A 115,343-nucleotide genomic window follows, 5' to 3' on the forward strand; every position below is an offset into this window, starting at 1 on the left:
TGAAAGTGCTTACATTACAAGTTTCGGGTTTTACTGATAATGTAAGGTGAGCGAAAAGAAGACATGAATGTTAGCGATACATATTACATCGTGAGGAAGTGGACAAATGACCAAGACACGGAATTATTTCAGCAAAAACCTGTTATTTTCTATGCTGAACCTGCTGCTAATCGGAGTCGTACTTATATCTGTCAGCGCTTATTTCCAGAACAATATTTTGTCCGACACGATCCGGGAGCAGACACATGGAATGACGTCCGTATGGGCGAAGGACGTTTCAATTAAGGATGTGGAGGCGGCCTTAAGCGATAAGCGCTGGGATGCGCCAGGGCAGCAGCAGCTGTCCAAGAAGTTCGATAACTTCTCAGCTTACAATGCCAACGTTGCACAAGCTTACATATTCGGTGTGGAGCTGCAGGATGGCAACAAGACGTCCGCGATCGCGTTTCCGAATCATGTCGTGACAGCGCTGAAGGAAGCGGGGCTGAACGTCGGCGACATGTATGAGCAGCCGGAGGGCGTTGTTACAGCGATCAAGAGCATGCTCGAGACGAAATCAGAGACGTTCACCTCCTTCTATAAGGACGATTTCGGCACTTGGCTAAGCGTGCTGTATCCGATTATGAATAATGAGGGCAAGGTCGTGGCTTACTTCGCCGTTGACATCAATGCACAGGCGATTCCAGAGGCCAAGGAGGACTTCATTAAGAGCTCCATGATCTTGCTGCTAGCCGCGCTTATTGTTTGTGGTGGCGCCCAGTATTTCGTAGCGAGGAGAACGCTGCTGCCGCTGAACGAGCTTGTTCGGGGCATTGAGCAGGTGTCCGTCGGTAAGTTCAACTTCGTCTTGTCCGAGAAGGGCAGCTTCGGTGAGCTGAATGGCAAGTTCAATGCGATGGTGTCCAATATCCGCGACATCTTGTCCAGTATCAAGCAGACAGCGAGCAGTGTATCGGAGGCCTCGAACCAGTTGTATGCCATTACGGAGGAGAATCGCCGTAGCGTTGAGTTCATTACGACCGAGGTTAAAGAAATGAATTCGCATGTCGATCAGCAGAAGACGTCGACCGAGGAATGTGGACGCTCGATGGAGGACATCTCCAACTCGCTGCACGTGATCGCCCAGACTGCGGGTCAAGTGGCGAATGCCTCTCGTGAGATGAGAAGCTTATCCCAGGAAGGTGACACAGCGGTTCAGACGATCTCCGATCAGATGGCTCGGATTAATGCCAACTCCTTGTCTACGACGGAAACGATGAAGCTGCTGGAAACGAAGTCGATGGAAATTGGTTCGATCGTCAAGCTGATCAAGGACATCTCGACGCAGACGAACCTGCTCGCACTCAATGCAAGCATTGAGGCGGCGCGTGCAGGCGAGCATGGCAAAGGCTTCGCCGTTGTCGCAGCGGAGGTCCGCAAGCTGGCGGAGCAGTCGAACAACTCGACCTTCCAGATCGAGTCGCTGATCGCAGAGATTCAATCTGAGACGAATCAGGCGGTCGCCTACGTTGCACAAGGGACGAGCGAGACGGAGAAGGGTCTGAGCTTCGCGCAGGAAACGGGAGCCGCGTTCAAGGAGATTCTGGACGCAACCCAGCAGGTGGCCAGCCAAGTATTCGATATCTCGTCTTCAACCGAGCAGATGTCGGCAGGCACCGAGGAAGTATCGGCGATGATTACGGAGCTGGCAGGCGTCTCACGCAAGACGGCGGCGAGCACGCACAAGATCATGGAGACGGTTATTGCACAGGAATCGTCCTTGCAGAACATCTCGAGCTTCGCCAGCAAGCTGTCCAGCGTAGCTGAAGAATTGAACGGCATGATCGGCAAGTTCGATACCGAAGTCAAAAAATAATAGAACATTCAGGTGGAGAATATGGGAATAGCGCTAATGCTAACCGTATTCTCCACTCTGCTTCCTACATACAGAATATTCAAGGAGAGAGCATATGCCGAATACGATGAAGAAGCATCCGTCTATATATAGTCGAATTAACAGCACCGAAGAACGCTATCCATCCGACGAAACGATTTCCTCGTTATTCCGCAAAGTCGTTGCTGCTCATGCGTCTGCAACGGCCATTGTATATGGGGAGCGTACGATCTCGTACGACGAGCTGCTGCTGCGAAGCTCACAGGTCGCCGAGCTGCTGGCTCGCGAGGGATGCGGCAAGGGCGACTATATCGGCATATACATGGAGCGCAGTCCTGAGACCGTTATCGCGATTCTCGGCGTGCTGCGGCTTGGCGCTGTCTATGTGCCGATCGACCCGGAGCATCCTATTGAACGCAATCGTTACATTGTGGGAGATGCGCATTGTAAGCAGCTTCTGACGAAGGACGTGTATATGGCGCAGGCCAAGAGCCTGTCTGCAACAATCGGGGTTGAGGAGCCGCTGACGATGGAGCGCTGCTTCGAGGGCAACGGTCAGTTCGCGGACCCGGAGCTCACACCCGATGATCTGGCCTATGTGATCTACACATCCGGTTCGACAGGCAAGCCGAAGGGGACGCTGATCCGTCATAGAGGCGTCGTCAATTTGTGGAACACGTTCACGCAGGACCTCGGCGTGACGCATCAGGATGTCGTCACCCAGTTCTCGACGTTCAGCTTCGACGCTTCCATTATTGATACGTTCATCGGCCTCTTGAACGGCGCGAAGCTGGTCATTCTGACGAAGGAGGAGCAGTTGACGCCGGAGCTGTTTCTGGCCTTGCTGGAGCGGCAGCAGGTTACGCACATCGGCTGTCTGCCGACGTCCGTATTCAACCGTCTCTCCGAGGTTACAACGGCTGATTCCAAGAGCAAGTGGAGAACGGTGAAGCACATTCTGGTCGGCGGAGAGGCGCTGCTGTCGGATCACGTTCGGAAGTTCCAGGGGAAGTTCGGCACGGCGACGACGATTATTAATGCCTACGGCCCAACCGAATGTACCGTTATTACGACCTGCTACAAGGTGAAGCAGTACTGGAGCAGTCAGGCGGTAACGGTGCCGATCGGCAAGCCTATTGGTAATTACAAGATCTATGTTGTGAAGCCGGACGGGACGCTGGCCAATGTCGGGGAGGAAGGCGAGCTGTATATCGAGACGTTTGCTCTCGCGAAGGGCTATCTCAACCTGCCTGACAAAACGAACGAGGTGTTCATCGCGAATCCGTTCAGTGACGACCCTCAATCGATGGTGTACACCTCCGGCGACATCGTGAAGCTGCTGCCCGACGGTAATGTAGAGTTCCAGTACCGCAAGGACGGACAGCTGAAGCTGCGGGGATTCCGCATAGAGATCGGTGAGATCGAGAATGCACTGTCGAAGCACCCATCTGTCCTTGATGCGGCCGTCATTGCAGTTAAGGATGGCAACGTCGTGAAGCATCTGTCCTGTTTTTATTCCGAGAAGGAGCGTGTGACCAGCTCAGAGCTAAGGGAGCATCTGAAGGCATACGTGCCGCATTATATGATTCCGAGCTACTTCTACCGACTGACCGAAATACCGCTGTCCCCGACCGGGAAGGTCGATCGTAACAAGCTGCTGACGATGGATAATATTGAGCAGGCAGAGCAGGATGCGCCTTATGAGGAGCCGGCTGGAGAGCTGGAGCAGACGATCGCGGCCGTATGGGCGGATGTGCTAGGTCTTGCCAGGGTCAGCCGCAATGTTAGCTTCTTCGACATCGGAGGCTATTCACACGCGGTCATGCGCGTATTAGCTCGACTTAAGCTGGATTATTCGAGCCTGCGGCTCAATGACCTGTACGCGTACAAGACGATCGGGGAGCTTGCTGCTCATATGAGCACGATGACCGACCATACTCAGGTGGAGGAGCTGTCGATCGTCGAATATAAGGATCTGCTTGAGCGGCCGGCGCTGCCGCGCGTCCAGGTGAACCATAGAGACGGACTCGGCTCCGATATATTGCTGACAGGAGCTACCGGCTATCTGGGCTCACATATTCTCCACGATCTCTTGACGACAACCGATGCGAATATTCACGTTCTCGTACGGCCGAACCTCGGTCAGAATGCAATCTCTCGTATCTGGAAAACAATGGACGTCTACTTCGGTCAGCAGCTATTCGCGAAATATACGAGCCGAATATTCGTGTACGAGGGCGATCTGGTTAGTGCTAGTCTCGGGCTGTCTGGTGAACAGTTAGCGCAGCTGAAGAGTAAGATTACGTCCATCATTCATGCTGGAGCCGATGTGCGTCATTTCGGCCGTGCCGATGAATTCCAAGCAACGAACGTCGTAGGGACGGACAACCTGCTTAACCTGGTGAAGCAGCGTCCGGAGATTGCGTTCCACTTCATCTCGACGCTAGGTATTCCGGAAGATATGGCTGCATCCGGTATATGGGAGTCGGTCTCGGAGAGCGCGGATGCGTTCTACCAGGTGAAGCTGGACAATGTGTACACGAACAGCAAGCTGCTCGCTGAGAAGCTCGTAGCCGAGGCGATTACAGCCGGCTTGCCGTGCTCGATTTATCGGGCGGGCAACCTGTCGTGTCATAGCGTTACCGGACATTTCCAGAACAACATTAACGAGAACTACTTCTACCGCATGGTGAAGTCGTTCCTGCTGCTGGGCAAGGCGCCGATGGTAGACACGTACGTCGACATTACGCCGATCGATTGCGCCAGCAGTCTGATGGTGTCGTTGATGAAGCAGCCTGTACTTGGCGGCACGTATCACATCTGCAACCCGAGTCCAAGCATGTACGGGGCGTTCATACAGGCATTGACCGCACGAGGGTATGAGATTGAGCTGATGCCGCAGCAAGAGTTCGAGCGCTGGGTGTTGAAGGAGGGTGGTGCTGTCAGTCAGGAGGGCGTGGAGCTGGCCATGGCACTGCTCGATGGAGATGGCGTGCGCACCTCTCCTTACCGTTACTCGAGCGCGCAATCGTATCTGCAGGCGCAAGAGGATGTGAAGCGGATGCCTGAGCTCCATGAGCTGGTGGGCAAGCTCGTCCAGCATGCGGTCGATCGCGGGTACTTCCCGCCAGCGACTCGTCACAGTGCTTAGCAAATATGCACAGCCTCTGTAGGCTAATTGCCTTGTGTCATCGTGTAGTATAAGTTGAAGAAGGTCAGCACGGATGTGCTGGCCTATTTGCTGTTTATTCGTATTGCACTATAGGGCGAGGAAAATAGTTACAGTATATCAGTAGCGTTGCATAAATCATGACATCTAAAATGGTGGAATATTCAGAAATTAGTTTTCAAATTCCAAGGGCCAAAAACTTACGGGGTACCCCTGAAACAGGCAGTTGCTGTCCATTTGTAATATTCATCCTTTTCAAGTTGATGATTGGTTTTTTTTCGACTTAGGCGACTTACTGGTCTTTCTGTTTCTTCTGTCGCCCTCTCGAAGTTCGACTTGGTTTTCGCTCTACTGCTGCGACCATCCTCAGCCACGGTTGCCACATGAGTTCTTTCAAAGCCTCAATGAGTTCCGTTAACGTTCGACTCGTTCCCAGTTCTAGCTTCATAAGCAGCAGCAAGCAGTATGCAATTAAACAGATCCAAATCTGATTCATCACTGCGTTCTCGCTGTCACCGTAAAAACAGGTTAGCTTCAGGTTCTGCTTGACCCACCGGAAGAACATCTCGATCTGCCAGCGGCTACGATACAGGTCACCAAGCTCTTCTGCCGTCAGGTCGAACCGATTCGTAATGATACGGACCTCATTACCGCGACCGTCTGTGGTGACGATCATACGAAGGGGGTGCTGCATGCGCTTGTGAGCTTTGCCTAGCACGACTTTGACATCGCGGATGATGTCTGAATCTGTGTTCACCGAAAGTTCTTCCACTTCTTCGACAACAGCATTGTCCTTTAATCGTGATACGAATCGAATGCCACGCTCGCAGTAACTGTCGTATTTGCCGTAGTCCAGATACCCGCGGTCCATCAGATACGTGACGTCCGACTCATCGATCAGGACGTCCATTTGGCTGCGGTCTGCGGGCCTTGCAGGCGTAACCACTGCCTTATCCGGATAAACATGGTCGGGGTCAGCAAATGCCACTCGCAGGTGCAGTTTCACGCCTGCTTTCGTTTTTCGGAAAGTCGCCCATTTATACCGCTGTAGGCAAACGCTGATCGTAGAAGAGTCTATAATCTTGACCGTTCCGATGCGCCCTGATATCGGCCTAGCATCTCGATGCAACTGTGTAATGAGATTACAAAGGATGGCTTGAAGTACTTCTGGGTCCAGTTGATTATTTTTACGGGACAACTGGGATGCACTGATCGAAGCAATGCCGAGTTGCTTTTGAAATTCCTCGTCGTGCTCCAGCTTTCGCATGATGGAACGAAGACCCTTTCGCTTCTCTAACTGTGCTTCGATGAAGATGTACAGAAAGACTAAGGTGTCGAGCTTTTTCACATAACGGTCGAGCGTAGTCGTGCTTTGCCAATTCGGGATGATGTTTGGATTTATTGGTGCAACCCATTTACCAAATGCAGAAAATAGTGTATCCTTGTCCATGCGTATCTCCTAAGTTAGGGATTTGGACAGGGCTACCTGTTACCCTAATTTTAGGAGTTTTTTGTTACAGAGTACGACCTATTTATTACAATAATAGCACAATTTGTCCAATCTGTTCGCGTGTTAGTTTTTATGCAACGCTACTGACAGTATATGTCGAAGAGTTTTAAGAAAGTTTGATCAAACTAGGGCTTATTTCATCCAATATCACGCTGTATAATGGGCTTATAGTTCAGTAGTACCACAATCTAGCGTATTTGACCAGCAACTTTATTCAGGAGTGAGAAAGGGGATTGACCGTTAGTGTATGAACATCGACAACTGATCCGACATCTTGCAGCTCGACCCTTGCAAGTATTGCTGCTTGCCGTGGTGGTGCTACTTGGCTTGTATGGAGTGGGGATGGAGCAGGCACACGCCTCGACACCAGCGCTGACTGATTATATGTTCGGCGAACCCTCCAACAGCAAGGGGAACAACAAGGACACGAACACGAATAACAACTTTCGACATTTTACAGCGACGACATATTCGGGCGTCAACTTAACGGATGCGCAGAGGGGCAACACTGCGGTCGTCCGGCCCAATGGCACACAGGATAACTGGAACATTACATATACGCTCGATCTAGACCGTCTAACGTCGGTCATTGATAAGGGCGACCTGCAATTCAAGGTCATCTTCGACGGTCATAGTATCGACGAGACGTGGGATAACGATCTTCTGGAGTATAAGCTGGAGCGAGTGACCTCGAACTGGCAATATATCAAGGTGACTGGCTATGGAGATGAACAGGGTAACGATGAATTCAATGACGTTGAGGGATGGGTTCGGGACATAGACAAGGGCTGGTTCAATCTCGATCCGCTAACGCGAAAAATATTAGTAGGCTTCTACTCCACCGATGGGGAGAAGAGTAATAACCGTACGCAGGTTGAGAACGTTCGCGTGTACTTCAGGGATACGGTGCGACCGTTGCTGAAGAAGGTAACGCCGTTAACTGCGAACGGATCGTACAAGAAGGATAGTAAAATTTCGTTCCAGCTCGAATTCGATGAGCCGGTCAAGGTGAACACGAGCTCCACGATTCCGATGAATACAGGCGGTGCGGCCGTCTACGAGAGTGGCAATTATTCCAATACACTTACCTATTCGTATATTGTCAGAGAAAATGACGATCAATCGAAGCTCGATACGACGATTAATATGCTTAATATCGCGAGCCTTACGCTGAGGGTGCAGGATCTTGGGGGCAATGAGCTGATCGATACCGCACCTGGCTACTCCAACGGCTTGACTGCGAGTGCAATTAAGGCGGACGGCAAGGCGCCGAGCGTGAACAGCAGCGGCATTACGGTGAGCAAGCGGGATACGATGCTGCGATACGGGGACATCATCGAAATTACCGTGCCCTTCACCGAGAACGTGAATGTGAGCGGGCAGCCATCGGCGATTACGCTATGGTTCAATAACGGCTCGTTCGCTACTGCGAAGAGCATTGGCAATAACTTGAGTAGTCTTACGTTCGAATATATCGGAGGAGAGACGGGACAGGATGTGGCCTTGCTCGACTTTGCTTCATCTGGCAGCTTCCTTGGCGGGATGATTACTGACGTGGCGGGTAACCCGCTCGCGAATCAGAGCGTGTCAGGCTTCTCGGCCTTCAACATTGGGGTTGATACGAAGGCGCCGACCATCACCTACACACGCTCTGGCGCCGATACGTATAAACAGACCGAGTCGGTTCGCGTTGATCTGAATGACGGAAGCGGAACAGGCGTAACCGACCTGTTCACCTATCATTGGTCCGCGCAGACCTATGTATCGGACTGGAATGCTGTGACGACGACAGCGGCGCCGGGGACGACCTTGACGTCCCCGACTGGCATGACAGGCACGCAATATTTGCACGTGCGCGCAGCGGACAAGAACGGCAACGTCCGAACCGAGTTCACGCCTGTCAAGCTCGACAACACACCACCTGTAATCCAAGTGAACCCGAACGGGGGGACGGCTTACCAGCAGAGCTACACGGTGTCCCTTCAAGCAAGTGATGGTCATGCGGGTATGGATACTGGCAGTCTGAAGTATCAGTGGATTGCTGATGGCGGCACCGTTAATGAAGGAAGCTGGCGCAGTGCAACACTCGGGGAATCGATTCGCTCGGACTTGACAGGTGCATCGACTGCCGGACAGTGGCGGCTTGCTGTACGGGCGAGCGATCTTGCAGGGAATACGGGCAATATTCAATCCGAGCCGTATACGATTGATCGCACAGGACCGCAGGTGACAGTCACACCGAATGGCAGTGAGACGTACAGTCGAAGCTACAACATTCAAGTGTCCGCCTCTGACCCGGCTGGTATCGGCACGCTTCAGTATCAATGGACCGATAGTGCCGATACGCCGGGATCGGGCTGGCGTTCGACGTCAAGCGGCAGCACGATTACGGGTGAGTCCCACTTCGAGGGCATGTGGTACTTACATCTGATGGCGACTGACTCAGCGGGCAACGTCACGACGACGTACAAGCCGTTCCGATATGACCAGCAGGCCCCAACTGTCAGCTTCTCGCCTGATGGCTCGAGCGCTCCGGCGAAGACGGCGAATCCAACCGTCAATGCGGTAGATGCGTACTCGTCGGTCCAGCTGTACGCCATGTGGAAGCGTCAAGGCGAGTCGGTGCAGGCATCCGATGCAGGCTGGGTGCAGGTGAGCACAGCGAACGTGCCGCTGAACAGCGGCGACGGCTCCTGGGTGCTTCATGTGAAGGCGACGGACAGCGCGGGCAATATGCAGCTGTACGTGAGCTCGCCGTACTTGCTCGATAACACGGCGCCGACGGGCTCGGTTGTTCCGATGAAGGCTTCGACGACATTACCGCAGGCCGAGCTCAAGCTGACAGGCACCGATACAGTCAGCGAGACGGGTGAACTGGAATATACGATTTCGTTGGACGGGGGCAGTCAGTGGAGCAGCTGGCAGCTGTTCACGGCAGAGGTTCCAGTACAGCTTCCCGACCAAGAGGGTACGTACCCAATACAGGTGAAGCTTCGCGATCAGGCGCTCAACGAGAGCAACGTATATACGACTGAAGTTGCGGTAGATCGGACCGCACCAACGGCAGAGGTTCAATATTCAACGACGAAGCCGACGAAGCAGAGCGTCATCGCGACATTGATCAACGTGCAGGACGGGGTTACATCGAGTGCTGATGTGAGGGTCGTCAATAACAACGGCGACATGTCCAGAACGTTGACCGAGAACGGTACCTTCGAGTTCATTATTGAGGATGAGGCGGGCAACCAGCGTACGATCGAGGCGAAGGTAAGCTGGATCTTCGAGGAGGCCGTCAGCATCGGTGTGACGCCAGATGGAAGAGCCACAGCTGCACAGGGGGCCAAGGCTGTCGTGACCGTTACGAACACGGCACCATTCGAGGTAGATCCGAAGCTGGAGTATCAGTGGAGCACAAGCGACCAGCCGTCTAGCTCTGCTTGGAGCGTGGCAGCGGACGGCACGTATAACATCACCGATAAGGTGCGTGTCGACGTACAGCTGGCTAACGGCTCGTACACGTTCGAGCTGAACGGCGGTGATGGGGACTGGTATTTGCACGTACGAGCGTTCGACAGTGATGGTGTGCCTGTTGTGAAGTCGACAGGACGGTTCCTTCTGGACAATACGGCACCGACAGGAAGCGTGGAGCTGGCGCAGCCGATTACGCGCAGCCCGGAGGCGAAGCTGAAGCTGACTGGAGCGGACGATCGGACGATTAACGGTAATCTCGAGTATGCAATATCGACGGACAACGGCACGAGCTGGTCCAGCTGGACGCTGCTGGCTGCTGAGCGTACGGTTGATTTGCCCAATCAGGAGGGCACGTACAGCATCTACGTCAAGCTGCGGGACGAAGCTTCGAATGAGAGTGTCAGCTATCCGGTGCAAGCGATTATCGATCAGACGGCGCCAACAGCTTCGATTCAATATTCGACAACGGAAGCGACGAAGCGCCCGGTGACGGCTACACTTGTAGGCTTGGCGGATAATGTGTCTGCCGCTGAGCGCATTACCGTATTGAACAACAACGGTGAGAAGACGAAGGAGCTTACAGCGAACGGGACGTTCACCTTCGTTCTGGCTGATGAGGCTGGCAACGAGCGTACGATTGAGGCGAAGGTCGATTGGATCTACGAGGAGAACGTCGAGGTGACGATTATGCCTGCCGGTCAGGGGACCGCTGCACAGTCGGTGAAGGCGAGCGTCGTCGTGACGAACAGCTTCCCGGTGCCTGTAGACCCGAAGCTGGAGGTTCAATGGACGAAGGAGAATGCAGCACCGGCTAGTCAAGGCTGGAAGAAGGCCGAGGCGGGCACTTATTCGTTAGATGGCGAAGGTGCCGAGGCGAAGGTAACCATTACAACCGATGAGCACGGTCATCACCTAGAGCTGAGCGGGGTGGATGGAAGCTGGTACTTACACGTCCGCGCCTTCAACAGCGACAATGAACCGACGCTGAAGTCGAGCAGCCGCTACTTGCTGGACAATACGGGGCCGACGGGCTCGGTAGAAGCGGCTGTAGCTGTAACGAAGAGCAATGAAGTGACGATGAAGCTTCAAGCGCAGGACAACCTGAGCACGTCGTCCGAGCTCATGTATACATGGTCGACAGACGGTGGGCTGACGTGGAGCGCATGGGCTGCCTACGACACGGAGAAGACGGTCAAGCTGCCAGATCAGGAGGGCGAGCACACCGTTCTTGTGAAGTTCCGTGATGCGGTCTTGGTTGAGAGTGCGACCTACAGCACGCGTGTGACGATTGACCGCACAGGTCCATCAGCCGTCGTCCAGTACTCGCTTAGCACCTACACCAAGGGCGTGGTAACCGCGACGCTTGCGGACTGGAGCGATAACGTATCGACACCGGATCGAATGAAGGTGACGAATAACGGTGGAGCTGAGGTGAAGACGTTCAGCTCTAACGGAGCCTTCAGCTTCATCCTTGAGGATGAAGCTGGCAATACAACGTCAATCGAAGCGAAGGTAGACTGGATCTTCGAGGAGCTGGTTACGATCAGCCTCGAGCCGAACGGCAGCACAGTGGCTGCCCGCGAGGCGAACGCGGAAGTAACGGTACATAATACAGCACCGATTACGGTGGATGCGAAGTTGCATTACCAGTGGAGTCAACAGGCGACACCTTCTGATCCGAATTGGATCGAGGCTGTGCACGGAAGCAGCAAGACGCTCGCGGAAGGTGTCACATCTCGTGTAGTCGTCAGCGGAGGCAAGCATCAGATTAAGCTTGCTGGAGCGGAAGGAAGCTGGTACTTGCACGTGAAGGCGCTGAACAGCGAAGGGGCACCGACGGTGAAGTCGAGCGAGCCGTATGTGCTTGATAATACGGCGCCGAAGGGCAAGGTGCGTTACAGTCCGGCTACCGCGACGGGCAGCTTAGTAACGGCGTATCTGGAGCTAGAAGAGGCAGCGACGGTCATCAGCCCTGAGAACGGGGCGTTGTTCCGCGTTTTTGATCAGAATGGGGAATACGAGTTCCGCTTCAAGGATGCAGCAGGCAATATCGGGACCGTGAAGGCGGAGGTGACGTGGATTGATCCGTCGCTCAGCACGGCCCATATCAGCTTCTCCACCCGAGAGCTGACGAATAAGCCAGTGCAGGTGACGATCAGCGTCACGGGTGAGCCTGAGCGCAGCATTGCGAGTGTGGACATTCCGGCTGATATGCAGCCGGTGCTGATCGACAGCAAGGCTGCAGCGAATGGCACGGTCACCTCGGTCGTCTACGAGGTAGGGGCGAACGGTATCTTCCACGTTAATATTAGCTATAGTGGCATAGACCGTATAGACCGTATTCCAGTAACGGTCGATAACATCGATCGGGTCGTACCGACTGGCTATGTCACACTCGATAAGCAATCGTGGACGAATGGTCAAGTGATCGCGACGTTGCATGCACAGGATAACGCCGGTGCTGTAACGGTGCTGAACAACGGAGGCCAGTGGACGCGTACATTTACGGATAACGGGCAATTCGAGTTCGAATTCCGCGATGCAGCAGGCAACACGGCCAAGGTGATCGCTACGGTGAGCAACATTGACCGTACAGCACCAGTAGGCACCGTGTCCTACAGCACGATGACGTGGACGAAGGAGCAGGTGACCGCGACCTTGTCCGCAACGGATAATAGCGGCGCAGCCGTCGTCATCGTCAACAACAACGGTCAGGCTGACCGACTGTTCACGGATAACGGCGAATATACGTACATGCTTCGCGACGCGGCGGGCAACACCGCAGAGGTGAAGGCGGTAGTGTCTCAGATCGACCGCGTCGCACCGACGGGAACGCTGAGCTACAGCGTCGACCCTAGCCAGACGACGAATCAAGCGGTCACGGTGACGATTACGCTCAGCGATGCTTCGAATACGGCTCGCGTTACGAATAACGACGGAGCCTTGACGTACACGTTCGAGGACAACGGGGAGTTCGTGTTCCACATCGCCGATGAAGCGGGCAATACCGCGGAGGTGAAGGCGGTTGTGGCCAATATGGACACCATCGCACCTCAAGCGGACGTTCAATATTCGGTCACATCTTGGACGATCGGTAACGTGACGGCATTGTTGAAGCCAAGCGAGCCGGTTCGCGTGCTGAACAATAACGGTTCATTGGAGTACGTGTTTACAGACAATGGAACGTTTGACTATGAGATTGAGGATGAAGCTGGCAACAAGGCGACGATTACGGCCAAGGTTGACTATATCGATCGGACGCCCCCTGCCGGTACGCTCGAGTACAGCACAACGGCTTGGACGAGCAGCAACGTGACGGTCACCCTGCAGCCGCAGGACAACAGCGGCGCATCAGTTACCGTTACGGGTGGGAAGCTGACGCATACATTCACCGATAACGGCGAGTATACGTTCACGCTGAAGGATGCCGCTGGCAATATCGGCACCGTGAAGGCTACGGTGAGCAACATTGACAAGACGGCGCCGACCGGTACCGTATCGTTAAGCACGACCAACAAGACGAATCAGGATGTACTAGCGACGTTAACGGCGCAAGACAGTCAGAGCAAGGCGACGGTCGCGAACAATAATGGCAGCATGACGTATCTGTTCACGCAGAACGGTCAGTTTACGTTCGAGCTCGTCGATGAAGCGGGGAATAAGACGCTCGTACCAGTGACCGTCAGCAACATCGACAAGACCGCGCCTACCGCACAGCTGGTCTATTCGGAGAAGGGATGGACGAAGGGCAACGTACAAGTAACGGTGAAGCCGAGCGAGCCTGTGACCATCGTCAATAATAATGGCTCCGATACGTATACCTTCACGGACAATGGCAGCTTCCAGTTCGAGCTAATCGATCAGGCAGGCAACAAGGCGGTCATTACTGCCGAAGTGTCGAACATCGACCGTACGGCGCCCACGGCTGAAGTGCTGCACAGCGTCCAAGGCTGGACGAACGGCGATGTGACCGCAACCGTCGTACCATCGGACAACAGCGGAGCGCCTGTCATCATCGTCAGCAACAATGGCAAGAGCGATTATGTGTTCCGCCAGAACGGCGAATTTGATTTCGTGCTGCGGGATGCAGCGGGCAATACGGCGACGGTGAAGGTAACGGCTGCCAATATCGATAAGACGCCGCCAACTGGCAAGCTGGTGTACAGCGCCGACGTGCGGAAGAAGACGAATCAGGATGTGACCGCAACGGTAACAGCCAGCGATACACAGTCGAAGGTGCATATCGCGAACAACGACGGCAAGCCGACCTATACGTTCACGGCGAACGGAGAGTTCAAGTTCGAGCTGGTCGATGAAGCCGGCAACGTCGGCTATGCCACAGCGGTTGTAGCCAATATCGATAAGGAAAAGCCGACGGCTACGGTCGAATATTCCAAGCTCGGCCCGGCTCCGACGAACAAGGACGTCATTGTGACGCTGAAGAATGCATCTGAGCGCATCTACGTGACGAACAACGAGCAGAAGACGAGCTATACGTTCACGACGAACGGACAGTTCGCCTTCCAGATCGTCGATGATGCGGGCAATACCGCGGTCATCGAAGCGAAGGTCGATTATATCGACAAGGTCGCACCAGTCGGAACGGTCACCTATAGCACGACCGAGCCTACGCGCGAAGCGGTGAAGGCGACCGTTCAAGCGTCGGAGCCGTTCCAGGTGAGCAACAACCTCGGACGGACCGAGCGTGAGTTCTATCAGAATGGCAGCTACGAATTTATATTAGTTGATGCAGCGGGCAATGTCGGATCGGCTACCGCAGTCGTCGGCAACATCGACCATACGCCTCCGCAGGTGACGGTGACGTACAGTGAGCAGCAGCTTACGAACGGGCCGGTCACGGCAACGGTCGTCTCGAACGAGCCGATCCGGGTGCTGAACAACAGTGGCAGCAGCCAGCTCGTCTTCCGCGAGAACGGTACGTTCACGTTCCTCGTCGCGGATGCTCTAGGCAATGAGACGCGTGTCGATGCAGTCGTCAGCAATATCGACAAGCAGGCACCGCAGCTCGTCCTCGAGCGCACGGGTGAGCTGAGCTTCATCGAGAGCGGCAGCTATCGATTGGATGACTATTGGGCAACGGATGGAACGGATGGCGACCTGACCGCAAGCGTCGTCGTCAGCTACAACGGCTTCGATATCGCCAAGCCGGGCACGTACAGTGTGCAGTACTCGGTAACCGACCGTGCAGGCAATACGACGACGGTCTCGCGCAAGGTAACGGTGATCGGCAAGAATGAGAAGCGTCTGTTCGTGAACGGTACGGCAGTGGGTACAGAGGCTCTGATCATGAAGGGAGCCAAGCATACGTTCCAGCTCGTCAATGGCGAGGGTGCAGTGTCGATCAAGTGGAAGAAGGGCAAGGTCGATCACGGCGGCATGAAGGCGGGTGCGACTGAGCTGGCAGGCACGGAGTTCACAGCAGCATCGTCCGGCTGGTATACGTTCTACGTGCAGGACCAGGAGCGGAAGTCCTATCTCGTGCACCTGTACATCAGCTCATTGTGATGATGAGGCAATCGGAATGGCTTAACCTATGGGAGGCAGTATGAATAAATGGATGAGAAGGACGATCGCAGCGGCTGGCAGCTTCGCGCTCCTGCTGGCAGCGCCGCTCCAGCAGTGGGCGTACGCGGCAGCGGAGACGAACGGCCCGTCGATCGTCAAGGTGAACAACGACTACGTGCAAGTAGACATTAAGCGGGACAACGGTCGCTTCAGCATCAAGAACTTGCTGGGCGACTCCACCCGCCCATCGGACAACGATGCTCCGCTGCTGTATAAGGATAAGGAGCCGGAGACGTCGTTCGCGACGTTCCGGGTCGGAGGCAAGGACTACATCTACGGGAACCCTTACGGGTTCCTGAATATGAGCGGCACGTTCAGCGAGCTGCCTCAGACGACTGGCGGCGTGAACACGTCGGTGTGGAACGTCGGGGCGATTAGCATCAGGCAGACGCTGGAGGTCGTGAGTGATGTGAACCATCCGAACGTTGGTAATGTGCGTGTTCGCTATGAGGCGAAGAACAACGGCTCGCAGCCCGAGGCGATCGGAGCGCGCATCTTGCTGGACACGATGCTCGGCACGAACGACGGTGCAGGCTTCATGGCTGGCGGTAGCGGTCAAGATATGACGAAGGAGCAGCGTCTGACCGGCAGTCAAATTCCTGCCTATTGGCGCAGCGTCGATAACAAGTTCAATCCGGCGGTGTTCGGCTACGGACTTGTGAGCGGCTGGGGCAATGAGAAGCCGCATGAGCTTGTGTTCGGTCATTGGAACAAGCTGTCGGAGACGAAGTGGGACTTCACACCGGATTCGACGCTCGATTTTACGAAGACGGGCAATCCGTATGGAACGGCAGACAGTGCGGTGGCGCTGTACTGGAATCCGAACAGTCTTGCTCCAGGCGAAAGCCGCGTCTATGAGACGTACTACGGCGTCGGCAACTTCATGGCATCGGCGGGCTCGCCGTATCGTCTGCAGACGTTCGCTCCGACGCAGCTGACGGTGAATGAAGCGAAGGATGGCTATACGGAACAGGAGTTCGAGATTAAGGTCGAGATGGACAACACGCAGTCAGGCGCGAGAGCGCTGACGAACGTGACGGCAGGACTTATTCTGGAGGACGGGCTATTGCCTGTTACGGGGCAGCCGCTGCAGCAGACGACATCGGCCGTCGCTGTGAACGGAAGCCATACGTTCACCTTCAAGGTGAAGGCCGCTCCGCAAAGCACCTATACGGTCAAGGAGTATCGCATCGATGTGAAGGCAGATGAGTATGCGGAGGCGGTATCGGGCGGCGGGTTCATTATGCTGCCAGGCATCGCGGGAACACCGCCTGCTGTTCAGTTCGAGAAGATTGGACCGGAGACCGTGTACAAGGAAGGCACGCGGTATATGACGGTGAAGGGTCAAGGCTTCGACGTGCTGAAGGACTTGTCACGGTGGGAGCTGTGGCTCGAGCAGAAGACGACGGGGGAGAAGACGCTCATTCCGGCCCGAGCCATTACCGTGTCGAGCGATACCGACCTGATGGTGAAGGTAGAGGGTGAATATGAGACAGGCGAATACCAGTTCGTGCTGAAGCATGAGTTATTCGGCACGCTGCGAGCCGGTCAGATGATTACGGTTAGCGATGATACGAAGTATATCGGGCAATATTACGGTCTGCTCGTCGTTCGCAAGACGGTCGCTGCGGGGGAGGACCCGGTATACAGCCTCGTCTCGCTGGACGGTGAGGAGGCGCTTGAGAAGCTGAAGGAGGACCTTCCAGCCTCAGACAGCATCGTGCTGGAGATTCGCGGCGATATTATGGAGCGGACGGAGGACGGTCAGACGCAGTATGTCGTCGGAACGGAGAAGAACGCGGCCGAGATCAATTCGGTCATCGAATACAAGGGCAAGCCGCTTACGCTCGTCAAGCAGCAGGCGGACAGCACTCATATTAGCGATTATATTGAGATGACGGGCGACGGCTCCCTGCGAATATCGGATGGCGGCATGGAATTCTGGAAGTACGAGTTCGCGCTGGAGCTGAAGGATGGCGAGGACTACTCGCTTGATCCGCAGGACGATCAGGAGCCGGTCACACTGGAGCTGACAGGTCTTGGCAAGGCGGTCAAGATGATCAGCGGCTTCGCGATCGAGATCAACGACGTTATTCTTCAGGAGAAGGCGCTGTCGTTCTCCGGCTTGATGGCGTTATCGTTCTTGCCGGGAGGCAAGTCCAAGTATACGGAGCTGAAGGAGCAGCATTGGGGCACCGAAGGCAACGGCAAGGGTGGTGATCTGGGCAAAATGGATGATAGCCTGTTCAGCTTCTCGGCCTCTGTAGACAGCGTGTTGTACGGGGAGAAGGACGATGGTAAGGTCGGTTTCGTTGGAATCGATACGACCGCATCGCTCCAGCTGCCGGAGGACTTCCTCGGCGGGTTCATCAAGAGCAAGAAGTCAGCCTCTCTTACGATCAACACAATAGACAACATCTACGGTGTCGATTTGGAAGCGGAGATCAAGGTCATTGAGTTCCATGGCATCTTGACGATTGCAATCGTCGAAGGCAGCCCGACGATCGACGACTTGTTCATCTCCGCAGGCGGGGAGCCGGGTATTATGATCTCTCCTGCTGTGTTTCTGACGAAGCTCGGCGGCGGTGTGGAGGATTTCAGCTCGGCATCGGACGGTCCAGGCAAGATCGTCGTACAGGCGGCACTGAAGTTCGCGAAGGTGCTGGAGGGTGATTTTATACTGAAAATATCGTGGTTCGGCTTCACGCTGACCGGTGAGCTGGCGATCGCGAAGCTGCCGTTCCTCAAGGAGGTGTCGGTCGATGCCCGATGGGCAGCACCGGCTAAGCTGGAGCTGAACGCGGCGCTGAACGTGCTCGATATTGTGATCGGTCAAGTCTACGTGTACATCTCGGGAGAACGATTCGAGGGCTACGCCAAGGCGGGGCTGATTATTCCGAAGTTCATCCCGATTGCAGGCGGCAAGACGCTGGCTGGCATTGAGCTTGGGGTCAGCTCGGAGAGCATCTGGGGCGCGATCGAGATCATCGGCATCCCGATCGGTATCCGCTACTATTGGGGACGCGGCGTTGAATTCATCGATGCGGAGGGCAATGTGAGCTTGCCGCCGGGCATGTACACACAGCTGACGAAGGCGGACAACGGTGAGCCGGTCTATATGGTATTCGGGGGCAACATTCGCCGTACAACGGCTGACCCGAATCGCAAGGAGACAGCGTACATGCTCGCATCCCGCAGCGATATTGCACTGGCCGAAGCGATGCAGCTGCTCGCAGCAGGCGTCCCGGCGAACGAGCATACGATTCCGGTGACCGACCAGCCGATGGCGCTGTTCAAGGTTAATTACACGGGCGAGAAGCCGCAGCTGCAGGTGTTCCGTCCAGACGGCACGGAGCTTCCGCTCATTGCCGAAGGTCAGCCGAACTCGAACTATCTCGAGCAGACGGTATCCGCAGCAGAGAGCACGAGCGGTCAAGAGGAGAAGTGGCTGTACGTATCGGTGCAAGCTCCGGAGAACGGCGGCTGGCGCATTCAATCGAGCAGCCCGGTGACGGTGGAGGGCTTCGAGGTCGACCCGGTGCCAGTGCTCGACACAGTCGGTGCGACGAAGCTGAACGAGCGCGAGCTTCAGGTCAATTGGATGGCGACGAATGCGGATCAGGCGAAGGTGACGATCTCGCTCGTGACGGACTATGAGCAGGCCGGGGTCGTGCTGGCGGACCAAGTCGATGCGACTGCAGGACAAGCAACGGTCACGGTACCTTCGGACACGATGAGCGGACCATATTACGTGCGTGTCTCGATGTCTGACGGTCAGTATGGGCACGACTTGAAGTTCACCGAGCTGCTTACGTTGACGGACCCCGATGCTCCGGCTTCGATCACGGGCCCACAAGTAAGCTTATTCGGAGACGGGAAGCTGGATGTGACGTGGACGCCGAGTCCGACTAGCGGCGTAACGAGCTACATTGTCGAAGTATTCGATGAAGCCGGCGCGCGCGTCGAGTCGCAGGGCGAACAGGTCGTCGACCCGTCGGAGCCGGGCGTCATTATCGGCGGTCAATACAAGTCGAAGACCGGCGAGACGCTAGGTCTGGCTCCAGGTCATAAGTATAGGGTGGGCATTACGGCAGAGCGCAAGACAGACGACGGCGCCTCCCACTATAGCGAGACGGTGCTCTCGGAGCTGATCGAGCTGCCGGTGCCGAACCCGGCGGAGCTGACGGTAACGATGGGCGAGCCATTCAAGGCGCTCGATGCGGGCAATGGCAGCATCGAGTATGTGGCGAACCAGAGCCTTGTGACGCTCGACTTCAAGGCTGATCAGAACGTGCGGACCCGAGTGAAGGTGAACGGGGCTGAAGTGGACTTCAAGGAGGGCGAAGAATGGTCCATCTCCTTGCCTGTCAGCGATGGACAATATCGGGTTGAGTTCTTGTCGGTGAACGACCAAGGCGACTCCTCCAGCAAGACGGTGCAATTCGCCGTCGATACGGCAGCGCCTCTGCTGCTCGTCGAGCCGGGTCACACAGCTGCAGAGCCTGGTGTGCTGCTGGTGTCAGGCAAGACGGATCGCGAAGCGACGCTGCGTCTTGAGGGCCAGGCAGAGCCGGTCGTCGTGAGTCAGGACGGCAGCTTCACGGCGAGAGTCGAGATGGGTGCACAGCAGTCCAAGGAGGTCAGGCTGACGGCCGTAGACCGAGTCGGCAACGAGGCATCGTTCAGCTCGGAGCTCGTCAATACGACGCTGAAGCCGCTGGCTGAGGTGAAGCTGAAGCCTTATCAGGAGCTGATGAAGCAAGGCGATGCCCAGACGTTGACGCTGGCGGGTAAGGCAGCGGACGGCAGCGACGTACAGCTTCATGCGGCGAGCATCAAGTGGAGCCTCTTGATGGGCTCATCGGTGGCAAGTGTGACGGAGGACGGATATGTGACCGCGACCGGCACAGGCAAGGCGCTCGTTAGAGCGGCTTACTACACGACGGACAGCTTCGCCTTCGAGGATGTCGCTGTGATCGACGTGAAGAGTGAGACCGTAACGGTCGATCCTCAGCTGCCGGCACCGCCGCCTGACAACGTGCCGCCTCCACCGAGTGGTGGTGGAGGGCCGATAGATGGGTCGTTGCAGGAGCAGCTGGAGAAGTCGCTCGAGGCACTGCTGGCCGAGCTGATCAACAAGGACAATCGCTTGAAGCTTGTCGGCAGCTACAAGCTGGAGCCGGGCAGCACGAAGATGTTGCCGCTCGGGGAGTACGGCACCTTGACCGTGCCGGACGGTGTGCTCCAGCAGGACGACGCGATCGCGGTGTCGCAGCTGCTCGATGATCAGGCGTACAAGGCGGCGGGGGCGCCGCACGTGTACCACGGGCCGCTGTTCAACCTTCGCTTCGCGCATGCAGAGCCGCGACTCGAGCAACCGCTGAAGCTGGAGCTGGCTTATGACGCGGCTCAAGTGACGGATGTGGAGCAGCTTGGCTTGTACCGCTACAACAGCAGGCTGGGCAAGTGGCAGTATGTTGACGGCGTCGTTCGCAGCAGCAGTAAGACGATCACCGCTGAGGTCGATCAGCTCGGCACGTTCGCCCTCATCGAGAACAAGGCGATGCAGCGGATGGAGGATATGGGCGGACGCTGGTCCGACAAGTACGTGAAGACGCTGCGCTCGCTCGATATCGTCGATGGCGTGGAGCGTGACGGCAGCGCGTACTTCGAGCCGCAGCGCGAGATTACGCGTCTCGAGTTCACGAAGCTGCTCGTCTCCGTCATGTCGAGCATGGGTGTGAAGCCGACGACGACGGACGGCTCAGCAGCGGATGCATCGTTCGCTGACTGGTCCAGCATCCCCGAGTGGGGACGCAGCTACGTGCAGGCCGCTTACGCCAATGGCTGGGTCAGCGGCACGGATAGTGACGCTGGAGTCATCTTCGATGCCGACGCGTCGATCTCACGCGCACAGGCTGTGACGATGCTCGGACGCACGATGAGCGGCGCTCCGAACACCGAGGTGAGCTTCGCGGATCGCGCAGACATCCCGTCATGGGCACAGCCGCACGTCGGAGCGCTGGTGAAGAGCAAGATCGTCTCGGGCTACCCGGACGGCTCGTTCCAGCCGAGCGGTCTCATGACGCGCGAGGAGGCGGCGAAGGTCATCGCCCAGTGGCTGGACAAGGCATCGTTTGAGTAGAGAATGGCGGTGGGTGAGCTTCGGCTTCGTCCGAATTGCTTGCATCGTATAGGAAGTAGATAGAGCCTGCCCCGTTAGCCGAGCATTCGGCGCGGGGCGGGCTTTGTTTGTGAGGTGAGCTCGTAAATATCCGTGGAGACTTGAGAAGTATACATATCCCATTTCAATATGGAATAATAAGAGACATGGAAGAATTCTAGTTTTCTACACAAAACTGTAAGACGGGAGTTGAAGCTTTGCAGCTTATTTTATTTCTAGTGGTGCTCTTTCTTGTTGTCGTTTTCTTAGCTGCAAGGTGCTTCAGTGGCAATTTCTCAAAAAACAAACTCGAAAATTATGGGCTATTGTTATCGCTTACGTTGAGCACTCGTATACTGGAACGCGCTTATTTCACAGCGATATGGTGTATCGTCGGTGGAATGGTCCTGGTATGGTTGTCGGTGTTGTTCTTCAGAACGAAGCACTAATAAAAAACTCACCTCCAAGCCCGCTAAACTGGTATGATAGAAGGTACATATACAGAACTTCAGACAGCTGCAGGAGGCCCCGCGACGAATGACTCTCAATATCTACATATCCGCCTTGCTCATCGTGACAGCCTGCTGCTCGCTATATATTGCTTATCTGGCCTGGAAAAGACGCGAGTACCCGGTGTCGATCGGCTTGTTCTTCGGCATGTGGGTCGGAGCGCTGTATGCGTTCGGCTACGCCTTCGAGATCGTCAGCTCGAATCTGGAGATGATCCGCTTCTGGCTGCGCGTTCAATATATCGGCATCTCGTTCGGCACGCTCGTCTGGTTCATCATGGTCATCCAGTATACGGGACGCAGCACATGGCTGCGCAAGTGGACGATCGCCCTGCTGTCCATCGTGCCGCTGGCCACCTTCATCAGCCACAATACGAACGAATGGCACCAGCTGTTCTATGCAGACATGACGCTCGATTACTCGGCAGGCTTCCCGCTCGCCGCCCTGACGCCCGGTCCGTTCTACAAGCTGCATGTCGCCTATTCGTACACGTTGTTCGCGATCGGTATGTGCTTGCTCTTCGTCATGCACCGGAGCGTGGCGGCTTCGATGCGGCGGCAGGTCGTCACCATGATGCTCGGCTCATGCGCGCCGTACGGCATTACGCTCATTTATTTAAGCGGCGTGCTGCACACGCCCATCGACATCTCCCCGTTCGGCTTCCTGCTGTCGGGTATCTTCTACATCTGGGGCATCTATCAATACAACATGCTGAAGCTCGCGCCGCTGGCTCTAGAGAAAGTATTCCAATCGATGAAGGACGCCGTTGTCGTTCTCGATATGGAGCATCGGGTGACGAGCTTCAATGTGGCAGCAAGAGACACCTTCGAGTCGCTGCGGCACAAGCGAGCGATCGGGCAGTCTGCTTCAACGGTGTTCGACACGTACACAGAACTGCGAGCGCTTCTACACGAGCCTCCGCCGCAGGAGCGGGTGCTGAAGCTAGTCACGCCCAAGGGTCTGATCTATAGCCAGGTGCAGGCGTCGTGGATCTACGACAGCCAGCAGCATCCGGCGGGCAAGCTCGTCATGCTCAGCGACGTGACGGAGGCGGTATCTGTGAAGGAGACGCTCGTCAACAATGCGCGGCAGCTTCAGGAGCTCAATGCGTTCAAGGATCAAATGTTCACTGTCGTCGCACACGACATCCGCGACCCTCTCGCTCTGCTCGTCAGCCTGATGGAGGTGCTGAAGGACGAGCTGGGGACGCATGAGGACAATGAGGTAGACATTGTGCAAGAGATGGATCGGCAAGTTCATAATACGTTCTCGCTCGTAGAGAGTCTCCTTGACTGGTATCGGAGCTTGAAGGGCGAGCTGATGTTCAACCCGTGCGATTGGAATTTGCAGCAGGCGGTGCAGCATAATATCACGATGCTTCAGGTTCACAGCGCCGCGAAGCGAATCGCCATTACGGCGGACGTCCCCCGTGACTTGTCTGTCTATGTGGACAAGGAGATGCTGAACCTCATCATCCGCAATCTGCTGTCCAATGCGGTCAAGTTCACGGGTGAGGACGGACATATTCAGCTGACGGCGAAGCTAGTGACTGCGGACAGCGTGTGTGTATCGATCCGGGACTCTGGACAGGGCATTGGTCCCGAGCAGGCGGAGAGGCTGCTTAAGGAGGCATACACGGTCTCCTCCAGCGGTACGGCTGGTGAGCGCGGGGTCGGTCTTGGGTTGACGCTGTGCCGAGAGTTCGTTCGTATCAATGGCGGTGCGATCTGGTTCGAGAGTGAGCCTGCTCATGGTACGACGTTTCATTTCACTATGCCGGTAGCTCATCGAGGGGCGCCGTCACATTCAACAAGGAGCGACGAACAATGAAGGCTATACTAATCGACGATGAGCGTGCGATGCATTTGGTGATGAGGCATATGCTGAAGAGTCTGGGAGGTGTTCAGGTAGTCGGGAGCTTCTGGGAGGCGGCTGAGGCTTATACGTTCCTCCTTCGGGAGCAGGTGGACGTCATCTTCTTGGATATTCATATGATGGGTGAGAGCGGTCTTCAGCTGGCCAAGAGGCTTCGAGAGAGTGGAGTGCAGGCGAAGCTCGTATTCGTTACCTCATACAAGGATTACGCCTTACCCGCCTTCGACGTCTACGCTTATGACTATATCGTCAAGCCGGTGACCCAGCAGAGACTGAGCTCGACGATCGAACGTCTGCGGATGGAGCTGACGAGTAGTAAGAACGGACCTGACCTCGAGCTGGAGCTTGGTGAGGTTGAGCCGCTGACGAAGCGAGAGAGAGAGGTGCTGCAGCTCATGAGTGAAGGGCTGTCTAATAAGGAGATTGCGGACAAGCTGGAGTTGTCGGAGGGTACAGTGAAGAATCACGCCGTCCACATCTTCAGCAAGCTGCAGGTGAAGAACCGGGTACAGGCGATCGCCATCGGCAGGAAGCTGATGCAGATCAAGTAGCAGACGAGCAAGCAAGGGCTGACCTATAGAGGTCGGCCTTATTTGTGCTGGGGTACGTGTGGTAGCGGCCGTGAGTGGAGTATGCCGTTAATCGTAGAACAGCAATCAGGCCCACGAATGTATTCGCAGCGGGCCTGTTCGACGCGTACTTAACGATTGGCATGCTGCAGAGGCTTCCTCTGCCACCGATCATACAAGAAGATCAGGATGTACGGAATGACAAACCTTACTACCGTAAGAGCATCGTTCCAGCTGTTATAGATGAGCCAGCCCATTCGGTGCGCCCAGAGTCCGAAGAGCACCGTACATGCAGCGAGCACGCTCAAGGTCACGGTTCTTCGCTGCATCGCAACGTTCGGCAGTATGCTGGCGATGACCAGTGAGATCAAGAAGCCAGAGCCAAGGTCAGCGATTCGGTCATCCGACCATATGTCAGGGACAAGACCCGGATTCCAGCGATGCAGGTGGAAGAGTACGTCCGGAATAGCTCCTGGCAGCACTAGAGCGGTGTACGAGAAGCATAGCAACCGGATGAAGTACGGGACAGAGTAGGGTCGGTTCACGAACTGGTCTGCAAGACGGGAGAACAGTAGGAAGCTCGACACATAGACTAGGGCAGACATCCAGATCGCCCAATGGCTGCTGTAGACGACGTAGCCGAGCTCCACATACAGCCATTCCAGCACGACCATGATCCCGCTGTACAGGAGAGCGGCGCGTAGCGGATGCTTGGCTGCATGGTAGCAGAAGGTGATCGCGGTCAGCGGCAGAATGACTGAATCTGCGAGCAGAATGCCGAGGAAGTTGTCCTTGACCGGATCGGATAGCAGCTGTGCCGGGAACTTATAGTAATTCATTAGCAGATTGATAATAATTTCAATCACATCGACGATAAGCAGCCCCAGCACATAGATATTGATGCAGGCGCTCCAGCCGATGCGCTTCTTATATAAGATATAGCCGACTAATGCGAGCATGATGGCAGTTTGGATCAGATATAGCATGCTGCTTCCCCTTATCTCTTCATTCAATATGGTATCCACGAACCGTTCCATTTAGATTAACCCAATACCTTAGCAATTATGACTTGAATAGGTACATACTCCCTTGAAGAAGCTATTAAACAATGTCATCAGCATTCATGACGACACCTTGTTTTCCTTTCATTGAAGAAGAAAGCGCTTTTGTATACGATGAAAGCAGATAAGCCCTGCCTAATATGAACGGGCTAGATCTTCACAATTGATAAGGAGGCAATCCTATGGATACATCCACAACAGCACAGCAGTCAGCCGGCGGTCTACGTGTCCGAGTACAGCGCTTCGGACGTTTCTTGAGCGGGATGGTTATGCCAAACATCGGAGCATTCATCGCTTGGGGATTAATCACTGCATTATTTATTCCGACGGGCTGGTTCCCGAATGAAGATTTGGCGAAGCTAGTCGGACCGATGATCACGTATCTCTTACCTGTTCTCATTGGATATACCGGTGGTCAGATGGTGCACGGCTCCCGTGGTGGTGTAGTCGGGGCCGTAACGACGATGGGGGTCGTAGTGGGGACGGACATTCCTATGTTCCTGGGAGCTATGATTGTCGGCCCGCTCTCAGCATGGGTACTGAAGCGCTTCGACCGTACAATTGAAGGCAAAGTGCGCTCAGGCTTCGAGATGCTCGTTAACAATTTCTCCGCCGGTATTATCGGTGCGTTGCTCGCGCTGGCAGCTTATACAGTTGTCGGGCCATTGGTGCAAATATTCAGCAAGGCACTCGCTGCGGGCGTGCAGATGATGGTCAACGCAGGCTTGCTGCCGCTGGCGAACCTGCTCATTGAGCCGGCGAAGGTATTGTTTTTGAACAATGCGATCAATCACGGTGTACTCAGTCCAATTGCAATGGATCAGGCCGCGAAGACGGGGAAGTCCATATTGTTCATGCTCGAGTCTAATCCTGGACCGGGTTTAGGTATTCTTCTAGCCTACATGCTCGTCGGCCGCGGCACAGCGAAGCAATCTGCATCGGGAGCGGCAATTATTCACTTCCTGGGCGGTATTCACGAAATATATTTCCCTTACATTCTAATGAATCCTCGTCTTATTGTTGCGGCAATAGCAGGCGGCATCACGGGAGTGTTCACGTTCCTGCTGTTCGATGCGGGCTTGGTAGCGCCTCCTTCACCGGGTAGTATATTCGCTTATATTGCCATGGCGCCGAAGGGCGGCTTGCTGCCTGTCCTAAGCGGCGTGCTGACGGCAACGGCTGTCTCCTTCGCCGTCGCAGCCCTGCTGCTCAAGACGACTCGCAAGACGGATGAGGAAGACAGCCTGGAGCAAGCGGCTGAGCATATGAAGCGTATGAAGCAGGCCGGTCAAGGGGAGAAGACAGCAGCTACAGCCGCTGCGGTGCAGAAGGCAGTCGTGAACAAGATTGTATTTGCCTGCGATGCAGGTATGGGCTCTAGTGCTATGGGTGCTTCTATACTGAGGAAGAAGATGAAGGAAGCGGGTATAGACGTAGCTGTTACGAATACCGCGATTAGTGAAATTCCACAGGATGCAGATATTGTCATTACTCATCAATCGCTGACAGATCGGGCTAAGGCTAAGCACGCACAGGCCGAGCATATTTCAATAGACAATTTCTTGAAGAGTCCGGAATACGAGACGTTGGTTAAGAGATTACGCTAACTTATTCGTTAACGCTGGCGCTCGCTGCCAGCGTTAACGGCATTCTGCTCATGAGGGAGATCAGGATGAACGTATCAAGCCGTCATCGGCACATGATCCAGCTCCTGCTGGATCGCCATGAGGAGATGACTGCAGCCGAGGTTGCGGCTGCGATTAATGTGAGCACACGAACGGTGCACCGGGAGCTGTCCGAGCTGAGCGACGTACTGAAGAGCTACGGAGCCGAGCTGCATCGGCGCTCGGGGAAGGGGCTGCGGCTGGAGGCGACACCGGAGCAGCTGGAGAAGCTGCGTACACTGCTGGAAGAGCCAGCAGAAGCAGAGCTTACGGTTGAGAGTCGCTATGTGCTGCTGCTGTGCCAGCTGCTGGAGGAGCGTGAGCCGGTGAAGCTGTTCTCTCTTGCTCATGAGTTGTCGGTGACGGTTGCGACCATCAGCTATGACTTGGATGAGCTCGAGAAGAGCCGCATTGAGAAGGGGGGGCTGCAGCTGATCCGAAGAAGAGGCTATGGTGTTCAGCTCGAGGGACCGGAGACAAGCAAACGCCAGCTTATTGTGCAGCTTGCCGAGGAGCAGCTGGACGTCTCGGACTTGTTCGGACCGATGGAGCAATCGGATAGCTGCGAGCTGAATCCAGTCAAGGTGAAGCTGCTGTCGATGATCGGTCGTGAGCATTTCCTGCACGTGGAGGAGGCGTTATGGAATTGTGAGGACAGTCGGCTTCAGCAGCTATCTGATCTGGATTATACGAAGCTGCTGATCCGTCTATCGACCGCCGTTGCTCGCGTGCAGCGAGGCTATCTCATAGAGGAAGCTGCGGCTGCACCACTACCGGCTGCCTTGGCAGTCGAACCGAGCGCACCGCTCCAAGCGATCATTCGGTGTCTGTCGGATAGGCTGTCTTGCTCGTTCCCACCAGCTGAGCTCACGTACATGTACCGGTTGCTGCAGCTGTCCGACAGTCAGAGCCAGTACGAACTACTCGGCTTCGACGAGACAAAGCTGCTGGACATCGTACATCGGCTCATTCAAAAGGTGGAGGAGAGGCTCGCGCTGTCGATCGAGCAGGATCGCTCGCTGCGTGAAGGGCTGCTTCACCATATGGGACCGGCCCTGAAGCGTATTCGTGAGGGAGTGCCGGTTCGCAACCCGCTACTCCGTGAGATCAAGCGTGACTATAAGCTGCTGTTCGAGATGATTCGGGAAGCTGTAGATGAGGAAGAGCTCAAGCTCGGCATGGCAGTGCCGGATGAGGAGATCGGGTATTTGGCGATGCACTTCGGCGCGGCGCTGGAGCGATTGAACAGCCAGGGAGGCGGCATGCGGATTGTCGTCGTATGTACGAGCGGTATCGGCTTCTCGAAGATGCTGGCCATGCGCCTTGCCAAGGAGTTCCCGCAAGTAAATATTACAGGACATGCCTCCGTGTTCGAGGCCGTTCGGCTGCCGAAGGCGGACTACGATCTCATCGTATCTACGGTAGACTTGCCGCTCGATCAGCAGCGCTACATGAAGCTAAGCCCGCTGCTGCCTGAGGCGGAGGTAGAACGGCTGCGCAGTCGGATTCGATCGATACCGATTCGCTCTCGAGTCGATACGGCTGAAGGGAGATCCGAACGCAGTGCGATCGAGGAGCTGCTGCGCTTACAGCGCTATGTGGACGAAATGGTACGTCTCTTGCAGCGCTTCACCGTCCGACATATTAACCGGGGCTTTACAGGCTTGGAGGACGCACTGCTAGAGCTGTGCAGCTACGTGCAGGCGGATGGTGGGCTGAACCAGAAGGAGCAGGTTGTACGACTGCTCATGGAACGGGAGCGTGTCAGCAGTCAGGCGATTCCGGATACGAGCATTGCTTTATTTCATACAAGAAGCGACGCTGTACCAGCGCCGTATGTGACATTGTTTCGATTAAGAGACAATTTACCGCTAGAGCACGAGCAGGACCCCGGGGTGCGGCAGGTGCTCCTGATGCTCGGACCGAGAGAGCTGTCGAAGGAAAGCCTAGAGATTCTGAGTGAAATCAGCGCCCAGCTGCTGCTACCGGAGCTGCTGCAGCTATTGGAAGAGGGAACGGAGAAGGAGATCGTGGAGTTTTTCGCCGATAAGCTGCTGCACTTGGTCGATCATATTATAGAAACGGAGAGAATGAGACGATGAGCATTCTATCTATTGATAAGGTGAAGCTGAACGCCGTGTTCAAGGATAAGCTGGAGGCTGTAAGAATGGCGGGACAGCTGCTGGTAGATGCTGGACATGCATCAAGCGAATATATAGACAAAATGATGGAAAGAGAGCAGACCTTGTCGACCTACATGGGCGGGGGACTCGCTATACCGCACGGCACTCAGGACTCGAAGGCGTTGATTCGACATACCGGTATGTCGATTATCCAAGTGCCGGACGGCGTGGACTTCGGGGACGGCGAGCTTGCGTATCTTGTGATCGGTATCGCCGCTGCCGGAGATAACCATCTCGACATATTGACCAACGTTGCGATGCTCTGCTCGGATGATGACCAGATGGAGCGAATCCGTAAGGCAACGGCGCCGGAGGAGATGCTCCGTATATTCGAGGAGGGGCTCGGCGGATGAAGAAGGCCGTACATTTCGGAGCGGGCAACATTGGCAGAGGCTTCATTGGTCTGTTGCTGAATCAATCGGGCTACGAGGTATGCTTCGTGGATGTGAATGATCAGCTGGTTGAGCAGCTGATCAAGCGTGGTGCGTATACAGTCACCCTAGCGAATGAGGATCAGCGTACCTTCTCGGTGAATAACGTGACAGCCGTGAACGGCAAGGAGCTGGATCGTGTCGCAGAGGCTGTCGCTGCGGCTGATCTGGTGACGACGGCCGTAGGCGTCTCGATTCTGAAGGCGATCGCGCCGGGGATCGCTCGGGGTCTGGAGCTGCGCGCGAAGCGGGGGCTGCGGCCGCTTCCTATTATCGCCTGTGAGAATGCAATTGGCGGGAGTACGCAGCTTAAGGAGCATGTGCACAGTCTGATGAGCGAGGAGCTGCAGCATGAGCTAAGCGGCAAGGTGGCGTTCCCAGATGCGGCGGTCGATCGGATCGTGCCGCTGCAGCAGCACGACGACCCGCTGCATGTGCGCGTCGAGCCTTTTTTCGAATGGGCGATTGATCGCTCGCAGATGCTGGAGCCTTATGAGCCGATAGAGGGTGTGCACTATGTGGATCGGCTCGAGCCGTACATTGAACGCAAGCTGTTCACCGTTAATACGGGGCATTGCTGTGCCGCTTACATGGGATACGTGAGAGGGTATGAGACGATCCAGCAAAGTATGGCAGACCCCCATATTGCAGCTGTGGTGAAGGGCGCCCTTCAAGAGACGGGCGCGTATCTGGTTCAGACGTACGGCTTCGACGCGGAGAAGCATGCTCAGTATATCGAGACGATCATGCAGCGCTTCACCAACCCTTACCTGATCGATGAAGTCATACGTGTAGGTCGCTCGCCGATTCGCAAGCTGTCGCCTAACGATCGGCTCGTTCGTCCGGCTACTCTTGTTCATGAGCTTGGTGTTGCCCCCGCCCATCTGTCTACTGCCATGGCAGCGGCGCTGCTGTTCGATGTGGCGGACGATCCTGAGGCTGTACAGCTGATGCACGCCTTGATGGAGCAGGGTGTGAGCAAGGCGTTCTCTACCTATACATCCATTCCTGAGCAGCATCCCGTACATGCCATGGTGATGCAGAGGTATGCGGAGCTGAAGGAGAGTGAGGAGTGATGCAGACGATGACCAGAGTGTTGAAGGGAATTGCCGCTTCGCCTGGTATTGCTATTGCGAAGGCATACCGCCTGAGGCGTGACAAGTATATTCCCGTTCGGCTAGACGCGTGTGAGCCGGTCGAGGAAGCGTCACGCTTGCAGCAAGCGGTAGAGCAGGCAAGGCATGAGCTGGAGGTAATCCGTGAGAAGACGGAGCAGAGGCTGGGCGCGCAGAAGGCAGAAATTTTCGAGGCGCATCTGATGCTGCTGGAAGACCCTGAGCTGATGGATGCCGTCATGGACAAAATAAACACGGAGCGTATCAATGCTGAATATGCGCTGCATGAGGCTGCCCAGCACTTCATCGACCTCCTGAGCTCGATGGACGATGAGCTGCTACGCGGACGAGCGGCGGACGTTCAGGACGTCGTGGATCGAATGCTGAGCGCACTTCGCGGAGAGACCTATGCACCCGTGTCCGCAATTGATGAGCAGGCTGTAATCGTAGCTGAGGACTTGACGCCTTCAGATACGGCACAGCTCGACCTTGCGTATGTGCAGGGCTTCGCCACAGAAGTCGGAAGCCGCACGTCCCATTCGGCCATCATGGCTCGTTCTCTGGAGATCGCTGCTGTCGTCGGTGCAGGCGTATCGCTTGCTGACATTCCGACGGGAACGATGATGATCGTAGATGCGACGGAGGGACGAATAATCGTCGACCCGAGCGCGGAGGAGCTGCGGTCGTATCAGGAGAAGAAGGAGAGCTACGAGCGGCGTCGTGAGGAGCTGCGCAGATTGATCGCAGAGCCTACTGTGTCATGCGACGGCCGACACGTGGAGCTAGCGGCCAATATCGGCAGCGTGGAGGATGTGCAGAAGGCGATCGACAACGGGGCGGAGGGCATTGGCTTGTTCCGCACAGAGTTTCTATATATGGGACGCAGCGCTCTCCCCACGGAGGAGGAGCAGTACCAAGTATACCGTTATGTGCTGGAGAAAATGAACCATAAGCCGGTCGTCATCCGAACGCTTGATATTGGAGGCGATAAAGAGCTGCCGTATCTCCAGCTTCCGAAGGAGATGAACCCGTTCCTCGGACAGCGGGCGCTGCGTCTATGCTTGAACGAGCAGGAGCTGTTCCGGACGCAGCTGCGCGCGCTCCTGCGAGCAAGCCGCTACGGTCAGCTTAAGATCATGTTCCCGATGATCGCGGTGCTCGAGGAGCTGCTCGAGGCGAAGCGTCTGCTGCAGGAGGAGAAGGAGCGGCTGCAGCAGGAGGGTGTTGAGCTCGCCGAACAGATTGAGGTCGGCATGATGATCGAAATTCCGTCGGCGGCGCTGGCGGCGGATTCATTCGCGGCGGAGGTTGATTTCTTCAGCATTGGGACGAACGATCTGATTCAATATACGATGGCGGCGGATCGGATGAACGAGACGGTGTCGTACTTGTACCAGCCGTGCCATCCCTCCATTGTCAGACTGATCGAGATGGTGATTCGTGCAGCAGAGCGCGAGGGCAAGTGGGTCGGCATGTGCGGAGAGATGGCCGGCGATGAGTCAGCAATTCCCATCCTGCTCGGCATGGGACTGCATGAGTTCAGCATGAGCGCCAGCTCCATCCTGCCTGCCAGAGCCCAGATTAAGGAGCTGTCCCAAGCAGAGTGGGCTGGATACACCCGCCAGCTGCTATCCATGCGGTCTGAGGCAGCGATTCAGCAATTCGTATATGAGAAGAGAAGGAGAGACAGCTAATGGTATCGAAAGCATACACGGTGTTGAACCCGTCCGGATTTCATGCGCGTCCGACCAAGATTCTAGTGCAGGCGGCTAACAACTTCCCATGCAAGGTAAGTCTGATCAAGGGGGAGCGCAAGGTGAACGGCAAGAGCTCGCTCGGCATACTTACTCTGGGGATTAAGCCTAACGATGTGGTGACGCTGGAGATCGAGGGCGAGCAGGAGGAGCAGGCGCTGCAGGAGCTCGGCGCCTTGCTGGTCAAGATCTACGAAGAATAGTCTCATGCCGTTAAGGCAATATGAAGAGCAGGGCTGGTGCATGAACCGTATGACGGTTGATGTGCCAGCCCTGTGCTGCTGTACGTGCGACTCGCACTTCTCTATCCGCCGTAATTACGCTGCAGCTCGCGGATCGCCTGTACAAGCTCGCGGCCGTAGAGCGTCTCGGCCTGCTCGTACAGCGGCTCCCATCGGCGCATCCATTCGGCACGCTCGCCAGCGGTCAGCACATGAATCCGCATGTCGCTCTCTTGGCGAAGCCGCTGCAGGTCCCGCTCATTCACCGCGGCGGCATTCAGATTGGACCAGGCGGTCGCCTCCTCCATCGCCTGCTCGATCGCGGCTTGCAGCTCCTTCGGAAGCTTCTCCCAATACGACTTGTTCATCAGCACGCCATAGCCGAGGTAGCCGTGATTGCTGACGGTCATGAAGCCTTGGACACGGTAAAACTTTTTGCTCCATATATTCGAAACCGTATTCTCACCGCCGTCCACCGCTCCCGATTCGAACGCACGGTACGCTTGGTTGAACGGGATCTTCTGGGTGGTGGCGCCGAAAGCCTCGAATTGCGCCTGAATCGCCCGGCTCGGCAAGATGCGGAACCGCTGTCCTGTGAAATCAGATGGGTAGATCAGGGGTCCGCGATTCGTGGTCATCTGCTTGAAGCTGTTGCCCCAGAACGCGAGCCCCTTCATGTTGCTCTCCTCCAGCTTCTTGAACAGGATGCCTGCCACAGGTCCACGGAATGCTTCCTGTACTGCCTCGTCCGACAGGAAGGCGAACGGCAGGTCGAGCACCGCCCATTCCGGGAACATCTGCGAGATGTTCGAGAACGAGGGCGCCAGCATCTGTACCTCGCCGCGCAGAAGCGCCTCCTTCTCCGTTGCCTCGGTGTGCAGAATGGCGTTCGGATACACCTCCACCTTCACCCGTCCAGCCGTCTTCTCCAGCACGAGCTCCGCGAAGCGCTGCGCTGCCAGCCCCTTGGGCGTACTCTCCGCCACCACGTGGCTGAACTTGATCACATATTGCTCCTGGAAGCCCTGCTGCTCGTCGTCTTGAGCGACGGGGCCGGACGAGAAGGAGGGGTAGAAGCCGACCAATGCGGCAGTGGTCAGTCCGAATATGATGAATAGCATCGTGCCTAGCCACGGTCGCATGCGAGTGCCCCCTTACGTGCATTGTAGTGAAGCGTCTATGATGATTAGTATATACCATCTGAGGCCGTGTCCGTCTATGGCTGCCTATGGTGCTGCCTGAAGCGTGTATGCTTGGTTGCGAAGCGGATCATGGTGTATGATGGATGCACAATATGAGCTGCGGGAAGGGCAGGCGGACAACATGCTGCAGCGGCTGAAAATGAACTGGAAAATTGCGATCCTCTCCTTCGGCATCGTGCTGTTCGCTCTGTTGATCGGCGGTACGATTCTGCTCGGCGGCATCCTCCATCTGAAGGAGGAGGAGCTCGGCCGGCGTCTGCTCATCACGGCGCGCACGGCCGCCCAGCAGCCGGAAATTATCGCCGGCATCGGGCGGCCTGAGCTGCGCGAGGAGCTGCAGGCCGCCGCCGAGCGCATGCGCATCATCAACGACGTGACGTACGTCGTTGTCATGGATATGAACCGGGTGCGGCTGTCGCACCCGGTTGAGAGCAAGATCGGCACCGTCTCCGAGGGTGCCGATGAGGGGCCTGCCTTCGCCGAGCACACGTACGTGTCGCAGGCGAGGGGAGAGCTCGGCACGGCGCTGCGCGCAATCGTGCCGGTCATGAGCGGGGACCGGACGCAGATCGGCGTCGTGGTCGTAGGTCGCATCCTGCCGACAGCGGGGCAGGTGCTGCGGGAGCTGTCCGGACAGGCGTCCATCATCGTGCTGCTGTCGCTCACGTTCGGGCTGTGGGGCTCGTGGCGGCTTGCGACACATATCAAGAAGCAGATGTTCCAGCTAGAGCCTGCTGAGATCGCCCGGCTGCTGGTCGAGCGCGAGGCGACGTTCCACGCGATGCATGAGGGCGTTATCGCCATCGACAAGGACGAGCGTATCGCCATCTTCAACGATAGGGCGAAGCAGATGCTGCACATCGAGGGAGATGTGCGCGGCCACAGCATTCGTGAGGTGCTGCCGGATACACGGCTGCCCGAGATTCTGGAGCTGGATGCTCCTGTCTACAATCAGGAGCATGTCATTGGCGGTCAGCACATCCTGAGCAATCGGGTGCCGATCAAGATCGGCAGCGAGACGGTCGGCGCTGTCGCCATTTTCCAGGATCGTACAGAGGTGACGCGCATGGCGGAGGAGCTGACGGGAGTGAAGGCGTTCGTCGATGCGCTGCGCGTCCATAACCATGAATATATGAACAAGCTGCATACGATCGGCGGGCTGATCCAGCTCGGCAATAAGGAGCAGGCGCTCGACTACTTATTCGAGATGGTCGAGGAGCGTGAGGAGCTGACGCGCTTCTTAACGAGGCGCATCCATCATGACAGCTTGACCGGGCTGCTGCTCGGCAAGATCAGCCGCGGTCGCGAGCTGGGCATCGAGGTGACGATCGATCGTCAGAGCCGGCTGCATCGGTTTCCCGCTGGTCTGGATCATCACGACTTCGTCATCGTGCTGGGCAACCTGATCGAGAACGCCTTCGATGCGCTCGAGGGCGTAGAAGGAGACAAGCAGGTGTTCGTCAGTCTGGAGCAGGATGATGAGCTCGTGTCTGTGCTGGTGGAGGATACGGGTAGGGGTATGGACGAGGCGACGAAGGAGCGTGTCTTCGAGCGAGGCTTCACGACGAAGGGCGGAGTCGGGCGAGGCATCGGGCTGCACCTGATCGCAAGCATCGTCCGGAAGGCGGGCGGCTCGGTCCGCATCGACTCGTCACCCGGAGCAGGCGCGACCTTCATGCTGACATTGCCTATGCGGCAGGAGAAACAGAGCGTGCGGAAGGGGCAACCACAGGAAGGAGGCGACAGCGACGATGGAGCGGATACGGGTACTGTTAATTGAGGATGATCCGATGGTGCAGGAGGTGAACCGGCAGTTCGTAGAGCGGGTCGAAGGCTTCGAGGTGATCGGCGTCGCATCGAGCGGCACCGAAGGCTTGGAGCTCGTTTCCCGTCTGGAGCCGGATCTTGCCATTCTCGACATATTCATGCCGGGTCTCGACGGTGTGGAGACGCTGCAGCGGATGCGCAGCCAGCTGCTGTCGGTGGACGTCATCGTCATTAGCGCGGCGAACGACATGGCGACGATCGAGCGGATGCTGCAGAACGGCGCGACGGACTATATTATGAAGCCGTTCAAGTTCGAACGGGTGAAGCAGGCGCTGGAGCATTACAGGCATAAGAAGGAGACGCTCGTCTCCGCTCGAGCCGTCACGCAGTCGGAGCTCGATCGTCTGCTGTTCGGCCAGCGACTAGGCGCCGCGGCTTCTGCAGTCGGAGCTGACCTGGTGAAGCCGGACACGAGCGGTCCAGCGGCATGGGAGCTGCCGAAGGGGCTGCAGGTGGTGACGATGCGGCAGATTATTCAGTTCCTCAAGGGACAGTCCGAGCCGCTCTCCGCGGAGGAGGTAGCCGAGGGCGTTGGCATTGCCCGAGTGACGGCAAGACGGTATCTGGAGTATCTGGAGAAGACGGGCGACCTGCGCAGAGATCTGCAATACGGCGTCGGACGGCCGCTGAATAAGTATGTGTGGACTGACAAGACGTCCAGCTGAGCTCGAAGGCAATGTACCATACGGCATCAGAAGCCGTTGGTGCGATACTTGCTGTTAGAGCAGAGGTAGCGGTTCTCAATGTATTGCTCGCTGTTCATTATTGGGCGCTGTCTCCTTGGAGAAGGTGTTTTTTTGGACTGGAGATGCTGCGTTATGCAGCTGTCTTTTGCATGGAGGGCGAACAATTTGGTAATATAAAGTGATGAAGTCAAGATACAGGAGCTGGGCACATGAGTAACGATGAGATTATAGTAACCCAAGAGGGACTTGAGAAGATTCAGCAGGAGCTAGAGGAGCTGAAGGGCGTGAAGCGCCGCGAGCTGGCCGAGCGTCTGAAGGTAGCGATCAGCTATGGCGATCTGCGGGAGAACAGCGAGTACCACTCCGCGAAGGATGAGCAGGCGTTCATGGAGACGCGCATCTTGACGCTGGAGCGCATGCTGAAGCATGTACGTGTCGTCGAGGCCAGCAGTATCAAGACGGACCAAGTGAGCATCGGCTCCATTGTGACGGTCAATGACATCGAGTTCTCGGAGAAGATCGAGTACCGAATCGTCGGCCCTACTGAGGCGGATGTGATGGATAACAAGATATCGTACGAGAGCCCGCTTGGCAAGGAGCTGCTCGGCAAGAAGGTCGGCGATAAGATCAACGTGACCGCGCCGATGGGTACGATTCAATATGAGCTGCTGGAGATCCGCATGGCCTAAGGCTGATTCGGACGGCAGTTGAACCAACGATAACGAATAATGAAGCAGCCTCTCCTTAGGCTCGTGTGATGCGAGTCTGAGGGATAGGGGCTGTTTTTGCTATGCAGCTGATATAAGGAGTTGACTCTCACGCTGCGTAAGGCTGTAGGCTAGAGGAGAAGGGAGGGAGCACGAGATGAAGCAGAAGCGACAGCGCCCACTGAAGGTCAAGGAGGTCGCAGAGCTGGCGGGTATTAGCGTTCGTACGCTGCATCACTATGACGAGCTCGGGCTGCTCGTGCCTGATCAGGTGACGGCAGCCGGCTATCGGCTGTATGCGGAGGAGAGCCTCGATACGCTGCAGCAAATTCTCGTCCTGCGTGAGCTTGACGTCCCGCTGAAGCAGATCAAGCAGATGCTCGGCGACCCGTCGTATGACCGTCAGGAGGCGCTTGTGCGGCATTATGGCTTGCTGCAGCAGAAGCGAGATCGGCTCAATCGCATCCTCGCTACCCTGGAGACGACAATTCAGCATCAGAGAGGAGAATGTGATATGACGAACGAGCAGAAGTTCGAGGGCTTCGACTTCACCCGCAATCCGTACGAGGCCGAGGCACGTGAGCGCTGGGGAGATGAGAGGGTGAATGAAGCAAGCGAGAAGCTTGCGCGTTACGCGAAGCCGGGGCAGGAGGCGCTGCAGAGCGAGATGAACGAGATCTATCGGCAGCTGGCACAGCTTCGCCACGGGTCACCGGACAGCGAGAGTGCACAGGAGGCGATCGGACGCTGGTACGATTGTCTGAACCGCATCGGAAGCTATTCGCCGGAGGCGTTCAAGGGGCTCGGTCAGCTCTATGTCGAGGATGAACGCTTCACGCGCAGCATCGACCAGTTCGGCGACGGACTCGCGCGGTTCATGTGTGAGGCGATGACGGTCTATGCGGACCGCGCTTCGAAGGACTGAAGGAAGTAGTAAGGTGGGCGAATGTCCGTAGCACATGAGCGCAAGTGGACAGTATGATGGAAGGGAGAGGAGTGAATTTCTTAATTATGGATAACAACCAAACGATATGGCAGCCGGGTCAGGCCTCCATCCATCATACGAACCATTCAGCGAAGCCTGTACAGCGGAGCAAGCGTAAACGTCCGAAGCACGGAGCAGCCCACGAAGTACGCAAGCATCGTAAGTCTAAGCCATCCAAGCCTGTCCGCCGCCGTAAAAAAGCACACCACCATCGGTCAAAGCATAACCATTGCCGTATTCCTTCTACCATCAACGTATGCGATAACCAGGTCAGACTGCGGCTTGCCGGGTTGACCGGCAACCTCAACTTCCAGCTGCTGCGCGCCAAGGGCTGCCGCGTCACGATTGAGTTCGAGGGAGCGCAGGGACAGACGGAGGTCAGCGGGGAGATCGCAAGCGTAGGTACGGACTACGTCGATATCGCGCAGGTGGATCGGACGGTCGTGACGATTATGCAGAGCCGCATCATTGCGGTGCGTTGGGATGACCCGTCCTGCAGACCTGGCGATGTGAAGAAGCTGATCGGGGCATAAGGGGCTCCAGCTATGCTGGCAGCTAGCTTGCCCTACAAGCCGCAGCCCAGCAAGTAGGGATACCGCGCGAGCGCCGGGTTCCTGCTTGCTGGGCTGCAATGCGAATGTACTGAGAATGCAAATGCTAATGCAAATACTAATGCAATACGCGAACTAGACATACTCGCTCGAGCTGAACACGTACGACTCGGCCTGGTGCTGTCCGTACGCCGAGCGCTTGCTCATCGCTCTCGGTCAAGGTGCCTCGTATGATAGCTCTTTCATCATCGCGGTCTGTGATCACCTCGACCTCTTCTTCGAGGTAGCTGACGAGCCGCAGACTGAGCGGAATGCCGAAGAAGATGTTGAGCAGCTCGGGACGGCACGAGACGGTGCAGCCGAATTCAAGCACGAGCTGCCGCTTCAGCTTCGGATCGAGGTCCATTACTGAATGATGGTGATGCCCGGCGATCGGTACATGCCGCTTGCTGCGAATAAGAGAGAGCATTCTTGTGTAGGGGATGAAGCTAATGCGGCCAGACCTGCACAGCTGGACGTAATCGGCTCCCGCATCCTGCAGCTGGCCCTTGGCGAGCTTTTCTTCTTCATTGCAAGCATAGAACACTTCCACGGCTATCCCCCGCATGGATCGGAGGCGCAGCCTTAGGGAGGACAGATTGTCGGGCTCCTGTGGATTGCCGAGCGTGCGCAGCAGCTCGTTGACCTCCTCGATGCAAGCTTGCAGACGCGCCTGAGCTTGGGGAGACTGAGGACTTGTCGGCGAGGTGATGCCTGGTCTTCTGCGGACCTTTCGCGGATGGTTATGCCGATTGCCCCGCCCGTGCACATGCTTCGTATGCTTCATGACAGCGTCACTCCTTTCCTTCACTAAGCGCTAGGCAAGACCAAGACATGGCTTAACGCCTCAAGCGTGGAAGCAGCAGGCTGCCTTGCGGCAGCACCCGCATAATGCCCCATACGCCGAGCTCGACGTCCCATTGCAGGTTCGCAGAGCGATACATATAGTCACCGGCTGTCCCATACAGTCCCCCTGCGCCGAACGTGAGGAAGAAGCTATCGTGGTCGCCGACCGTAATCTGCCCCTTCTCCGCGATGAAGGTGGAGTTAATATCTGCTGCGCTACGTAGCCACGTGTGGCCGTGCAAGGTGAAGCTGTGCGCTCTTGCCCGATCAGCGGGGAATATATGACGGATCACAACCCGATCGCCTTCATGAGCGAGGAAAACGGGGGTCGCTGGGTCGCCATGCACCGTAGAACTGAACACCTTGGCGACATCGGGATCGCGCTTCAGCCGATGGATGAACCGCTCAGCCCGATAGTTGAACGCACGGGAGCCTTGATCCTCGAAGTCCTCTGGCTCTTGCTCCTCTTCAAGCTCGAATATAGGGTTCGGATCGATGATGAGATTGCCCTCCTGATCGACGAGCCGGATCCCGTCGTGCATCACGAGCACGAACTCCCGGAATTCTCCGAGCAACGGGTTGGAGATAATGACCTGACTGCCTCCGACTACAGGACGCCGCGTGTACGGGTCCAGATAGACGGACCCCTTAGGCTCTGTGATGAGTACTCCGAAGGCGCCGTGATGGCGATGGTGGCGCAGGTCGGCCATGTCCCATAGATTACATGCGCCGACGTCCTGATCGATGTACCAGCGATACGTGATGCTCTCCCCAGGGGCAATCGTCTGATCCGGGTTGAAGCCGACTGTTGCGCCATCCGAGCTCCGCACATCATAGGCGATGAGCTGAGGGTGAAGGGAGATGCGCAGAGACGGAGTGAACGGTATCTCGACCGGCACCTCGGGATAGCCTTGCCGCTCATCGGCATGCACGGAATCCGTCAGTCGGTTATGGAGTGTGATCTCTACGACATCTCCGACGTTCGCACGTAGAATGAGCGGCTCCGGGTTCAGCAGGCCGACACGGATCGCCCACTCATCGCGTGCCTGCGCGAATACGATGCCGAACGGGTCGTGATCGCCGGCCTTGTTGTAGACGATCTTCGTCTGCAGCGCCACGACCTCGTACCGACGTATCGGCGCCTCTGGCGGACCCGGCATGGTGGCCCCAGCGGCAGGCGGCGGCAGCTTGCGCTTATGTCGGTCTGCCTGCTTCACTCGTTTGCGCGGCGGACGCTTGCGGTCGGGCAGCGGCTTCAGCTGTGGAGTCATGGCCTTGAAGCTGCGGATGATGCCCCAGTTGCCGAGCCATATATCATCGAGCGAGCCGTAGTGGTACAGCGTGTCGAAGTCTCCGTCGCCTTCCATAGCGAATTCCAGTGTGAAATGCTCGGATATGCCGATATGCTGCTGCTGGACGAGCTGGGAATCGAGGTCGCGCCGCTCCTGCCGCCAGCGCTGCCGGTGCAGATTGAACGAATGCGATTCCTCGTGCGCGCCTTGGAACAGCCGGACCCGGACTGGATCACCGTTATAGGTGTGGAACAACGGCGTGACCGGGTCGCCGTGCAGGAAGGAGCTGAATACGTATGCCGGATCATCCTTCGGTCCTCGCAGGCGGAACTGCAGCGGCTCGTTCCGGTAATTGACACCGATCACACCGGGATCCTCCATGGAGCCGGGGAACGGCGGCTGATTAAGCGGCATCCCCTTCGCATCGTACAGCATGGCGAAATCGTGCACGAATAGCGAGAATTCACGGAAATCCGGGATGAGCGGATTGACGATCGTCGCCTCGACTCCCGACCTCAGCGGTTGTCCAGTGCGGGAATCTAGGAATCGCGAGCCGCGCGGCTCAACATTCAGGCCGCCGAACAGGCCGTGATTCTGATGCGAGTTGGCGAACAAGTGATCGTGGAAGAACGTGCCGCGCAGCTCCACGTCGGCGAACCACACATACCGGATCGTCTCCCCTGGCAATATGCTGGAGTCATAGTTCCAGCCTACATTGGCACCATCGGAGGATAGCGGATCGAACTTGACGAAGTGGACGTGTATGGACGCTTCATAGGTTCGGATGACGAGCTGGAACGCATTCCCGCCCAGCGTCTCCGGAAGCTTGTTCGTGAAGGTGATATGAATGCAGTCGCCGGCATTCGCCCGCAGGACGAGCGGCTCGGGCTGCTTGCGACCGCTGCGAACGTCCTCCTCGTCCTCAGCCAGCACATACAGCCGCCCCTCTGGGTCGTACCAGCCGTGATCGTTGTAGCAGATCGGCATCTGGATCGCAACGAGATGGAACTCGCGCACAGGCGGATCTCCATTCACGCAAGGGTTGACGAATGCAGCTCCGGGTTCGGCATCTGGCGAGAATTGGTTCCGCTCCAGCGGCGTCGCCTCGCGTCCGCCGACGATGCCGAGCGGCGGGCGCGGCGCCTTCTTGCCGAATATGCCGGGGATGAAGTTCGGGAAGCCGGGCTTCTCCTTCGTCGGCTTCGGCGGTCTCGGTCGATCAGGCAGCGGCTGCAGCTTCTTGATCGGGACTCCGTTCGGATATCGCTGCTTTCCGTTCTGCAGCGTGTTGAAGATACGGTGCATGCCCCACATGCCGTCCATGAAGTGCGGGTACAAGTGACAGTGGACGATGACATCCCCGAACGCCTCCTGCAAGCTCCCAGCCCCGTACAGGGGCGAGACGGTGTAGAAGTTTTGCGGGCCGATCGCCTGTGAATCGATAATCTCTGAATCTTGATCCTCCGTCTCGAACAGCCACTGGTGGACGTGGTAGTGGAACACATGCGTCTCCTTCACGCCACCGTGAATGAGACGGATCTTCACCGGGTCACCGACATAGGAGCGCAGCACAGGGGTCGCGGGATCGCCGAACACCCACGAGTCATGGTGCACCTCCTCGCCGTCGGTGCCCATTCCGACGACCCCCTCCATAATGAGCCGCATCCGGTTGCCCATCGGCTCGCTGCGGTAGTTGACCTGTGTCGACATCGCAGGCTGCAGCGTCATCGGATCGATAGGCGTTTCGCCGAGAATGTTCTTCGTCTCCATCTCATCGTGGAAGAACCACGCGAACTCCCGGAAGGAGGGGAGGAGCGGATGGTGGACGTCGGCATACAGCCCGCTGCGCAGCGGCTCCCCGGTAACGGGATCGGTCCACGACGAGCCCTTCGGCTGCACGATAAGGGCGCCGAACAGCCCGTTCAGGTTGGAGCCGAGCTCGCCTGACAGCGGATTCCCGAGATCGGTGAAGATATGCATCCCTTCCCGAATGACGTACCAGCGGTATAGGCGCTGCTCGCCTGAAGGGAGCGGAGGCGCTGTCGAATCGGCATTGAAGCCGACGAACGCTCCGTCTGAAGTCTCGACCTCATACTCGGCTCGCTGAATATGTATCGATGTGGCGAAGGGCAGCTTATTCTCGAACGTCACCTCGATCTCATCGCCTACGTTCGCTCGAATGACGAGCGGCTGCACGAGGTCGACCGGCATGAACGGCTGCTCGGCGACTTCTCGGCATACCTCCTCCTCGTGCTCCTTCAGCACGAACATCATGCCGTCCGGGTTATGGTCGCCGAAGTTATTCAGCACAATCCGTATCGGTATGGCAACAATGTGAAATTGCCGTATCACCGTTATTCCCCCTTAGTCGCGCTCAGGCTTCTCTTGAATGTCGGGAATGAGCGGCTTGCCTTCTTCTTCAATATAGAACGTCTCGATGCTCTCGACATGAATACGAATCGTCTTGCCCTCCATCTCCGTAACATGTGTCGTCTCGATCTGAATCAGCACGAAGTCGCTGAGCGTACCCTTAATTTCGCCTATAACGAGGAAAGGGAACGGCCCGGTCATCACGAGAACCCGACTGCCGATGCTGCGATGGAATACTTGCACGAGGTCGTTCTGTCGGATCGCGTTGATGAAGGCGAGCTCGCGGTCCTTGCTCTTAGACATTGGAACATTCACCTCCACTGGTATACACTAAGGAATTGGGAACCTCGTATCGGCGTCGAACGGCAGGAAGCTGGTAATGCGCTCGATCGGGAAGTTCAGCGGCGTCGGGAACCGGAAGAAGGGCGCGTTGCTCATTTTGATCGTAACGGGGCTGAGCTGTACGTAGCTGTCTGTCACCTCACGAACCGTACCCGTGAAGATCGGACGGAACGTCTGTCCGAGGAGGTTCAGCTGGCTCGCGCTCATCGTGAGCATAATTTCTTTGCCGAGCAGATCGCGGAATAGCGGGTCTCGGGTCGTGATCTTGACCAGTCTGTGTCTGCGGGTGGACGGTTTTTTATTTTTTCTCTCCATAGCGGGGTCCTCCTTTCATCGCGGTTGCACCGTGCGGGAAGCCTTCCAGATTATGTTTATTGATGTGGAAATGGGATTATACGTTGTCCGTATGTTGAATGCGACAATGGGACAATAGAGAGAGCGCGAACAGGGGGAGCTTATGATTAAAAAAATAGGCATGATCGTTGTATACGTTGTTGCATCTTACTTCATCTTCAAGCACGGCGACGTGCTGCTTGGCTGGCTGCAGCAATCGGACCGTCTGCTCCTCGTAGCGCTGTTCGCGACGCTGCTGGCGCTGTTCCCGATTATTCCGTATCCGGTCGTCGGGAGCGTCATCGGGGCGGCCTTCGGCCCCATGCTGGGCGGGCTGCTGACGTGGGTCGGCTCAGCCGCGGCGTCTGTACTGATGTTCCTGTTCGTACGCTACGGCTATCAGGACTGGGGGCGCAGACTGCTGCAACGGTATCATCGTCTTGATCGCGTGACCGCTTGGTTCGAGCGTAATGCGTTCCTTGCGATCGTCTTCAGCCGACTGCTTCCGTTCATTCCTTCGATTATTATTAATGTATACGCCGCCTTGAGCCGAGTGTCCTGGCTGACCTACACCATAGCCTCCTCCTTGGGCAAAATACCCGCGATGCTGCTGTTCGCCTTCGTCGGCGACTCGGTCGTGACGGAGCCGCGGCAGCTGCTCGTTGTCATCGCCGTGTATGGTGTGTTCCTCGCTGTGCTGCTGCTTGGGTATAGGCTGTGGACCAGGAGCCGCACATAGCGGCCTGCTGCGGGGAGCGGGTGGCACTGCATTTGGCCGGTGCGGTATAATCGGGAGAAGAGCTTGAATTCCGAAGGAGACACCGCGTACGGGTGATATTAGATCTGTCAGATCGAAGGAGGGAGCCACGATGCAGCTGAATGAGGTCATGCAGGAGCTGGAGGCGCTCGGGAGCGAGCAGACGAAGCGTACGTATGTGCGTCACGGAGCGCCAGAGCCATTGTTCGGAGTCAAGGTCGGGGATATGAAGAAGCTGACGAAGCATGTGAAGAAGAACCAGCAGCTCGCGCTCGATCTATACAGGACGGGTAACTCGGATGCGAAATATTTGGCTGGACTGTCTGTTAACCCGAGGAGCATGACGAAGGAGCAGCTGATCGCATGGGCACAAGAGGCGAACTGGTATATGCTCAGTGAGTACACGGTCGCTCAAGTGACAGCGGAGAGTCCCTATGCACTGGAGCTTGCTCGGGAGTGGATCGACGCGGAAGATGAGCTGCTCGAGTCGTGCGGCTGGAGCACGTATGCGAATTACGTCTCGATCACGGCGGACGAGGAATTGCCGCTGGACGAGCTTAGAGGCTTGCTGAAGCGGGTCGAGGAGACGATCCATGCACAGAAGAACCGGGTTCGCTACACGATGAATGGCTTCGTCATCGCAGTCGGCTGCTACGTGCAGCCGCTGCATGAGGAGGCGGTGCATACAGCCGGGCAGCTTGGGAAGGTCAATGTGAACATGGGAGATACGGCGTGTAAGGTGCCCGAGGCTCCTGGGTACATTCAGAAGGTTGCCGAGCGGGGATCGATCGGTCAGAAGCGGAAGACCTGCATATGCTAGGCGACGAACAGACGAAGTGAGGAGAAGCGATCGATGGGTATCTACACGAATATCTCACAGCTGATCGGCAATACCCCGGCGGTACGGCTGCAGCGCATCGTGCCACAAGGGGCCGCGGACGTCTATGTGAAGCTGGAGCGGTTCAATCCTTCCGGCAGCGTGAAGGACCGGGCCGCGTATAGCCTCATTACGACAGCTGAGCAGCAAGGGCTGCTGCTGCCTGGCGGCACGATCATCGAGCCGACGAGCGGCAACACGGGCATCGGCCTTGCGATGATCGCCGCAGCGAAGGGTTATAAGGCGATACTGGTCATGCCAGACAACATGTCCAAGGAACGGATCAATCTGTTGAAGGCGTACGGCGCACAGGTCGTCCTGACACCGAGCAGCGAGCGCATGCCGGGCGCCATTCGTAAGGCGCTGGAGCTGCAGCAGCAGCACCCCTGCAGCTTCATCCCACAGCAGTTCGAGAACAAGGCGAATCCCGACATTCACCGGAGCACGACCGCGCTGGAAATTATGGAGCAGATGGACGGCCGACTCGATGCGTTCGTGGCGACGGCGGGCACTGGCGGCACCATAACGGGCACCGGTGAGACGCTGCGGGCACAGCTGCCCGAGCTGCACATCGCCGTCGTCGAGCCGAAGGGCTCACCAGTGCTGTCCGGCGGCAGCCCCGGTCCGCACAAGCTCGTCGGGACGAGCCCTGGCTTCATCCCAGCCATCTTGAACACGGGCGTATACGACGAGATTATTCAGATTGCCGATGAGGACGCGATCGAGACGATGCTGCAGCTCGCCCGCTTAGAGGGGCTGCTGCTCGGACCATCGTCAGGCGCATCCGTGTTCGCCGCGATGACCGTGGCGAAGCGGCTCGGCACGGGCAAACGCGTGCTGTGTATCGCGCCAGATACGGGGGAGCGGTATTTGAGTATGAATTTGTTTGGGGAGTGAGCGTGGGTTGGGGCAGCGTGAATAAGCAAGGGTTCCACTGGTGATGGCAGTGGAGCCCTTGCTTGTTTAGGTGTTTGGTGTGTGGGCATGTGGGGTTGGTTGAGTGAGTTTGACAGCGTAGCCAAGCTGCCCCCAGGCGTTTTGAGTAATTAGGATCATATAACTCCATTTGGTCTTGGTATAAGCGTACAGTTTGTATCATAGCAACTAATACTAGTTCCGACAAATGCACTGATAAATCTTGTCATCATATTAACATCATCTTTAAACACATTCATCCAAATTGAAAAGAAACCAGTAGATGTTGCAGTTTCCACAATCTGCTCTCTCATTTGAATTGTATCTGAATCCCTCAATCTTGTCTTTGCACGTTCTGCCTTATCATAAGCAGTTCTACGTTCTCTCCATCTACGGTCTGTAGCCTCTGGATTAATTAATGGGTCCAAACTTGGAACTCGATCAAGACCAGTCAACTTTATAGTATTTATGGCTACCTGCCTTTGATGAGCATTAAGTGTTTGGGACGGTGAAATAATCGCTCCTACTGAATATTCAAATGCCATTGCAGTATTATCATTATCAGGCCAGAAATAGTTGCTTAAAGTAATCTGCTTATTTGTTTTTATTGAATTACAATTGACACAAGCAAGAAGGAAATTGTCCCATGAAAGTGTTAAGCCTGGTACTAAAGATTTTGGCTGTATATGTTCGACAGCTGTATCCCCACCAAGAGCCCTTTCACAATAAGAACAATAAGCTCCTATTCTTTCAATCAAATGACCTCTTGCTTCTTGGTACTTTGTAAACTGTATGGGGAGACCATTTGCATCATTAGGAGTTGAACCTCTTTCTATTGGTCTCATTCACCATTTCTCCCCAATCCAGCTGCTAATCTTTCCATCTCTAAAAATGCGTAATATGCCACATCTGAACTGTATAGGGACTCCAGTTCATCCAATTTACGCTTTAACTCTTCAATTTCTTTACCTGTAGCGCCCTTTCCTTTTTCTAATAACGAATAATATACTTGGGCAACCTTATACATTTCGTTCAGTTTGTCACTACGTTGAACACCGTCTATTCCCATAGCGCTCTCTGAAATATCCTCGATACTTTTGTTAACAAATTTTTCACTTATAACTTCTTCATCATCATCTACTTCTTGAAGACGACGAAGTTCTCCCTCTTCAAGGGACTGAACTATAAATGGCGAATGGGATGTTACAATAAATTGTATTCTTGGAAAAGTTCTTTTTAAGTCATTAACAATAGTACGTTGCCATTTCGGATGAAGGTGGAGGTCAAGCTCATCAATAAGTACAACACCAGGAGTTTCACTTAGAGCATTAGCTTCAAGTCCCGGATTTAATTGAGCCATTCTATGTGCTATATCGGCGATCATCCCAATCATGTTACGAACACCGTCGCTTAACATACGAAAAGGTAATATTGTACCATCTTCCCTAATTGCTCGGATTTCTTCAGAATCAACGTCAAATTCTATAGTCTTCCAATTTTTCATACAAACACTTATTGCATTACGTACAGCCTCCAAAATTGGTAGTTCTTGTTTTCTTTGTTTTTTTTGCAGTTCGATATAGGTCATCTTCTCCATCCATCGAGTGAAATGTTTTTCACTCGATGCAGGGTCTAAGCAAAATGAATAGCCACCTAAACGATCGGTCCTTATTTTAAAATCATTGCGTTCCCTTTTTTGAACCCACAGCCTTCCAGTTCCATAGTATGATATAAGCGGTAATACAACAGGGTCACCTCGGCTGACCTTTTTTTGCAAAGAATTAGCGTAATCCATGATTGATTTTGCTTCTTTACTAGTAGTTGTACCATGTTTTCCGTTTAATGCTCTTGACCAAGTTTTCAACTCTCCCTCAACAGTCCCACAACAAGAGATTTTTACAGGATACTGTAATTGTATATCCGATAAACCACCCTGAATAAAAGTTTTTCTATGAACTTCATCTTTTCTAATATGTCTAGAATGCACTCCATCGAATCCACTAAGTAAAGACCCTAAAGCAATTGCTAATCCATCCAGAACAGCTGTCTTTCCAGTACCGTTATCACCAATCAGCACTGTAAATTGGTTAGAAAATGTTATTTCTCTTTTTTCAAAACCATGGAAATTCTCCATTTTCAATTCGTGAATAATCAATCTGATCATCCTCCGTGATAGCATGACTAAATAATAATTTATTCCCTGTTTCCCTCACTTTTAGCCCATGGATACACTCTTTATTTATTAATTTATCTAATTATATCACTAGCGTTGCATAAACGAATCTTCAATTTGCCTAGAAAAATATCGGAATTTTACCACAATGAAAAATGCACAAAAATGTTAAATTCAGTGCGTGTAGAGACATAAAAAAATCCTTAAGATAAGGGAACAGGTAGTCCTGTCCAAATCCCTATCAAAAGGAACGACCATGGACAAGGATAACATAAAATCCGCTTTCAGGGAATACCTCATTCCTCTGAACACTGACATTTTGCTCAAGCAAGTGGCAACGTTGAAATCGGATCGATCCGTTAAAAAGTTAGATACCGAGAAGACCTGCAAGCTCTTCATCTACGCTCAGCTGATGTAGTTAAAATCTCGCGAGGATATCGGTCTCCATCTGCAAAATAAGAAGGCTCTACAGCATACCGTACAGTTGGAATCTATAAGCTCGTCGCAGCTCTCGCGTAAGTTTCGGGAGCTTGATTCCTCAATTTTCGATGAGGTGTGACAGCGTAGCCAAGCTGCCCACTGGAACTCTATGCGTATCGCGTTGTCTCCGTTCGGATGTTTTGTCTGTTAAACTCTATTTTAACCGAGAACAGCCTCTAAATCTTTTGGTCATGGTAGTATGATATAACAAATAGGAAATACCCATTAGCGAGGTGTTATATATGCAATGGCAAGAGGTTCGAAGCATTTACCCCAGTCAGTACGTACTGCTTGAAATATTAAATTCTCATACAGAAGATAGTGTTCAATACGTTGACGAGGTCGCTTTAATCAGAGCGATCCAAGATCCTGATGAAGCAACCAAAGAACTGGTGAAGTGCAAAGATAACAACATCGTTTATCACACCGGTCAAGAAAAGATAGCCATTGAATTAAGAAAAAATCCGTTCTACAGAAGCCGGTAAGATGCTGATCGATTTAGTCGACAGTAACGGCCTAATCGGATTAGACCTTCTTATAACCAGTATGATGATCATCGACCTTCATTAAATGAAAATGTATCCAACAGACTCCAAACAGCATCAAAATAGAGACGCGAAAACCTTCGCGTCCCCATCGCACCCTCATCCCCCCCGCACCAGCCGCGGCTCCAGCTCATCCGCTTCCTTCCCGCTCACAACATAGCTCGTAATCGACTGCTCCGCATCGATCTCAAGGCACAGGTCTGTCGAGTGACAGCCGTTGCCCATGCTTTGCTCATTCGGACAGGCCGAGATCGCGATGAACAGGTCCATCTCCGCGCGCAGCACGACATAGTCGCCGGCCTTCGACTTCGGGCGCTTGAACTCTACGCTGCCGTCCTCGTGGAGCACCGTGTTCATGAAGATGTTGAACGGGTAATGCTGTCCAGGCTTCTCGATGCCGAATTTGGCCAGCGCCGCGGACAGATTCATATAGCAATTCTCATAAGGAATATCCTTCTCATACAGCAGCTTATACATCTCCGGTCGGCAGGCGGGGGAGAGAAGGTCGTGCTTCTCTACCGTGTCCTCAACGAGTGTCAGCATCGGTACATATTTATTCGAATAGATCACTTGTCCCTTGCGAATCTGAGTCGTCTCGAGTGCGTCTCGTGTCGCGATCGGGTCCAGTCTCTCCTCGGTATCTTGCACGTTATAAGCGACGAAGTCGCCGATCTGCTCACCCTCGACATCAATGAGGCGCAGCAGATTGCCCTTATACACACGGGCGCTGAAGCCATGCTTGGCAGGAATGGTGAATGTTTGCTTCATCAGGCAGCTCCCTTCTAGGTATAACCTTGAACAGAATGCGCAGCCTGATATAGGTTGCCCGCCGCCAACCTTACCCATACGCCGAATGGTCAAAAACGCGTGGATGAAAAAGCACCATCTGATTCATCCTAATACGCGGCACCACCAAACTATGAAGCGAAAAGAGGGAATTCAAAACGATGCATAACCAAATGCAAAACCAGATGCACCACCAGGCGCACAACCCGATGATGTCCAACCAATTTCCAGTCCAAGCCTTCCAAGGTCAAGGGAACGCCATGATGAACTCCAACCAGCTGCCAAGCCAAATGAACCACGGCGGTCATGAGGTGTTCGACCTGCACGAAGTTATCGCGGGTATGATCAACGTACTGGATCAGTACATGATGTTCCGCATGTTCGTTCGCGACCCGGAGCTGATGGACATTCTGGATCGCCAGTACAGCTTCATCCTTGATCAATACAACCTGACGTGCGAATGCTTCACGACAGGTCGTGAGCCGTCCCAGCACACGAAGCGTTATATGATGAAGCAGAACAACACGGTCGTATACGGCATGAAGCCGTCCCAGCCGAAGAAGCCGAACCAGTCCATCGAGGACATCAAGGATAAGGGCCTCTCCGGTCATATGCTCGGCTTGATCAAGTCGACAGCGTCCTTGCTGACGATGACGTCGGTAGAAGTGACGAATCCGGTCATTCGCCGCGTGCTGGCCGACAGCGTGCCGAACTACGTCGAGATGGCGTACGAGATCTTCTTGTACCAGAACAAGCACAGCTACTACCAAGTGCCGCAGCTGAGCGCGCATGACATGAACCTGATGACCAATAGCTATGTACCGATGAACGGTCAGCCGCAGATGCCGAATCCGGGCATGTTCCGCAACTAATTTCCAGCTATACGATCTAGCAGATAATAAGGCAGGTACTGCGCCCTTCGCAGTCCTGCCTTTATGTGTTATTTACGCGCGCCGAACGGGTTCAGCGCCTTCTTCATGCGAGTGAACGGACACTTGGAAGGACTGCTGTTATCGTCCCGGAGAAAATATTGCTTCCACTCCAGATTGCCCTCCTGACCGTACCACTTCAACGCAGGGTGAACATCGATTCGGTCGTAGCCCAGCAGACGCTTGCGAATTAACGCCTTCATGCGGCGGCCGAACGTCGTGGCGTCATTGATCTCAGCGAACACCCAGCGCGGCTGGAACGCCAGCATGAAGCTCGGGAATTGACGGCTTCGGCGCTGCTCGTGGGCAGGTGTGGCACAGAACGTGAAGTACGGCTCGCCATCATGGCAGAACTCCCACGACGCATCGGTCGGGTTATCCGAGATCGCACCCGGCCACTCCTGCGGGTCGTGCTGCGTCACCTCGCTAAGCAGTCTCCAGAACATGCTCTCGTATTCCTCGACCGTATAAGCGCCCTCTGGATCAGCCGATGTGTTGCAGAAAATCACGAGCGACGCATACTTGCCGGTCGAGCGGGAGCAGCGTCCATATTGCTGCAGCAGCTGGGCGACCTGCTTGCTCGTCTCCTCGCTCGTCGGATGACCGACGAAGCCGAACCGCAAGTGATCGGACAGGAAGCCGTGCCTGCCGGGAATGCACGGGTACGTGTCCTCCGGATCTGCAATCGTATTCGCGAAGCGTGTGAACGCCTCCGCCTGCCAGCTCTCCAGCTCCTCCAGCTGCTTCATCAGCTCGGAGCGTGAATACAGAATAGACATTCCTAATCACTCCTTCTTCAGTCTTGATAGACTATGTCGAAGGAGTGTGATGGGTGAATGTCCAGATTACGTAGCCTTAATTCTTACATTCCTTACATTCCTTGCGATATTCAGACGGCGGCTGACCGACGATTCGCTTGAACGTGTTGCTGAAGTAAGAGAAGTCCTGGTAGCCGAGCCGCTCGGCGATGTCGGAGATGCGCAGCGTCGTCGTCTCGAGCAGCCGCTTCGCCTCCTCCATCCGCTTCGATAATACATAGTCGACGAAGTTCACCTTCGTCTGCTGCTTGAACAGGTGGCTCAAGTAGCTCGGATTCAGGTGCACCCTCGCCGCCGCCTCCTGAAGCGTGACCTCGCCGGGCAGCGTCGCCTTCACATACGCCATCACCTGCTCGACAGCCGTCAGCTCATTCGGATCAGCCGGCTCGGCCGACGACGATGCCTGGGCTTCGGCGAGCGCAGCCTGCTGCCGTTTCTTCTCCGCGAGACTGACTGCGATCCGTTCCAGACACGTCGCCATATCCTCGGCCATGACCGGCTTGAGCAAGTAATCTCGTGCTCCCAGTCGCAGCGCCTGCTGCGCGTATTGGAACTGATCATGTCCGCTGAAGATGACGGCCTCAACAGCCGGGTGCTGCTCCTTCAAGGTCGTGATGAACTGCAGGCCGTCCATGACCGGCATGTTGACATCGGTCATCGCGAGGTCGACCGTGTTCGACTTCAGCCAGTCGATTGCCTCCAGACCGTTCGAAGCCTCGTGAATGACGGTAAATGGCAGCTGTGTGCGCTCGATCGTTTTCTTCAGCGAGGTGCGCACCCACCGTTCATCATCGACGATCAAGATTGTATACATAGGATCACCATCCCTTACGTCCGTAGATTCGTATGCGGGGAATGCGGTCTGCCCGAAGGCTCGCTCCAAGGAAGACGAATGCGGACTGTCGTGCCTTCGCCGTATACGCTATGCACCTGCACGCCGTACCCTTCTCCGCATACGTATTCAATCCGGCGATGTACATTGATTAGCCCGATGTGCGCACCGCCGCCCGTAATGTCCTTATACGGCAGATCATGCTGCAGCTGCTCCAGCACCGTGTCCGGTATGCCCGGACCGTCGTCCGTAATCTCAATCCTATAGACCTCGTCATCCTGCTGCCGCGCCTCGATGCGTATATGGGTCAAGCCGATCCGCGGATCGACGGCGTGGTGGATGCAGTTCTCGATGAGCGGCTGCAAGGAGAACTTCACGATCGATTGGCTGAGACAGCTCTCGGGAATGTGGAAGCTATAGTCGAGCCGTTCATCGAAGCGATACTTCTGAATGCGCAGGTACAGCTCGCAGACGGCAATCTCCTCCTTGAGTGTGACGACGGGCGACGACTCCTTCAGGTTGTAGCGGAACAGCCGCGAGATCGCGGCGCTCATCTCCGCAATATCATCGAGATCCTTCTCGAGCGCCATCCCGCGAATCGTCTCCAGCGCATTGTACAGGAAGTGCGGATTGACCTGCGCCTGCAGCACCTTCAGCTCCGTATCCTTCTGGCGCAGCTGCATCTCAGCCTCATTGAGCTTGGAGAAGTAAATTTCGTCGAGCAGCTCCTTCAAGCGCTCGGACATTTTGTTAAAGCCGTGCGACAGCATGCCGATCTCATCTTGTGATTCAACGCGTACCTTCGCCTCGAAGTCGCCGATCTCGAGCTTGCGCATATGATGATGCAGACTTCGGATCGGTCGGATGAGGCTGGCGGCGAAGGTCAAGCCGATGACTGCTGCGGCGGCGAGCGTCATCGCCGTCACCCAGAAGATCGCCCGTCCGATATCACCGACGCCGCGCAGCAGCTCCTTGTACGGGACGAGCGTCAGTAGCGTCCAGCCGAGTGCGGACGAGTGACTGTACGTGAGCAGCTCTCGTTCCGACCGATAGATCGGATAGGAGCCGCTGTGCGCCCCAGCCCCGTCTGCTGGGTGAATAGAAGGCAAGTCCGCCTTCTGCCCGAGCAGCGTCAGGTCGTGATGGTACACGTAATGGCCCTGCGCATCGAGAATCGTCATATAGCCGGTGCGGCCGATCGTCACCATCTTGGCAATTTCCTGAATGCGCTTGAAGTTCACATCGGTAATGATTATGCCGACCGGCTGTAGCGTTCTCGGGCTGACGATCCGTTTCACAATCGAGATGACCGGCTCCTTGCGGTCGCGCAGCTGGATGATGCGGCTGATGAGAATCGGCGAGCCGTTAGGAGGCACCTCGCTGTACCAATATTCGTTCGTAATGTCGTCGATCGGGACCACTTTATTGACGCCGGACGTATCAATGATTTGTAGATTATCTAGAATAACCGTAATCCCTGCAATATCGCCTCGCGAGTACGATTCGTTATGGAGCAGCTGCTGAATCGACCTCCGAATGCCGCTCTGCTCAATCTCCTCGACGCTGTTCATCAGGATGAGTCGCTGCATCTCGGGGTGATTGACGATCTTCAGCGTCGCGAATTCGAAGTCTCTTACATAATATTCGACATGGGTCTTCACCTGCTCGATAATTTGCCAGCTCGACTGCTGGGCCTCCTCCTCCAGCACCTCCGAGGAGCGCATGTAGGCATAATACCCGATCATAATCATCGGAACGACGACGAGAAGGGCGGAGTAGACAAGCAGCTTCACCGTTAACGGATAATCGCGCAGCAGCACGAGCCGGGTCAGCTTATGAAGCATAGGGCGTTACACTCCTTCCTCGTGAGATGGCTCGCAGGGTGCTCCTGACATACGATACGACATACGACATACACCCCACGTCATTATTGTACCATCTGCTGCGCGTCCTCCAACAGCAAGAGGCTCCGAATATACGGAGCCTCCCTTCGTTAAGCTTCATTATTTCTTAGCTGCCTCAATCGCATCTAGTACGTTCTTGTAGTCCGCACGGTACTTGTCGATGACTGGCTTCACGGCATCCTGCCATGGCTTGATGTCTTCTACCTTCGTAATGACAGAGCCCGCTGCACGTACCTTGTCCTCGGATTCCTTCTCATACTTCTTCCACTGCTCACGCTGGTACGCTACCGAATCGAGCGCAGCCTGCTTCAGCAGCTTCTTGTCCTCGTCGGACAGCTTATCCCAAGTCGTCTTACTGATCAGCAGCACCTCTGGCACACGCTGATGCTGGTCGACGATGTAGTTCTTCGCAACTTCATAATGCTTGGAGGAGAAATAGCTCGGATAGTTGTTCTCCGCACCGTCGATGACGCCGGTCTGCAGGGCGCTGAACACTTCGCCGTAAGCCATCGGTGTTGCGCTGGCGCCGAGCGCCTTCATAATGTCGACGTTCACCTGGTTCTGGATAACGCGAATCTTCAGACCCTTCAGATCCTCCAGCTTCGTCACTGGACTCTTCGTATAGAAGCTGCGAGCGCCTGGCTCGAAGTACGCGAGTCCCTTCATCTTCGAGCTCTGCAGGCTGTCGAGCAGCCTCTCACCCTCTGCGCCGGTCAGGAACTTCCACATGTGCTGTTCATTGTCGAAGATGTACGGCAAGCTGAACACGCCGTATTCCTTGTTGAAGCCAGCCATCGCACCGGAGCTGACACGCGTCATCTCGATCGCGCCGAGCTGTACTTGCTCAATAACGGCCTTCTCTTCACCCAGCTGTGAGGATGGGAATACATCGACCTTGATGCGGCCTGCGGAGCGCTCGTTCACGAGCTCAGCGAATTTCTTATCTCCCAGCGTTGTTGGATAATCTGGCGGATGAGATTCAGCCAGACGGAATGTATAGGACGGCTTCTTCGCGTCAGCGGCAGCGCCGCCTTGTGGAGCTGCTTCCTGCTTCGTTCCGCAGCCAGCGAGTACAGCACCGGTGAGCAGCACAATGGATAGAGCGCTTGCAGACATCTTGAAGCTTTTGTTCATGTTCGTGTCCCCCTTAGTTTTTCTAAACCGAGTATAAATGAAAGCGGTTTATTTTTGAACGTGACTTTTTTTGTGCCTTTTTGTAAATTCTTTAGAATGAGCTTGCCCTCCATAAGATGCTCGGCTACTTTCCTAAGAATGTATTCGGTAGCCATAAGGATAGCTGCGGTACGTAGGTGAGCAGGAACAGTACGCCAATCATAGCGAAGAAGAATGGCAATAGCGCCCGGGCTCCCTTGTCTATCGACACTTTACCAATCGCACAACCGACGAAGAGCACGGTGCCGACCGGTGGCGTCAGGAGTCCTATACCGAGATTCAAGATCATCACGATCCCGAAGTGTACCGGATCCATGCCCAGCGAGGTGACGACTGGATACAGAATTGGCGTCATAATCAGGATGAGCGGAGCCATATCCATCGGTGCGCCGAGCAACAGCAGGAGCAGGTTGATCATCAGCAGAATGATGTACGGATTGTCGGTGAAGCCGAGGAACAGATCCGTTACCATCGCCGGAATCTTCAAGTATGCGAGCACCCAGCCGAATGCATCAGACGCTGCGATCAGGAACAGCACCATCGCGACGGTACGGAATGTCTTCTTCAGAATGATGACGCTGTGGGACAGCGGAACATCCTTATAGACGAAGAACGTCAGAATGAACGCGTACAAGCAGGCAATTGCACCCGCCTCAGTAGCGGTGAACCAGCCGGAGAAGATACCTCCGAGAATAATGACACCCGTCATCATCGACAGGAAGCCTTCACGCATAATGCGCGGCACTTCTTTCAGCGGAATCGGATCGCCCTTCGGAAAATTATTCTTGCGTGCAATGATATAAGCGGTCGTCATCAGCGTCACGAGCAAAATCAAGCACGGGATGATGCCCGCGAGGAACAGAGCCGATACCGACACGCCGCCCGCGGCGAGCGAGTACAAGATCATGTTGTGGCTCGGCGGCATGACGACGCCCTGGATCGCGGCCGCTGACGTCAGGCCGACGGTGAACTCGGGCTTGTAGCCCTTGCGCTTCATCGCAGGGATCAGGACAGAGCCGATCGAGGACGCATCCGCTGCGGCAGAGCCGGAGATGCTGCCGAAGAACATGCACGCGATACACGTCACGAGGCTCAATCCGCCGCGAATCGCGCCGACGAGCAGCTGCGCCATGTTGATTAGCCTCGTGGCGAGTCCACCCTCGCTCATAATTTGCCCAGCGAGAATGAAGAACGGAATGGCAAGCAGGCTGTAGGAATCGAGTCCCTTGATCATGCGCTGTCCGACGACGACCCAAGGGACGTCGAGATACATAATGGTTAACAGTGTCGATCCTGCGATCGTCAGTGCGATCGGAAACCGCATCAGCAGCATAATCACGAAGCTGGCGGTCAGGACGAGCGTTGCCGTAGCGGTTATACTCATTCGCCGAATTCCTCCCCAAGACCTTGATGACGAGTCGTTTCAATTCCGATCAGGCTGAGCAGGCTGTAGGCACAGATCATGATGCCTGTAATCGGCATGACAATATAATAGATACTATTGGTCAGCCCTGTAGCCGGCAGCGTCGTCTCGTACTGATCGATGGTGAACTGCATGCCGTTGACGATCAGGTACAGCCCGAAGCCGAAGACGACCACGGTGATGACCTTGTCCCACACCTTGTTGAAGCGTGCTCCGAACAGCTTCGTGAACGAGTCGGTCGCGATGTGCAGCTTCTCGCGGAAGCCGATGGCGATGCCCATGAACGAGAACCAGACCATCAGCAGCAGCGTCACCTCCTCTGACCAGAAGAAGACGAAGTTGAACAGCTTGCGGGTTACGACTTGAAGAATGACGATAAACGTCATCAATGTAAGCGCCGTCAATGAAATCCATTCGAATATCGAATCCAGTGACAGGGCGATCCGTTTTAACACTTTCATACGTCACCTTTCCCTCCTTGTTGGGATCTGCTTGCTTAGTTGCTATGCGCTAATTGTAAAGGCTTTCTTGACGACTGAGAACGCCCGTGCTTTTAGGATTATTTGTAGTTTTTTTAGGTTTGTCAGATGTAAGGGTAAGGGTAATTACAAAAAAACTGTTTACCCTAATCACTCGGGTAAACAGTTCAAGAGCATGACTTAATAAGGTTTTCGGGAGAATACATACTGGGCATTTAGCAAACATACGATAGCAAAAATGATATTTTTAGTGACGACAGGTTTTATGACTTCAAAAGGCGGTTCGCTAATAAAGTGTCAATATATATTTAAGAAGGATAGGGAATTGATCACGGAAGAAGACAACAGACTGGTTGATAAGTACACAGATATTGCGACAAGAGACCACCCAATGTTTTTTGAGATTGCCATTACAAGATATGCAAATGCTGAATAAAATAATGCTTGGCTTCCAAGAAGTAATGCCACTGTCATTGGCGCGAAGAACAATGATAACGACGAGCTGCGCTACGAAGCCGGCGACGTGCTGTTCCACCTGCTCGTGCTTCTGCGCGAACGCAAGGTACCTCTGGACGACGTGCTTCGCGAGCTGGAGAGCCGCCATCTCAAGAGCTCATCTGATCAAAAATTTTCCCGCAGGAGTGAAATCCGCTGATGGTAATGATCGACTACCACACGCATCACGTTCGCTGCGGCCACGCCTCCGGCACCTTGGAGGAATACGTAAGGCGCGGCATCGAGATCGGGCTGACCCAGCTGGGGCAGTCACTGGGGAACATTAAGCTTTCGCGCTTTAAGAGCGGCGAAATTTACTGCCTATACGAGGAGAGCATCCGCAACTGTGACGTCTTTCTGGTACAGACCTTCTCTCATCCGATCAACGAGCATCTGGTAGAGCTGCTGGTCATGATGGACGCCGCCAAGCGGGCTTCGGCGAAGACCGTCAACATTGTCCTCCCGTACTATGGATACTCCCGTCAGGAACGGAAGGCTGCGCCGCGCGAGCCGATCTCGGCTAAGCTCGTTGCCGACCTGCTGCAGGCTGCCGGAGCGCACCGCGTTGTGACGATCGACCTGCATGCGCCGGCGATTCAAGGATTTTTCGACATTCCTGTCGACCATCTTACCGCACTTGACCTTATCAGCGACTATATTCGCCGCAAGGACATCCGCAATCCCGTCGTCGTATCTCCGGACGCAGGCCGCGCTTCCGCGGCGGAGAAGATGGCCAACGTGCTGGACGCGCCATTCGCGATCATGATCAAGAAGCGCCCGAGTCACAACGAGTCGGTCATCACGCACCTGATCGGTGAAGTCGCCGGCTATACGCCGATTATTATCGAGGACTTGATCGACACCGGTACGACGATCGTCAACGTCGTTGAGGGGCTCAAGGAGCGTGGCGCTGAGGACGCGTATATATGCGCAACGCACCCGGTATTCTCCGGACCTGCGGTGCAGCGTCTCGATCATCCGAACATCCGCGAGGTCGTCATCACCGATTCTATCGCTGTGGATGAAGGCCACCCGGACAAATTCAAAATCATCACAGTTGCACCGCTGCTGTCCAATGCGATTCGTATTATTCTAGAGGGCGGTTCCATCTCCTCGCTGTTCAAGTACGGCGGCGTATAGGTTTGCCTCTACAAGCCAAGGGCGGCATTCTCCGATTCGGGAGAGGCCGCCTTTGCTGTGCTGTTTAAGGAGCTTCAGGTTTCTTGATTTGAGAGGCTGCCTGCTGGTCGTTTTCCATTTCTCTGGATGGGTTCAAGCCCTGTCTCTATTATTGATTCCCCGCACGAGCCAGTAAATGAACAGGTATAACAATGTAATGCCAATGCTTCCGGCTAAAGGTATCGTTACAACTCCGATCCCCTGCTCGGTCACGATAGCTTTGTAGCTGCTGCCATCCATAGAAGCTTGCTTTTCATAGTACCCTTTGAGGTAATACCAATCCTTTCCAATGCGGTCCCCCAGCTTCATCTCGATTTGGGATAAGTAGATTAGAATTGCTCCCATAATGAGGGTGAAGCTTACAAAGCATATTCCAAGCGCATTCCAGACCCATTTCATAACGATTCCTCCTTGTCGACTTGTCTCCCAAGCTGGTTCCTGCGGAACCAGGACAGCGCCGCTCGGGCTACATTCTTGCCATCGGTAGAGAGAAGGGTTAACAAATTGCCCAGCCATACGACGGCCAAGTAAAATAACTCCGAATCTGATTGCTTATACGCAAATACCAGTAGAATAACGCCAATAAGTGCAGGAACGATCGGGCCGAGCAAGGAAACAACCACTTCCTTCGCGGGGGTCAGGCGCTCCCTGTACAATCCTACTGTATAATTATTTCTCCCGATAAATAAAAAAGCATGAGGCTGTTTGACTAAATGCAGTCCCATAACGTGGGAAAACTCATGAACGGCTATGGAAACAAAAATATTAAACGTAAAGACAAAGGCTGACCAGCCCATTCCTAAAGCATAGTAGAGGAGAAACATCCCCGCTAATATGTATATGTAATAAAACGGAATGAAAAAAATCAAGTAAATCAACAGAAAAATAGGATTTCTGGTATAGGCGGGAAGGTTATATCGCTTCTTGATCTTCATAAGCTGAAATAAGGAGCCGATCTGTAGGGTTCGAAACAAAAACCAAGCCGTTTGCAAGCGGTCTTTCCATGAACGGACACGTATGTTCAGGAGAAAATGTCCATTTAACTGCTCAAAGAATCGGATTGTATCCAAGGTGATCCGTTGTTCGTCTGCGTCATATTGCTTCGCTACCTTAGTGGCAATCTCTCCGATTGAGCGTCTCCCATCCACATAATGCAGCATCCAGTAGGAGCTCGAATTGATAGGGTAGGATTCATTGGAACTGTCGTCGGTAACCTGACTTTCAGAGACATGAACCTGAAGGGGCAAATAAGGTATATCGTGAACAAATAGATTCATAGGGCTCGTTGCTCCGATTCCAGACGGTTTTGGTAAAACTTCATATAAGCAACAAAGAAAGCGGCTGCGCAAGCTGCTTTGACAAGTGACGGAATAGGAACGAAGGTCATGCTCCATTGGACGAATCCATATCCAATTATAGACATGGCGGTCATAAGCAATCCGCCTTTATCGGAATGATGAAGAGCGACTCGAGCAAGCAGGGCCACAGTAATAAATAACAGCCAATCTGAAAACAGTGTGAAATAATCTAGGCTCAGGCGCAAGCCAAGGAAGCGGTGAACGAGCAGCGAAAGGCAAATAAGCAGCCCCCCCAACATACAATAAAAGATCGCCTTGCCCGTCAAAAGCGCGGGGATCTGAATGGGAAGACGCCGAAGTGAGCGGGTCTGCCCTCCCGTATAAAGAGACCTGTTGCTGAGTCCTAGACCGATGGTGAAGATCAAGAATATGAAAAAGCGATGATCGACTTGATGAAAAACTTCATGGGCGAAAAGTATAAACATATTTCCAAGCAGCAGGTTGAACACCAGTCCCCGCAAAGAACCGCCGCCCCGGAACCAGGAGGCAGACTCCATAATGAAGCCATTCACTAGGGCGCTTGGACTCATGGTGCGGGATCTATACTTGCTCGTTTGAGGGGGGGTGTCGTTGGATAACCTGCTCAATCCGAAATAGATGAGGAGAAACAGCAAGGCAACTGCTGCCAGCAAGTAGCCTATTGCTTCCATATGGCCGACTGCCAATTCAGACAGCCACTGTTCCGGGTGGGGTAAATAATAGGATAGAGGCTCAGCGTGCGCCATCCCAAGTCCATAGAGAAGGCCAGCGGCAGCCACCAGTACGATGGCGAACATACTTTCTAGCATCCGTAAGGAAGCCGGTGCTTTCCGGAATAGCCAGGATAGAAGTTCTTTCGCTGCGAATGCCCCCTGAACTTGAATCAGAACGAAGCAAGCATAGCCGGCAATCATAACCATCCAGGGGACTTGGAGCTTCATATAGCTGCAAATCGCAGCCAATAGACTTGCGCTTTCCAGCATGAGAAGACCGAAGAGCAAGAGGAGAGACGGAATCGCTTGTGTACGGTACAAATCTTTGACGGCTATAGGCAGCCTCTGCAAAAAAGTTTGCAGCACCGGCGGGAACGTATACAAGAAGAACATCGTCACGATAAAGAGCATAGCCCCGGCAAGGGAAAATATGCGCACCAGCACATCCAAGGATGAGGTGCTCTCTGTCAGCTCCCGAAACGCTCCCTTGACTTCGATATAAATATAATATTGCGTCGCTATCATAATGAGCAGGGCCGCAAGGGCAATGCCCCTGTCAAGCGAAGAAGCTGCACGCCGCCGCTGCTGGAAAGCAATTTTACAAATTTGCCACCACACGGGTTATCAGCTCCTTAGAGGAAGGCTTTAACTTCAACTTAACGAACAGCTCTTCAATGGTGTTGACAGCGTATTGATGCAAGATCTCATCTTTATTGCCGGTCAGCAGCAGCTTTCCCTGATCGATCATGGTTACACAGTCTGCCAATTGATCGGCAAAATGTAAGTCATGGGTCGAAACGAGGACAGTCGTTCCATGATTTCGTAATTCACTGAGCAACTGTTTAATGATATAGATCATATTGGGGTCAAACCCGGCAATAGGTTCATCCAAGATGATCAGCTTGGGGTGATGGATCATCGCAACCGCCAACTGAACCTTTTTGCGCATCCCTCGCGAAAATCCGTTTACATTGCTGTGAACATCGCTTAATTCCAGAAGTTCAAAGAGGGTCCTGGCGTTCTCCTCAATTTTGTTTTTCTCCATGCCATACGTATACCCCGCAAAGCGAACAATTTCCATCGGAGTAAGATGATCTAGCAACGCTTCATCATCCGGCATGTATCCGATGCGTTTGCGGTATTGATATTCACTTGCTCCGAGAGTTCGCCCCTCCCACGATACGTGACCAGAGTCGACCTTCAGTTGATTGAGCATGATCTTAATCAATGTCGTTTTGCCCGAGCCGTTAGCCCCGATTAGACCATGTATGGTACCCGCATGCACCTCTAGGTTGATATGTGTAACCCCTTTGTCCGCCGAATACATCTTGGTGATTTGATGGAGTCCGATCAGCACATCGTTCAATTCGGGCGACCTCCTTAAAGAAACCCGGGCTGTCCAGCCCGGGGCCGGAATGGCGATACGATTCTAGGTTGGAAAATAGTTATTTAGGGCTGATAACATTCTACTTTCCACACGGTACCGAACACATAGCTATCTACGCGGCTCAACCCGCCAGAGCTTCTGCAGGAATCAATAGCTCTTTGCAATTGATATTGGCTGTAGGCCCAGATAACGAACAGCAGAATCAAGCCTACCCACCACCACTCGTCGCTGGTTACTTCCTTCTTACGTTGCAATTGGATCTCCGGGGATTCATACATCATTTTCAACTTCCTACCCTTCTATAAGAGATTTTAAGTAATGAGCTATCCTACCGTCATTAATTCCTGTAGCATTCCACTGTCCATGATGATCCAAAGAAGCTGGACACCACCCGCGCGCTGCCGCCGCTGTTCGTGCACTCATCGACAGCTTTCTCCTCCAGTGCATAATTGCTATAGACACGCACCGCAAACAAAAGAATCATACCTAGCCACCACCATTCGTCACGAGTCAGGTCTCGGGATGGAATGGTTATTGAGGGGGCCGCATAGTTCACTGCTATTCACCTCCTCCCTGCTTAAGATAGGGTTAGGATGAGGCAGGTGCTAACCGTTAGACTGTGCGTTAAGGCATTATTGGGAAGTAACGGTTGGTTATAGTTAATCTAAAACCCTATAATATGGTAACACAGTCGTAAGTATTCAGTAAAACCGCTTTGGATTTTCAGGATTCATTGAAACACGAACATTTTCGCCTCTACAATCGATTTTTACAGAAACGCAGTCAGAATTCATCCTAAAAAATGATCTGAGAGGATTCTACGAGGCAACTTCGTGTTCACAAAATATTCACATGCGGGTTCACTGAATACTTGCCCTTCCGCCTACTAAATATACCAAAAAAAACAAAATTTGTATGGGTTAATAGAACTCGTGAATCCGTGATAAAAGAATATGAAAACAAGAGAAAAATAGAGGGAATCCAAGATTTTGTGTCGAAATTAAAGGATTATAACGATCCAATACTTTCACCAATGGGGTGATTGGCTTGAAGTTCGAATTCGTCCAATCTAATGAGTACTTAACCACACATACCGGGTTAACCGCTATTGGAGCTTTGCTAGCAAAGACTAATCTCGGTGCACGTTTGAATAAAACGGTATTGCCCGAGAACCCGAATCCAGATATCTCGAATGCTGATGTGATGAAAAGCTACTTGGGTCTGCTCTGCCAAGGCAAGAGCGACTTTGATCATATTGAGCCATTCCGGCAAGACGATGCGTTCAGCATCAGTCTTGACATTCGCGATGTTCCATCTAGTCCAACCTTGCGCCAGCGCTTAGATATGGCGGGTTCGTCGATATGGAAAGATATTGTGCTGGAAGAGTCGGCGGACCTGTTACGCCGAGTGGCCGCCCCGCTTACGGGTGTTGATCTTCTTGTCCTGGGCGAGAAGGAACGGACTACGTTGTTGCCGCTCGATATCGATGTGTCTCCCTTTGACAACTCCCGCACGAAAAAGAAGGCGTATCTCGCACCTACAAAGGCCATGATGGTTTTGCTCCGATCTTCTCTTACTTGGGCAAAGAGGGCTACGGCGTCCATGTGGAACTGCGTGAGGGCAGCGTGCATTGCCAGAAGAACACGGATGAATTTTTGAAGGCCAGCATTCAATATGCACGCCGAGTCACAGACCGTCCGCTCCTTGTTCGAATGGATGCAGGCAACGACTGCTTGGCGAATCTGAAGGTCTGTCACACTCAAGAAACTCGTGCCGATTACATCATCAAGAAAAATCTGCGAAGAGATCCAAAGGAGACGTGGCTCTTGTTCGCACAAGATCTGGGCATATGCTGCGAAGAACGCGAAGGAAAGAAGGTATACATCGGGTCGATGCTCATTCGTGAACAAGGATTTGACGAGCCGCTGCGTCAAGTGTTTCGTGTCATCGAACGAACCATAAGCCGTGAAGGTCAAATCTTCCTCGTTCCTGAGATCGAGGTCGAGGTGTACTGGACTTCCTTGCGTTGCTCGGCTTGGCGGGTCATTGAACTGTATCGCGATCACGGCACCAGTGAACAGTACCACAGTGAGATCAAGACAGACCTTGATCTGGAACGCTTGCCCGCTGGCAAGTTTGCAACCAACAATCTCATATTGCATGCGGGCGTGTTCGCATACAATATGCTTCGCTTGATGGGGCAACTCAGTCTGCAGATTCCCGACTCTCCGATTCGAAACAATGTTGGCCGCAGACGGATTCGCACGGTCATTCAGAATATGATCTACCATGCTTCACGACTCGTAAGACATGCTAGGCAAGTCAAATTCGCATTTGGAACGCACAGTCCTTGGTTTCAAACGTTGCGACGTGTGTATCTCACCATCCTAACCACTTGAGACTCAATGTTTAATAGGGGTGTATACGCCTTCACGCGTAGGCGTGTTTCAACATGTGCTTTTTTTGTCCACGCGAGGAAGTTCAATTGAAATGCTCATTACCTTGATGCTTTTACCATTTCCCTACAGTCACGAGCGGGCTGTCACGGATTCACGAGAACTAATACAAAGAGTATTATTTATGAATTTTCGACATAATTGAATAGATCTCTCACTGCGTGTTAGATGGCAGGTATGTTCGATCCTCAATGGAGAGAGTACTAGCGTGATAAATTAGTACAGAGGCCTTTTAGCAGGTTGCTCACCTTTGCCCTACAATTCCCTTTCTGCTAAGATGGTGGCTGTAAGCGGTTGTGGAACACGTGTGCACTTTGTAGAGGAATACGAATATTCGGAGGTGCGAGGTCATGTTGAAGCAGGTGAAATGGGGTATTCTTGGGTACGCACGAATTGCCAAGACGTCTGTTATCCCGGGCATTCTGAAGTCGGACAACGCCGCATTGTATGCCATCGCTTCCAGCGATGCAGACAAGCGCAAGGAGTGCAGCGAGCTGTATCCGGAGACGATCGTCTACGAGAGCTATGAGGCGTTGCTCGACGACGCGGACGTAGCGGCGGTGTACATCCCGCTGCCGAATTCGATGCACAAGGAATGGGCGACCCGGGCGATGAGCAAGGGCAAGCATGTGCTCTGCGAGAAGCCGATCGCGCTGAATAGTGAGGAATGCAGCGAGATGCTGGAGGCAGCTGAGCGGTACGGCGTCATTCTGATGGAGGCGTTCATGTACCGGTATACCGACCGCATTCGGCGGGTGCAGGAGGTGCTGGCGAGCGGGGAGCTCGGACAGGTGCGTTACGTGCAGTCGACGTTCCGTTTCCTGCTGAACCGTCCGAACACGATCAAGGTACAGCCGGAGCTCGGCGGCGGCTCGCTGTACGATGTCGGCTGCTATCCGGTTAATTTCGTAGGGATGGTGACGGGACAAATGCCGCAGTCGTGCGTAGTACAGACGGTGATGGACAACGGGGTAGACGTGCTGTTCTCGGCGGTGCTGCGCTATCCGGACGGGACGGTCGCCTCCATTAACAGCGGCTTCAACGCCTTCGGTCAGCTGAATTCGGAGATTGTGGGCACATTGGGACGTATCGATATTCCGGATACGTTCCTCGGTAAAGCAGGCTCGTTCACGGTGACGACGGAGAGCGGTGTGAGGTACATCGAAGTGGAAGAGTCGGATCGCTACGCGCTCGAGGTCACTGACTTCTCAGCCGCTGTGCTGGAAGGACGCAGGCCGCTGTGCAGCCTGGAGGAGACGCAGCGCAACATGCAGGTGCTCGATATGCTGCTAGCTGCGATGAGAGGAGACGAAGCGTAATGGCCAAGCATCGATTCCTACTGATTGGACATGGTGTCATCAGCAAGAGATACAGAGAGTCGTTCGCCCCGCTTGCGAATGCGGAGATTGTTGGCGTCGTCGGACGTAGTGTGGAGGCGGCAGAGGCTTACGCTCGTGAGCACGGGCTCGCGCACTTCGGCACGCGACTCGAGGAGGTGGCGCAAGCTTCTGGGGCGACCGCGGTCATCGTCTGCACGCCGAACGCCGTTCATTATGAGAACGTCATGGAGGCGGCGCGTCTTGGACTTCATTGCCTATGCGAGAAGCCGCTCCATATCGACCCGGCGAAGCAGCAGGAGATGATCGACCGCTGCGCGGCAAGCGGCGTGAAGCTGGGCGTCTCCTACATGCGCAGGTTCATTCCGCACCTGCAGCTGATGAAGGAGATCGTTGCATCGGGTAAGCTAGGTCGCATCACAGTTGTCGACGTGAAGATTAAGCATTATCGCTCGCGGGCGTACTATGGCGATTCGTGGCACGGCACGGTAGAGGTCGACGGCGGCGGGCCGTTCATCCAGCAGGGCAGTCACATTATTGATCTGGCGCAATGGATGTGCGAGGGGTTCGCGGAGGTGCTCGAGGCGAAGCGGTTCCAGGTGTATCACGACATTGAGGTCGAGGACCACGGCTATGCGATCATCCGGTATGCGAACGGAGCGGTCGGCATGATTGAGGCGTCGACGGCCTGTCCCGGTATGAAGCAGGAAATGATCGAAATATCCGGCACCGAGGGCACAATCTCGGCCACTTATCACGAGCTGTTGACGTTCGAGGTGCCGGGGATGGAGAAGCCGGTGCTCGAGCCGGGTGCCTCGGACAATGAGAAGCTGTTCGCGCGGCTCGTTGCTGACTTCGTCGCCTCGCTCGACGAGGCTCGCGCGCCGTACATTGACGGAGCTGCGGCTGCCAAGGCTACGGAGCTCATAACGGCGATCTATCGGAAGGCCGGCGAGCCGATTCGGATGGTGCGTTAGCCTACTCGCCGTTGAGCTGAAGCCTAAGGTCCATTCATGCCGCGACTGATTTTTGGAGAGATGTGCAACAATTGTATTTGTTGAGCGAGAGAGGCCCGCGGCGGCCTCTCTTTTCTTTTTGAGCGTGAGCGCATCAGCACTACCAGTCGTAATAGTGATTGAGGCGCCAGCCGCTTGCGACCGCGGGTGAACAGCTCCTTCAGCTCGAACGTGCTGGCTCCCTCCTGCAGCTGTCGACCGATCTCGCGAATCGTCTCCACGTCCTCAAGCGAATATTTACGCGTGCCTCCATGGGTTCGGCTGGGGAAAATCAGCTTGCGCTCCTCGTAATAACGGATTTGACGCTCGGTCAAACCTGTCATTTCACACACGGTGCCGATGCTCATGATCTTGTTCTCCATATAGAACCTCCCCAGCATTCATCTATGTTAAGTTATATTACACACAACTCATAAAAAGTGTAAAGTTTTGGTTAAAGAATGAACTGGTAAGCTCAATATTACCAACAAAGCGTATTTTTCTGCAAGTACACGGTGGGGTTGATGCTGATAAAAATTTTGTATGTTAGATTATCTAACGTAATTTTACCATGAGACAAAAAGAGCTGTTATATTTCATCGTGAAGCCTCTGCTACCAGCGACAAGCGCGAAGGAGTGTATAGCGATGGAAGCACATGATTCTGCCCGCGACATGACACGAAGACAATTTCTGAACACCGTCGGCAAAATTGGAGGCTCGGCTGCCGTATTCAGCCTGATGGGCACGCTCGGGCTGCTAACGCCGGAGACGATGAAGGCTGCTGATTATACGCCCCCGTCGCAAGGGGATCTGAAGGCGGCGAACCGCAACGGCAAGCGCGTCGTCATCTTGGGCGCCGGCATCGCCGGTATGACCGCCGCCTATGAGCTAGGGCTCGCCGGCTACGATTGCGTCATTCTCGAGGCGAGAGCGCGCTCGGGTGGCCGGATCTGGACGGTGCGTCGCGGTACGACGGTAACGGAGGTTGGCGGCGTGAAGCAGGTCGCTCGCTTCGATGAGGCGGAGCATCTGTATTTGAACGCCGGTCCGATGCGTATTCCGCAGTTTCACGTGACGATGGAGTATTGTCGCAAGTTCGGCGTGGAGCTGGAGCCGTTCAACAACGTGAACGAGAGCGGCTATTATTATTCCGAGAACGTCGGTGCGCTGTCTGGTCAGAAGATTCGGAAGCGGGCGGCGAAGGCGGATGTACGCGGCTACGTCTCGGAGCTACTGGCCAAGGCCATTAATCAGAGCGCACTCGATCTGCCGCTTACGGCGGAGGAGAAGGCGAAGGTCGTTGAATATTTACGGCGTGAGGGTGATCTGAATCCAGATCTGTTCTACAAGGGCTCCTCGCGCGGGGGCTACAAGACGGAGCCGGGCGGCAAGCTCGATGCGGGCGTCATTCGCGATCCGTTCGATATGAAGGCCATCATCCAGTCGGGCTTCGGTAACAGCTTCAGCGGCGAGTACGGCTATGACCAGCAGATGATGATGTTCCACCCGGTCGGCGGCATGGATCGGATCTCGCAGGCGTTCGAGAAGCGGGTCGGCCGCCACATCGTATACCACGCGGAGGTTAGGAGCATCCGTCAGAACGACAGTGGCGTCACGATCACGTACATGGATATGAGCACTGGCGTCGAGAAGCAGGAGAGCGGCGATTACTGCATCTGTACAATTCCGCTGTCCGTGCTGAAGGATATACCGGCAGATTTCTCGCCAGAGCTGAAGACCGCGATCTCCAGTGTCAACTACGCCTCCGCAGGCAAAATGGGCATGCAGTTCAAGCGCCGCTTCTGGGAGGAGGATGAGCAGATCTACGGTGGCAGCACGACGACGAACACAGACATAGCCTCCATGTACTACCCGCCGACGAAGTACATGTCGAAGAAGGGCATTCTGCTCACGTACTACAACTTCGGCGCACAGGCCGATAAGCTCGGGAAGATGTCAACCGCAGAGCGGGAGAGCTATTCGCTGGGCATCGCGGGTAAGATCCACCCGCAGGTGTTCCAGGAATTCGAGTCGGCGTTCTCCATCAACTGGAAGACGGTGAAGTATAATCTCGGCGGCTGGGCGTCGTATACGGCGGATGATCGCAAGACGATCTATCCGAAGCTGTGCGAGCCGGATGGCCGCATCTACTTGGCTGGTGAGCATCTCAGCTATATGACAGCTTGGATGGCAGGCGGCATCGAGTCGGCACGCAAGGTCGTGACTGAGCTGCATGAGCGTGTGATGAAGGCATAGCGGAAGCGGGAGGGTCGTGCCTTGACCCAAGGGTGCATGTTAGACATGGTCATAATTGAAGCTTGAATCCTATCCGTGCTAAGGAGTGAATAACCGATGAATATTAACACAAGCATGCTCAAGCGGACAGCAGCCGCAGCTCTACTATTTGGCGCCGTCGGCGCTTACGCCTTCGCAGCCGACTCGAAGCTGCCGAGCAAGTACCCGGCAGAGCCCGTTCACGAGGTCGAGTTCTATGGTAATCCGAGCTCGTCCATCTCGGTCGGCGTCTCCTTGCCCGCCGGGGCCGCCTACTTATTCACGAGCGGTACCGTTCCTCCTGTATTGAACAAGGAAGGAGCTACCGTATACGAGCGGTACGGAGATACGAAGACGCAGGCAATCGGCGTATTGAAGAGCATTGAGAAGCAATTGGCAGACAAAGGTCTGACGATGAAGGACGTTGTCTACTTGCGTGCTTACTTGACGGCTGATGCGGCTAAGGAGGGCAAGTTCGACTATGCGGGGTGGAATGAGGCGTACGGGCAATTTTTCAACAATGCCGCTAATCCTGTCAAGGTCGCTCGATCGACGGTTGGCGTCGCCTCGCTCGTCAGTCCGGATTGGCTTATCGAGATCGAGGCGGTAGCTGTCTATCCGAAGCATCATAACCAGGATTAACGAAGTAGAAGTATATGGGAGGAGCTGAGCAGCATGCCGATGAATATTGGAGTACCGGGTCTCATTATGATTATTGTTGTCATCTTGCTCCTGTTCGGTCCGTCGAAGCTGCCGGAGCTCGGTCGTGCGGTTGGGCGTACGCTGCACGAGTTCAAGTCGTCGACCCGTAGTCTCGTGGAGCAGGAGGATGAATCGCGAGCCGATGCAGTGGATACAAAGAGAGAAGCAGGCCGTGCTTGAAGGCGATGTAAGGAAGGGCCTTGCACATGCGCGAAGTCTGGCTCGGTTGAGATGATGGGATGCTGAAGGGGTAAATGGTGAATGGAGCGAATGACCTTTTCTGCTTGCGTGGCGAGCTGAAGGGGGTCATTTTTTTGCTTCCATATATTAGGTGTTATCATCACTGTACATGAACAGGCCTCGGACTGGCTGATCGACTCGGAATAGGACATAAGCGCTAGTCATGAGCTAGTGATTATTGACGTTATTCGTGTAAGCGCTTCATAATCGGGACTATGCTTAATGGTTTTATTGAAGGTCAGCATGACTAGTTCACGAACAGGGGGAGACCGATTGGCATGAGAACTACGAATCGTTATTTGGCTGTGCTGCTGTCGTTCATGCTCGTATTCTCATCACTTGGCATGCGTGCGTCGGCGGAGGAGATCGTGGATCCGACGGCAGGCGGTGCGATCAGCATTGCAAGTGATTGGCAGGGCAGTGTGTTTGGAGATGTGGGTGGTCTAGATAAGATTAATTCAACGAACTTTGAGATTATGGAAAATGCCGACCAGACGGTGACGCTGCGGAGCTCTAATGATCGCGGTAAGATGGCAACCGGGTCTACGCCTTCGGAAGGTATCGCGTATTACTTCAAGGAGGTACCTGACGATGCAGACTTCGAGCTGACGGCAACAGCGGCCGTCTATTCGTGGAAGGCGAACAGCCAAGTGTCGTTCGGCCTGATGGTGCGAAGCACGGTGTTCACGAATGTACATGGTGCGGTCTATTCGAACGGAGACTATGTAGCGCTGGGCGCAGTCGATCAGACGATGCAGGCGTTCTACAAGCAGAACAATGTAGTCACGAAGAGTAGTGTCACGAATAGCTCGTTCACGTACTCGACAGCGAACCCGCCGATGGCTCAGGAGCAGTACGCGCTGAGCATCAAGAAGACGGGCAACAACTATGTGCTGAAGATTGGTGACGAGACGAAGACGATCGAGAATGTCGCTGGACTGAAGTATGCGGGCTTGTATACGGCACGGAATGCGACGATGAACTTCAGCAATGTGCAGCTGAACATTGAGAAGCCGCTCCAGTTGGGCGACTGGACGTTCGCTGCCTTCGGAGGCAATACGGGAACGGATAAGAATCCAGCACCGACGGTTCAGACGGACGGAAGTGTGACGATGCTCGCGACGGGAGGGAAGATCGCTTCCTCGGATGAAGGGATCTCCTACTATTACAAGGAGCTGCCGACGGGACTGAACTTCGAGCTCGAAGCGAAGGCTCTGGTGAATAGCTTCAATGCGACGAGCTCGATCAGTACGCCGAATCAGAAGTCGTTCGGCTTGATGGTCAGAGACAACGTAGCCGCTCACGGGGCTACCTCCTCTTTTACATCGAATTATGTGGCGGTTGCAGGCTCGGGCGGATCACCTAATGTTATGCAGGCCATACAGAAGCTGGGTACACGTACATTGCATTCCTTGACGGGCGTAACGGCACCTGGAGCGGGTCAGTCCTTTGACCTGAAGATCCGCAAAGTTGGCGATGTGTATGAAGCAACGGCGAACGGCGTGACGGAGAAATTCGTGCTGCCAGGCGCCATGAACGATACGTTCTATGCGGGGCTGTATGTTGCGCGTGATGCTAACATTACGTTCAGCGACTTCAAAATCAAAGCCGATACCCGCGCTCCGGTCTCGATTACGGCCAACGCTTCGGGGATGAAGACGATCTACTTGATCGGTGAGGAGCTGAATACAGCAGGCCTTCAAGTGACGGCGACGTATCCGAATGGCTCGCAGGAGCAGCTGACGAAGCTTGATTATGTGCATAGCGGCTTCGAGAGCGCGACCGAGGGCGTCAAGACGGTGACGATCCACTTCAACGGTGCAACGACGACGGTGCCGGTCGAGGTGAAGAAGCTGACGGTGTTGAAGCTGGAGACGAAGTACGCTCCGGCGAAGACGGAATATTATCCCGGCGATGCGTTCGATCCGGCCGGCTTCGTGCTGACAGCGGACTACAACAATGAGACAACGGCCGACCTGACGAGCGATAAGTACACCTTCTCCATCGAAGGTGCGACGTGGAACGGCACGAGCTTTATTCTCGATACACCGGGTGTGCTGACGGTCAAGGCGACATCTGTAGAGACGCCGACCCAATCGGTGACGTTCCCGATTACGGTGAAGGCGGCACAGCTGACGGCGGTCGAGATTCGCAAGCAGCCGACCAAGACGCTGTATTACATCGGCGATGAGCTGAGTCTGGACGGCCTTGTCGTCTACGCGAAGTATAGCGATCAGTCTGAAGTAAGGCTGATGAAGGATGATTACACCGTATCGCAGCTCGATACCGCATCGGCGGGATCGAAGCAGGTGACGATTACCCATAAGTGGATGTCTGCGCTGCTTGCGTTAACGGTGAAGGTGAAGGAAGCGACCGGGGTGAAGGTGACGAAATATCCGGCGACGACTTATACGGTCGGTGCGGATTTTGACCCGAGCGGATTACAGGTGTCGAAGCAATATGACAGTGGCGAGCAAGAGGTGCTCGGAGCCTTGCAGTATACGGTAGATGCATCGGGCTACGACAAGACGAAGGCAGGCACGTATGACATCGTCATTACACCGGCAGATACGACGCTGGCACCTATTGCGCTGAAGGTAACGGTGCGCGAGGCAGCAGCGCCGGTATGGAAGACGATCATATTCGGTCAATCGAGCACTTCTACGAAGAACTCGGTGACGGTGAACGATACGGATCAGTCTGTAGAGCTGGTCGCTCTTGAGGGCGGTGGTAAAGTAACCGGCGATCATGACGGAATCTCCTTCTACTATACCGAGCTGGATGCGCAGCAGGACAACTTCGTCCTGTCGGCTGATATCGAGGTGAAGGCTTACGCGAAGTCTGATCATGATGGTCAGGAGTCGTTCGGTATTATGGCGCGCGATGCGATCGGTGAGAATGGCAACTCCAGTGTATTCGCTTCGAACATCGCAGCAGTCGGCGGCTATAGTGGCGGCACGAAGGAGCCGAATGGCACGCAGCTGTTCATCCGTACAGGTATTCAGTCACCGGACGGTGCTGGAAGCCAAGGCGTGAAGAAGATTATGCTGGGCAGTGAGAAGCCTGCACCTAGCAACACCGCTCCTGCGAAGCCGTACCGTCTGACACTCGCGAAGACGAACAGCGGCTATGTCGGACAGCTGAATAACGGCGAGCAGCAGATGTTCTTCGAGCCAGATATTCTCAATGTGCAAAACTCGAAGGTATACGTTGGCTTCTACACAGCGCGTCTAGCAACAATCGTCGTGCGCAACATCGACTTCAAGGTAACGTCGGCCGCTACGGATGCGCCGAAGGTGACACCTCCAGCGAAGCCGGTTACGCCGGACTTCAGCGTGCTGTCGCTGGACCGTACGTCCGACCCGAATTATACGCTGCGCGTGAAGTCGAACGTCAGCGGTGTGATGACGGTGAAGCTGGGTGAGTCTGTGATCGCCCAAGATGTTGCCGTCCAAGCAGGCGCAGTGAAGACGTTGCCTGCGACGCTTGCGGCCAGCGGAACGAATTCGTTCAGTGTAACGTTCCTGCCGAATGACGATCAATATTTGACAACTTACGATAAGCTGGTGAAGAACTTCACCGTTACGACGAAGTCGTACGTTCCAGGCGGGGACATCTACGTGTCGCCGACCGGCACAAGTGCAGGAACAGGAGCTGTAGACCAGCCTCTTGATCTCGATACGGCGATCGACTACGTCAGACCAGGTCAGCGCATCGTCATGCTGGGTGGAACATACGTTCGATCCTCAAAGGTCGAGATTAAGAAATACAACGACGGTACGGCCACTGCGCGTAAATCGCTCGTGGCAGCGCCAGGTACACGTCCGGTGCTCGACTTCGATAAGAAGTCGGAGGGCATCGTGCTTAGTGGCCATTACTGGCACGTGCTCGGCATCGACGTGAAGCGCTCGGCCGGTAACACGAAGGGCTTCACGATCGGCGGAAGCCACAACATCATCGAGCTGGTGAACACGTACCAGAACGGCGATACGGGCTTGCAGATCAGCAAGACCGATGATGCGACAGACAAGGCGCTGTGGCCTTCGCACAACTTGATTCTGAATTGTACGTCGTATGACAATCGCGACCCTTCCGACAACAACGCCGACGGCTTCGCGGCGAAGCTGACGTCGGGTGTGGGGAACATTTTCCGAGGCACGATTGCCCATAACAACATTGACGACGGCTGGGATCTGTATACGAAGTCTGGCTCCGGAGCGATCGGTGCGGTAACCATCGAGAACAGTATTGCTTACAACAACGGCTTCCTGACCGATGGAACCGTTGGAGCAGGCGATAAGAACGGCTTCAAGCTGGGTGGCGAAGGCATTCATGTGCCTCACATTATTCGCAACAGTGCAGCATTCGGTAACGGAGCTTACGGCTTCGCGAGCAACAGTAACCCGGGTGTCATTGCGTACAATAACGTGGCCTTCAACAACGCGGGCGGGAATATGAACTTCACGACTTACTCGCACATCCCGACAGACTTCCGCATTGGAGGATTCGTGTCGTACCAGAAGGATTATACGGCGAAGGATAGCTACCCGACTGCGCTCGCTTCGGACTATAACTATATGTTCAACGGCACGAAGTCGGTGAACAAGTCCGGCGTCGAATTAACAGCGGCGAACTTCGAGAGCCTCACGCCAGTTGCGACGTACCAGCGTGATGCGAATGGTGATATTATTTGGGGCAGCTTCTTGAAGGTGCTGGGCGTGGACAAATTCACAGAGCCTGTTGTGAATCCGGGTCCTGTAGATCCTGGTAACCCAAGTAGTCCGGGGGGCTCGGATGGTGAAAGCTCAGACTCTGCCGGAGCACCTGCGGTCAGTCAGCCTGCAGCGAACACAGACGGCAGCGTTACCGTGAAGGTGACGGCCTCGAAGAATGCCGCAGGCGCTGTATCCGCAACGCTTGATTCGGCTTCTTGGCAGGATGCCCTTGCGAAGACGAAGGCGAATGCAGAAGGCAAGAAGATCGTCAAGGTGGATGTGGCGACATCTGCTGCTGCATCGGGCGGCTACGAAGTGAAGCTCCCGGCTGCCGCGTATAAGGAGCAGTCCGCAGCGGTTCAAGTCGAAGTGAAGACGAATGCAGCTACGGTGGTGCTGCCGGGCAACATGTTCAAGCAAGGCGAGCTTGCTGGCGCTGAGACGGTCGGACTATCCGTTAAGGAGCTTGCACCTTCTGGTGCGTTGAAGGAGAAGCTCGGCAATCGTCTTGTCTACGAATTCGATATTCAAGTGGACGGCAAGACGATTAGCTGGAGCAACCCGGATGCTGCTGTACAGGTAGCGATCCCGTACAAGCGCAGCGAGCAGGAGACGAATCCGGCCTTTATCGTCGTCTGGTATATCGATCCGGCGGGCACGATTATCCCTGTGGTGAACGGCAAGTACAACGAGGCTGACGGTCAAGTGTACTTCAAGACGAACCACTTCAGCCAGTACACGGTGACGTACAATCCGAAGACGTTCGCGGATGTGGCTGGTCACTGGGCGAAGGCCGAGGTCGATGTGATGGCGGCGAAGGGTGTCATCAACGGTGTAACCGAGCAGTCCTTCGAGCCGAACAGCTCGATTACACGTGCTGACTTCACGCTGCTGCTCGTTCGGGCGCTTGGCTTGACGAGCTCATCCAAGACATCTGCAAGCTTCTCGGATGTCGCATCGACGGATTACTACTATAATGAAATCGGCATCGCTAAGCAGCTCGGCCTTGTGAATGGCAAGGACGATGGACGCTTCGAGCCGAAGGCTAGCATTACGCGTCAAGATATGATCGTCATCGCGTCCAGAGCGCTTCAGGCGGCGAGCAAGCTGGGAGTGTCTGCAGCTGGCACGTCCGAGCTTGACGCCTTCGCAGACCGCGAGACGATCGCGGCTTACGCGAAGTCCCATATCGCCGCAATGGTGAAGGCTGGCTTCGTGCAGGGAGACGATCAGAAGAATGTGAATCCGCTCGCCAAGACGACTCGTGCCGAGGCGGCGGTGCTGATTTACCGTTTGATGAACGAATAGGAGAACGATGAGCAAGGACCGCCTCAGCTTGAGGCGGTCCTTTTTGCTCCCTTGTGAGCTCATGGTGATGCCCCCAGTCGGACGAGATCGATTCATGGTAATATTGTAGAGTCAAGTCAGTTATCGACATCCGTAATATGTGTAAAGCTTCGGCAAGACGCGCCTACTGGAGGGTAAGGGGAAATAATGACTACAATAAGAAGCTTGAGGTGCCACCTACTATTGAAATGTTTGATCCTACTACATTAGATGAAATGGTGAATTACACGGATTTAATTATCATCGGTGAGGTGGAGGAAAGACACAATAAAGTAAATACGCCTTTAGATCCAAATAGCAATACCCCTGAAGCAGCTATTCAAAATAAAATGAAGAGCCAAGGATTTCAGCCCTCGGACGGTCCAGCGATCATCCCGAACAGAGTGAAAGTTAAAGAAGTTCTTCATGGGAATACTACTTCGAAAGAAATTACGATTATTCAATCGGAGATTTTTGAAGGATATGAGCCTAAGTTAAACAAAAAGGATACGATGATTTTCTTCTTAAGTAAGGTATCGGATCGTGCAGAACATTACAACATAGTTCATCCATACGCAAGCTATTATTACATTAAGAATAACAAGCTGGATCCAGTGTATAAAAAGAATGAATTTACGCAACTTACGGGAATTTCAATAGAAGATTTTAAGTCGAAAATTAATAATGCGAAGAAGAAATAAGCTCAAGGAATCATCCCCTACATTCATGTCGGTGATGATCGGGAATACGGCTTGGACGGATTATCGAAGAAGGCGCAGTAACACCGCGAGAGTCCAGATCCAAGCCTCCCGAGCCTTAGCAAGCCTAGCTAACTCCTAGCTCCGCCCAAAACGGAAATCGCCTGACTTCGTCCGCACCTTCAGCTTCGCAGCGCCGTCACCGACGGTTCCGCGGAGCTGATTGCCGTTCTCAGAGCGCTCGAAGTGCGACATCGAAGGCCAGTCGACTTCTCCCTCACCGGAGCTTCCCTCGAAGTCCAGCGACAACGAGGCGGGCTCCGCCTCGACCATGACGGACACGTTACCGCTCATCGTGTTCAGCTCCACATCCTGCGTCAGCTGCTCCAGCTCGAGCTCGACATTACCAGAGGACGTCTCGCCCTTCACTCGAGACGCTTCTGCACCCTCGATGGCGACATCGCCGCTGTTCGTGCGGAAGGAGAGCTTCTCGGCGACGAACTGCTCGACTTCAATGTCTCCTGAGGAAGTCTGCAGCTCGATGGCTTGGGCCTGCAGCTCGGACAGCATCATATCGCCGCTCTCCGTTCGGACGATGATCGACTCCCATTGCTTCTCCGGTATACGAGCCGTCAGCGTCAATTCGAGGCTGGAGCCGAAGCTGGTGCCGGAGGGACGTTCGACGGTGGCGTACAGGGTGCTGCCCTTCGGCTCGACCTCCAGCTTCACCTGCTTCACATAGCGGGAGCTCCCCTTACCGTGCAGCTCGAATTCGATCTCGCTTCCGCTGCTGGGCAGCAGCTCGACATCGGTGCTCGTCAGCTCGAGCTTCAGCATCGAATGCGCGCCTACATCCACCGTCTGTCGGATCTGTATATCCTCGGTGCCCATGAACATACCGCTTGCACCCTCATGCTGCGGATTCAGTGAGTACAGCCCGAGAGCGACCCCCGCTGCGATCAATATCGTACCTATTCCGATTTTCTTAACCATCAACCTTCACTCCATCTCGATAAAAGTATGGGCAGTCGTATCGATCTCACGCTACTCGTTATGATGCTAAGCATACCATTAACTGGAATCGTGCACATTGGACTTTAGGGAAAGGTTACACCCGACCATAGTCTAGGGTCATGCGGGTCTGTCAGCTCCCTCGCATGCATTGAGAGGATGACTGATTTGTTATATGATGTAAGGCAGGGATGAATGAGGAACCCGTAACCTATCATAAAGTGAGTTGATTTCGATGTATCCAAGAGACGAGAAGTTCATCATGCCTGCAGAGTGGGCCGAGCATACACGTACGTTGATTTCATGGCCGGTGCAAGATTCGATGGTGTACCCGGACGATTACGAGGCCGTATGCGACGGCTACGCGGAGATCATTACGGCGATCGCCGAGTTCGAGCCGGTCACGGTTGTCGTGAACCCGGACGACGCAGAGCGAGTCAGCCAGCGCTTCGCCGGCAACGAGCGCGTCGAGCTGCTGCCGATCGAGCACAATGACGCGTGGCTGCGCGACAACGGCCCGACGTACATCGTCAATGACGGTGGCGAGGTGGCGGCGGTCAATTGGCAGTTCAACGCTTGGGGCGGCAAGTATAGCCCGTGGGATCTGGACGATGCTGTCGCTCCGCAAATTATTGCACGAGACGGCATCCGCCGCTTCGACGCGCCGCTCGTCATGGAGGGCGGCTCGATCCACTCCGACGGTGAAGGCACGATTCTGACGACCGAGGAATGCTTGCTCAACACGAACCGCAACCCGGAGCTATCGCGGGAGCAGATTGAGGAGCAGCTGAAGCAATTCATCAGCGCGGACAAGGTCATCTGGCTGAAGCGGGGACTGAGCGGCGACGAGACGGACGGGCACGTCGACAACATCGCGTGCTTCGCCGCGCCGGGCAAGATCATCCTGCAAGTGTGCGACGATCCGGCTGACGACAACTATGCGATTACGCAGGAGAATCTCGCCATCTTGGCCAGCCACACCGATGCGAAGGGGCGCAAGCTGGAGGTCATTCCGATTCAGCAGCCACCGATGGTCACTCACAACGACAAGCGGCTGACGCTCAGCTACTTGAACTTCTACTTCGTGAACGGCGGCATCATCCTGCCGGTATTCGGGGGCACGGCCGAGGAGGCAGATCGACTCGCGATCGAGACGCTCAGCAAGGCGTTCCCAGACCGCCGCATCCGCACCGTGAACGGCATGGCGATTATCCGTGAGGGCGGCAACGTGCATTGCACGACGCAGCAGGTACCGGCGGGCAAGTGATTTTCATACGTATATAATAGAAGAAAGCGAGGTTGACCCGATATGAGACAAGTGAAAGTGGCAGCAACACAGATGAGCTGCTCCTGCAACATCGAAGAGAACATCGCGAAGGCGGACAAGCTCGTCCGCGAGGCAGCGGCGCAAGGGGCGCAGATCATCCTGCTCCAGGAGCTGTTCGAGACGCCATACTTCTGCCAGAAGGAGAAGTCGGACTACTACGTCTACGCGACCGAGCTGGAGGAGAACAAGGCGGTCAATCACTTCAAGCAGCTCGCTAAGGAGCTGAAGGTCGTACTGCCGATCAGCTTCTATGAGAAAAAGAACTACGCCCGCTACAACTCGCTCGCGGTCATTGACGCGGACGGCGAGGTGCTCGGACGTTACCGCAAGAGCCACATTCCGGACGGACCGGGGTACGAGGAGAAATTTTACTTCAACCCGGGCGATACCGGCTTCCAGGTGTGGAAGACCCGCTATGCGAAGATTGGCGTCGGCATCTGCTGGGACCAGTGGTACCCGGAGGCGGCGCGCTGCATGGCGCTCATGGGCGCAGAGCTGCTGTTCTACCCGACGGCAATCGGCTCCGAGCCGCAGGACGGCAGCATCGATTCGAAGGATCACTGGCAGATGTGCATGCGCGGTCACGCGGCGTCGAACCTGATGCCGGTCATCGCGTCGAACCGGATCGGCCTCGAGGAGGATGACGACTCCAAGATTACGTTCTACGGCTCCTCGTTCATCGCCGGACCGCAGGGCAACATGATCGAGGAGGCTGGACGCGAGGACGAGACGGTGCTCGTGGCCGAATTCGATCTTGACCAGCTCGAGACGCAGCGCATCGAGTGGGGCATCTTCCGCGATCGCAGACCGGACCTGTACAAGATCATCACCTCCTATGACGGCGAGCGCATGATCTAGTACGCCGTTACTCACAGAGACAACGACAACCTATACATCTAAGGCAGTGTCATAAGTGAGCTTATGCGCTGCCTTTTTTTGGCCTTCGAGGCATGCGTGCTTACATAGGGAAGGAAGGGATCGCAGTATGGGAAGTGGTCAAAAAGTACAGCTCACTGCGCTGCTCATCCTGGTCGCCGTGTCCGTGTCCATCGGCTTCATCGTATGGGGCGGTCTGAATTCGAGCGATACCGAGCAGGTGCTGGAGCAGCGGTCGAAGACGGTGACACCCCACAGCTCAGAGCTTCAGCCTGAGCTGCAGCTGTGGCCGCCCTCGCGAGTAGACGCCGACCAGCTCGCGCTGATGTTCACGCTGGCGGTGGCAAGCGGGCAGGGCGGGCAGCCGCCCGAGCAGCAGCCAGCGCCGCTGACGTATACGGCGAAGCTGGAATACCAGCTCGACGGAGAAGCGGTCTACCGTCCGGCGACGCTGGTTAACCAAGACCAGCAGGGGAGCACTTATACGGTGAATCGTGGGGCTGGCGCAAGTAGGTATAGGCTTGTGTGGGACAAGAAGGCCGATCAGGTGCCACTGCTGGCGAAGGTCAATTTGCGACTCACGGTGACCCCAAGCGAGAAGGGTGCTAGCGTATCGGCAGTGATGAACAATCTGCAGCCCGAGACGCGTGAGGCGCTGCGCGTTAAGACCGACGCCTACCTGATTCACTACGGCAAGTGGACAGAGGAGCTGCTGCGCATCGCGAAGGAGCACTACAAGCTCGTCATCCTCGACACGCGCAGCGGCATTACGCCGGAGCAGATCGCACAGCTTCGATCGGGCAAGGATCGGTCGGATGCAGCTGACGACGTGCTCGTGCTCGCGTATGTCTCAGTCGGGGAAGACCTGCGGACGGTTGGCATGACGCCAGAGCAGATGAAGATGGACGCCAGGTTCGTGCTCGACGGCACCGGGCCGTCCGTTGATCCACGGAAGGGGGCTCCGTTCCCGAACGGCGCACCGCTGACGGGCCAGATTCCGCTGGCAGGCAAGCCGACGAACGGAGGGTTTGCGCCCTTTTATCTCAACGACAACTATGTAACCAATGGCTTCGGCGCAGCGGGCGTGCCGGACTTCAACACGAACTTCAAGGCGGCGTTCGTCAATCCCGGCCATCCGCAATGGTTCGAGGCGCTGCAAGCGATGACGCTGGATCACGATAAGGTGTCAGGCATTCGCGAGCTGCTCACCTATGAGCATGGCCGCGGCTTCGGCTGTGACGGTCTGTTCATGGATACGCTCGATACGGCGGCGCCGAATTCGTTCACCGATGCGTCGAGTGCGAACCAAGGGGAGTTCGAGTGGGTCGCAGGGGGGACGCGCAAGCTGGTGTCTTCCATTCGCGAGGCGTACCCGCAGTCGCTGCTGCTCGCTAATCGCGGACTGTTCTTCTACCATCCCGATCTGGAGACGTACCGGCACACGCTGCGCGGGCTGATCGATTACGTGCTGTATGAGAGCTTCCGACTCGACAGCAGCGCGGCGCACGATTATAGCGAGACGATCTTCGCGGATAACAAGTACAATTACGCGCAGAAGGTGCTCGCGGAGGCGGACCGACCGGACGGGTTCCGCGTGCTCAGTCTAGGCTATGCGGAGGGACCTGACGGTGTGCTGCTGCGCAAGGCGCTGCACGGGGAAGCAGGCGGTAAGCCGCATACGCTGCTCGATGACTTGAACGAGGTGTCGGCGCTCGGCATGGTGCATTATTTGTCGAACGGAGCCGTATCCGACGTCAATACGTTCACGCTGGACCATCGCCCGTCCATCGGCGAGGCGCCGAAGTGGGGCAGCACCGAGACGCCGCTGTTCGCCCAGCCGTATCGCGCACCACGAGAAGGGCTGCAGCGGGTGGAGCGGCGGGGCAAGGACGTGTACGTGCAGTGGGACGTCGCGCATGCGCCGAGTCGTCCCGTGCGCTACACGCTGTATGTGAAGGAGGGCGCGACCTTCGACATGACCCGGAGCCTCGCGGAACAGAGCGTCAAGACGCAGCAGCTGGAGCCGACGATGCCTCAAGCTTATGTAGGCGCGGGCGAGCGAACCCAGCGCTTCCCGTATGAAGCGAAGGTGGAGGGGCTCGTGTCAGGGCGGACCTATTACATGGTGCTGCGGGCGAGCAGCGCCTCCGGGCAGTCGGACAGCAACGAGAGGGTTGTGCAGGTGAAGGCGCCGTGAAGCTCCTCCGTCATGGGCCGTAGCGTAGTGCCTGCGGCCATTTGAAGCTGTCGTATCGGTGGCTCCAGACACCAGCCGCAGCCTGCTGCTGAAGTCGAGCAGCCTGCCGGTCGGCATAAGCCGACACGCTACTGCCATAATTTTAGCTACGACACTTGCGTTTGGGTCTGGACGAATTGACGCATATTAGCGGTAAAGTCCTTTCACAGTACAAATTCGCGGAGGTACATATGCTGGGATTGTATTGCAAAGGAAGTCCCGTTTCCTTCTATAGCGTCAGTACGCCTCCTAATCACCACTTGATTCCGACCTGTTGTGGAGTCGGCATCTACTTCGAGGATGTTCACCCGGAATGGTGGATGTGCTGCAAGGATATCCCACTCGCGGTCCGTGAGACTTGGGAGAAGTCGGGCAGACTGAAGGGAAACCGGTTGTTCAAGAAGGCGGAGGATCAACAGCACTTCGATTGCTTGTTCCTGTCGTCCCACGATATCGAGTCGCTAGAGATGTATGTGAATGAACGCAAGGGCTGTACCGAATCGCCCCATTCGAGTCGTCCGAGCGTGTTCCTGGTGGAGCTCATGATTTTATTTATGAAAAACCATCCCGGCGAAACGCTGTTCCCCTTCATCGGGGAATGTCCGGCGTCGGACGGCAACATGGAGGCGATTCTGAACGGCTCGCTGTGGCGCGCGATGGGTAACATTGCCGTCGCCATTCCATGACCGCCTGCGACCAGCCCCGCCTGACGGCAGGCGACTTGAGCAAGAGCAAGAGGCATCCGCATGGATGCCTCTTCGGCGTGGTCGAGCGTGCCGTCGTGTTCAACGCTTGTAGAAGCGGTCGTTCTTCATAGCGGCGACGTAGCCGTCCAGCAGATCGATGATCCGCTGGCGAATCGCAGCATTTAACGGAATATGTTGATAAGATAGTGTCGTATCTTGTAAGATAATGTCGAGATGCTTCGTGCATATTTCGGTTTCCCAATACGGGATGCCTCTAACTAAGTAGTTGGCTGACACTTGGTACACATGTACCATCGTCGTCAGCAGTGTGAGGGACGGCTGGCGGTAGCCTTTCTCATAAGCGGTCAGCTCGGTATAGGGGATGCCTAGCATGCGTGCCGCCTCGGCGCGGCTCAGCTGTCGACGCAGACGCAGGAAGGCAAGACGTTCCCCCATCGATTGAATGTGCTCTGGCGTTGTCCATTCGACCGGGTCCTTCCAGTCCCGATCCAGAATGGGCTGATCATAGAGGAGCTCGTCTACCGCTGTATGGTACAGCTCAGCGAGTCGATCCAGCTGCTCCAGAGAAGGAGAGGAGACTCCGTTCTCCCAATCGTGAAGCAGGCTGCTCTCAATGCCGGTGTATAGTGAGGCGGTCTCAAGCGACCAGCCCTTGCGCTCGCGCACTTGCTGGAGTGGGCATAGCTCGTCCTGTCCATCCCGATCTATTGGACGCATCAGCGCTTCCATTTCCTCTTGTGTTAACAGATGCTCAAGCAATACGATCCCCATCCCCTTATGGCATCTAGCCTCTTAAATGAAAGCATGCTTAATTGGGAGGGTTTTTATTCCATACATGATGATTGCCGATTATTATGAGAATATACCATAGAGCGATGAAGGGAGCTGGCAGCATGCATCAGGACGGGGTAACGGACGAAGAACGGGCGTTGCTGTTGGGAGGAGCTGCACACGACCAGACGAGTAATCGGACAAGCAGTATTGTGCCAGCGGATGCTTCTTCTAATGACTTCTTCTATGCGCCAAGATCCAGACGCTACCGACGGGAGCAGCGTTCTGTACTCGGTTATGTGCTTCATATGCTCGGCCTTGTGTGGCGCAGGAAGCGGCGCGGCTCCCGGTACCATTAGACCGGGCATAGCCGCGTCCATCTGGCTTGTGTATAGGAGCTAGGGGCAGAGGCGAGTCAAGCGTGCGAGGGTAAAAGTAACAGCAGTATCAGTGGAACAAGATAATTGATGTTAATAACTGAGGACAACCTCGAATCGATTATTCAGGATTAATTCCAATCAGTAGCGTTGCATAAAAGTTCACACAACATTTAGTTTGAATTATCTGGAAACGGGTCAACTTCAAATTCCGTTTAACCCAGCGAAAGAAGATTTCAATTTGCCAGCGACAGCGATAAATCACCAATCTCTTTAGCTGTCAGGTCAAGCGTTAATGATGCGTACGGAATTGGTCTTGCTATCGACGGTCTCCACCATGCAGAGTGCATGCTGCATTCGCTTGTTGCCTTTGCCTAGGATGACTTTGACATCGCGCAAAATCGGCGACTTCGCATGCACGGATAGTTCTTCGACTCCCTCGACGATGGCGTTGTTCATAAGACGCGAGACGAAACGAACACCTCGTACGCAGTAATCATCATACTTTCCGTAATCGTATAAGTATTAATTAAATTTTTGTTTCCTTTTTAGAATGACATGTCCGAGCATATAGAACAATAGACCGAATATAACAGTAAAGCTATGATGTGTAACAACTATATCTAACGGAAGAAGCTTGCTGTTAAACATAAAAATATTTGTGAATGAAAGAATAGTACCTTTTGTTAGGATATGAGTGCTTGCGTATATAGATACTATTGCCATAGACCATCCAACACTTCTTGTTAACACCATTATTATAAAACCAAATCCAGAGAAGAAAAACGACTCGATTCCCAATTGAAGACCCAACGATGATAAAAAAAATACTCTTGGCAATGGAACAAAATTGTGTATTATAAGGAGCATTAGAATCATTAAAATTAGATAGAAAAGAGTAAAAATTAACACCCGTTCTATTCCAAGTTTCCACGCTGATAGTGGATAACTAAATATAGTTTCGCCGCCAGGCTCTTCAAGTAACTCCTGAAATATATGTATTGCCCACCAAGATGCAAACATAGGAAATGTGAGTTCTAAGGCTGGAATTATATACTTAAGATTAAAGTGGATTATGTAGCAATAGCATATTAACAATAACATTATAACAATAGGAACATAAGCTGATGTCCCCATTAATCTCCAGTCAAAAATTAGGTTATTTCTCCCCTTCATAGTGCACCCTTCTTCATTAAGTATAAGTAACCATCTTCTAATGAAGGGGAAATACTGACACCATGATCTGGGGGGGATTCAGCTATAACTCTCACACGATATAAGCCGTCAACACTATAATTAGATACAACATTAAGATTATCAATTTTTTCGTAGTATTCTTGTTTCGACAGCGTAATCTCCCACACTTTTCCGTTTGCAATTTTTTCAAGCTCACTGATGTTATTCGAAAAGACTACTTTTCCTCCATCTAGCACCGCAGCACGATCACAAGTATGTTCAATATCTTCTACAATATGAGTCGAAATAATAATAATCTTGTCCTTTCCCAATTGTCGAAGTAACTTCCTGAAACGAATTCTTTCCTCTGGATCAAGTCCTGTTGTAGGTTCGTCCACAATAATAATTTTGGGGTCTCCTAATATGGCTTGTGCAATTCCAAGACGCCGCACCATTCCACCGGATAATGTCCCAACTTTTTTATCTATAAATCCCTGCAAATTAACCTTTTCAATCACAGAATCGATAAGATCGTTTTTCCCTTTCCTTAGCCCCTTCATAGTTGCAATGTGCGATAATGCTTCAATCACACTAATTTGTTTGTAAATTGAGAATTTTTGAGGTAGATATCCTATGAGGCCTCTCACTTTATGGGCATCCTCCCAATTAACATTTTGGTATTTAATACATCCACTTGAAGGAGTGATAAGAGTTGTTAGTATGCGCATGAGTGTTGTTTTTCCCGCCCCATTGGGTCCCAATAAACCAAACATTCCCGTTTCAATATTCAGTGAAACATTTTCTAACGCGAGCTTATGTCCAAATTTTTTAGAAATCTGACTAATTTGAAGAGAACTCATTTGTTTTACCCCGCATCTCTAAATAGTATAATAAGTCTTCCATTGTACCTATTTCACTATTACCAATTAAAGACAGCCAGTCCTGAAAAAATGACTTAAGTAATAGGTCATTATAGAATTGATTTTCAATCAGTTCGATTAGATGAGTTAATATCTTAATTCTTAACTCGTCATTTAATTTAGTGTAATACTGTAATTTATATTTAATTTGAGGTTGCCTTGAAGATTGAATATTGTATTTTAACATATACCAGTAGTTATACGATTCAGAAAATATATCGATAAGTTCCTTATGATTTATTGTATTCAGATTAGTAGCTAAACTGGTTGTCATTGCTCCAACATTGGCTAACTGATTTGTTAATGCTTCACCATTAAATAGGAAGTCTACTGAAAATATTAAATGATCCTCAAGATACCACATACTGTTTGAAAAACTTCCCGTTTCTCGTGGAATGGATAGAAAAAAAATGCTTTGGGGCATTATTAAGTTATTAAGAGCTAGATCATTACTTATGTTACGTTGTATGCTTTCCATTTGATTTAAAAATGGCTCCAAGTAACTAGTCATATTATAAAAAGATTTTGGTAGATAAATTTTGGTGTCATTTATTGTTACCTCCATTAACATCCCCGCAGCCAAAGTCAATCCGTTAGGAGCAGTTCCTTCCCATCTACCATTCGATATTGGGGAAATATTAGTAAATAATGTATCAGGACCATCGTATTTCAAAATGTATTGGATATCAGAAGTTGGGTTCAACGGCACTCTAAATAAACCATTCTCTGAAACCGTCATTGCCTGATATGACCCTGTTCGAGGCACCCATGGAAAATAACTGGGTAACATTACCGCCAATTCATTAGCATAAAAGAATGGGGAACTAGTCCCAGCATAATATATTGTTATGCTAGTATGAGTTTCAGCATCTAATAAAGATGGTAACTCAATTCTGAGTTGATCACCAATTTGTTGATAATGTAAGAGCTGATTGTTTTCATTTAATACTGCGGAAACTTTTAAATCATGATATAGAGTGAGGTTTATCGCATCAGTTTTTTCCTTTGCAACAAAGTCAATTATGACCTTTACTTCCAAATTGCGAAATGAAGCAATATCTATGTCATATTTTTTGACCTGAATAATTTCCGTATTGTCTTTACTATCCATTGAAGCCTTTGATTTGTAATAATTATAATCATAGAACCTGACAGATTTTTTTTCATGTCCTGTGTGTATCAGTTGTTGATCCTGAACCATCAAACTCCCAAGTAGTAAAATCCAAATAATCAAACCTAAAGAAATATATATTTGAGATCTACCTAATTTTCTATAACCAATGCGTTTACTTACTATTAATAGAAGGTAAATGGAAATTGATAGTATTAATAATTTCTGGAGCCATCTGTAAATCTCTAGTTGGAATCCATAAACTGGATCAAGCGGATAATGCACATCTGTCTGGCCAAGATTTAAAAAATTTAAAATTTCTATTAAATTATAAAGTTGAAAAAGAGAGAGAATATCCTCTAAAATTAACTTATTAAGCGGTCCTAATATCACCCAAATTAACAATAATATTGGGTATACAATAATTGATTGTAAAAGTGAGCCCGAAATCATTCCAATTATTCCACAAATAAAAAATGGTAGTAGCCAATATAAAACTAGATATAGACTCGTACCACCATAAAACTCAAAGGGTACACCGTTTATACCAAATAAAACAAAATGAATGAAGGCGGCTATTAAGGAGATTAATGTTGAAGTGGAAAGTATGACCATACATTTACTAATAACTTTGGAGTAATATCCATCTTTAATTGTTAAAAAAACCTCTTCCGAGTTTGTTTTAACCTCTGACCTAATAAGCATTAATCCCAGTATCAGGAAGAGAAACATTCCACCTTGAATTATATATCCAGATCCAGTTAGACCACCACCAACGTCATTATTACTTACTCTCCCGTGAAAAACATAAATAATATGCAGAAGTGCAGGAATAAATATAACCCAAGTCCAATAAGACCTAAGTAAGAGTTTCATTTCAATTATATAGGAATCAATTATTTTATATCTCATTTTTATCTCCTGTTTATTTTTTCCGTAAACATGAAAGAAAAGGAGAGTTACACCTCTCCTTTTCCTCTTGGATTAGTTCGAAGCCGAACCAGAACCAATAACCCCATAATAATTAGGGCCAGCTGGATCAAGCCAGATGTAATACTGTGCATTGCTAACGTTATGAACCCATGACTTGCTAGAATTACCTGTCAAGTATTCATGTGTAATACGCGGGTCAACGCCAGTTGTATCTTGAAAAAGTTCCACATAAAGGGCATTGTCTGAATTAGGATTGTTATACCCGGCTAAGTTAACATCACCATTCATGCTATAAGTGCTACCCTTGGCAAATGTATCATAGTAATTAATTGATGCAGAACTAACATTACCAGTGCCCGCAAAAACAAAAGAATTACCAATGAGTGCAATTGCCATAAAAGCAGCAGGCAAGATTTTCTTCATTCGCATATATATTTCACCTCCTTTCATGATTATAAGCTTCTCGGAACTCGCATTCCGTTGCAGACTCTGGCATTTTTGCTAGAGTCTTTTATTGTTTCACCCCCAAAAAGAGGGAGGAACAAACTTTCCTCTTGACAAATTCATATCAACCTAACAAATCCCGAATGGAAGCCGCGTTTTTTCTTCAGGAGCACTTTGCCATCGTATCTTTGGGATTACACCTATTGATCTTTCGGGTACCGATGCGCGAACGAAGAACCAGTATTCCTCCAAGACCAACGTCGCCCTCGAGACCCTGCTGATCTGCTTCTCAGTTTGCTCATCATGCATAAGCTCCACATTACCAACATTGACGACTGGGTCAAGTAGCTTCGCATCACGCCCGTGTATGCTATTCTGAGCGGATTTTTACTAGAACCCACTCCTGGGCGTTGGTACCCTCTATGACATCTTCAAGAGCCTGTGGCTCTCCTATTGCGCTCACCTTACGAGTCGTCACAAACGCAAACTGAGAAAGCCTAAGAAGCAAGGAAAGAAGAAGGACTATGGGACGAAGGCTCACGACCTGTTGCAATCCCTGTTTCAGACACTGTTCGTTCAGCCTTCAGCCGACCGTGGACTCCTCGGAGACAAGTCTGCTCTCAGCGTAACTGAAGTTGGCTCGCCCGTGGTAACAGGCGGTAGAGCCTATGGCAAGTTCCTTTGTGACTGTCGCAAGCAGAGGGATTGGAAATGCTCCTGCTTGCGCCAATTCCCTGATCCTGATGCCAACTACGGCTGCGACAGCTACAGAGAAAAGTATTAATATGGCCGCACTCTCTACATGCTCTGTGCTTCGGACAGTGCTCAAAGCTTGCCTTTGTACCCGCGGCTGTTTCGAGTCAGTCAGCATGACTCGGTTTCCTAGATTTGTGCTTACCGCGAGATTGTTTCCTCGGATACGTCGCAGCAGCAAGGTTGGCGAACTAGGTACAAGCTTCGCACTGGCGTTGAACGCTGCATTAAGCGCCAAAAAGTTGTCTACAAGCTAGAGGTATCCCCCTGTGTCACAATAGTTGTCGTACCCCTCGATAAAAAGTATAGTAGAACCAGAGAGGCAGAGGTGACGGACGATGGCTAGATACAGTGAGGAATTGAAACGCAACATACAACTACGAATGATCCCCCCGCATAATGAATCTGTGAGTCAGATTGCAAGAGACAGCGGCCTGTCCGAAGGGACGCTGTACAAGTGGCAAAAAGAAGCCCGAGCGAACGGCGCTGTCGTTCCAGGTGGCGGAGCAGAGCCCGAGAAATGGAGTAGTCGGGATAAGTTTTCGATTGTGCTGGAAACCGCTACGTTGAGCGAAGTCGAACTGGCCGAATACTGTCGTGCCAAAGGACTCTACGCAGAACAGATTGAAGCTTGGCGGGATGCTTGTATGCAAGCCAATGGTGGACTCGCCCAACAGGCATCCCAGCTGCAAAAAGAACTCCGAACTAAAGAGCGAGAAATGAAGACGCTCACTCGGGAGTTAAAACGAAAGGAAGCTGCTCTAGCCGAAACGGCAGCGCTTCTCGTGCTGCGAAAAAGGCACAGTCGATCTGGGGGGACCAAGAGGACGCATGATCAGTGCCTCAGATCGACGAATGGCCATGGAACTGATCCAAGAAGCAGTAGATGCTGGAGCCAAAGAAGAGGCGGCATGCCAAGAGATCGGATTAACGCAGCGGACCTTGCAGCGGTGGCGCAAAGAGGGCGCACCGCAAGAGGATCAACGGCCGCATGCGGTAAGGCCTGCCCCATCCCACAAGCTAAGTGAAGTGGAACGACAACAGATTATCGAGGTCGTGAATCAGCCGGCATACAAGAGCCTTCCACCTAGCCAAATCGTACCACGACTGGCTGATGAGGGTGTCTACATGGCGTCCGAATCGACATTCTATCGCGTAATGCATGCTCATGGACAGCAGCACCATCGAGGTCGCAGTAAGAAGCCTGTTTCGAAGCCGTTAACGAGCCATTGTGCTGTGGCGGCCAACCAAGTGTGGATGTGGGACATCACCTGGCTGCCTGGTCCTGTGAAGGGTTTATTCTACTACCTCTATCTCATCCTGGATCTATTCAGCCGAAAAATCGTAGGCTGGGAGGTATGGAATGAAGAATCCGCGGAGCATGCGAGCACATTGGTTCGTCGAACGGTCCTGAGCGAACAGTGTGTTGTGCGCAAGGAGCCGCTGGTCCTGCATTCGGATAACGGGAGTCCGATGAAGGGTGCCACTCTACTTGAAACGTTATACAGCCTAGGAATCACGCCCTCCAAAAGCAGGCCGCGTGTCAGCAACGATAACCCTTACGCCGAGTCGGTGTTTCGCACCTGCAAATACCGCCCCAGCTACCCGTTACATGGATTTAAGTCGACGACAGAAGCCCGTGAATGGGTACGGAAGTTCGTCCATTGGTATAACACTGAGCATCACCACAGCGGGCTTAATTTCCTGACCCCTAACCAAAGGCATAAGGGACTTGCTGAACAGATTTTTGAGAAGAGAAAGCGAGTGTACGAACAAGCTAGACAGGACAACCCAAGGCGGTGGTCCGGGAAGATAAGGAACTGGAGTCTAGACGAACGAGTGTATCTTAATCCCGAGAAAGTCCAGCACTCCATAGCTACAACAACGGCGACACAAGCCTGATTGACTCTATTTAATTTTCAAAGATTCACGACAACTATATTGACAAACACCGGTATCCCGTGGACGCAGTTCAAGGCATTGGACGACGCGAGTGTATTTCATCGACATGTGCCAACACGCTGATACATGGTTTGAGGAATCGAAGAAGGCAGGAATCCCCCCATTGCTAAGCGGTTAGGTTGCGAAGCAAAGATAGCTCCATATTTTTTTGAAAGCCTGGTCTTCAGGTTCTTTAGGATGCACATTCCCGATAACACTTTGAAACAAAGCATATCCCCGCCAAAACATCAGTGTTTGCTCGATTTCGGCTCAGAGCGTACCAGCTAATTCCAAACCTCTATATTTAGTGAATCCCGCGTCAGGTTACTTTTACACAAACTTTACACTTGTCTAATAACCCATTATCTAGGTTTTTATATATATTTTATAGCATATACCTTATTTGTAATTAAATAGAACAAATTAACTAATTTTAAATTCATTTGGTTTCCTATGTCGATTTTTCTGTATCAGCATCAGTAGCGTTGCATAAACGGTGATACGGGCATTCGTCAAAATTCTTTGAAATTAAGTTTCGGTGGTCAAGAGCTAAAACTTACGAGGGTCTCTCTCTGTCAGATAGCCACAGTGTTCATTTGGTCTAAAGTTGCATTTTAAGTTGGATATGTTAGTCTACTCTGCCGTAACGACTAACGTTTGCTTTTTCTGTAGTCCCTTTGACGTTCCACTGAGTGCTCAATTCAAAGCGGCGATGCGCTTTTCTCAAGGCTTCCATAGAAGCGTCTTGAGCGAATCCATCAGTTCCGTTAGCGTCCTGTCAGTGGAGAGCTCGAGTTTTATCAAGAGCAGCAAGCAATAAGCGATCAGGCAAATCCGGATTAGATTCATGACGGCATTCTCATCTTCTCTGTAAAACGAGTGCACTTCAAATTCTGTTTCACCTATCGGAAGAAGATCTCGATTTGCCAGCGGCTGCGGTACATCTCGCCAATCTCTTCGGCTGTAAGGTCAAAGCGGTTTGTAATGATGCGAATCGGGTTTCCATGACTGTCGATCGGTTCAATCATGCGCAACGCATTTTTTATTTGCTTTTTGCCTTTTCCCAGGATGACTTTGACGTCGCGATTAGTCTTCGTACCCTCGGACTTAGGCAACTTGTAGACTTCCTCGATGACCGCGTTATCTTTGAGACGCGACACGAAACGGATTCCGCGTTCGCAGTAATCATCATACTTGCGGTCATTGCTGACGGCTCCGCTGGTACTACTCCTAAAACTCGCCAAAACACGAACGTTCGAAAAATGTTCACATTTGTAGAAAAATGTCTGAACAACGTGTGCGTGGAGGCGAGTATAATAGAGTTCATTGTAGGGCACCGAATGCGGGGCCTGCTGTTTTGTTCGCGCTTGTGAAATTTGTAACACACATGTTCATTCATTATTTATTCATTCATATACAGTGAGGGAGGACGTTTACTTATGTCTCAATCAACGCAAACGCTCGCGAGGGAGTCATCGCTTGATGTACTCGATCAGCTGATGAAGCCGGAGGTTCAGGAGTCGCTGACAATACTTGTCGAGAACTTGCCGAAGCTCGCGGAGATGGTTACGCTGCTGACCAAAACGTACGATGTGGTGAACAGTCTGGCGACAGACGAAGTGTTCATCGAGGATATTAAGGGCGGCATTGAGGAAGTGGCGATGCCGATCGTCGAGGGCGTGAAGAGCGTAGCGGCGACGGCGATCGAAGCTAGCGACCGCGCACAAGCGGAGACGGCAACGGTCGGCTTGTTCGGCCTGCTGAAGATGCTGCGTGATCCGCAGATGCAGAAGATGTTCCGCTTCGCGCAGGCGTTCCTTGAAGTGTCCGCAGAGCGTCAGAACCAAAATAAACAAGCCTAATCGGCTGTCCATATAAGAACGGAGGATATGAGCATGTCTAAGCACATTTTGATTTTGGGCGGAGGCTACGGCGGCTTGCTGAGCGCCTTGACCGCTCGTAAATATTTGTCGGCGGAGGAAGCGACGATTACGGTTGTGAATCGTGTTCCGTTCCACCAGATCGTTACCGAGCTGCACCGTCTTGCGGTCGGCAATCTGAAGGAGCAGGCAGTCGCGCTCCCTCTTGAGAAGCTGCTTCGCGGCAAAGATATCGATCTTCGCATCGATACGGTTGAGCGCATCGGCCTTGACGAGAAGAAGGTGCTGCTGAAGAGCGGCATTACGTACGATTACGATATGCTCGTCGTCGCGCTCGGCAGCGAGACAGCATTCTTCGGCATTCCGGGTCTTGCGGAGAACAGCTTCACGCTGAAGTCCGTCGAGGACGCGAATAAGATTCGCGCACACGTCGAAGCTCGCATCGTGGAATATGCGAAGACGAAGAACAAGGCAGATGCGACGTTCGTCGTAGGCGGTGGCGGCTTGACCGGCATCGAGCTCGTCGGCGAGCTGGCTGACATGCTGCCAGGTCTGTGCCGCAAGAACGGCGTAGACTTCAACGACGTATCGCTCTACACGGTCGAGGCGGGTCCTTCGATTCTGCTCGGCTTCCCGGCTGAGCACATCGAGCGCGCGCAGACGAGCCTTGAGAAGCGCGGCGTGAAGTTCCTGACAGGTGTTGCGATTACGGAAATGACCGAGACGACAGTATCTCTCAAGGACGGCAGCACGATCGAGACGAATACACTCGTCTGGACAGGCGGCGTTCAGGGTAATGCACTCGTCGCGAATTGCGGTATCGAGGTAAATCGCGGTCGTGCGACCGTTACCGAGTTCCTGCAATCCACATCCCACTCCGATGTGTATGTCGCTGGCGACAGCGCGGTAGTCATGATGCCAGAGGGCGGTCGTCCGTACCCGCCGACAGCACAGCTTGCTTGGCAGATGGGTGAGACGATCGGCTACAACATGTTCGCACAGCTGAAGGGCGCTCCGATGCAGTCGTTCGCACCGGTATTCTCCGGTACGCTCGCGAGCCTCGGTCGTAAGGATGGCATCGCGACAATCGGCGCGAACCAGACTCGCCTGAAGGGTCTTCCGGCTTCGCTGATGAAGGAAGCGAGCAACGTTCGCTACCTGTCACACATTAACGGACTGTTCGCACTCGCGTACTAATTTCATCAATAGCTCCTATATATGCAGGGCTTGTTCACTCCTAAGAGCGGACAAGCCCTGTTTGGCTATAATGAAACTCCCCGCGTTTCATACGTTGACAGCCCCTAAGGAGCGTGTTACGGTAAACTATACCGAAGCATCTTCACCTCATTCGAGGCTTGCCAGAACAGAACCCGAGCGAGCTCGGAGCCTGTTCGTTCACTCCAGTGCGGAGTGCTTTTTTTTGCCCATGTACCGATTCAGAACCTACTGTCGGAGACGAACGAGAGGAGAGAATATATGTTCGCTGTGTTGCGTAAGATGAGCTGGTACTTCAAGCTCGAATGGAGACGGTACGCGATCGCCATCGCGATGCTGTTCCTCGTAGGGTGGATGGAGATCGTACCGCCGATGCTCGTCGGACAGTCGATCGATGCGATCGCCATTGGCTCGTTCAGCTGGGAGAAGATCTGGCACACCTTGCTGCTGCTCGCCGTCATTACGATCGTGTCCTATGCGGGCAACTACGTCTGGGGTCGCCAAATATTCGGCGGCTCGTTCGTCGTCGAGCGGCTGCTGCGCCGCCGCTTCATGGGCCATCTGTTGAAGATGACCCCAACCTTCTACGAGCGCAATCGGACCGGTGATCTAATGGCCCGTGCGACGAACGATCTGCAGGCGATCGGCACGACGGCCGGCTTCGGCATGGTGACGCTGCTCGATTCGACGCTGTGGATGGCGATGATACTCGCGACGATGACGATCATGATCAGCTGGAAGCTGACGCTCGTCTCGATCTTGCCGTTGCCGATTATGGCCGTGCTCGTCAGCCTGTATGGCAACTGGATACATAAGCGGTTCATGGCGGCGCAGGATGCGTTCGGCGATATGAACGAGGGGGTGCTCGAGACGGTATCCGGTATTCGCGTCATTCGCGCCTACAAGCAGGAGCGAGCAGCCGAGCAGCGGTTCGCGGATGTGACGCAGGACGTGCTGGATAAAAATCTCGCCGTCGTCCGCGTCGAAGCGCTGTTCGAGCCGACGATTAAGATCATGGTCGGAGCCAGCTACCTGCTCGGTCTCGGCTACGGCGCCTACCTCGTCTACCTGAACGAGCTGACCATCGGCGACCTCGTCGCCTTCAACGTCTACCTCGGTATGCTCATCTGGCCGATGTTCGCGATCGGCGAGCTGATCAACATTATGCAGCGGGGCAACGCCTCGATCGATCGGGTGAACGAGACGCTCAGCTATGAGCCGGATGTGCCGGAGGTGCCTAGTGTGCGTGATGTGCCGAATGTACCGAATGTACCGAATGTACCGGACATTGTGAACCCGAGCCGTGGGGCTGCTTCGTCCGCAGTACAGAGCCCGCAAGGCCGCCAAGGGGAGCACGAAGCTCATGTACAACAGGAAGTGACAGTGAGGAAGTCCGCTGCCGCTCAGCCGCAGCTGCGCCCAGAGCGGATCGAATTCCGCCATGTGACGTTCCGCTACCCGACCTCAGCGGTCGACAACCTGATTGACGTATCGTTCACCGTAGAGGCCGGGCAGACGCTCGGACTCGTCGGACGTACGGGCAGCGGCAAGTCGACGATGCTTCGCCAGCTGCTGCGGGAATATCCGCCTGGTGACGGCTCGATTCTCATCTCGGGTATACCACTTACGGCCATCGATACGGATACGCTCAAGTCGTGGTACGGCTACGTGCCGCAGACGCACTTCCTATTCTCGCGCACCATCCACCGCAACCTCATGTTCGCACACGAAGAGGCGACGGAGGCGGAGCTGCAGGAGGCGGTCGAAGCGTCCGCGCTGCGCAAGGATCTGGACTTCCTGCCGGAAGGACTGGAGACGCTCGTCGGGGAGAAGGGCGTGGCGCTGTCCGGCGGTCAGAAGCAGCGCGTCGCGATCGCTCGTGCGCTGCTCGGCAATCCTCAGATTCTGATGCTCGACGATTCATTATCGGCGGTGGACGCCCGTACGGAGGCGGAGATCATTGCGAACCTTCGCCGTGCGCGGCAAGGCAAGACGACGATCATTGCGACGCACCGGCTGTCTGCCGTTCAGCATGCCGATCTCATTCTCGTGCTGGATGAGGGCCGAATAATCGAGCGGGGTACGCACGAGCAGCTAATGGAGCTGGGGGGCTGGTACTGCGAGCAATATATTCACCAGCAGGCGGCAGCGTCTGCGACGCAAGCGGAAGGCGGTGAACAGTAGCATATGTCTATGGATTGGGACAATGACGACCTTGAGCTCGACCAGACGGAGCCGGTCAGCAAGGCGAAGACGATCAAGCGGCTGCTCGGCTACGCGCTGCAATTCAAGACGCAGCTCGTGCTGGCGCTCCTGATGCTTACAGTCGCGGTCGGTACGGACCTTGCTGGTCCGCTCGTGGCGAAGCGAATGATCGATGTGCATATATCCGGCATCGAGAAGCCTTGGTTCGAGACGGCCGAGGAGGGGCCTTACACGGCTGCTTATAGCGGCAAGCTGTATAAGCGGGACGATCACTTCGGCGAAGGTGAGGCTCGCGGGGCCGAGGTCCGGGTGCTGCAGGCGGGCACCGGGTATTACTTCATCCCTCAGCCGATTGCGCTAGAGGGCGAGCGGACATGGAGTGAGACGGACCGCTCGCTCACGATTAAGAGAGGCGATCAGTCCGCGAGCTATCCGGCGGCGGAGCTGAGCCGCGAGGAGCTGTTCCGCTTCTTCCGTCCGGAGCTTGGCGGTCTCTTGCAGCTGTGCTGGTTCTACTTCGGCCTGCTCATCATCTCGGCGGGCTTCACCTATGCGCAGCGCTATTACTTGCAGGCGTCGGCGAATCGGGTCATCCGCCGCATGCGGACCGATGTGTTCGGTCAGATGAATCGGCTGCCGATCCGTTATTTCGACAACCTGCCAGCGGGGAAGGTCGTCTCGCGGATCACGAACGACACGGAGTCGATTCGCGAGCTGTATGTGACGGTGCTGGCGAACTTTTTTACCGGGACGATTCACATTATTGGGATATTCATTGCCTTATTCCTGCTCGATGCGAAGCTGGGGGCCATCTGTCTGTTCATCGTGCCGGTGCTCGTGATCTGGATCTACGTGTACGGGCGCGTCGCGAAGCGCTACAATCGGGTCATTCGCTCGACAGTCAGCGAAATTAACGGCACGGTGAATGAGTCGATTCAAGGGATGCCGGTCATTCAGGCGTTCCGCAAGGAGAAGCGCATCGCCGAGGAGTTCGAGGTGGCCAATACGAGGCTGTACACGTTCCAGAACAAGCTGCTCAGCCTGAACTCGCTGACTGGCTGGAATCTGCTCAGCGTCGTCCGGAACATGGCGCTCGTCGCCTTGATCTGGTATTTCGGTGGAATGTCCAATACGGGACCTGTAGGCGCGATCTCGCTCGGAGTGCTGTACGCCTTCGTCGATTACTTGAACCGCTTGTTCACGCCGATCGTGAACATCGTCAACCAGCTGCCGAACCTCGAGACGGCACTCGTCTCGGCGGAGCGCGTATTCAAGCTGCTCGATGAAGAAGGCGAGGACGTCTCGGACGAGAGCATGGCCAGATACCGCGGACATGTGAAATTCGACAACGTATGGTTCTCTTATAAGGAAGGAGAGCCCGTGCTGAAGGGCATTACGCTGGAGGCGAAGCCGGGCGAGACGGTCGCGCTCGTCGGTCATACCGGCTCGGGCAAGAGCTCGATCCTGAACCTGCTGTTCCGCTTCTACGAGCCGGACAGCGGCTCGATTACGATCGACGGTCGCGACACGGGCAGCATGCCGCGTCAGGCGATGCGCGAGCATATGGGCATCGTGCTGCAGGACCCGTTCCTGTTCAGCGGCACGATCGCCTCGAACGTATCGCTCGATGACCCGGCGGTGACGCGCGAGCGGGTGGAGCAAGCGCTAGCGGACGTCGGCGGCGATCGGCTCCTGAAGCAGCTGCCGCGCGGCCTCGATGAGCCGGTCATCGAGAAGGGCAGCACGCTGTCGGCCGGACAGCGGCAGCTCATCTCGTTCGCCCGGGCGCTGGCGTTCGACCCGGCCATCCTCATCCTCGATGAGGCGACCTCGAACATCGACACGGAGACCGAGTCGCTCATCCAGGAGGCGCTCGAGGTCGTGAAGCAGGGGCGCACGACCTTCGTCATTGCGCATCGTCTGTCGACGGTGAAGAAGGCCGACCAGATTCTCGTCCTCGACCGCGGCCGCATCGTCGAGCGCGGCGACCACGAGTCGTTGCTGCAGCTCGGCGGACGCTATTACCAGCTGTACAAGATGCAGCAGGGCGAGACGGTGCAGCCTGCTGCTGTCACCTAAGCGTCGATCCTGTAGCCAGCATACATTGCCTATATGCACGCCTGCGCCTTCCGTCTACGCGACGGGAGGCGTTTTTTTGTCCACTGACGGAGAATGGTGGACCGACCACCACGGAGCGCAACACGCGCATCAGATTCGCGAACGTTGGACATGCGGCTTAGCTTCCTGGGCCACGCTCGATACACCCGATGCACTCGATGCACTCCACGCATAAAGCATGCCGCATTCTGCCAAACTAAAGATTGCCATTCAGAGGCTCGACAGGAGCTGGCAGCCAAGCAGAAGCGAGGTGGGGTACAGATGCGCAATTCCTTCATCACCGGCATGCTCGTCGGAATCGTGCTGCTGTTCTTCATCGGTTACTTTACCGCGGTTAACATCGCCATGAAGTCAGGTAAGGGAACGGAGCAGCAGCTGCACCACATCATGCAGGCGGCCCGGGAGGAGCGCTGGCAGGAGGCGCAAGTCTATGTGAAGCAGGCGCTGGGCAACTGGAACGGGCTGCAATATTTGCTGATGCTCAACTTTTCTTCAGAGGATTATGATGAATTCGAGGAGAAGCTGCATGCGCTGGAGCAGGCGGTGGAGCTGCAGGATAAGCGAGAGACGCTGATGACAGGCGGGGCGGCGCTGTATCACTGGAATAAGATGGTCCGTATTATACCGGGTCCGTAGGAGGGTTGCGCTATGCTGGAGCTGGCGATGTACGGCTTACGCTGCATTGTCATGCTGCTCATCACATGGGCGGCTATACGGCTGCTAGGTAAAAAGACGATCGCCCAGATGAGCGCCTTCGAGCTCGCAGGCCTCATGCTGCTGACGACGGTAGCGGCGCAGCCGCTGGTCGTCAAGGTGGCCTCGAAGGCGGCGGTCGGCGTGCTGAGCATCGGGGTGTTCGTCATGCTGATAGGCTACTTGTCGCTCAACCGCTTCTTCTACAACCTCGATGCGAAGCCCGAGCTTATTATTGTGAACGGAGACATCGACCATCGGGCGCTACGCAAAAACCAGATCAACCTCCCCTTCTTCCTCTCCATGCTGAGGGAAAAAGGCTACGGCTGCGTCTCCGACATCGAATACGCGATTCTGGAGCCGAACGGAACGCTGTCGGTCTTCCCTAAGGCCACGAAGCGTCCGGTCACAACAGCCGACCTCGAGCTGCAGCCGTCGAAGACGTGCCTCGCGCTTGCGCTGATCATCGACGGTGTCGTGCAGCAGCAGCAGCTGGACTCGGTCGGCTTGACCGAGCAATGGCTCGAGCAGCAATGCCAGCGCATCGGCGTGCAGCGGCTCGACGATATATTCCTAGCAGAGCTGATGGGGGACGGGCGGCTGCATGTGTCGGTCTATCAGACGAACGTGCCGGAGAGCTCGATTCAGCTTCAGTAGACGAGCTGGAGTAGCCGACCGCGGCCACGGTCGCAAGCAGCAGCGCCACATACACCGAGACATAGCGTGCCTTCGAGGTCAGTCAGAGGAGGCAACTGGCGACGATTAACCATCGTTCAGCAGGGCTGGGGAGGCCGGGAGCCGGGCCGTCAGTCAGCTAAGCCCATCCCCCAGCGCCTGCTCCTGTACGGCGAACGGGAAGGCCGTATCGCACTGCGGACAGTAGCCGTAATGCACGCATTGCTGCTGCTCCATGTCGGCGTAGCCGTTCGTCAGCTTCAGGTCGTCCATCGATCGATAGGGAGAATACGGTCCGTAATAATCGCTTAGCTTCCCCTGATCCAGCGCAGATCCTTGGCAGCTCGGGCATGAGGCAGACACGCTTTCCATACCGTTGCAGACGCTGCATAGAGTCGGGTACGTCATGATGAACACCTCCGCGTTTAGCATGCCCAATCACATCGTTTTACCTAGGCTAATCTGTATTCTCTGTGATAAGATAGAGGTAATAATGTACAACACTACCACTATTGCGGATAAAGGGGAACACAACGATGAGGCTTCGCCGCCTGGCCGCCACAGCGGCTGCTATACTTCTGCCCTATGGGGGCTATGAATGGCTGCGGAACCAACCGGAGCTCGATCTCTATGTTGAAATGCCGCACGGACATTTTTATGTGGTGACGGCCGTTTCGTTCCTGGCGCTGCTGATTGCCGTCGTTGTCGGCATCGTAGGAAGCCGGTTGCGCAATCTGCAGGTGTGCTTCTTGTCACTGGCCTTCATTTCCATGGCTGAGGTGTTCATGGTTCATGGACTGTCGACGCCGAATTTGATCTTGCATGCGACCCACTTGCCGGGGGTAGCTTCCCAGATGAGCGTTCTGCTAGCTTCCTTATGGCTGTGGCTGTCTGCGCTGTCCTCGAATCATCCGATCGTTCGTTACATATCCGGCTTCCAGCAGAAGCTGACGATCGGCTGGACCTTAGCTCTGGCCGTCGCTGGCGTATATTTCATGCTGCATCCGCACGCCGTAGATTTCATTCCGCTGACGGTGCGTCCGCTGAATTATTCTTTGGTCATGTTGACCGTTTTATTTAACTTATGGGCGATTTACCGCTATTATCGGTCTTATTTATATTCCAGATTTCCGCTGCAGCTTGCGATCATCTTGAGCTCAGGCTGGCTGATTGTGGCGCAATTCATCATCATTACCGGACAGTCGTGGCGTTTGAGCTGGTGGTCGTATCATTTTCTACTGCTAGGCTCTATGCTGGTGATGATTGCAGGTCTCATTCGTCAATATACAGCGAAGCGTTCATTCACGGCCGCACTCAGGGCGCTGTTCATTACAGATCCGGTAGAGCGTATTACGAGCAACATCTCACCCAGCATTCAGGCGCTCATGGCGGCTACGGAGCAGAAGGACATGTACACCGCCGGTCATAACTTTCGTGTGACCCGGTACGCGTTGATGCTGGCAGAGGAGCTGCAGCTCGGTCCGGCCCAGCTGCGGGCGCTAGCTCAAGGGACCATTATTCATGACGTTGGCAAAATCAGAACACCAGACTCCATCCTCAACAAGCCCGGTATGCTCACACCTGAGGAACGGAGAATCATCGAGCTTCATCCGATTCATGGCTTCGATATGTGCAAGGGTCTCGGCTTCATGAAGGAGGAGCTCGAAATTATTCGATACCACCATGAGTGCTGGGATGGGACAGGCTATCCCGATCAGCTGAAGGGGGAGTCGATTCCACTCATGGCGCGAATCGTAGCTGTTGCCGACGTGTACGATGCGCTGACCTCGGAGCGCGCATATCGGGCCGCCATGCCTCATGCGGAAGCAATGAGCTTCATTGCGGCGCGCAGCGGCAGCCAGTTCGATCCTGTATGTGTGAAGGCGTGGGTGCGCCTGTGCGAGCGTCAACCGCTCGGGACGGAGGACAGCATGAGAGCCGCATGCAACGAAGCGGCAGCGACTGTTTCTTCAGCCGCAACTTAAGCTAGGTTATCGGAACGTGGAACCACCTAACGAAGCAGCCCCTGCAAGCTTGTCGTGTGACGAGCTAGTAGGGGCTGCTTCGTTGCGATGTGCGATTGCTGGCGGAATCGTACGAATGATGACAGTGCAAGACGTGGACATTGTCGAAAAAACGCTCCACGTGGAACAATTTGATACTTCTTGTACCTCTTGCAGCTACCATGTCACAGGTGTGCCAGCAGCTACATGCGTACCCGAGTACTCGCTACCGCTTGCTCAACAAGTAGATGAAGTACGGTGCGCCGATCAGTGCGACGACGACGCCAGCGGGCAAGCCGCTCGGGTCGGCGACATTACGTCCGATCGTATCCGCCGCCAGCAGCAGGAAGCCTCCGACCAGCAGGGCGGACGGAATCAAATATTGATGACGCGGACCGATAAGCCCTCGGGCGATATGCGGCGCCATGAGACCGACGAAGGCGATGCCTCCGGTTACGGAGACGGCAGCAGCAGCTAGCGCGACAGCGGTCAGCAGCAGCACGATGCGCTCCTTCTCCAGCGATACGCCGACTCCGGCGGCTGTAGGCTCGTTAAGGCTTAGTAGATTGAGTACACGCGCCTTATACAGAGCGTAAGGAACTAGCAGCACGAGCCAAGGCGCGATAGCAGCGATGTAGGGCCAATCTGCCCCCCAGACGGAGCCTGCGAGCCACTTCGCTACGAATTCCACCTTCTCCCGCTCGGCAGCCGAGATCATGATGATCATCAGACCGGAGAGAGCGAGCGACAGCCCCACCCCCATGAGCACCATACGACCCGGCTCCAGTCCCGAATGCTTCGTGCGTGCGAGCGCGTATAACAGTCCGGCCGTTAATACGGCTCCGAGGAAGGCGACAGCAGGGAGCACGATGGCAAAGGAAGCCGCATCGATCGGCGCGAGCATAAAGAACACCGCAACCGCAACGCCCGCCCCGCTGTTGATGCCCATCATACCAGGGTCTGCGAGGTCATTGCGCGTGACCCCTTGGAGGATAACCCCCGATAACGCGAGAGCCATGCCCGCCAGCAGCGTAATGAGCATGCGCGGAAGACGGACAGAGAATAGCACGAATTCCTCCTTGAACGTGCCATAGCCGAACAGTGTCGGCAGCAGGCGATTGTACGACAAGGAAGCTTGGCCAAGCCCGGCTCCGATCACAAGTGTACCTATAATTAATAGTATAAAGGAAGCGATGAAGAGTGCTTGCTTCCGTGAGGCGGCAGCGGTCATCATGCGGAGGAACGCCCTCCTTTGCGTAGAATGAGCAGGAAGAACGGAATGCCCATCACAGCCGCAATCGCGGCAACCGGAGTCTCATACGGCGCGTTCAACGTTCGCCCCAGCGTATCGGCTAGCAGCATCAGACTCGCGCCGAGCAAGGCGGACATCGGCAGAATGCGTCGGTAATCCGTCCCGGCTAGCCGTCGTGCGAGATGCGGCACGATGAGCCCGATGAAGGCTAGATTGCCAACTAGCGCGACAGACGCGCCTGCCAGGATGAGCACGCTCAGGAACAGCAGCGCCTTGATCCGGATGACGGACTGACCAAGGGAGGCCGCCACCTGCTCGCTGAGGCTCAGGACGGTGAGCTGCCGGGCGAGCAGCATCGCCCCCAGCATCGCTCCGACGATGAATGGCAATATCGTGAACAGATGCGTCCAGGTCGTGCCGACAAGTCCGCCTGCAGTCCACATGGAGATATCCTTCGATATACGGAAGAGCAAGCCGATTCCGTCGGTCAGCGCATACAGGAATGCCGATACCGCCGCCCCTGCAAGCACGATGCGAAGCGGTGAGAAGCCTCCGCGCTTCACGGCTCCGAGCCCGAACACGAGCAGTACAGCTGCGGCGGCGCCAAGGAAGCAAGCAGTCATGATGCCCAGCGAGCCGACGCTCGGTGCGAAGGCAAGCGTGACCGCCAGCGCCGTATTCGCTCCTGCCGTCAGCCCGAGCAGCCCCGGATCGGCGAGTGGATTGCGCGTGACCCCTTGCATAATGGCGCCCGCAACGGCGAGCGCAGAGCCGACGAGCAGTGCGGCCACCTCACGAGGGAGGCGAATTTCTCGTATAACGGTCAGCTTGTCGCCCGTCTCCAAGGTCGTCAAGGCGAGCCACACCTCCCGCGCGGTCACATCGGCTGCTCCCGCCAGCATGGCGATGCTGAACATCGCGAGCATGACGAGCGCACTGGCGGTTAGGGTGAGGTTGAATGGCAGCGAAGAAGGTAGATGCTTCATAGTCACGATACCTGCTTACTTGCCGAGCAGGCTCTTCTTGAACACCTCAAGCTGATACTCAAGCGTCAACGGATCGTTGTAATAGAACTCCTTGGCATTGACCTCGAATACGCGGTTGTTTTTCACGGCAGGGATGTTCTTGTACGTATCGGTCGATTGGAACGAGTGGTCGGCATCTGGCGCCTTGCTGAAGAACACATAGTCGCCAGCATACTCAGCCAGCACCTCAGGCGACAGGGCGTAGTAGCCGCTCTTCAGAGCCGTTTCCTTCACCTTCTCCGGCATGCTCAGCTTCATTTCCTGGTACAAAATTTCTGTGCCGCGTCCCCAATTATCGCCGAAGACATACAGCTGCTTCTCGAAGCTCTCGATGACTGAGACGGTCGCATCTTGTCCGATCTTCGCCTTAATCTCAGCACCGGCTGCTTGAGCGCGCTTCTTGAAGTCGTCGATCCACGCCTGTGCTTCCTTCTCCTTGTTCAGCAGCTTGCCGAGCTCCAGATGCTGCGTCAAGTAGTCGACCTTGCCGTACGTGTACGTGACGGTCGGGGCGAGCGCCTTCAGCTTGTCCAGATTTTTCGCGGTGCTCGGTGCAACGATCAGATCCGGGTTCAGCTCGATGATCTTCTCAAGACTTTCCTCCGATACTTCCGCTGCGCTGCCGATGTACGGGGTATATCTCGGATTGCTCTTCGACCAAGAGTCGACGCCGACGATCGGTACGTTCAGCGCCATGATGCTGCCTGACAGGAACGCCGACAGGACGACGACGCGCTTCGGCTCAGCGGGCACCTCGATCGGTCCAGTCTCAGACTGGTATGTAAGCTTCGCAGCTGTAGTCGGCTCTGGGGCAGGCGCGGTATTCGCTTCCCCGCTCTGGCCTGCAGGAGCACCTGCGCTGCTGCAAGCGCTAACGGCCCATAGTAGCATGAGGACGAGCAGCAAAGGCAGCTTGTTCATTCGATTACGGTACATCATTCATCTCTCCCTTGATGTCTGTATAGACGTATACGCCTTGTCGATAATGAGAATCAATATCATTAAATAATATAAAAACATGCGTGCTCTTTGTCAACCGTTTTTTGGTTAAGTGCGGGAAATCGCTGTCAGGGGCGTGCTTGGATATAAAAAGGCTACTCTTCAGGTTTAACCCGAAGAATAGCCAGTGCGTGCCGTAGCCCTTGAATTGAAGTGGCGCAGCGATTAAGGAGTGAGGATCTAGAGCTTACTGTGAGGTTGCAGATACACAGAGCGCAAGCATCATGCATTCTTGATGTTGAGCTACGGAAGCTATAAGAAAAATACAGAACAGGCTCGAAAAACTTAGCAAGATACCTTTGCATTTTTTCGCGAGTAGCAGTACCAGCATACGAGCAGTGAGATCGCGTAGTAGACGATAAAGATGTACAGCGCGACGTGCGCGGAGCCAGTCGAATCGATCGACCAGCCGAAAATCTTCGGAATGAAAAACGCTCCATATGCACCTATGGCAGCGGACAAGCCGAGTACAGCTCCAGACTGCTTCGCCTCGAAGAGAAAAGGAATCATTCGGAACGTTGAGCCGTTCGACAGCCCGGTGCAGGCGAACACGATCAGGAACATGACCAGGAAGCCGGTAAAGCTTGCGTTGTTCAGGAAGTATACAATGCCTGCAGTTGCCGTTGTCATGACGAGCACAACCCAGAACGTAACCTTTGCGCCGCTGTTGACTTTATCGGAGATCCAGCCACCAAGCGGACGAAGGGAAGCACCGATAAGGGGTCCAAGAAATGCCAGTTGAATGCCATTGATATCAGGAAATTCTGACTTGATAAGCAGAGGGAATGCCGCGGAGTATCCGATGAAGGAGCCGAAGCACATCGTGTAGAGCCATGTCATGATCCAGGTATGCTTATTCTTCAGCACGACCAGCTGTTCACGAACGCTTTGCTTCGTGTTAGGCAGGTTGTCCATACCGAACCATGCGAGAAGAACTGCGATTATAATAGGAATAACCCATATGAAGGCAGCGTTCTGAATGAATACCTCAGAGCCGCTCTTGGTTACCTGTGGGCCGCCGGTCATCATACCGATGAAGCTTACTCCAATAATAAGCGGTGTGACGAATTGCACGACGGAGACGCCCAGATTGCCTACGCCGACGTTAATGCCATTGGCCGTACCTTTAGCCTTCTTGGGAAAGAAAGGGTTGATATTGGCCGTTGAGGAGGATAGATTTCCTCCACCCAGTCCGCACAGCGCGGCCAGAGTCGCCATCATCAAGAAGGGCGTGTCCGGGCTTTGAACAGCGATCCCAATGCCGATTGCAGGGATCAGCAGCACGGCAGTAGAGATGACCGTCCAGTTTTTTCCACCTACAATACCTGGCATGAATGTATAGACCAGGCGCAGTGTTGCACCGGTCAAGCCAGGGAGCGCGGCAAGGGTGAAGAGCTCACCCTTCGACAGGTTGAAGCCTATATCATTCAAGCGAACAGCGACTACAGACCAAATTTGCCATACGATAAAGGCCAGAATGAGTGAGATGACGGAGATCAGCAAGTTTTTATTCGCGATCCGCTTGCCTTCCTTAGCCCAGAATGCCGGTTCCTCCGGACTCCATGTGACGATTTTTGCCATAGTAGATAACCCTCCCCAAAGCATGTGATTTGATGAGCTCAGTGTAGCAAGGAGGACTTGTGCTTACTGTAATCTGGATCACAGCGCAGAACGCTTATTGCGTGAGGCAGCAAGTGCGGCTCCGCTAGGAGAAGAGGCCGTACCATCATTACCGTTTCGCCACAGCCGATGTGATGCAGCTCACTTACAGGGGGGGCAGGGAGTGATACGATATGGCCATAAACGTGAAATCACGATGGAGGTGCTGTAACGATGTCGATGAAGGAAGCGGAAGCGAAACGAGTAGCAGTAGAGGCTCCGGCTTGGAGAGAATTCCGACCAGGCACTTGGCAGCAGGAAATTAACGTTAAAGATTTTATCGATCACAACATAACGCCTTATTATGGAGACGATACGTTCCTAGCTGGACCAACGAACGCGACGGTGCAGCTGTGGGGTCGCATCTGTGAGCTGATGGTGCAGGAGCGGGACAACGGCGGTGTGCTGGACGTGGATGTGAATGTCGTTTCAACGATTGTATCCCACGCCCCGGGCTACATTATGAAGGAGCAGGAGCAAATCGTCGGTCTGCAGACGGATGCTCCGCTGAAGCGCTCCGTTCAGCCATTCGGCGGGATCCGGATGGTGCAGGACGCTTGCGCAGCTTATGGCTACGAGCTACCGGAGGATATCGTTAGGCTGTTTACGGACATTCGCAAGACGCACAATCAGGGCGTGTTTGATGCGTATACGACGGCAATGAAGACCGCTCGCAAGGCAGGCATTATTACAGGTCTGCCAGATGCCTACGGGCGAGGACGCATTATCGGGGATTATCGCCGTGTTGCGCTGTACGGAGTGGATCGACTGCTCGAGGATAAGAAGAAGGAGCTGCTGAAGCTCGAAGCCGAGCCGATGCTCGAGGAGGTCATTCGCGACCGAGAGGAAATCTCGGAGCAAATACTTGCCCTGCGTCAGCTGAAGCAGATGGCGGCCTCGTATGGCTACGATATCTCTGAGCCGGCGAGGAATGCGAAGGAAGCAGTGCAATGGCTGTACTTCGCATATCTTGCGGCGATTAAGGAGCAGAATGGCGCTGCGATGAGCTTAGGGCGCGTGTCGTCATTTCTGGATATCTATATCGAGCGTGATCTGCGGGAGGGCATGCTGACGGAAGTGGAAGCTCAGGAGCTGATAGACCATTTCGTTATGAAGCTGCGTATTGTCAAGTTTCTACGCACGCCGGACTACAACGAGCTGTTCAGCGGCGACCCGACGTGGGTCACGGAATCGGTGGGCGGGATGGGTGAGAATGGGCAGACTCGAGTGACGAAGAGCTCGTTCCGTGTACTGCACACCCTGTACAATCTCGGTCCGGCGCCGGAGCCGAATCTGACCGTGCTCTGGTCCACAGAGCTGCCGCAGCGCTTCAAGAATTATTGCGCCAAGGTATCAATCGAGACGAGCTCGATTCAATATGAGAACGACGATCTTATGCGTCCATGCTTCGGTGACGATTACGGCATCGCCTGCTGCGTATCGGCGATGCGGATCGGCAAGCAGATGCAGTTCTTCGGTGCTCGTGCTAATCTGGCCAAGGCGCTGCTGTATGCGATCAACGGCGGCGTGGACGAGAAGCTCGGCATACAGGTTGGTCCGGTCTTGTCACCGCTTGCGGGCGAGGTGCTCGAATATAAGGAGGTTCGTGAGCGATTCGATCAGGTCATGGATTGGCTGGCGGAGCTGTACATGAACACGCTGAACGTTATTCACTTTATGCATGACAAGTACAGCTACGAGCGTCTGGAGATGGCGTTGCACGACCGCCAAATTATGCGAACGATGGCGTGTGGTATTGCGGGTCTGTCCGTTGTTGCCGACAGCTTGAGCGCGATCAAGCACGCGAAGGTAAAGCCGATCCGAGATGAGAATGGAATTGCGATTGATTTTGTAATCGAAGGCGAATACCCGGAGTACGGCAACAACGATGAGCGGGTTGATTCGATCGCTGTCGAGCTCACCCAGACGTTCATGAACAAGCTGCGCAAGCACAAGACGTACCGCAATGCAGTGCCAACAATGTCCGTGCTGACGATTACGTCTAATGTCGTATATGGCCAAAAAACGGGTACGACGCCGGACGGCCGTAAAGCCGGTGAGCCCTTTGCACCGGGCGCAAATCCGATGCATGGCCGGGACCGCAAGGGCGCACTCGCCTCGATGGCATCCGTTGCGAAAATTCCTTATGAATCATGCTTGGACGGAATCTCCAATACGTTCTCGATCGTGCCTAAGGCGCTCGGCAAGGAGCAACAGACCCGTGTGAGCAATCTCGTGTCCTTGCTCGACGGCTACGCGGCGAACACCGGCCACCACTTGAATATCAACGTGTTTGAGCGGGAGCAGCTGCTCGATGCGATGGAGCATCCCGAGAATTATCCGCAGCTCACGATCCGGGTATCGGGCTACGCGGTCAGCTTCATCAAGCTTACACGTGAGCAGCAGCTTGACGTCATTAACCGAACATTCCACGGGAACGTATAAGCAGACCAATAATCAGGGTATGAAACAGGATCGGGATATGAACTCACCGAATGAAAGGAGCGCGTCCTAATGAAAGGCAGAATTCATTCTATGGACACCTTTGGCACCGTTGACGGTCCGGGGATCCGCTTTGTACTCTTCATGCAGGGATGCGCTCTGCAGTGTCAGTTTTGCCACAATCCCGATACATGGGATCCTAACCGAGGTCGTAGCGTAACCGTAGAGGAGGTGCTCAATGACATCGAGCCATACCTGGAGTACTATCGTCGCTCTGGCGGGGGCATTACGGTGACCGGCGGAGAGCCGACTCTGCAGACATCCTTCGTTGCCGAGTTGTTTGCAGCCTGCAAGCGCAAGTGGGGGCTGCATACGACGCTCGATTCGTCCGGCTATTGTCAGCCCGACCACATGGAAGAGCTGATGAGCGTGACGGACCTCGTGCTGCTGGATCTGAAGCAGATGGATGAGAGCAAGCATCAAGCGCTGACGGGTCAGAGCAACGACCGTATTCTTCGCTTCGCGAGATGGCTGTCTGAACGTCGTCAGCCAGTCTGGATCCGCCATGTGCTGATTCCCGGCATTACCGACGACATGAACGATCTGTGCGCACTCGGCCGAATGATCGGAGAGCTGCGCAGCGTAGAGAAGGTGGAGCTGCTGCCGTATCACCGTATGGGTGTATACAAGTGGCAGCAGCTTGGCAAGGAGTACCCGCTCGAGGGTATTCCGTCGCCAGACGAACGTAAGATGGAGCGGGCTTGTCGTCTTCTGGAGAAGGGAAGAAGCCTTGCCTCTGCGGGCAAGGATACAGGGCCTTGTGCATCTATTTCTGTTCATGATTCAGTATGATCCGACGTCGGGGCCACGACCTGCGTGCTCCCCACATTCCTTCAATTGAATCATACCGCCATCGGTCACCGGACCGGTGGCTTTTTTTAATGAATTCCGTTGAATAGATAAATGTACTGTGATCTTCATCATAGCTCGTATCCGGCCTTGCTTGCTACAATTCGAATATAGCGGGACGAAAGAGACAAAGCAGGGAGGTACGGGGACGTATGAAGGATCAGAAAAACGAACAACCGCTGCGTGGTACATTTGCATCGGTCATGCTGCTGGGTGTGTTCATCATCGTAACCTGGTTTGCGGTATTCGGCCTATACCTGATTCGTAACTAAATAAGGCTTGGCAACCAGCCTATTCTACACAATGGGGGAAAGTAATATGCACATTCATCGTCTGGAGAAAATATGGCTTCTGTTCGGCACCGGGATGCTGATCGTCTTCCTGACTGTTGTCGGCGTCGGTGCCTTCGCCCTCGGCATGGAGCCGCCGGGCCATCATCGGCACACCGTTGACCCAGAGAAGCTAAGCACGACGGAGCCGTTCAACCGACCTGGTCTGCATGCGATCGGAGGCAACGCATATGAAGCGAACATTATCGCGTTCACATTCAGTTATTCGCCTTCCATAATGGAGGTGCCGCTCGGCGCGAAGGTTACCTTCAATGTAACGACTCCAGACGTTGTGCACGGATTCCAGGTCGTAGGGACGAACATCAACATGATGGTAGTACCCGGCGAGGTCAATCACTTGACCTATACGTTTGATAAGCCGGGTGAATATTTGGTGCTGTGCAACGAATATTGCGGCGCGGCGCATGAAGCGATGATGATGAAGATCATTGTCAAATAACGATTCTCGGCCTAAAAGGAGCTGTATACCTATGAATGTGATGCTGCATCGATTTGATAAACGGGACACCGTTCTTATACTGGCTCATATCTTATTCGCCTTCTTCGCCTTGCTTCTAGGCGGCGTAGCAGGCCTGCTTCAGGGACTCGTACGCGGTGGGGCGAACGCACTGCCCTTCGGTATCGGCTACTACCAGCTGCTGACCGCGCACGGCGTGTTGATGGCGCTCGTGTTCACTACCTTTTTCATCATCGGCTTTATCTACGCTGGTATTGCACGAACGCTCGGGGGCAAGCTGCAGCAGCTGCCGCGCAAGCTCGGCTGGGTCGGCTTCGGCCTGATGACAGCCGGCGTCATGTGGGCGGTCGTACTGATCCTTCTGAACAAGGCGACCGTGCTCTATACCTTCTACGCACCGCTGAAGGCTTCGCCCTGGTTCTATGTCGCGCTGGTGCTGCTCGTTGTCGGAAGCTGGATGAGCGGCTTCGGCGTCTTCCTGAATTACCGTTACTGGAAGAAGACAAATCCGGGTCAAACGACACCGCTCTTCGCCTTCATGGCGGTCATCACTATGGCTATGTGGCAGATCGCAACGATCGGCGTCGCGATCGAGGTGCTGTTCCAGCTCATTCCATGGTCGTTCGGCTGGGTAGATACGGTTAACGTCGTGCTGAGCCGTACATTGTTCTGGTACTTCGGGCATCCGCTTGTTTACTTCTGGCTGCTGCCTGCCTACATGTGCTGGTATGTCGTCATCCCGAAGGTGATCGGCGGCAAGCTGTTCAGTGATGCGCTGGCAAGGTTATCCTTCATCATGTTCCTGCTCTTCTCCATTCCGGTCGGCTTTCACCATCAGCTGATGGAGCCTGGCATCTCGAATATATGGAAATTCGTTCAAGTTGTGCTAACCTTCATGGTCGTAATTCCTTCGCTGATGACAGCCTTCTCTCTGTTCGCCACATTCGAAATGCACGGTCGCTCCGTCGGAGCCCGCGGGCTATTCGGCTGGTTCCGTAAGCTGCCGTGGAACGATGTCCGCTTCTTCGCTCCTTTCATGGGCATGCTGATCTTTATCCCTGCCGGAGCGGGCGGACTCGTCAATGCGAGCCACGAGCTCAACGCGGTCATACACAACACGCTGTGGGTGCCCGGGCACTTTCACTTGACGGTCGCAAGCTCCGTCGCCTTAACGTTCTTCGGCATTACGTACTGGCTTATTCCGGCCGTGACCGGCCGTGAATTGACGCCGCTGATGCACAAGCTTGGCATTGCCCAGACCTGGGTGTGGATCGTTGGTATGTTCCTGATGTCCGGCGCGATGCATACGGTTGGTCTGATGGGCTCACCGCGCAGAACCGCCTACACAACATACCAGGATCATCCGGATGCCGTGCTGTGGATGCCGTACCATGTCGTGATGGCGATCGGTGGAACGATTCTGTTCATCGGCGTGCTGATGATGCTGATTAACATCTTCGGCCTGCTCAGCTCCTCGAACGGCCGGGTCGAGCAGTTCCCGATTGCTGAGGCGAGTGAAGGGGCGGAGAAGCCACCGGCCATCTTCGAACGCTGGGGCGTCTGGATTGGCATATTAGTTTTTCTGATTCTGTTTGCGTATACGGTTCCTATTATGGAAATCATTCAGCATCCAGGCTTCGGGTCAAAGGGCTTCAAGACGTGGTAAGAGTATCGACAATCACAAGAAGGCCATCATAGGAATATGCACGGCTGAGAGTAAGGAAAAGCTTCGTAACGAAGCTTTTCCTTAGCCTAACAATGTGAAAAAAATCACGTAGATAAAGCTCGCTACGCTGCCGTACCACTCGGCTGGATCAAGGCTTATTTACACATTACGAACTCACAGGGGAGGCGCTAAAGGATGATTATACAGGATATGACGTTGTCATGGGAGAGGCTGAACAATGAGCATGCTGTCTTGAATGAAATGGTTGCGGAGCTTGAGAAGGATGCGAAGGAAACGATGCAGCTCGAAGGGGAGCTTCTACATAGTCTGACGGAGCAGCTGCGGATGAAGGCCGTAGGCTTGCTGACCGAGCTGGAATATCACTCGGAATGGGAGGCGAGCGACCTGTTCCCGAAGCTGACGGATCATTACAATACGCCGGAGGGCCATCAGATTATTACGTCGTTATGGATGCTTGAGAAGGAGCACGAGCTCACGCATGAATACTTCCAATCGTTCTTCGAGGAGCTCGACCGATTGCTGGATAACAGCTCTGCTGCCGACCTGCCACGGGCTGTTAATGACCTGTTGACCGCCTGCAGGCTGGTCAGAGAGCATCTGATGGCCGAAGAAGAGACGCTCCTACCGTTTATGGAGGCGGAACTGCGTCTGGAGGACGTTCTGTCCATTCCTGTGACCTGCGTCACTGTGTGACCCTACTCAATTGTGGTCTAATACAGCTATAGAACTTCAGTAGCGTTGCATAAATCATGACATCTAAAATGGTGGAATATTCAGAAATTAGTTTTCAAATTCCAAGGGCCAAAAACTTACGGGGTACCCCTGAAACAGGCAGTTGCTGTCCATTTGTAATATTCATCCTTTTCAAGTTGATGATTGGTTTTTTTCGACTTAGGCGACTTACTGGTCT

At 54.2% G+C, this 115,343-nt stretch carries 84 protein-coding genes and 2 pseudogenes (1 of these 86 only partly in view); 51 read left to right on the forward strand and 35 right to left on the reverse strand.

Annotated elements, in window-relative coordinates:
• Positions 1 to 106 precede the first annotated feature (106 nt).
• Together PAE68_RS01650 and PAE68_RS01655 are read left to right on the forward strand one after the other, a co-directional pair.
• Positions 107 to 1,855: a methyl-accepting chemotaxis protein gene (locus tag PAE68_RS01650; protein WP_281883437.1), complete on the forward strand. Its 1,749-nt coding sequence runs from the start codon at positions 107 to 109 to the stop codon at positions 1,853 to 1,855.
• Positions 1,856 to 1,949: 94 nt separating this feature from the next.
• Positions 1,950 to 5,024, forward strand: coding sequence for a non-ribosomal peptide synthetase family protein (locus PAE68_RS01655; RefSeq protein WP_281883439.1), 3,075 nt, complete (start codon positions 1,950 to 1,952; stop codon positions 5,022 to 5,024).
• A 310-nt stretch (positions 5,025 to 5,334) separates the two neighbouring features.
• Here the strand turns inward: PAE68_RS01655 and PAE68_RS01660 are convergent, their stop codons facing one another.
• Positions 5,335 to 6,492, reverse strand: coding sequence for an IS4 family transposase (locus tag PAE68_RS01660; RefSeq protein ID WP_281882888.1), 1,158 nt, complete (start codon positions 6,490 to 6,492; stop codon positions 5,335 to 5,337).
• A gap of 303 nt (positions 6,493 to 6,795) precedes the next feature.
• Between PAE68_RS01660 and PAE68_RS01665 the strand changes: the two genes are divergently transcribed.
• The 4 genes from PAE68_RS01665 (at position 6,796) to PAE68_RS01680 (ending at position 24,708) form a co-directional block, all read left to right on the forward strand.
• Positions 6,796 to 15,549 carry an Ig-like domain repeat protein gene (locus PAE68_RS01665; RefSeq protein WP_281883441.1) on the forward strand — a complete coding sequence of 2,918 codons (8,754 nt, stop codon included), beginning with the start codon at positions 6,796 to 6,798 and terminating at the stop codon, positions 15,547 to 15,549.
• 40 nt (positions 15,550 to 15,589) lie between these two features.
• Positions 15,590 to 21,754 (forward strand): S-layer homology domain-containing protein, encoded by a 6,165-nt coding sequence (locus tag PAE68_RS01670; protein ID WP_281883443.1) that lies wholly within the window; start codon positions 15,590 to 15,592, stop codon positions 21,752 to 21,754.
• Between the two features lie 555 nt (positions 21,755 to 22,309).
• On the forward strand, positions 22,310 to 24,112 hold the full coding sequence (locus tag PAE68_RS01675) for a sensor histidine kinase (protein WP_281883446.1): 1,803 nt from the start codon (positions 22,310 to 22,312) through the stop codon (positions 24,110 to 24,112).
• The gene (locus tag PAE68_RS01680) at positions 24,109 to 24,708 is read left to right on the forward strand and encodes a response regulator transcription factor (protein ID WP_281883447.1); all 600 of its coding nucleotides are present in this window, start codon (positions 24,109 to 24,111) and stop codon (positions 24,706 to 24,708) included. The genes PAE68_RS01675 and PAE68_RS01680 overlap by 4 nt, the downstream gene beginning before the upstream one ends.
• 149 nt (positions 24,709 to 24,857) lie before the next feature.
• Here the strand turns inward: PAE68_RS01680 and PAE68_RS01685 are convergent, their stop codons facing one another.
• Complete coding sequence (locus PAE68_RS01685) at positions 24,858 to 25,712, reverse strand: hypothetical protein (protein WP_281883449.1); 855 nt, start codon at positions 25,710 to 25,712, stop codon at positions 24,858 to 24,860.
• Between the two features lie 257 nt (positions 25,713 to 25,969).
• Here PAE68_RS01685 and PAE68_RS01690 point away from each other — a divergent pair, with 257 nt between their 5' ends.
• The 6 genes from PAE68_RS01690 (at position 25,970) to PAE68_RS01715 (ending at position 33,137) form a co-directional block, all read left to right on the forward strand.
• Positions 25,970 to 27,394, forward strand: a complete 1,425-nt coding sequence (locus PAE68_RS01690; RefSeq protein ID WP_281883451.1) for a PTS mannitol transporter subunit IIBC — start codon at positions 25,970 to 25,972, stop codon at positions 27,392 to 27,394.
• Positions 27,395 to 27,459: 65 nt separating this feature from the next.
• Complete coding sequence (locus tag PAE68_RS01695) at positions 27,460 to 29,553, forward strand: BglG family transcription antiterminator (RefSeq protein ID WP_281883453.1); 2,094 nt, start codon at positions 27,460 to 27,462, stop codon at positions 29,551 to 29,553.
• A complete protein-coding gene (locus tag PAE68_RS01700; protein ID WP_281883455.1) occupies positions 29,550 to 29,987 on the forward strand; it encodes a PTS mannitol transporter subunit IIA in 438 nt (145 codons plus the stop codon). The genes PAE68_RS01695 and PAE68_RS01700 overlap by 4 nt, the downstream gene beginning before the upstream one ends.
• On the forward strand, positions 29,984 to 31,141 hold the full coding sequence (locus PAE68_RS01705) for a mannitol-1-phosphate 5-dehydrogenase (protein ID WP_281883457.1): 1,158 nt from the start codon (positions 29,984 to 29,986) through the stop codon (positions 31,139 to 31,141). Before PAE68_RS01700 ends, PAE68_RS01705 begins: the two co-directional genes overlap by 4 nt.
• Positions 31,142 to 31,149: 8 nt before the next feature.
• Positions 31,150 to 32,874, forward strand: coding sequence for a phosphoenolpyruvate--protein phosphotransferase (gene ptsP / locus PAE68_RS01710; protein ID WP_281883459.1), 1,725 nt, complete (start codon positions 31,150 to 31,152; stop codon positions 32,872 to 32,874).
• A complete protein-coding gene (locus PAE68_RS01715; RefSeq protein WP_281883461.1) occupies positions 32,874 to 33,137 on the forward strand; it encodes an HPr family phosphocarrier protein in 264 nt (87 codons plus the stop codon). Before ptsP ends, PAE68_RS01715 begins: the two co-directional genes overlap by 1 nt.
• Before the next feature lie 101 nt (positions 33,138 to 33,238).
• On the opposite strand, the gene PAE68_RS01720 is transcribed toward PAE68_RS01715, so the two are convergent.
• Positions 33,239 to 34,297: a DctP family TRAP transporter solute-binding subunit gene (locus PAE68_RS01720; RefSeq protein ID WP_281883463.1), complete on the reverse strand. Its 1,059-nt coding sequence runs from the start codon at positions 34,295 to 34,297 to the stop codon at positions 33,239 to 33,241.
• Between the two features lie 181 nt (positions 34,298 to 34,478).
• Here PAE68_RS01720 and PAE68_RS01725 point away from each other — a divergent pair, with 181 nt between their 5' ends.
• The 5 genes from PAE68_RS01725 (at position 34,479) to PAE68_RS01745 (ending at position 39,095) form a co-directional block, all read left to right on the forward strand.
• Positions 34,479 to 36,137 carry an ATP-binding protein gene (locus PAE68_RS01725; RefSeq protein ID WP_281890851.1) on the forward strand — a complete coding sequence of 553 codons (1,659 nt, stop codon included), beginning with the start codon at positions 34,479 to 34,481 and terminating at the stop codon, positions 36,135 to 36,137.
• The gene (locus PAE68_RS01730) at positions 36,109 to 36,849 is read left to right on the forward strand and encodes a response regulator (RefSeq protein WP_281883464.1); all 741 of its coding nucleotides are present in this window, start codon (positions 36,109 to 36,111) and stop codon (positions 36,847 to 36,849) included. Before PAE68_RS01725 ends, PAE68_RS01730 begins: the two co-directional genes overlap by 29 nt.
• Before the next feature lie 230 nt (positions 36,850 to 37,079).
• Entirely contained in the window at positions 37,080 to 37,559 is a 480-nt protein-coding gene (greA, locus tag PAE68_RS01735; RefSeq protein ID WP_281883466.1) for a transcription elongation factor GreA, read from the forward strand.
• Between the two features lie 175 nt (positions 37,560 to 37,734).
• Positions 37,735 to 38,502, forward strand: coding sequence for a MerR family transcriptional regulator (locus PAE68_RS01740; RefSeq protein ID WP_281883468.1), 768 nt, complete (start codon positions 37,735 to 37,737; stop codon positions 38,500 to 38,502).
• Positions 38,503 to 38,588: 86 nt separating this feature from the next.
• Entirely contained in the window at positions 38,589 to 39,095 is a 507-nt protein-coding gene (locus PAE68_RS01745; RefSeq protein ID WP_281883470.1) for a hypothetical protein, read from the forward strand.
• 136 nt (positions 39,096 to 39,231) lie between these two features.
• Here PAE68_RS01745 and PAE68_RS01750 read toward each other — a convergent pair whose 3' ends face one another.
• Genes PAE68_RS01750 through PAE68_RS01765 form a run of 4 tightly spaced genes read right to left on the reverse strand, consistent with a single transcriptional unit; the run spans position 39,232 to position 44,317 of the window.
• Positions 39,232 to 39,939, reverse strand: coding sequence for a hypothetical protein (locus tag PAE68_RS01750; RefSeq protein WP_281883472.1), 708 nt, complete (start codon positions 39,937 to 39,939; stop codon positions 39,232 to 39,234).
• A 52-nt stretch (positions 39,940 to 39,991) separates the two neighbouring features.
• On the reverse strand, positions 39,992 to 43,642 hold the full coding sequence (locus PAE68_RS01755; protein WP_281883474.1) for a multicopper oxidase domain-containing protein: 3,651 nt from the start codon (positions 43,640 to 43,642) through the stop codon (positions 39,992 to 39,994).
• 12 nt (positions 43,643 to 43,654) lie between these two features.
• Entirely contained in the window at positions 43,655 to 43,963 is a 309-nt protein-coding gene (locus PAE68_RS01760) for a hypothetical protein (RefSeq protein WP_281883475.1), read from the reverse strand.
• Between the two features lie 27 nt (positions 43,964 to 43,990).
• Positions 43,991 to 44,317 (reverse strand): hypothetical protein, encoded by a 327-nt coding sequence (locus tag PAE68_RS01765; protein WP_281883477.1) that lies wholly within the window; start codon positions 44,315 to 44,317, stop codon positions 43,991 to 43,993.
• A gap of 142 nt (positions 44,318 to 44,459) precedes the next feature.
• Between PAE68_RS01765 and PAE68_RS01770 the strand changes: the two genes are divergently transcribed.
• The 3 genes from PAE68_RS01770 (at position 44,460) to cysK (ending at position 46,866) form a co-directional block, all read left to right on the forward strand.
• Positions 44,460 to 45,074: a TVP38/TMEM64 family protein gene (locus tag PAE68_RS01770; RefSeq protein WP_281883480.1), complete on the forward strand. Its 615-nt coding sequence runs from the start codon at positions 44,460 to 44,462 to the stop codon at positions 45,072 to 45,074.
• 130 nt (positions 45,075 to 45,204) lie between these two features.
• On the forward strand, positions 45,205 to 45,912 hold the full coding sequence (locus PAE68_RS01775) for a DNA alkylation repair protein (RefSeq protein WP_281883481.1): 708 nt from the start codon (positions 45,205 to 45,207) through the stop codon (positions 45,910 to 45,912).
• A 33-nt stretch (positions 45,913 to 45,945) separates the two neighbouring features.
• Positions 45,946 to 46,866 carry a cysteine synthase A gene (gene cysK / locus PAE68_RS01780; protein WP_281883483.1) on the forward strand — a complete coding sequence of 307 codons (921 nt, stop codon included), beginning with the start codon at positions 45,946 to 45,948 and terminating at the stop codon, positions 46,864 to 46,866.
• Between the two features lie 155 nt (positions 46,867 to 47,021).
• On the opposite strand, the gene PAE68_RS01785 is transcribed toward cysK, so the two are convergent.
• Positions 47,022 to 47,729, reverse strand: a complete 708-nt coding sequence (locus tag PAE68_RS01785; protein ID WP_281883486.1) for an HNH endonuclease — start codon at positions 47,727 to 47,729, stop codon at positions 47,022 to 47,024.
• Positions 47,726 to 49,039: an AAA family ATPase gene (locus tag PAE68_RS01790; protein WP_281883488.1), complete on the reverse strand. Its 1,314-nt coding sequence runs from the start codon at positions 49,037 to 49,039 to the stop codon at positions 47,726 to 47,728. The genes PAE68_RS01785 and PAE68_RS01790 overlap by 4 nt, the downstream gene beginning before the upstream one ends.
• A 740-nt stretch (positions 49,040 to 49,779) precedes the next feature.
• Between PAE68_RS01790 and PAE68_RS01795 the strand changes: the two genes are divergently transcribed.
• Positions 49,780 to 50,022 (forward strand): hypothetical protein, encoded by a 243-nt coding sequence (locus PAE68_RS01795; protein WP_281883490.1) that lies wholly within the window; start codon positions 49,780 to 49,782, stop codon positions 50,020 to 50,022.
• A 159-nt stretch (positions 50,023 to 50,181) separates the two neighbouring features.
• Here the strand turns inward: PAE68_RS01795 and PAE68_RS01800 are convergent, their stop codons facing one another.
• Positions 50,182 to 50,850 carry a DUF1989 domain-containing protein gene (locus PAE68_RS01800; RefSeq protein ID WP_281883492.1) on the reverse strand — a complete coding sequence of 223 codons (669 nt, stop codon included), beginning with the start codon at positions 50,848 to 50,850 and terminating at the stop codon, positions 50,182 to 50,184.
• Positions 50,851 to 51,128: 278 nt separating this feature from the next.
• Between PAE68_RS01800 and PAE68_RS01805 the strand changes: the two genes are divergently transcribed.
• On the forward strand, positions 51,129 to 51,740 hold the full coding sequence (locus PAE68_RS01805; RefSeq protein ID WP_397379354.1) for a spore coat protein: 612 nt from the start codon (positions 51,129 to 51,131) through the stop codon (positions 51,738 to 51,740).
• Positions 51,741 to 51,808: 68 nt separating this feature from the next.
• On the opposite strand, the gene PAE68_RS01810 is transcribed toward PAE68_RS01805, so the two are convergent.
• The 6 genes from PAE68_RS01810 to PAE68_RS01835 all read right to left on the reverse strand — a co-directional run bounded on the left by PAE68_RS01810 (position 51,809) and on the right by PAE68_RS01835 (position 58,408).
• Positions 51,809 to 52,576, reverse strand: coding sequence for a YqcI/YcgG family protein (locus tag PAE68_RS01810; protein ID WP_281883494.1), 768 nt, complete (start codon positions 52,574 to 52,576; stop codon positions 51,809 to 51,811).
• Positions 52,577 to 52,652: 76 nt separating this feature from the next.
• Positions 52,653 to 53,429, reverse strand: a complete 777-nt coding sequence (locus tag PAE68_RS01815) for a response regulator transcription factor (protein WP_281883496.1) — start codon at positions 53,427 to 53,429, stop codon at positions 52,653 to 52,655.
• 14 nt (positions 53,430 to 53,443) lie between these two features.
• A complete protein-coding gene (locus PAE68_RS01820; protein WP_281883498.1) occupies positions 53,444 to 55,291 on the reverse strand; it encodes a sensor histidine kinase in 1,848 nt (615 codons plus the stop codon).
• Between the two features lie 159 nt (positions 55,292 to 55,450).
• On the reverse strand, positions 55,451 to 56,485 hold the full coding sequence (locus PAE68_RS01825; RefSeq protein WP_281883500.1) for a TRAP transporter substrate-binding protein: 1,035 nt from the start codon (positions 56,483 to 56,485) through the stop codon (positions 55,451 to 55,453).
• Between the two features lie 124 nt (positions 56,486 to 56,609).
• The gene (locus tag PAE68_RS01830) at positions 56,610 to 57,908 is read right to left on the reverse strand and encodes a TRAP transporter large permease (RefSeq protein ID WP_281883502.1); all 1,299 of its coding nucleotides are present in this window, start codon (positions 57,906 to 57,908) and stop codon (positions 56,610 to 56,612) included.
• Positions 57,905 to 58,408 carry a TRAP transporter small permease gene (locus PAE68_RS01835; protein WP_281883504.1) on the reverse strand — a complete coding sequence of 168 codons (504 nt, stop codon included), beginning with the start codon at positions 58,406 to 58,408 and terminating at the stop codon, positions 57,905 to 57,907. Before PAE68_RS01835 ends, PAE68_RS01830 begins: the two co-directional genes overlap by 4 nt.
• Before the next feature lie 487 nt (positions 58,409 to 58,895).
• Between PAE68_RS01835 and PAE68_RS01840 the strand changes: the two are divergent.
• Positions 58,896 to 59,081 (forward strand): annotated as a pseudogene (locus tag PAE68_RS01840) (phosphoribosyl-ATP pyrophosphatase); the annotation flags it as partial.
• Positions 59,081 to 60,061, forward strand: coding sequence for a ribose-phosphate diphosphokinase (locus PAE68_RS01845; RefSeq protein ID WP_281883506.1), 981 nt, complete (start codon positions 59,081 to 59,083; stop codon positions 60,059 to 60,061). The pseudogene PAE68_RS01840 and the gene PAE68_RS01845, both read left to right, overlap by 1 nt.
• Positions 60,062 to 60,193: 132 nt before the next feature.
• Here the strand turns inward: PAE68_RS01845 and PAE68_RS01850 are convergent, their stop codons facing one another.
• From PAE68_RS01850 to PAE68_RS01870, 5 genes are all read right to left on the reverse strand, one after another.
• Positions 60,194 to 60,499 (reverse strand): hypothetical protein, encoded by a 306-nt coding sequence (locus PAE68_RS01850; RefSeq protein WP_281883508.1) that lies wholly within the window; start codon positions 60,497 to 60,499, stop codon positions 60,194 to 60,196.
• Positions 60,496 to 61,377 carry a PqqD family peptide modification chaperone gene (locus tag PAE68_RS01855; protein WP_281883511.1) on the reverse strand — a complete coding sequence of 294 codons (882 nt, stop codon included), beginning with the start codon at positions 61,375 to 61,377 and terminating at the stop codon, positions 60,496 to 60,498. The genes PAE68_RS01850 and PAE68_RS01855 overlap by 4 nt, the downstream gene beginning before the upstream one ends.
• Positions 61,374 to 62,768, reverse strand: a complete 1,395-nt coding sequence (locus PAE68_RS01860; RefSeq protein ID WP_281883513.1) for a hypothetical protein — start codon at positions 62,766 to 62,768, stop codon at positions 61,374 to 61,376. Before PAE68_RS01860 ends, PAE68_RS01855 begins: the two co-directional genes overlap by 4 nt.
• Positions 62,749 to 63,507, reverse strand: coding sequence for an ABC transporter ATP-binding protein (locus PAE68_RS01865; RefSeq protein WP_281890854.1), 759 nt, complete (start codon positions 63,505 to 63,507; stop codon positions 62,749 to 62,751). The genes PAE68_RS01860 and PAE68_RS01865 overlap by 20 nt, the downstream gene beginning before the upstream one ends.
• A 92-nt stretch (positions 63,508 to 63,599) precedes the next feature.
• Complete coding sequence (locus PAE68_RS01870; RefSeq protein WP_281883515.1) at positions 63,600 to 63,824, reverse strand: hypothetical protein; 225 nt, start codon at positions 63,822 to 63,824, stop codon at positions 63,600 to 63,602.
• A 760-nt stretch (positions 63,825 to 64,584) separates the two neighbouring features.
• Between PAE68_RS01870 and PAE68_RS01875 the strand changes: the two are divergent.
• The 3 genes and pseudogenes from PAE68_RS01875 (at position 64,585) to PAE68_RS01885 (ending at position 68,307) form a co-directional block, all read left to right on the forward strand.
• Positions 64,585 to 65,936, forward strand: a pseudogene (locus PAE68_RS01875) (IS1380 family transposase).
• Between the two features lie 407 nt (positions 65,937 to 66,343).
• Complete coding sequence (locus tag PAE68_RS01880; protein ID WP_281883517.1) at positions 66,344 to 67,312, forward strand: Gfo/Idh/MocA family protein; 969 nt, start codon at positions 66,344 to 66,346, stop codon at positions 67,310 to 67,312.
• Positions 67,312 to 68,307, forward strand: a complete 996-nt coding sequence (locus tag PAE68_RS01885; RefSeq protein WP_281883518.1) for a Gfo/Idh/MocA family protein — start codon at positions 67,312 to 67,314, stop codon at positions 68,305 to 68,307. Before PAE68_RS01880 ends, PAE68_RS01885 begins: the two co-directional genes overlap by 1 nt.
• Before the next feature lie 23 nt (positions 68,308 to 68,330).
• On the opposite strand, the gene PAE68_RS01890 is transcribed toward PAE68_RS01885, so the two are convergent.
• The gene (locus tag PAE68_RS01890; RefSeq protein WP_281883520.1) at positions 68,331 to 68,708 is read right to left on the reverse strand and encodes a MerR family transcriptional regulator; all 378 of its coding nucleotides are present in this window, start codon (positions 68,706 to 68,708) and stop codon (positions 68,331 to 68,333) included.
• A 263-nt stretch (positions 68,709 to 68,971) separates the two neighbouring features.
• Here PAE68_RS01890 and PAE68_RS01895 point away from each other — a divergent pair, with 263 nt between their 5' ends.
• The 5 genes from PAE68_RS01895 to PAE68_RS01915 all read left to right on the forward strand — a co-directional run bounded on the left by PAE68_RS01895 (position 68,972) and on the right by PAE68_RS01915 (position 78,284).
• Positions 68,972 to 70,582 (forward strand): flavin monoamine oxidase family protein, encoded by a 1,611-nt coding sequence (locus tag PAE68_RS01895; RefSeq protein ID WP_281883522.1) that lies wholly within the window; start codon positions 68,972 to 68,974, stop codon positions 70,580 to 70,582.
• 96 nt (positions 70,583 to 70,678) lie between these two features.
• The gene (locus tag PAE68_RS01900; RefSeq protein WP_281883525.1) at positions 70,679 to 71,242 is read left to right on the forward strand and encodes a RidA family protein; all 564 of its coding nucleotides are present in this window, start codon (positions 70,679 to 70,681) and stop codon (positions 71,240 to 71,242) included.
• A gap of 33 nt (positions 71,243 to 71,275) precedes the next feature.
• Positions 71,276 to 71,482, forward strand: a complete 207-nt coding sequence (locus tag PAE68_RS01905) for a twin-arginine translocase TatA/TatE family subunit (protein WP_281883527.1) — start codon at positions 71,276 to 71,278, stop codon at positions 71,480 to 71,482.
• 338 nt (positions 71,483 to 71,820) lie between these two features.
• Positions 71,821 to 77,565, forward strand: a complete 5,745-nt coding sequence (locus PAE68_RS01910; protein ID WP_281883529.1) for a bacterial Ig-like domain-containing protein — start codon at positions 71,821 to 71,823, stop codon at positions 77,563 to 77,565.
• 137 nt (positions 77,566 to 77,702) lie between these two features.
• Entirely contained in the window at positions 77,703 to 78,284 is a 582-nt protein-coding gene (locus PAE68_RS01915; protein ID WP_281883531.1) for a hypothetical protein, read from the forward strand.
• Positions 78,285 to 78,419: 135 nt separating this feature from the next.
• Here the strand turns inward: PAE68_RS01915 and PAE68_RS01920 are convergent, their stop codons facing one another.
• Positions 78,420 to 79,274 (reverse strand): DUF4097 family beta strand repeat-containing protein, encoded by an 855-nt coding sequence (locus PAE68_RS01920; protein WP_281883533.1) that lies wholly within the window; start codon positions 79,272 to 79,274, stop codon positions 78,420 to 78,422.
• 253 nt (positions 79,275 to 79,527) lie between these two features.
• Between PAE68_RS01920 and PAE68_RS01925 the strand changes: the two genes are divergently transcribed.
• From PAE68_RS01925 to PAE68_RS01940, 4 genes are all read left to right on the forward strand, one after another.
• Positions 79,528 to 80,559 carry an agmatine deiminase family protein gene (locus tag PAE68_RS01925; RefSeq protein ID WP_281883535.1) on the forward strand — a complete coding sequence of 344 codons (1,032 nt, stop codon included), beginning with the start codon at positions 79,528 to 79,530 and terminating at the stop codon, positions 80,557 to 80,559.
• Positions 80,560 to 80,601: 42 nt separating this feature from the next.
• Positions 80,602 to 81,477 (forward strand): N-carbamoylputrescine amidase, encoded by an 876-nt coding sequence (gene aguB / locus PAE68_RS01930; protein WP_281883538.1) that lies wholly within the window; start codon positions 80,602 to 80,604, stop codon positions 81,475 to 81,477.
• A 127-nt stretch (positions 81,478 to 81,604) separates the two neighbouring features.
• Complete coding sequence (locus PAE68_RS01935; protein WP_281883540.1) at positions 81,605 to 83,692, forward strand: hypothetical protein; 2,088 nt, start codon at positions 81,605 to 81,607, stop codon at positions 83,690 to 83,692.
• A 230-nt stretch (positions 83,693 to 83,922) separates the two neighbouring features.
• A complete protein-coding gene (locus PAE68_RS01940) occupies positions 83,923 to 84,417 on the forward strand; it encodes a hypothetical protein (protein ID WP_281883542.1) in 495 nt (164 codons plus the stop codon).
• A 99-nt stretch (positions 84,418 to 84,516) separates the two neighbouring features.
• Here PAE68_RS01940 and PAE68_RS01945 read toward each other — a convergent pair whose 3' ends face one another.
• Complete coding sequence (locus PAE68_RS01945; RefSeq protein WP_281883544.1) at positions 84,517 to 85,209, reverse strand: helix-turn-helix domain-containing protein; 693 nt, start codon at positions 85,207 to 85,209, stop codon at positions 84,517 to 84,519.
• Positions 85,210 to 85,331: 122 nt separating this feature from the next.
• Between PAE68_RS01945 and PAE68_RS01950 the strand changes: the two genes are divergently transcribed.
• Complete coding sequence (locus tag PAE68_RS01950; protein ID WP_281883546.1) at positions 85,332 to 85,568, forward strand: hypothetical protein; 237 nt, start codon at positions 85,332 to 85,334, stop codon at positions 85,566 to 85,568.
• A gap of 139 nt (positions 85,569 to 85,707) precedes the next feature.
• Here PAE68_RS01950 and PAE68_RS22745 read toward each other — a convergent pair whose 3' ends face one another.
• The 4 genes from PAE68_RS22745 to PAE68_RS01965 form a co-directional block, all read right to left on the reverse strand.
• Positions 85,708 to 85,851, reverse strand: coding sequence for a transposase (locus tag PAE68_RS22745; protein WP_397379357.1), 144 nt, complete (start codon positions 85,849 to 85,851; stop codon positions 85,708 to 85,710).
• A gap of 907 nt (positions 85,852 to 86,758) precedes the next feature.
• A complete protein-coding gene (locus tag PAE68_RS01955) occupies positions 86,759 to 87,622 on the reverse strand; it encodes an ABC transporter ATP-binding protein (protein ID WP_281883548.1) in 864 nt (287 codons plus the stop codon).
• A complete protein-coding gene (locus PAE68_RS01960; protein ID WP_281883550.1) occupies positions 87,603 to 89,705 on the reverse strand; it encodes a hypothetical protein in 2,103 nt (700 codons plus the stop codon). Before PAE68_RS01960 ends, PAE68_RS01955 begins: the two co-directional genes overlap by 20 nt.
• Positions 89,706 to 89,777: 72 nt before the next feature.
• Positions 89,778 to 90,155 (reverse strand): hypothetical protein, encoded by a 378-nt coding sequence (locus PAE68_RS01965; protein ID WP_281883552.1) that lies wholly within the window; start codon positions 90,153 to 90,155, stop codon positions 89,778 to 89,780.
• Positions 90,156 to 91,261: 1,106 nt separating this feature from the next.
• On the opposite strand from PAE68_RS01965, the gene PAE68_RS01970 reads away from it, so the two are divergent.
• Positions 91,262 to 92,825 (forward strand): IS3 family transposase gene (locus PAE68_RS01970; RefSeq protein ID WP_397378005.1). Its coding sequence is split into 2 segments (ribosomal slippage): positions 91,262 to 91,725 and positions 91,724 to 92,825, totalling 1,566 coding nucleotides; the frame shifts between segments, so codons are not numbered across the junction.
• A 941-nt stretch (positions 92,826 to 93,766) separates the two neighbouring features.
• Here PAE68_RS01970 and PAE68_RS01975 read toward each other — a convergent pair.
• Positions 93,767 to 94,249 (reverse strand): transposase, encoded by a 483-nt coding sequence (locus tag PAE68_RS01975; protein ID WP_281883554.1) that lies wholly within the window; start codon positions 94,247 to 94,249, stop codon positions 93,767 to 93,769.
• A gap of 54 nt (positions 94,250 to 94,303) precedes the next feature.
• Between PAE68_RS01975 and PAE68_RS01980 the strand changes: the two genes are divergently transcribed.
• The 6 genes from PAE68_RS01980 to PAE68_RS02005 all read left to right on the forward strand — a co-directional run bounded on the left by PAE68_RS01980 (position 94,304) and on the right by PAE68_RS02005 (position 101,632).
• Positions 94,304 to 94,726: a DUF1641 domain-containing protein gene (locus tag PAE68_RS01980; protein ID WP_281883556.1), complete on the forward strand. Its 423-nt coding sequence runs from the start codon at positions 94,304 to 94,306 to the stop codon at positions 94,724 to 94,726.
• A gap of 33 nt (positions 94,727 to 94,759) precedes the next feature.
• On the forward strand, positions 94,760 to 95,941 hold the full coding sequence (locus PAE68_RS01985; protein ID WP_281883558.1) for an NAD(P)/FAD-dependent oxidoreductase: 1,182 nt from the start codon (positions 94,760 to 94,762) through the stop codon (positions 95,939 to 95,941).
• Between the two features lie 279 nt (positions 95,942 to 96,220).
• Entirely contained in the window at positions 96,221 to 98,143 is a 1,923-nt protein-coding gene (locus PAE68_RS01990) for an ABC transporter ATP-binding protein (protein WP_281883560.1), read from the forward strand.
• 9 nt (positions 98,144 to 98,152) lie between these two features.
• Complete coding sequence (locus PAE68_RS01995; protein WP_281890856.1) at positions 98,153 to 100,243, forward strand: ABC transporter ATP-binding protein; 2,091 nt, start codon at positions 98,153 to 98,155, stop codon at positions 100,241 to 100,243.
• A gap of 300 nt (positions 100,244 to 100,543) precedes the next feature.
• Entirely contained in the window at positions 100,544 to 100,918 is a 375-nt protein-coding gene (locus tag PAE68_RS02000; protein WP_281883562.1) for a DUF4363 family protein, read from the forward strand.
• A gap of 12 nt (positions 100,919 to 100,930) precedes the next feature.
• Positions 100,931 to 101,632 carry a DUF421 domain-containing protein gene (locus tag PAE68_RS02005; RefSeq protein ID WP_281883564.1) on the forward strand — a complete coding sequence of 234 codons (702 nt, stop codon included), beginning with the start codon at positions 100,931 to 100,933 and terminating at the stop codon, positions 101,630 to 101,632.
• Between the two features lie 153 nt (positions 101,633 to 101,785).
• Here the strand turns inward: PAE68_RS02005 and PAE68_RS02010 are convergent, their stop codons facing one another.
• Positions 101,786 to 102,058 carry a hypothetical protein gene (locus PAE68_RS02010; RefSeq protein WP_281883566.1) on the reverse strand — a complete coding sequence of 91 codons (273 nt, stop codon included), beginning with the start codon at positions 102,056 to 102,058 and terminating at the stop codon, positions 101,786 to 101,788.
• A gap of 128 nt (positions 102,059 to 102,186) precedes the next feature.
• Here PAE68_RS02010 and PAE68_RS02015 point away from each other — a divergent pair, with 128 nt between their 5' ends.
• Positions 102,187 to 103,635, forward strand: coding sequence for an HD-GYP domain-containing protein (locus tag PAE68_RS02015; RefSeq protein ID WP_281883568.1), 1,449 nt, complete (start codon positions 102,187 to 102,189; stop codon positions 103,633 to 103,635).
• Between the two features lie 244 nt (positions 103,636 to 103,879).
• Here the strand turns inward: PAE68_RS02015 and PAE68_RS02020 are convergent, their stop codons facing one another.
• From PAE68_RS02020 to PAE68_RS02035, 4 genes are all read right to left on the reverse strand, one after another.
• Positions 103,880 to 104,887, reverse strand: a complete 1,008-nt coding sequence (locus PAE68_RS02020) for a FecCD family ABC transporter permease (protein WP_281883570.1) — start codon at positions 104,885 to 104,887, stop codon at positions 103,880 to 103,882.
• Entirely contained in the window at positions 104,884 to 105,891 is a 1,008-nt protein-coding gene (locus PAE68_RS02025) for a FecCD family ABC transporter permease (RefSeq protein WP_281883572.1), read from the reverse strand. Before PAE68_RS02025 ends, PAE68_RS02020 begins: the two co-directional genes overlap by 4 nt.
• A gap of 15 nt (positions 105,892 to 105,906) precedes the next feature.
• On the reverse strand, positions 105,907 to 106,851 hold the full coding sequence (locus tag PAE68_RS02030; protein ID WP_281890858.1) for an iron-hydroxamate ABC transporter substrate-binding protein: 945 nt from the start codon (positions 106,849 to 106,851) through the stop codon (positions 105,907 to 105,909).
• 363 nt (positions 106,852 to 107,214) lie between these two features.
• Positions 107,215 to 108,510 (reverse strand): MFS transporter, encoded by a 1,296-nt coding sequence (locus PAE68_RS02035; protein ID WP_281883574.1) that lies wholly within the window; start codon positions 108,508 to 108,510, stop codon positions 107,215 to 107,217.
• Positions 108,511 to 108,762: 252 nt separating this feature from the next.
• Between PAE68_RS02035 and pflB the strand changes: the two genes are divergently transcribed.
• The 6 genes from pflB (at position 108,763) to PAE68_RS02065 (ending at position 115,126) form a co-directional block, all read left to right on the forward strand.
• A complete protein-coding gene (pflB, locus tag PAE68_RS02040; protein ID WP_281883576.1) occupies positions 108,763 to 111,033 on the forward strand; it encodes a formate C-acetyltransferase in 2,271 nt (756 codons plus the stop codon).
• Between the two features lie 69 nt (positions 111,034 to 111,102).
• Complete coding sequence (pflA, locus tag PAE68_RS02045) at positions 111,103 to 111,882, forward strand: pyruvate formate-lyase-activating protein (RefSeq protein WP_281883579.1); 780 nt, start codon at positions 111,103 to 111,105, stop codon at positions 111,880 to 111,882.
• A gap of 209 nt (positions 111,883 to 112,091) precedes the next feature.
• Positions 112,092 to 112,211: a cytochrome c oxidase subunit 2A gene (locus PAE68_RS02050; protein ID WP_281883581.1), complete on the forward strand. Its 120-nt coding sequence runs from the start codon at positions 112,092 to 112,094 to the stop codon at positions 112,209 to 112,211.
• A 46-nt stretch (positions 112,212 to 112,257) separates the two neighbouring features.
• Positions 112,258 to 112,728: a cytochrome c oxidase subunit II gene (locus PAE68_RS02055; RefSeq protein ID WP_281883583.1), complete on the forward strand. Its 471-nt coding sequence runs from the start codon at positions 112,258 to 112,260 to the stop codon at positions 112,726 to 112,728.
• Positions 112,729 to 112,759: 31 nt separating this feature from the next.
• Entirely contained in the window at positions 112,760 to 114,412 is a 1,653-nt protein-coding gene (locus tag PAE68_RS02060) for a b(o/a)3-type cytochrome-c oxidase subunit 1 (RefSeq protein ID WP_397378012.1), read from the forward strand.
• Positions 114,413 to 114,607: 195 nt separating this feature from the next.
• Complete coding sequence (locus PAE68_RS02065; RefSeq protein WP_281883585.1) at positions 114,608 to 115,126, forward strand: hemerythrin domain-containing protein; 519 nt, start codon at positions 114,608 to 114,610, stop codon at positions 115,124 to 115,126.
• A gap of 207 nt (positions 115,127 to 115,333) precedes the next feature.
• Here PAE68_RS02065 and PAE68_RS02070 read toward each other — a convergent pair whose 3' ends face one another.
• Positions 115,334 to 115,343, reverse strand: partial view of an IS4 family transposase gene (locus tag PAE68_RS02070; RefSeq protein ID WP_281882888.1) — the end only. Its footprint extends 1,148 nt past the window's final position; the window shows 10 of its 1,158 coding nt (coding positions 1,149-1,158); its start codon lies beyond the right edge, outside the window — the gene reads right to left on this strand; it ends in the stop codon at positions 115,334 to 115,336.

It is taken from the genome of Paenibacillus sp. YYML68 (assembly GCF_027923405.1).
Classification (GTDB): Bacteria; Bacillota; Bacilli; order Paenibacillales; family NBRC-103111; genus Paenibacillus_G.

Bases quoted from the DNA above. Each gene is read 5' to 3' on its own strand.
- PAE68_RS01760 (WP_281883475.1), bottom strand. From the start codon at position 43,963: ATGTCTAAGAGCAAGGACCGCGAGCTCGCCTTCATCAACGCGATCCGA.
- PAE68_RS01700 (WP_281883455.1), top strand. From the start codon at position 29,550: ATGAGCATTCTATCTATTGATAAGGTGAAGCTGAACGCCGTGTTCAAG.
- PAE68_RS02025 (WP_281883572.1), bottom strand. From the start codon at position 105,891: ATGAAGCATCTACCTTCTTCGCTGCCATTCAACCTCACCCTAACCGCC.
- PAE68_RS01850 (WP_281883508.1), bottom strand. From the start codon at position 60,499: ATGAAATGGGTCTGGAATGCGCTTGGAATATGCTTTGTAAGCTTCACC.
- PAE68_RS01785 (WP_281883486.1), bottom strand. From the start codon at position 47,729: ATGAGACCAATAGAAAGAGGTTCAACTCCTAATGATGCAAATGGTCTC.
- PAE68_RS01950 (WP_281883546.1), top strand. From the start codon at position 85,332: ATGCATCAGGACGGGGTAACGGACGAAGAACGGGCGTTGCTGTTGGGA.
- PAE68_RS02050 (WP_281883581.1), top strand. From the start codon at position 112,092: ATGAAGGATCAGAAAAACGAACAACCGCTGCGTGGTACATTTGCATCG.
- PAE68_RS01675 (WP_281883446.1), top strand. From the start codon at position 22,310: ATGACTCTCAATATCTACATATCCGCCTTGCTCATCGTGACAGCCTGC.
- PAE68_RS01845 (WP_281883506.1), top strand. From the start codon at position 59,081: ATGGTAATGATCGACTACCACACGCATCACGTTCGCTGCGGCCACGCC.
- PAE68_RS01765 (WP_281883477.1), bottom strand. From the start codon at position 44,317: ATGGAGAGAAAAAATAAAAAACCGTCCACCCGCAGACACAGACTGGTC.
- PAE68_RS01935 (WP_281883540.1), top strand. From the start codon at position 81,605: ATGGGAAGTGGTCAAAAAGTACAGCTCACTGCGCTGCTCATCCTGGTC.
- pflA (WP_281883579.1), top strand. From the start codon at position 111,103: ATGAAAGGCAGAATTCATTCTATGGACACCTTTGGCACCGTTGACGGT.
- PAE68_RS01805 (WP_397379354.1), top strand. From the start codon at position 51,129: ATGATGAACTCCAACCAGCTGCCAAGCCAAATGAACCACGGCGGTCAT.
- PAE68_RS01690 (WP_281883451.1), top strand. From the start codon at position 25,970: ATGGATACATCCACAACAGCACAGCAGTCAGCCGGCGGTCTACGTGTC.
- PAE68_RS02030 (WP_281890858.1), bottom strand. From the start codon at position 106,851: ATGAACAAGCTGCCTTTGCTGCTCGTCCTCATGCTACTATGGGCCGTT.
- PAE68_RS01810 (WP_281883494.1), bottom strand. From the start codon at position 52,576: ATGTCTATTCTGTATTCACGCTCCGAGCTGATGAAGCAGCTGGAGGAG.
- PAE68_RS02035 (WP_281883574.1), bottom strand. From the start codon at position 108,510: ATGGCAAAAATCGTCACATGGAGTCCGGAGGAACCGGCATTCTGGGCT.
- PAE68_RS01965 (WP_281883552.1), bottom strand. From the start codon at position 90,155: ATGCGAATGAAGAAAATCTTGCCTGCTGCTTTTATGGCAATTGCACTC.
- PAE68_RS01770 (WP_281883480.1), top strand. From the start codon at position 44,460: ATGATTAAAAAAATAGGCATGATCGTTGTATACGTTGTTGCATCTTAC.
- cysK (WP_281883483.1), top strand. From the start codon at position 45,946: ATGGGTATCTACACGAATATCTCACAGCTGATCGGCAATACCCCGGCG.
- PAE68_RS02005 (WP_281883564.1), top strand. From the start codon at position 100,931: ATGCTGGAGCTGGCGATGTACGGCTTACGCTGCATTGTCATGCTGCTC.
- PAE68_RS01980 (WP_281883556.1), top strand. From the start codon at position 94,304: ATGTCTCAATCAACGCAAACGCTCGCGAGGGAGTCATCGCTTGATGTA.
- PAE68_RS02060 (WP_397378012.1), top strand. From the start codon at position 112,760: ATGAATGTGATGCTGCATCGATTTGATAAACGGGACACCGTTCTTATA.
- PAE68_RS01740 (WP_281883468.1), top strand. From the start codon at position 37,735: ATGAAGCAGAAGCGACAGCGCCCACTGAAGGTCAAGGAGGTCGCAGAG.
- PAE68_RS01730 (WP_281883464.1), top strand. From the start codon at position 36,109: ATGGAGCGGATACGGGTACTGTTAATTGAGGATGATCCGATGGTGCAG.
- PAE68_RS01745 (WP_281883470.1), top strand. From the start codon at position 38,589: ATGGATAACAACCAAACGATATGGCAGCCGGGTCAGGCCTCCATCCAT.
- PAE68_RS01830 (WP_281883502.1), bottom strand. From the start codon at position 57,908: ATGAGTATAACCGCTACGGCAACGCTCGTCCTGACCGCCAGCTTCGTG.
- PAE68_RS01800 (WP_281883492.1), bottom strand. From the start codon at position 50,850: ATGAAGCAAACATTCACCATTCCTGCCAAGCATGGCTTCAGCGCCCGT.
- PAE68_RS01660 (WP_281882888.1), bottom strand. From the start codon at position 6,492: ATGGACAAGGATACACTATTTTCTGCATTTGGTAAATGGGTTGCACCA.
- PAE68_RS01945 (WP_281883544.1), bottom strand. From the start codon at position 85,209: ATGGGGATCGTATTGCTTGAGCATCTGTTAACACAAGAGGAAATGGAA.
- ptsP (WP_281883459.1), top strand. From the start codon at position 31,150: ATGACCAGAGTGTTGAAGGGAATTGCCGCTTCGCCTGGTATTGCTATT.
- PAE68_RS01885 (WP_281883518.1), top strand. From the start codon at position 67,312: ATGGCCAAGCATCGATTCCTACTGATTGGACATGGTGTCATCAGCAAG.
- greA (WP_281883466.1), top strand. From the start codon at position 37,080: ATGAGTAACGATGAGATTATAGTAACCCAAGAGGGACTTGAGAAGATT.
- PAE68_RS01960 (WP_281883550.1), bottom strand. From the start codon at position 89,705: ATGAGATATAAAATAATTGATTCCTATATAATTGAAATGAAACTCTTA.
- PAE68_RS01705 (WP_281883457.1), top strand. From the start codon at position 29,984: ATGAAGAAGGCCGTACATTTCGGAGCGGGCAACATTGGCAGAGGCTTC.
- PAE68_RS02015 (WP_281883568.1), top strand. From the start codon at position 102,187: ATGAGGCTTCGCCGCCTGGCCGCCACAGCGGCTGCTATACTTCTGCCC.
- PAE68_RS01670 (WP_281883443.1), top strand. From the start codon at position 15,590: ATGAATAAATGGATGAGAAGGACGATCGCAGCGGCTGGCAGCTTCGCG.
- PAE68_RS01825 (WP_281883500.1), bottom strand. From the start codon at position 56,485: ATGAACAAAAGCTTCAAGATGTCTGCAAGCGCTCTATCCATTGTGCTG.
- PAE68_RS01920 (WP_281883533.1), bottom strand. From the start codon at position 79,274: ATGGTTAAGAAAATCGGAATAGGTACGATATTGATCGCAGCGGGGGTC.
- PAE68_RS01910 (WP_281883529.1), top strand. From the start codon at position 71,821: ATGAGAACTACGAATCGTTATTTGGCTGTGCTGCTGTCGTTCATGCTC.
- PAE68_RS01775 (WP_281883481.1), top strand. From the start codon at position 45,205: ATGCAGCTGAATGAGGTCATGCAGGAGCTGGAGGCGCTCGGGAGCGAG.
- PAE68_RS01820 (WP_281883498.1), bottom strand. From the start codon at position 55,291: ATGCTTCATAAGCTGACCCGGCTCGTGCTGCTGCGCGATTATCCGTTA.
- PAE68_RS01720 (WP_281883463.1), bottom strand. From the start codon at position 34,297: ATGCGACCGTGGCTAGGCACGATGCTATTCATCATATTCGGACTGACC.
- PAE68_RS01650 (WP_281883437.1), top strand. From the start codon at position 107: ATGACCAAGACACGGAATTATTTCAGCAAAAACCTGTTATTTTCTATG.
- PAE68_RS01890 (WP_281883520.1), bottom strand. From the start codon at position 68,708: ATGGAGAACAAGATCATGAGCATCGGCACCGTGTGTGAAATGACAGGT.
- PAE68_RS02010 (WP_281883566.1), bottom strand. From the start codon at position 102,058: ATGACGTACCCGACTCTATGCAGCGTCTGCAACGGTATGGAAAGCGTG.
- PAE68_RS01905 (WP_281883527.1), top strand. From the start codon at position 71,276: ATGCCGATGAATATTGGAGTACCGGGTCTCATTATGATTATTGTTGTC.
- pflB (WP_281883576.1), top strand. From the start codon at position 108,763: ATGTCGATGAAGGAAGCGGAAGCGAAACGAGTAGCAGTAGAGGCTCCG.
- PAE68_RS01940 (WP_281883542.1), top strand. From the start codon at position 83,923: ATGCTGGGATTGTATTGCAAAGGAAGTCCCGTTTCCTTCTATAGCGTC.
- PAE68_RS01835 (WP_281883504.1), bottom strand. From the start codon at position 58,408: ATGAAAGTGTTAAAACGGATCGCCCTGTCACTGGATTCGATATTCGAA.
- PAE68_RS01895 (WP_281883522.1), top strand. From the start codon at position 68,972: ATGGAAGCACATGATTCTGCCCGCGACATGACACGAAGACAATTTCTG.
- PAE68_RS01685 (WP_281883449.1), bottom strand. From the start codon at position 25,712: ATGCTATATCTGATCCAAACTGCCATCATGCTCGCATTAGTCGGCTAT.
- PAE68_RS01880 (WP_281883517.1), top strand. From the start codon at position 66,344: ATGTTGAAGCAGGTGAAATGGGGTATTCTTGGGTACGCACGAATTGCC.
- PAE68_RS02055 (WP_281883583.1), top strand. From the start codon at position 112,258: ATGCACATTCATCGTCTGGAGAAAATATGGCTTCTGTTCGGCACCGGG.
- PAE68_RS01815 (WP_281883496.1), bottom strand. From the start codon at position 53,429: ATGTATACAATCTTGATCGTCGATGATGAACGGTGGGTGCGCACCTCG.
- PAE68_RS01680 (WP_281883447.1), top strand. From the start codon at position 24,109: ATGAAGGCTATACTAATCGACGATGAGCGTGCGATGCATTTGGTGATG.
- PAE68_RS01855 (WP_281883511.1), bottom strand. From the start codon at position 61,377: ATGAATCTATTTGTTCACGATATACCTTATTTGCCCCTTCAGGTTCAT.
- PAE68_RS02000 (WP_281883562.1), top strand. From the start codon at position 100,544: ATGCGCAATTCCTTCATCACCGGCATGCTCGTCGGAATCGTGCTGCTG.
- PAE68_RS02020 (WP_281883570.1), bottom strand. From the start codon at position 104,887: ATGATGACCGCTGCCGCCTCACGGAAGCAAGCACTCTTCATCGCTTCC.
- PAE68_RS01750 (WP_281883472.1), bottom strand. From the start codon at position 39,939: ATGAAGCATACGAAGCATGTGCACGGGCGGGGCAATCGGCATAACCAT.
- PAE68_RS01925 (WP_281883535.1), top strand. From the start codon at position 79,528: ATGTATCCAAGAGACGAGAAGTTCATCATGCCTGCAGAGTGGGCCGAG.
- PAE68_RS01995 (WP_281890856.1), top strand. From the start codon at position 98,153: ATGGATTGGGACAATGACGACCTTGAGCTCGACCAGACGGAGCCGGTC.
- PAE68_RS02065 (WP_281883585.1), top strand. From the start codon at position 114,608: ATGATTATACAGGATATGACGTTGTCATGGGAGAGGCTGAACAATGAG.
- PAE68_RS01900 (WP_281883525.1), top strand. From the start codon at position 70,679: ATGAATATTAACACAAGCATGCTCAAGCGGACAGCAGCCGCAGCTCTA.
- PAE68_RS01655 (WP_281883439.1), top strand. From the start codon at position 1,950: ATGCCGAATACGATGAAGAAGCATCCGTCTATATATAGTCGAATTAAC.
- PAE68_RS01915 (WP_281883531.1), top strand. From the start codon at position 77,703: ATGTGTAAAGCTTCGGCAAGACGCGCCTACTGGAGGGTAAGGGGAAAT.
- PAE68_RS01990 (WP_281883560.1), top strand. From the start codon at position 96,221: ATGTTCGCTGTGTTGCGTAAGATGAGCTGGTACTTCAAGCTCGAATGG.
- PAE68_RS01715 (WP_281883461.1), top strand. From the start codon at position 32,874: ATGGTATCGAAAGCATACACGGTGTTGAACCCGTCCGGATTTCATGCG.
- PAE68_RS01795 (WP_281883490.1), top strand. From the start codon at position 49,780: ATGCAATGGCAAGAGGTTCGAAGCATTTACCCCAGTCAGTACGTACTG.
- aguB (WP_281883538.1), top strand. From the start codon at position 80,602: ATGAGACAAGTGAAAGTGGCAGCAACACAGATGAGCTGCTCCTGCAAC.
- PAE68_RS01955 (WP_281883548.1), bottom strand. From the start codon at position 87,622: ATGAGTTCTCTTCAAATTAGTCAGATTTCTAAAAAATTTGGACATAAG.
- PAE68_RS01985 (WP_281883558.1), top strand. From the start codon at position 94,760: ATGTCTAAGCACATTTTGATTTTGGGCGGAGGCTACGGCGGCTTGCTG.
- PAE68_RS01725 (WP_281890851.1), top strand. From the start codon at position 34,479: ATGCTGCAGCGGCTGAAAATGAACTGGAAAATTGCGATCCTCTCCTTC.
- PAE68_RS01695 (WP_281883453.1), top strand. From the start codon at position 27,460: ATGAACGTATCAAGCCGTCATCGGCACATGATCCAGCTCCTGCTGGAT.